A 114,549-nucleotide genomic window follows, 5' to 3' on the forward strand; every position below is an offset into this window, starting at 1 on the left:
ACCAGCGCGATGGACACGAAGCTCATCATCAGCATGTTCAGGACGCTCTTGGTGCGGACCATGCCGCCGTAGAACAGGGCGAGGCCCGGCGTCATCAGCAGGACGAGAGCGGTGGCGGCCAGGAGCCAGGCGGTGTCGCCTGTGTCGAGGCCTGCCGAGGCCAGGGTCACGGGGGTCAAGAGGGGGTCCCTCCTCGGGGCGGCGTGGGGTCCGGCCCGGAGAGACTCGCGGGTGTGCGTTTCACGCAGGACGCCGTCGCGTTTCCGGCATGTTTCATTGCGTGGGGGTGACCGAAACCTCACCGTCCTGTCGCGAGGGGGGCGCCGGGCCCCCGCCGGTCCGCCCGGCCGGGGCGGAGGGACCGACGGGGACGCGGTGACCACGGACTCACTCCGTACGGCTACGGCGTCACCCTGCTGCCGCCGAAGGTGACGACGAGCGAGCCGTCGCCGGCGAAGGACCAGTCCATCGCGCCGGAGTACGCGGAGCACGCCGGTCCGTCGGAGCCGGTCCAGAACTGGTTGGAACTGTCCGCGTCACCCACGGTCTTGTCGTTGGAACCGTCGTCGGCGCGGCAGGAGACGTTGCCCCGGAACACCGAAGTGCCCTTGTCGAAGGAGAAGTTGCGCTCGGCGTTGTCGATACCGACGTTGTCCGACACCGTCATGGAGCCGGGGTTGCTGTTGTAGGTGAATCCGTGGTGGCCGTTGCTGTAGGCGATGTTGCGCCTGACGATGTGGTCGACCTCGATGCCGTCGCCGCCGAGCTTGTAGCCGTTGCGGTCGCCGTCGGAGTTCACGGTCCCGTCGGAGAGGGTGCCGTTGTCGTAGGAGAGGGAGTCCTCGATGGTCACCGGCCCGATGGGGCCCGTCTCCGACTTGGTGTAGAGATCCCAGCCGTCGTCGATGTTGTTGTGGGACACGGTGTACCGGAAGACGTTCCCGGGGCCTGACGTGAGCTTCGCGGCGAAGCCGTCCGCGTCCTCGCCGTCGGAGTCCGCGTTGTCGTGCGATTCCGAACTCAGGACGAGGTTGTTCGCCGGCCACTCGTCGTCGGGTGTGTCGGAGGCGATCCGCGAGATCTGCAGGCCCGAGTCGTGGTTGAAGCGCGTCACGACGTGCTCGATGACGTTGTTGCTGCCACCGACGAAGATCCCGTTGTCGCCCGCGTGCTGGACGACGACGCCGTCCACGTGCCAGTAGGCGCCGTTCACCGCCAGGCCCCGGTTCGCCGGGTCCTCACTCATGGCGGCGAAGTCCAGGACCGGGGTCTCGTCCGGATAGGCGGCGAGCGTCGTGCGGGCTGCCGGGGTGCCGTCGTTGCCCGGCGGGATGGTGACCGTCTCGGAGTACGCGTACGTCCCGCCGCGCAGGTAGATCGTCCCGCCCGGGGACACACGGTCGATCGCCGAGGAGAGGGTCGTCGGGTCGGACTGCGTACCGGCCGCGCCGTCGCTGCCGGACGGTGCCACGTACAGGGCGTCCGCAGCCACGGAGCCGGGGCCGGTGGGGGTGGCCAGGGCCATGGTGCCGGGCAGGGCGAGGAGCGATCCGGCCAGCAGGCCGACGCACGCGATGACTGGCTTCTTCAGCATGGGGGTGGCTCTTCCTGTCGGGGGCCGGTGCGCCAACCCGTCCGTTCGGGTGTCTGAACGAGCGAGCAGGCCGGCACCGCACCGAGTGGGGGGAAAGCGCTTTCTCCGACCGTAGAGTCACTGTCGTGAGCGCGTCAATGCCTAGGTACGTGATGCCAGTTCATCGATGTGAACAAGATGAGGCTCTCGGCGCCCGCGTGGCCGTACACACGAGTGAAGGGCGTACGCGCACGCGAGCCGGAGGTCCGCGCGAGGTCCATGTCGGATTTCCGCCAGCCGCCGGACCTCCCGGTGCCCGATGCTTGGACCATGCACAACGACACCGAGCGCTGCGTGCGGGCCGTCCGTTCGAAGGACGCCCGCTTCGACGGCTGGTTCTTCACCGCGGTCCTGACCACCCGGATCTACTGCAGGCCCAGCTGCCCGGTCGTGCCGCCCAAGGCCGCCAACATGACCTTCTACCCCAGCGCCGCCGCCTGCCAGCAGGCGGGATTCCGCGCCTGCAAGCGGTGCAGGCCCGACACCAGCCCCGGCTCCCCGGAGTGGAACGCCCGCGCCGACTCCGTCGCCCGGGCCATGCGCCTGATCCAGGACGGGGTCGTCGACCGCGAAGGTGTGCCGGGGCTCGCCGCCCGGCTCGGCTACTCCGCCCGGCAGGTCGAGCGACAGCTCCTCGCCGAGCTCGGCGCCGGACCGCTCGCGCTGGCCAGGTCCCAGCGCGCCCAGACCGCCCGGGTCCTCATCGAGACCACGGAACTCCCCATGGCCGAGGTCGCCTTCGCCGCCGGGTTCTCGTCGATCCGCACGTTCAACGACACCGTGCGGGAGGTCTTCGCCCTCGCTCCCGGCGAACTGCGGAGCCGCGCGGCACGAGGAGGCCGGACACCGGGGACCTCCGGGGCCATCTCCCTGCGGCTGCCGTACCGCGCCCCGCTCACCCCCGGAAACCTCTTCGGGCACCTCGCCGCGACCGCGGTGCCCGGGGTCGAGGAATGGCGTGACGGCGCCTACCGCCGCACCCTCACCCTCCCGCACGGACACGGCATCGTGGCCCTCACCCCCCAGTCCGGCCACATCGACTGCCGGCTCTCCCTGACCGACCCCCGTGACCTCACCCAGGCCATCAGCCGCTGCCGCAGACTCCTGGACCTGGACGCCGACCCGGTCGCCGTGGACGAGCAGCTGCGCTCCGATCCGCTGCTCGCGCCGCTGGTCGACGAAGGACCGGGACGCAGGGTGCCGCGCACGGTCGACCCGGCGGAGTTCGCCGTACGCGCGGTGCTCGGGCAGCAGGTCTCCACAGCCGCTGCCCGTACCCACGCGGCCCGGCTGGTGCGTGCTCACGGGATCCCGGTGGAGGACCCCGAAGGCGGTCTGACCCACCTCTTCCCGACCTCCGAGGCGCTGGCCGGCCTAGACCCGGAGGCGCTGGCCCTCCCGCGCAGCCGCCGCACCACCCTCACCACGCTCGTGGCCGCGCTCGCGGACGGATCCCTGCGGCTGGAGGAGGGCGCCGACTGGACGGACGTACGCACGGAACTGGCCGCACTGCCCGGATTCGGCCCCTGGACCGTCGAGGTCGTCGCCATGCGCGCCCTCGGGGACCCGGACGCCTTCCTCCCCACCGACCTCGGGATCCGCAGGGCGGCCGAACAGCTCGGCCTTCCGGCGACCCCCGCGGCCCTCACCGCGCGCGCCGATCGGTGGCGCCCCTGGCGGGCGTACGCCGTGCAGTACCTGTGGACCGTCGACGACCATCCCATCAACCATCTGCCCGCCTGAGGGCGTGAGGACGAACCATGAGCACCGCACCCACGACCCACGCACCCACGACGACCAGACGGCACACCGTCGTCGACAGCCCGTACGGGGCGCTCACCCTGGTGGCGACCGACGGCGTGCTGTCCGGGCTGTACATGACGGCGCAGCGGCACCGGCCGGCCGAGGAGACCTTCGGTGTACCCGACGCGCGGCCCTTCACCGAGACCGTCCGCCAGCTCGACGCCTACTTCGCGGGGGAGCTGACCGAGTTCGACCTGCCGCTGTCCCTGGCCGGCACCCCGTTCCAGCGGAGCGTCTGGGCCGAACTCGTGCGCATTCCGTACGGCGAGACCCGCTCCTACGGCGAGCTCGCCGAGAACCTCGGCAAACCGGGCGCCTCCCGCGCGGTGGGCCTCGCCAACGGCAGGAACCCGGTCGGGATCATCGTCCCCTGCCATCGCGTCGTCGGGGCCACGGGGAGCCTGACCGGGTACGGCGGTGGCCTGGACCGCAAGCAACGCCTGCTCGCCTTCGAGCGGGGCGCCGAGGACGAGGTGCCCGCCCTGTTCTGACCGTCGGTGGCCGGGTCCCCGCTCCTCCGGACGCCGGTGGCCGGGTTCTCCGTGCGGCCCGCCGGGCCGGGCACCCTGCCCGGCCCGCACGGCTCAGCCCACGAAGATCTCGACGACCGACCAGATCGCCAGACCGAGCATGCACAGACCCCCGATGCGCTGCACGGTCTTCAGCGGCACCCGCTTGGCGATGAACCGGCCGGCGAGCAGCGCCAGCGCGGACACCGACATCAGGGCGACGGCCGAGCCGATGGCCGTGGACCAGGCACCGTTGCTCGCGGCGAGGTTCGCGGTGGTGATCTGGGTCAGGTCGCCCCACTCGCTGATGAACACCGCCATGAAGGCCGTCGAGTAGACAGGCCAGAACCCCGTGACGGTCTTGACCTCCTCGTCCTCCTCCTCGTCACCCGAACCGCTGCGCAGCAGCATGAACGCGCCGAACGCGAAGAGGGCGGCCGAGACCAGCTTGACGATCCAGTCGGGCAGCAGGCCGATCAGCCCACCCGCTCCGACGGCGATGGCGACGTGCACGATGAACGCGGACGAGGTGCCGAACCAGACGTAGAGCGGCCGCATACGGGTGCCCATGGCCAGTGAGGCGAACATCGTCTTGTCGGGGAGCTCCGCGAGGAAGATCAGGCCGAAGGCGGTGAGGATCGCCAGGAGGTCGAGATGCATTCCGGGTGGCTTTCTGTGTGAGCCGGGCCCCGGGGCCTTTCGCGAAGCGCCACTCGGGCTCCTACGGAGGACCACTCGGCCCGGCATGACGGCGGCGCCCGCAGGGCGCGGGCGTGTCATACCTGACCGAAGGTCTCGCCCACCCGTAAGGATCTACGAGCCCGGCCACCGGGAACCCGGGGGCTCCAGTGTGTCGACGACCGGTTTGCGGGGCTACTCCCCTTCGCAGCCGTCAACGATACCCCATCGGACCTGCGGCTGAGAGGGTCGGTACAGTCCTGGGGTGATCGTCCGCACCGTCCCCGGGAGTGCCCCCGCATGAGCCGCCGCCCCCGCAAGGCCGCCGGAACGGGGCCGTCCCGGCCCACGGTGAGTGTCTGCCGGGGCTGCTGCTGCGGCACCCCGAAGATCCCGGGCGTGGACCACGCCGGACAGCTCGCGCAGCTGCGCGGCGCGCTGGACGGCGCCGCCACCGTGCGGGCGGTGGAGTGCCTGGACGCCTGCGAGCACGGCAACGTCGTCGTCGTGCAGCCCTCGGCCGAGGGCCGCCGCGCCGGCGGCCGTCCCGTCTGGCTCGGGCTGGTCAACGATCCGCAGGCCGTCGCCGACATCGCCACGTGGGCCGGGCAGGGAGGGCCCGGCATCGTGGACCCGCCGGAGATCCTGGACCTGTACGCCTTCAGCCCGTCCCGCCGTATCCGGGCCGGACTGGAGGAGAAGGAGTCCTAGAGCCCCGGGCCGGCGCGTTCCGCTCCGCCCGACCGCGTCAGGACAGCCGTGCCAGCAGTGCGGGCAGCGCCGTCCCGATGGGCTCGCGGACCGTCTCCTCGGCCAGCTCGTCGTACGGCGTCGGCTCCGCGTTCATCACGACGAGCCGGGCCCCGTGTTCCACCGCGACACCCGCCAGCGAGGCCGCGGGCTGCACCTGGAGCGTCGTCCCCACCGCGATGAACACCTCGCTCGCCTTGGCGATCGCCATCGCCTCCGCCAGCACCCGGGGATCCAGGCGCTCGCCGAACATCACCGTCGCCGGCTTCAGGACGCCGCCGCAGACCGAGCAGGGAGGGTCCGCTTCCCCCGCCTCGACCCGGGCCAGCGCCTCCTCCATCTCCGACCGGGCGTGGCAGCGGGTGCAGACCACCTCGCGTGCCGTGCCGTGGAGTTCGACGACCTTACGGGCGGACAGCCCCGCCCGCTGGTGCAGTCCGTCGACGTTCTGCGTGATCACCCGGACCGGGGTGCCCGACCGTTCGAGCGCGGCCACCGCACGATGGGCGGCGTTCGGTTCGGCGTTCCACGCCCCGGCGTCGCGGCGCATCAGCCAGGAGCGGCGCCGGATGTCCGGATCGGCCATGTAGAAGTCGTACGTGACGAGCTTCTCCGCCTCCGGATCCTTCCGCCAGAGTCCCTGCGGACCGCGGTAGTCGGGAATGCCGGAGTCCGTGGAGACGCCGGCGCCGCTGAGGATGGCGACGAGAGTCATGGCCCGAGCCTACGGACGGGACCGTCCCGCCGCGATGACATTTCCGCCGGCACCCCATAAGGTCCGGCCCATGGCCAAGGTCAACGTCAGTCTGGACGCGGAACTCGTCGTGGAAGTCATGGTGCTCGCGGGCGTCGGCAGTCCGCAGGACGCCGTGGAGGCGGTCGTACGCGACTACATCGCGCGCGGACACCGCACCGAGGCGCGGGCCGCCGCGCAGGACGACGCGCGGGCCGCCGCGCAGGACGACGCGCGGAGGGAGGCCGACGCCAGGCCGCAGGACCCCCAGGGCTGACCCCTCACGCCGGGACCCGTGCGCCGTCCTCCAGTTCGACCGTTCCCTCGCCGGAGTCCAGTGCCTCCAGCGCCGCGGCGACACGCGGCCCCAGCCGGCCCGGCAGGAGTCCGGCGAGGTCGGCGCGGTCCACCAGCCGCCAGGAGAGGAGTTCGTCCTCCTGGATCCGGATGGCGTCGAACTGCGCCTGCTCCAGGACACCGCCGTCGTAGACGTAGGCGACGATCGGAGGACGTGCCGGACCGCGTGTCCAGTCGACCGCGAGCAGCCGGCCCGGCGCGAGGTCGAGGCCGATCTCCTCCGCCGTCTCCCGGCGCGCGGCCTGCCGGGGACTCTCGCCGTCACCCGACTCGATGGTCCCGCCGGGCAGCGCCCAGCCCTCCCGGTAGTTCGGCTCGACGAGCAGGACCCGCCCCCGCCCGTCGCGGAAGAGGGTGGCGGCCCCGGCCAGCACGCGGGGGAGTCCTGCGATGTAGGTGGCGTAGTCAGAGGTGGTCACAGGGGCAGCGTAGGGGCCCCGCACGTGGTTTCGGACAGCCATGGGCAGATCAGGGGTGGTCCCGATAGGGTCGGGGCGGCGCGACTGCCTGTTCGAGAGCAAGGGATGCAAGGTGACGGACGGAGCAGTGATGGAGACCCCCCACGTGCTCGTGGCGGCGGACAAGTTCAAGGGCTCGCTGACGGCCGTGCAGGTCGCGGAGCGGGTGACGGCCGGGCTGCGGCGCGTGGTACCCGGGGCGAGGGTGGAGACCCTGCCCGTCGCGGACGGCGGGGACGGCACGGTCGCCGCGGCGGTGGCAGCCGGGTTCGAGCGCCGGGAGGCGCGGGTGACCGGCCCGCTGGGGACCCCGGTCACGGCGGCGTACGCGGTGCGCGACACCACCGCGGTGGTGGAGATGGCCGAGGCCTCCGGCCTCCAGCACCTGCCCGCAGGGGAGTTCGCCCCGCTCACGGCGACGACGTACGGCTCCGGGGAACTGCTGGCCGCCGCCCTCGACGCGGGAGCCCGGACGATCGTCTTCGGTGTCGGCGGCAGCGCCACGACGGACGGTGGCGCGGGCATGCTCTCCGCGCTCGGGGCGCGGTTCCTGGACGTCGACGGCAAGCCCGTGGCCGCGGGTGGCGCCGCACTCGCGGAGCTGGCCGAGGCCGACCTGACGGGGCTCGACCCCCGGCTCGCGGACGTCGACCTGATCCTGGCCAGCGACGTGGACAACCCGCTCACCGGCCCCAAGGGCGCACCCGAGGTCTACGGACGCCAGAAGGGGGCCACCGAGGACGACATCGCGGTCCTCGACGCCGCACTCGTCCACTACGCCTCCGTGCTCGGACCCGGGACCGCGGAGCTGCCCGGAGCCGGCGCCGCCGGAGGGATCGGCTACGGCGCGCTGGTCGCGCTCGGCGCACGCTTCAGGCCCGGCATCGAGGTCATGCTCGACGTCCTGGGCTTCGCCCCCGCGCTGGCCCGCGCGACGCTCGTCGTGACCGGCGAGGGCTCGCTCGACGAACAGACACTGCACGGCAAGGCTCCGGCGGGCGTCGCCGCCGCGTCGCGCACCGCCGGAGTGGAGACCGTCGCCGTGTGCGGACGCCTCGCCCTGCCGCCGGAGGCCCTCGTCCGGGCCGGTATCAGCCGGGCCTACGCCCTCACGGATCTCGAACCGGACCCCGCCGTCTGCATGGCGCAGGCCGGGCCCCTGCTGGAACGCGCGGCCGAGGCGATCGCCCGCGACTTCCTTTCCTGACGCACCGTCACGAGGGGGAGTCCGCCGGGCTCCTCCTCACCGTGCGGCACCCAGCCCAGGAGTCGGCTTCGCGGGCTCACGGGTGCGGTGCCGTCAGCCTGAAGGCGTCCAGCGCCAGCATCATCTCGATCAGTTCCCGCGGCCGTGACAGCGACCTCGAGGTCAGCCGCTCCAGCCGCCGCAGGCGGTTGAGCACGGTGTTGCGGTGGCAGTACAGGCGCCCCGCCGCCCTCCCCGCCGAACCGCCGCACTCCAGCCACGCCTCCAGCGTCCGCACCAGCAGCGCCCGGTCCGCCGGGTCCAGCTCCAGCAACGGGCCGAAGACGTCCGCGACCAGCCGTGCCGACAGCTCCGGCTGGCTCACCACCAGCGCCGTGGGAAGCCTGTCCTCCAGCCGCACGATCTCCGTCGTCCCCGGCGGACACGTCAGCAGCGCCAGTTCGGCCAGCCGGCGCGCGGCCCCCACCTCCACCAGGCCGTCCGCCACCGGGCCGATGCCACCGGGCCCCGGGCAGCACCGCACCAACAGGGCGACGAGCGCCGCCGGATCCCGGTCGCCCAGGGCGACGACGACGCACTCGCGGTCCGCCCGCCTCCGCCGGAGGAACCGCAGACCGTCCGCCTCCATCGCCACACCCGCCGGCCCGCCCAGGCCCGCCCGCAGCACGGCGACCGCGTAACGGCCCCGCTCCGGCAGGTCCAGACCGCTCGCCGCACGTGCCGCGAGGCCCGGATCCGGCCGGCCCTCCAGCAGCGCGTCGAGCAGCGCTCCGCCCCGCTCGTCACCGCGCCGCATGTCGTCGCTCCCGTCCCGCAGCCGAGCCGTCCATGGCTGGTGAGGATGCCACCGGCCGCCCCGGGGACGGCGGCGCACCACCTCCCTCTGTGCACGCGCACAACGGGGCCCTTCGAACACTGGTCACCCGCAGCGAGTGCGCCCGGGGCCGTGGACGCGCGCCCCGCCCGCTGCTGGTCTGTGGCACCACGACGACCAGACGGAAGGAGGAGGACGCATGGCAACGCTCGAGATCCGCGAACTGTCCGTGGGCTACGGCCCGGTACGGGCCCTGCGCGACGTCTCCGTCGACGTGCCGGCCGGTGCGATCACCGCGGTGCTCGGCGGCAACGGCGCCGGCAAGACCACGCTGCTGCGGGCCGTGTCGCGGACCCTCGGCTTCCACCGCGGGACGGGCACGGGCACCATCCGCCTCGACGGCCGCCCCCTGGACGGGATGCGTCCCGCCGAGGTGGTGGCGGCCGGAGTGATCCAGGTACCGGAAGGCCGGCAGGTGTTCGCCCGGATGACGGTGGCGGACAACCTGCGGGCCGGCGCACTCGGGGCACGCGGCGGCCGCAGGGCCGCGGCCACCGCCCTGCACCGCGTCCACGAACTGTTCCCGGTGCTCGCCCAGCGCGCGCACCAGCGCGCCGGGCTGCTGTCCGGGGGCGAGCAGCAGATGCTGGCCATGGGCCGGGCCCTGATGGCCGCGCCCCGCCTGCTGCTCCTGGACGAGCCGTCCCTCGGCCTCGCCCCGCTGATGGCGGCCAGGATCGCCGAGACGATCCAGGAGATCAACGCCGGCGGCACCTCGGTGATGCTCGTCGAGCAGAACGCCGCCATCGCGCTGCGGCTCGCCTCCACGGCGTACGTCCTGGACGTCGGCGAGGTCGCGCTCGACGGCCCCGCCGACGAGCTCGCCGCCTCCGACGAGGTGCGCCGCCGCTATCTCGGCGTCGTCGACGAGACGGCCGCCGAGGACGCGGCACAGGCGGAAGGCATCACCCGCACGCTGAGCAGGTGGTCCGCGTGACGACCTCCCCGGCCCCTCTCACCGTGCGCGACGTGACCGTGCGCTTCGCCGGGCTCACCGCCCTCGACACGGTGTCCTTCACCGTCGAACCGGGCAGTGTGCACGCCGTCATCGGACCCAACGGCGCCGGCAAGTCCACCACCTTCAACGTGCTCTCCGGCGTCTACCGCGCCACCTCGGGCAGCGTGCACCTCGGTGCCACCGAACTCACCGGACTCGCCCCGCACCGGATCGCCGGCCTCGGCGTGGCCCGTACCTTCCAGAACCTGGCCCTGCCGCCGCACGCCACCGTCGCCGAGAGCCTCATGCTCGGCCGGCACCGGCTCACCCGCGCCGGGTTCGTGGCCGCCGGGCTGAGGCTGCCCTCCGCGACCCGGGAGGCCCGACGCCACCTCGAACGGGTCCGGGAGATCGCGGGGTTCATCGGCCTCGACAAGGAACTCGACTTTCCCGCGGGCGCCCTCCCGTACGGCAAGCAGAAGCTCGTCGAGCTCGGCCGCGCCCTGTGCATGGAGCCCGAGGTCCTGCTCCTGGACGAGCCCATCGCGGGCATGACCGCCGACGAGCGCCGCCGCACCGCGGCCGTCGTCGCCGGTGTGCGCGACAGCCTCGGCATCTCGATCGTCATGGTCGAGCACGACATGGGGGTGGTGATGCGGCTCGCGGACGCGGTGACCGTACTCGACTTCGGACGCAGGATCGCGGGTGGCACGCCCGCCGAGGTGCAGAACGACCCGGCCGTCGTGCAGGCCTACCTGGGGGCACAGGAATGACCACCTTCATCGAACTCCTCCTCGGCGGCCTGTCCATCGGATCGGTCTACGCACTGATCGCCCTGGGCTTCGTCGTCATCTTCAAGGCGACCGAGGTCGTCAACTTCGCCCACGCCTCACTGCTCCTGGCGGGCGGATACGTCACCGCCGTGCTCCACGACGACATCGGCTTCTGGCCCGCGCTCGGCGTCGGGATCGCGGGCGCGGCCGTCGTCGGTTCGGCGGTCGAGTTCCTCGTCATGCGCCGCTACCGGGGGAGCGACCAGAGCGTCCTGGCCATCGTCACCATCGGCGTGGACATCCTCCTCACCACCGAACTCGTCCGGCGCATGGGGACGGACGTCATGGCGCTGGGCGACCCGTGGGGCGACGACGTCGTCACCGTCGGGGGTGTCACCCTCGCCGAGACGAGGATCGCGGCGTTCCTCGTCGCGGGGCTGCTGATCACGGTGTTCCTGCTCGCCTTCCGCTTCACCTCGTGGGGCGTCTCCATGCGGGCCGCCGCCGAGAACCCGCAGACCGCCGCGCTGATGGGCATCCGCCTCGGCAGGGTCTCCCTCTCCGCCTGGGCGGTCGCCGGGGCACTCGCCGCCGTCGCCGCGCTCTTCCTCACCGTGTTCCCGACCCCGGGCCTGGAACGGGCCACCTCACTCGCCGCGCTCAAGGCGTTCCCCGCCGCGATCCTCGGCGGTCTCGACTCGACGACCGGGGCACTCGTCGGAGGACTCGTCGTCGGCGTCACCGAGTCACTCGCCACCGGCTACCAGAGCGACCTCTCCTTCCTCGGACGCGGCATCGGAGACCTCGCGCCGTACCTGGTGATGGTGGTCGTCCTGCTCGTCCGGCCGGCGGGACTCTTCGGTACGAAGGAGCTGTCCCGTGTCTGAAGCCACCAAGGACGCCACCGCGCCGGCCGCCACGGCCGGGGCACCCCCCGCGGCGGGGACGCCGTTCACCGGACGGCTGCGCCGGCCCGCCCCCTACCTCTGGCTCGCCGGCTCGGTCCTGCTGCTCCTGTTCCCCTTCTACCTGGACCGCTTCTGGCTCCAGGCCGGACTGTTCGCCATGGCCGCCGCGATCGGGGCGATCGGGCTCAACCTGCTCACCGGCTCCACCGGGCAGCTCTCCATGGGGCACGCCTTCTTCCTCGCGGTCGGGGCGTACGGCTACTGCGTCCTGGCGGGGGAGAGCAGCACGGAGAACGGCCACGCCCTCACCGGGCTGGGCCTGCCCAGCTGGCTCGCCGCCGTCCTCGCCGTGCTCCTGGCGGGCGCCGCCGGCGGGCTGTTCAGCCCCATCGCGGGCCGGCTCAGCGGTGCCTACCTCGGTATCGCCACCCTCGCGCTGATCTTCATCGGCCAGCACGTGCTGTTCAACGCGGGTTCGCTCACGGGCGGCTTCAACGGCCGCCCGGTGCCACCCCTCTCGCTCTTTGGGTTCACCTTCGACGACGCCGAGGTGGTCGTCGCCGCGGTGCCCTTCCAGTCGTCCGAGAAACTCTGGTACCTGGGCCTGGCAGCCCTTCTGGCCGGCGGGCTCTTCGCCCGCGGGGTGCTGCGCGGCAGGCCCGGCCGGGCGCTCAACGCCATCCGTGACCACCGGATCGCCGCCGGCGTGATGGGGGTGCCGGTGGCCAGGTACCGGGCGGGCGTGTTCGTCCTGTCCTCCATGTACGCGGGCCTCGCGGGCGTCCTGCTCGCGCTGGTCTTCCAGCGGACCGTGCCGGAGTACTTCGGCATGATCCTGTCCCTCGAATACCTCGCCATGATCGTCATCGGCGGGCTGGGCAGCGTCGCGGGAGCCGTCATCGGCGCCGCGTTCGTGTCGCTGCTCCCACAGGTGCTCACCCACTACAGCGACTCCCTCCCGCTGGTGTCCGCCCCCGGTACGGGCGGCATCGCACCGGGAGAGGCGTCCCGCTATCTGTACGGCGCCGCGGTCGTGGCGGTCGTCCTGTTCCTGCCCGGCGGCATCGCGCGTCTGAAGACTCCAGGGGAGAAGAAGAAATGAAGCCACGTGTTGTCGGAGCCGTCGCGGCGGCTCTCACCCTCACCCTCGCCCTCGCGGGATGCAGCGGGAAGGCCAAGTCCTCGGACGACGGCGCCGCCGACAAGAGCGGGGTGAAGACCGGCGAAGGCGTCACCGACTCGAAGATCACTCTCGGTGCCCTGACCGACATGACCGGGGTGTACGCCTCCCTGGGCAAGAGCGTCACCCAGGCCCAGCAGCTCTGGGCCGAGGAGACCAACAAGGCGGGCGGCATCTGCGGGCGGCAGATCGAACTGACCGTCCGTGACCACGGATACGACCCGCAGAAGGCGATCGGCGCCTACACCGAGCTCGAACCGGACGTGCTGGGCTTCACCCAGTTCATCGGCTCCCCGTTCGTCTCCGCGGTGGAGTCACGCATCGACGGCCAGGACAAGGGCATCGTCCTGCCCCAGGCATGGTCGGCGAACCTGGTCGGATCCAAGTACGTCCGCGTCATCGGCGCCACGTACGACGTCGAGACGATCAACCTGATCGACTTCCTCCTCGACGAGAAGCGCATCGCCGAGGGCGACAAGATCGGCCACGTCTACTTCGAGGGCGACTACGGCGAGAACGCCCTGGCCGGCTCCAAGCACGCGGCGAAGGAGGCGGGCCTCACGGTCGTCGAGCAGAAGATCAAGCCGACCGACAACGACATGACCGCCCAGGTCTCCGCGCTCAAGCAGGCCGGTGTGAAGGCGGTGATCGTCAGCGCGGGTCCGAGGCAGGCGGCCTCCCTGGTGGGGGTCGCCGCGGCCACCGGCTTCGCCGTCCCGGTCGTCGGCAACAACTCGGCGTACGCCCCGCAGCTGCTCGCCACCCAGGCCGGTGCGGCCCTGCAGAAGGACTACTACGTCGGTGCCTCCACCCTGCCCATCGGTGACGCCGGAGCCGGCCCGGCGAAACTGGCCGAGGCGTACACCGCCAAGTACCCCAAGGACGGCCTCGACAACGGCGTCATCGCCGGATACAACGCGGCGTCCGTCTTCGGCGAGGCGCTGAAGAAGGCCTGTGAGTCGAAGGACCTGACCCGTGAGGGCGTCGACAAGGCGCTGCTCACGATCAAGGACTTCGGTGCCGACTTCGGGATCTCGCACGACTTCACCGACCCGTCCGCGCCCTCCACCCGGCAGACGGTCGTCATGAAGCCCGACGCCAAGACCCCCGGCGGACTCAAGGTGGTCCGTCCGGCCGAGGTGGCCCCGGCCGCCGAGAGCTTCACGCCCGCGTCCTGACCCTCCCCGCCCGGCGACGGGCCCGGCCTCGGCCGGGCCCGTCCTTGTGCGCGATCAGCTGGTGTAGGCCTCCAGTTCGGACAGCTGACCCGCCGGCCAGCCGGTGTTCGCGGTGAACGTCAGCCGCAGGTACCGCACCGGCGTCCCGGTGAGCGTCACCGTCGCGGTGTTGCCGCTCGACGGGTCGAAGGTGTACCCCGTCGGTGCCTTCAGTGAGCTGTACGCGGAGTTGTCGGTGCTGCCCGTCACGCCGATCGTCTGGGTGCGCGTCGCCCAGGCGGCGGCCGGGGGCAGTCTGAGCACCAGCCGCTTGAGCGCCTTGGCGGCACCGAGGTCCACGGTGACGGACTGCGGGAACGCGTTGTTGCGGCTCTCCCAGTAGCTGCCGGCGTTGCCGTCGACCGCGTTGCCCGCGCCGTACACATCGGCGTGGCCGGTCTCGGTGATCGGCCGCCCCTGCGCGAGGTTGCCCGTCTCCTCGGGCGGGTCCGTCGGGTCCGGGGGATCGGTCGGGTCCGTGGGACCGCCGCCCCCGGGGACACCGCCGTTGGTCCACACCGGGGCGGGCCAGACACCCGTGCAGGCCGGCGGGTTCGCGTACCAGCCCGAGTTGCCGGTGCCCTGGGTGATCTGGAAACCGCTTCCGACGCAGTTGTGGATCGGGTTGGACTGGGCGATGTGGGTGGCGACGACCTTGTTGAACGAGGCCGTGCCCGGAGCCTGGATCTGGAGCGCGTACGTGCCGGCCCCGTCGATCTTGATGTTGTCGAAGTGCAGCCCGTTGCTCGCGCCCTCGATCAGGTGGATCGCGGCGTAGGAGCTGTCCAGGATCTCGCTGTCCGTGATGTTGATCGTCGCACCGTTGATCGGCTCGTTGAGACCGCTGAACCAGATCGCACCGACGCCGAAGCGCCAGTTGAAGTCGTTGTTCCCGGTCCGGATCAGGGTGTTGCGGGCAGCTGTGTGCGTGCCCGAGACAGCCGTGCCCTGGCCCGAGTTGACACCCGGGTACCGGTTCGCGATGTGCAGTCCGCCACCGTTGGTGACGGTGTCCGACATGACGTTGTCGGAGATCGTGATGTCCCTGCCGCCGTACGTCACGATGTTGTTGGCCAGGATCGGCAGGATCACCGTGTTGAAGGTGAACTTGTTCTTCACGTTCGGGACGTTCTCCGCCCACATCGCCAGACCGTCGTCACCGGTGTTGCGGACGAAGGTGTTGGTCACCGTGGAGTTCGTGACCCCGTAGTGGAAGTTCACCCCGTCGGCGGTCTGGTCCAGGATCCGGCTGTTCCTGATGGTGAAGTCGTCCATCGGGCCGTCCATCCAGGCGCCGCACTTGGTGTGCTGCATCCAGACGTTGTCGACGACCGAGTGGGACATGGCCCCGCCGATGGCGTTGACCTGGTCGTTGTCCTCGCGCTCACGGATGTCGCCGATGATGGCGAAGTCCTTGAGGGTGACGTTGCTGCTGCCGCCCTGGGCCGAGTACTTCCCGTAGACCCCGACCGCCTTGCCGCGGTCCGTGGGGTGGCGGCCGGTCAGCACGCTGTACCAGGGGCCCGCGCCGCGCAGGGTCACCTTGTCGACGACGATGTGGTCCTGGACCTTGAAGGTGCCCTGCGGGATGTACACCTCCCTGCCCTGGGTGCGGCCCGCGTCGACCGCCGCCTGGATCTTCGCGGTGGAGTCCGCGGCGCCCGACGGGTCGGCCCCGAAGTCGCTCACCACGTCCAGCGCGCCCGACGGCTTGCCGACCGGTGCCGCCACCTGCTCGAAGTCCGCCAGGTCGATGGTGAACGACGGCGAGGCCGCGGTGGAGGTGACCTGGAGCCGGACCTTCGTACCGGCGGCCAGGGTCGACCCGAACATGGTCCGGGTCTCGTCGTAGAAGTGGTGCGGGTTGGTGTCACCGGGATTGTTGTTGAAGGGGTAACCCCCGTAGTACCAGCCGTACTTCGACGTCACCGGCACGCTCTTCAGCGAGGAGCCGTTGATACGGAGGTCGAGGGAGGCGTCCCGGCCCGTCCCCGCCGCGTTGTCCGGTAGCGAATAGCGGAACGTCATCGCGTTCGCCGGTGCGGTGAGCGTGAACTCCACGTACTCACCGGCGGAGTCGAGCGTGACCGCCTGTCGGCCCGACGCCTCGGAGGGCAGGGACCCGTAGAGACGGTCGGGGCCGATCAGGGAGCCGTTGGTGGCGGCGTACTCGGCTTCCTGCTCCTTGAACGGGACGGTGGCACCTCGGCCGGATATCCCGACGGGGGACGGTGCGGGTACCGCGGCGGCCTGTGCGGGGGGAGCGCCGGCCAGTACGACCGCGGCCGCGGTGCCCGCGGCGGCCAGCGCGAGGGAGAGGGAGGCGGACAGGGAGCGTCTGAGGAGACGCGGTCCAGCGGGTGGTGGGGTCACGTGTGGGTCGTCCTTGCGGCTCGTGGGGCTCTTCGGACGCCCCACAGGCTAGGAGCAGTCCAGTAAAGAAGTCCACGGTCGTGCGCAAGATTTCGTTCAGATCGCTCAAATATGCGACTCCGCGTGGGAATAGTGAGCGGGTGGGGCGGGCATATGGCTTCAGGAGATGAAGGTTGTCATGTCCATTGACAGGCGTTCGGTCTTCCTGGCTTCATGTGAGCAACGGAATGGGAGCGCTCCCACCCATCTGCCCGCCTCACCGCCATGAAAGGCGACAACGGATGAAGCCATGGACGAGAAAGCGGCTCGGCTCGGCGCTGGCCGCCGCCGCGACCGCCACCGCACTGCTGATGACGGCGTCCGGCCCCGTCTCCGCGCGGCCGGCATCCGAGGCCCCCGCGGCACGGACCGCCGCGGCCGGGACGGACTGGCTGCACACCGAGGGCAACAGGATCGTCGACGAACAGGGGCGCGAGGTCTGGCTCACCGGGGCCAACTGGTTCGGTTTCAACGCCACCGAGCGCGTCTTCCACGGGCTCTGGTCGGCCAACCTGGACACGATCACCCGCCAGATGGCGGAGCGCGGCATCAACATCCTCCGCGTCCCGATCTCCACCCAGCTGCTGCTGGAGTGGAAGAACGGGCAGGCCGCGACCTCCAGCGCGGTCAACACCTGGGCCAACCCCGAACTCAAGGACAAGACCACCCTGCAGGTGTTCGACGCCTTTCTCGGGGTCGCGGAGAAGTACGGCATCAAGGTGATGCTGGACGTCCACAGTGCGGAGGCCGACAACTCCGGCCACATCCACCCCGTGTGGTGGAAGGGGGCGATCACCACCGAGCAGTTCTACTCCGCCTGGGAGTGGGTGACCGCCCGCTACCGGAACAACGACACGCTCGTCGCGATGGACGTCAAGAACGAGCCGCACGGCAAGCAGTCGGACAGCCCCCGTGCCAAGTGGGACGGTTCCACGGACCAGGACAACTTCAAGTACACCTGCGAGACGGCGGGCAAGCGCATCCTCGCCATCAATCCCCACGTCCTCGTGCTGTGCGAGGGCATCGAGATCTACCCCAAGGACGGGGCGAACTGGTCCTCCACCTCGGCGGCCGACTACCACGGCATGTGGTGGGGCGGAAACCTGCGTGGGGCGAGGAAGCACCCCGTACAACTCGGTTCACACCAGGACCAGTTGGTCTACTCCCCGCACGACTACGGCCCGCTCGTGTACCAACAGCCCTGGTTCCAGGGAGAGTGGAGCCGCACCACGCTGGAGCGTGACGTCTGGGACCCCAACTGGCTCTATCTGCACAAGGACGGCATCGCACCGCTGTTCATCGGCGAGTGGGGCGGCCACCTCGACAACGGTCCCAACCAGAAGTGGATGACCGCCCTGCGCGATCTGATCGTGGAGAACGGCATCCACCAGACCTTCTGGTGCATCAACCCGAACTCCGGGGACACGGGCGGCCTGCTGGGCTACGACTGGGCGACCTGGGACGAGGCCAAGTACGCGCTGCTCAAGCCGGCCCTGTGGCAGTCCGGTGGGAAGTTCGTCAGCCTCGACCACGAGGTCAGGCTCGGCGGCCAGGGCAGCACCACAGGCATCAGCCTGGGTGACCTGTACGGCGGCTGAGCCCCCGATCGCCCTGGGGCGCCGATGAAACCCCACCGCCTCGGCGCCCCAGGGCTCTCCACCGCGACGGTGCCCCGGCCCACCTGCCCGGGCACGTTCAGCCCTCCTCCCGCAGAGCGTTGATGAGCAGCAGGGCGATGTCGTCGGTGCCCGGCGTCGCGCGCTTGGCGTACCGCACGAGCGTGTCGGCGACGGACTCCATGTCCTGGTCGAGAGCGAGGGCGAAGTGCGCGGCCAGGTCGGCGGTGGCGTCGTCGAAGGCCACCCCGGGCGCCTCCACGAGCCCGTCGGTGTACAGGGCGAGTGCCCCGCCGGGCGGCAGCGGGAACTCGGCCGTCGGATACCGGGACGCGGGGTCGATTCCCAGGAGGAGGCCGGGCGGCAGATCGAGGACCTCGGTCTGCCCGTCCGGCTGCCTCAGCAACGGCGGGGGATGGCCCGCGGTGGCCATGCGGGCGGTGTGCCCGGCGAGGTCGAGATGGACGTAGAGGCAGCTGGTGAAGAGACCGGGGTCGAGGTCGGTGAGCAGCCGGTTGGTCCGCGCCAGGACCTCGTCGGGCGGAGCGCCCGCGGACGCGTGCACGGCCGTGCGTACCTGCCCCATCAGCGCGGCGGCGTTCTCGTTGTGGCCCTGTACGTCGCCGATGGCGGCTGCGGCCGTGGTGCCGTCCAGCCGGATCAGGTCGTAGAAGTCCCCGCCGATGCCCATGCCCCGCGTCGACGGGAGGTAGCGGGCCGCCACGTCCAGCCCGGTGATCGCGGGCAGCATCTGGGGCAGCAGATGGGCCTGCAGGCTGTGCGCGAGCCGGTCCTTGGTGTCGTACAGCCGGGCACGGTCCAGCGCCTGGGCCAGCAGCCCCGCTATGGAGGTCAGCAGCGCGCGTTCCTCGGGTTCGAAGAAGCGGGGCCGGTCGTAGGCCAGGACCAGCGAACCGACCGGGTGCCCGGAGACGATCAGCGGCAGGAAGGCGCAGGCTGCCACCGCGTCGCGCAGGTCCGCCGAGGGGTAGGCGCGCTCCAGGTCGGCGAAGGTCGGGTAGAAGTCGGGGATCCCCGTCATCAGCACCTGTGCGGCGGGTGTGGCGGAGGTCAGCGGGGCACCGTCGAACTGTTCCATGAGCGCGGGACGGCTGCCCCTGGCGCCCTCCACCCTCAGCCGTCCTTCCGCCGACGTCATCACGACGAGCGTCTGTATCCGGAAGGCCGGCATGAGCTGGTCGGCGGTCAGCTCGATGACGTCCCGTGTGCCGACCGCCTCGGTCAGCGTGGCCGCCAGGTGCATCAGGTGGTAGAGAGCGGTCGCCCGGCTGGGCACCGAGGAGGAGGTGGGCAGTGCGGGCGCGGGGACGTCCTGGGGGCCGGGCCGCGAGGTGGGCACGATCCGGACGCTGATGCCGGTGTCGTTCGGGAACAGGTGGAAGGCCAGCCACCGGTCCGGTGGCCGCAGCACGGTGAAGGACGTCTGCTGGCGGCCGATGACGGCCGCGCGGTAGTGGTCCTCGACGGCGGGGTTGTCCAGCCAGGGGAGCGACGCCCAGGGGAGGGTCCCCAGCACGTCCTCGGCGTGGGCTCCCAGGAGCCGTGCGGCGGCGTCGTTGACGAAGACGACCGTGCCGTCGATGGCCAGCGAGCAGCTCCCTCCCGGCAGCCGCCGGATGAACTCCGCGGCGGCCCTGGCCTCGGTCGGGTCCGGGAGCTCCGGCTCGGGCGGGGACAGCACCCGTGGCTGGGTGCCGGGCAGGACGGGGTAGCCGCTGCTCTCGGCCTGCTCCAGCAGCATGCCGATGCCGTGGCAGCCCCTGACGACGGCCTCACGCTCCTGGGGTGCCAGGTGGGGCGAGTGCGAGCCGGGCCAGAGCAGCGTCAGTCCGCCCCGGGCCGTGGAGCCGGTGTGGACGGGCGCGGCGCCCAGGGCGAACTGGTACGGCAGGACGAGCGCGGGCCGGGGATAGCGGCGCGCGAGCTCCTCCTGGCTGCCGAGCCAGATGAGACAGCGCAGCCGTACGGCGTCGGCCACCGGGATCGGTGCGGACAGCGGCACCCGGGTCCAGGGAGTCGCGAGCTGGCCCGGCACCCCGGCGAGCACGGCCAGGTGCAGTGTGGCGTCGTCCGGCGACAGCAGGTACAGCATCGCCACGGACGCGCCGGTCTCGTGCACCACGTGGGCGACGGCGCTGTCCAGCAGCTCCGTGCCCGAACCCGTGGCGGAGACGGCGGCGGCATGGTCCTGCACGCCTTCCAGCGTCCCCCGGGACGGGCGGCCGCGCACCCGCTGACGGACACGACGCGCCCGGTCCGCGAGCACGCCGGGGGGCCGGACGCGGGCACCGGGGCCGGTGCCGCACGCACGAGGGCCCGGATGCTGGGGAGCATCCGGGCCCTCGTCGAAGCATCACGCGTGGTTACGGGTGCTGAGCCGCCCGTGCCTCGCGCCGGTTGTCACGGAAGGTGTTCACCCGCCGTGCCGTGGCGAAGAGCGGGATCACCGCCCCCAGGACCACCTGGAGCGCGCAGCCGGTCTGCAGGAGCAGCTGACCGCCGGGGGCGTCGAACGCCCACGCGGCGAGCAGGCCCATCGCTGCGACGATCCAGCTGAGCATGGCCACCGCGAGGACACCCCGCGGCTTCGGGTACTCGACCCGGCTGACCATCAGCCACGCCACTCCGATGATCGCGAGCAGCGTCGGCACGAAGGGCAGCTCCAGGAGCACGATCGAGACGACCGTGAGCGCTCCGAAGGGGCTCGGCATGCCCTGGAACATGCCGTCCTTCAAGGTCACGCAGGAGAACCGCGCAAGCCTGAGCACCACCGCCAGCAGCACCACGATCGCCGCGAGCGCCGACACCCGCTGGTGTGCGTCGTCCGCGACCATGCCGTACACCAGCACGAAGTACGCCGGGGCGAGGCCGAAGCTGATGAGGTCGGAGAGGTTGTCCAGCTCCGCACCCATCGGCGACGAACGCAGCTTGCGCGCCACGAGGCCGTCGAAGAGGTCGAACACCGCTGCCAGGAGCATGAGGATCACCGCGGTGGCGGCGGAGTGCCGGGCCATGCCCGACTCGTCGCTGCCGGTGAGGTGGGGGATGAGGATCCCCGTGGTGGTGAAGTACACCGCCATGAATCCGCACGTGGCGTTACCGAGGGTGAGGGTGTCCGCTATCGACAGCCGCATGGAGAGCGGCATGTCCTCCGCGTCGTCCTCCTCGTCGGCCTCCGGCACCCAGCCGGCCTGCGTCTCAGGATCAACTACGGTCAATTCGAGTCACCCCCGCGGTCGTGGCCTGGCCGACCTCGACCGCGACGTCGACACCTTCGGGAAGGTAGATGTCCACGCGCGAGCCGAAGCGGATCAGACCGATGCGTTCGCCCTGCTCCACCTTCGTGCCCTGCGGGATGTAGGGGACGATCCGACGGGCGACCGCTCCCGCGATCTGCACCATCTCGATGTCGCCGAGCTCGGTGTCGAAGTGCCAGACAACGCGTTCGTTGTTCTCGCTCTCCTTGTTGAACGCCGGGACGAAGCCGCCCGGGATGTGCTCGACCGAGGTCACGGTGCCGGCCAGCGGAGCCCGGTTGACGTGTACGTTCAGCGGGCTCATGAAGATCGCGACGCGGGTGCGCCCGTCCTTCCACGGCATGATGCTCTGCACCACGCCGTCGGCCGGCGAGATGACGCGACCCTGGGTGATCTCGCGCTCGGGGTCGCGGAAGAACCACAGCATGCCCGCCGCGAGCGCGGTGGTGGGCACGGCCACGGCGGCCCAGCGTCCGGACTTGCGGGCCCGGGCGAGGCTGAGTGCCGCGGTGGCGACGGTCGGGAGGAGCCACGGCGATGCTCCACGGGCGAGGCGGACCCCGCCGCGCGTTGCAGGGATTTGGCTGTCGGGCATGGTTGACCTTCGTAGCGGATGATGCCGCGCTGGCAACGGGGGGACGGCGGCTTTCCGTCGATGCTATCGGGTGCGAGTGGCAACTGGGCAAGCCAGCAGCCGAGTCGGACAGCTGAAAGGCTCCGTACAGGGGTGACCGGGTGTGATGTTCTTCGCCACCAAATCACCTCGAAAGGTACATTTCAGCCCTCGAGTCGATATTCCTCGAGCAGTCGGCGACCGATGATCATTTTCTGGATCTCGGCGGTACCTTCACCGATCAGCAGCATCGGGGCCTCGCGGTAGAGGCGCTCGATCTCGTACTCCTTGGAGAAGCCGTAGCCACCATGGATACGGAAGGCGTCCTCGACGACTTCCTTGCAGTACTCGGAGGCGAGGTACTTCGCCATCCCTGCCTCCAGGTCGTTCCGCTCCCCGGAGTCCTTCTTGCGTGCTGCATTGACCATCATCGCATGGGCGGCTTCGACCTTGGTGCCCATTTCGGCCAGTTTGAACTGGATCGCCTGGTGCTGGGCGATCGGCTTTCCGAAGGTCTCGCGCTGCTGGGCGTACGACACACCCAGTTCGAACGCACGTTGTGCGACGCCACAGCCACGCGCGGCGACATTCACCCGCCCGACCTCGACACCGTCCATCATTTGGTAAAAACCTCGGCCGGTCGTGCCACCCAGCACACGATTGGCCGGAATGCGTAGTCCGTCCATGATGAGCTCGGTCGTGTCGACGCCCTTGTAGCCCATCTTGTCGATCTTCCCCGGGATCGTGAGACCGGGGCGGACCTCGCCGAAGCCCGCCTCCTTCTCCACCAGGAAGGTCGTCATCGACTTGTGCGGAGCGGTCCCCTCGGGGTGTCCTTCGTCACTCCGGCACAGCACGGCGACCAAGGTGGACGAGCCGCCGTTCGTCAGCCACATCTTCTGGCCGTCGAGGACGTACTCGTCGCCTTCCCTGACGCCCTTGGACGAGATCGCGGAGACGTCCGAGCCGAGCGCCGGCTCGGACATCGAGAACGCGCCGCGCACCTCGCCCAGCGCCATCCGCGGGAGGAACGTGTCCTTCTGCTCCTGCGTGCCGTGCTGCTTGAGCATGTACGCCACGATGAAATGCGTGTTGATGATGCCCGACACGCTCATCCAGCCCCGCGCGATCTCCTCCACGCACAGCGCGTACGTGAGGAGCGACTCGCCCAGGCCGCCGTACTCCTCCGGGATCATCAGCCCGAACAGGCCGAGTTCCTTGAGGCCTTCGACGATATCCGTCGGATACTCGTCGCGGTGCTCCAGTCCGGTGGCGACAGGAATGATCTCCTTGTCGACGAAATTCCGGACCGTGGAGAGGATTTCCTGCTGGACATCCGTGAGGCCGGCGGTCCGTGCGAGTCGGCTCATGGCTACTTCTCCGCGTTCTTGCTCGTCGGCTGGACGATCTCGGGGCGACCGGGCTGCTCGCCGCCGCGCTCCTCGATGTACTTCTCGGTGGGGACCATCACCTTGCGGCGGAACACGCAGACCAGCGTGCCGTCCTGTTTGTAGCCCTTCGTCTCGACATGGACGATGCCGCGGTCGCTCTTCGACCGCGACGGGGTCGTGTCCAGGACGGTCGTCTCGCCGTAGATCGTGTCGCCGTGGAAGGTCGGCGCGACGTGCTTCAGCGACTCCACCTCCAGATTGGCGATGGCCTTCCCGGAGACGTCGGGAACCGACATACCGAGCAGCAGTGAATAGATGTAGTTGCCGACGACGACGTTCTTCCTGAAATCCGTCGTCCGCTCGGCGTAGTTGCTGTCCATGTGCAGCGGGTGGTGATTCATGGTCAGCAGGCAGAACAGGTGGTCGTCGTATTCCGTGACCGTCTTCCCGGGCCAGTGCTTGTAGACGGCACCGACCTCGAACTCCTCAAATGTGCGGCCGAACTGCATGTCAGGCCTCCGGAGCTTCGAACTTGGAGGTGCGCTGCATGCCGGCGGCGCGGCCCTTGCCCGCGACGACCAGGGCCATCTTGCGGCTGGCCTCGTCGATCATCTCGTCGCCGAGCATCGCCGAGCCCTTCTTGCCGCCCTCCTCCGAGGTGCACCAGTCGTACGCGTCGAGGATGAGCTCGGCGTGGTCGTAGTCGTCCTGCGAGGGCGAGAACACCTCGTTCGCCGCGTCGACCTGGCCGGGGTGCAGCACCCACTTGCCGTCGAAGCCCAGCGCCGCCGCACGGCCCGCGACCTCGCGGTACGCGTCCACGTCACGGATCTGCAGGAACGGTCCGTCGATGGCCTGGAGGTCGTGCGTGCGGGCCGCCATCAGGATGCGCATCAGGATGTAATGGTACGCGTCCGCCGGGTAGCCGGGCGGCTGCTGGCCGACGACCAGGGTCTTCATGTTGATCGAGGCCATGAAGTCGGCCGGGCCGAAGATCAGGGTCTCCACCCGCGGCGAGGCGGCTGCGATGTCGTCGATGTTCACCAGGCCCTTGGCGTTCTCGATCTGCGCCTCGATGCCGATGCGGCCGACCTCGAAGCCCATCGTCTTCTCGATCTGGGTCAGCAGCAGGTCCAGCGCGACGACCTGCTGCGCGTCCTGGACCTTCGGCAGCATGATGCAGTCGAGGTTCGGGCCCGCGCCCTCGACGACCGTGATGACGTCGCGGTACGTCCAGTGCGTCGTCCAGTCGTTCACGCGCACGACCCGGGTCTTGCCCGTCCAGTCGCCGTTGTTGAGCGCGTCCACGATGTGGTGCCGGGCGCCCTCCTTGGCAAGCGGCGCGCACGCGTCCTCCAGGTCCAGGAACACCTGGTCGGCCGGGAGGCCCTGGGCCTTCTCCAGGAACCGCGGGTTGGATCCGGGGACCGCCAGACAGGAGCGGCGCGGGCGCAGACGGTTCACAGGGGCAGTCATGCGGGGACCTCCAGAGGGTCGAGCTTGTTCGCTTTCCGGATCTCGTCGACGATACGGCCGATGATCTCGGTGATGCCGAAGTCCTTCGGGGTGAAGACGGCGGCGACGCCGGCTTCGATGAGGGCGCGGGCGTCGGCCTGCGGGATGATGCCGCCGGCGATCACCGGGATGTCCGGCGCGCCGGCGTCCCGCAACCGGTGCAGTACGTCCGGCACCAGCTCGGCGTGCGAGCCGGACAGGATGGACAGACCCACGCAGTGCACGTCCTCGGCCAGGGCGGCGTCGGTGATCTGCTCGGGCGTCAGCCTGATGCCCTGGTAGACCACCTCGAAGCCGGCGTCCCTCGCCCGTACGGCGATCTGTTCGGCCCCGTTGGAGTGCCCGTCCAGGCCCGGCTTGCCGACCAGCAGGCGCAGCCGCCCGACACCCAGGTCCCCGGCGGTGCGGGCGACCTTCTCGCGGACCGCTGCGAGCGGGGTCCCCGCCTCTGCGGCGACGGCCACCGGAGCGGAGGAGACGCCGGTCGGCGCCCGGAACTCACCGAACACGTCGCGCAGGGCCCAGGCCCACTCGCCCGTGGTGACGCCCGCCCGCGCGCACTCGACGGTCGCCTCCATCATGTTCTCGGTGCCCGCCGCGGCCTTCTTCAGGGCCGTCAGGGACTCGGTGGCCCGGGACTCGTCGCGGTTGTCGCGCCACTCGTGCAGCGCGGCGACGACCCGTGCCTCGTTCTCCGGGTCCACCGTCATGATCGCGGTGTCGAGGTCGGCGGTCAGCGGGTTCGGTTCGGTCGTCTCGTAGATGTTGACGCCGACGATCTTCTCCTCGCCGCCCTCGATCCGGGCCCGCCGCACCGCGTGCGAGGACACCAGCTCCGACTTGAGGTAGCCGGACTCCACGGCGGCCATCGCGCCGCCCATCTGCTGGATCCGGTCGATCTCGGTGAGCGATTCCGTGACCAGGTCGTCGACCTTGGCCTCGACGACGTGCGACCCGGCGAAGATGTCCTCGTACTCCAGCAGGTCGCTCTCGTGCGCGAGTACCTGCTGGATGCGCAGCGACCACTGCTGGTCCCAGGGGCGCGGCAGCCCCAGGGCCTCGTTCCAGGCCGGCAGCTGCACGGCGCGGGCGCGGGCGTCCTTGGAGAGGGTGACGGCCAGCATCTCCAGCACGATGCGCTGGACGTTGTTCTCCGGCTGCGCCTCGGTGAGCCCCAGGGAGTTGACCTGCACCCCGTAGCGGAAGCGGCGCTGCTTGGGGTTCTCGATGCCGTACCGCTCGCGCGTGACCTGGTCCCAGATCCGCCCGAAGGCGCGCATCTTGCACATCTCCTCGATGAAGCGGACACCCGCGTTCACGAAGAACGAGATGCGGGCCACGACGTCCCCGAACCGCTCCTCGGGCACCTGCCCGGAGTCCCGTACGGCGTCGAGCACCGCGATGGCCGTCGACATGGCGTACGCGATCTCCTGGACGGGGGTGGCCCCCGCCTCCTGCAGGTGGTAGCTGCAGATGTTGATCGGGTTCCACTTCGGGATGCGGTTGACGGTGTACGTGATCATGTCGGTCGTCAGCCGCAGCGACGGGCCCGGCGGGAAGACGTGCGTCCCCCGCGACAGGTACTCCTTCACGATGTCGTTCTGCGTCGTGCCCTGGAGCTTGCCCGGATCCGCGCCCTGTTCCTCCGCGACCACCTGGTAGAGCGCCAGGAGCCACATCGCGGTCGCGTTGATCGTCATCGAGGTGTTCATCTGGTCCAGGGGGATGTCCTGGAACAGACGCCGCATGTCACCGAGGTGCGAGACGGGCACGCCGACCCGGCCCACCTCGCCGCGGGCGAGGACGTGGTCCGGGTCGTAGCCGGTCTGCGTGGGCAGGTCGAAGGCGACCGACAGACCCGTCTGGCCCTTGGCGAGGTTGCGCCGGTAGAGCTCGTTGGACGCCTCGGCGGTCGAGTGACCGGCGTACGTCCGCATGAGCCACGGACGGTCCTTCTGACGTTCGGTCATCGTGGACCTCAGACGTTGCGGAAGCGGTTGATGGCGTCGATGTGCTGTTCGCGGAGCTCCGTGTCGCGCACGCCCAGTCCCTCGCGGGGTGCCAGGGCGAGGATGCCGACCTTCCCCTGGTGCAGGTTGCGGTGCACGTCGTACGCGGCCTGGCCGGTGTCCTCCAGGGAGTAGACCTTGGAGAGCGTCGGGTGGATCTTGCCCTTGGCGATCAGGCGGTTGGCCTCCCACGCCTCGCGGTAGTTGGCGAAGTGGGAGCCGATGATCCGCTTGAGCGACATCCACAGGTAGCGGTTGTCGTACTCGTGGTTGTAGCCCGAGGTCGAGGCGCAGGTGACGATCGTGCCGCCCTTGCGGGTGACGTACACGCTCGCGCCGAAGGTCTCACGGCCCGGGTGCTCGAAGACGATGTCCACGTCCTCGCCGCCGGTCAGTTCGCGGATCCGCTTGCCGAAGCGCTTCCACTCGCGCGGGTCCTGGTTGTGCTCGTCCTTCCAGAACGTGAAGCCCTCGGCGTTGCGGTCGATGATCGCGGTCGCGCCCATCTTCCGGCAGATCTCCGCCTTCTGGTCACTGGAGACGACACAGATCGGGTTGGCGCCGCCGGCCAGCGCGAACTGGGTGGCGTAGGAGCCGAGTCCGCCGCTCGCGCCCCAGATCAGCACGTTGTCGCCCTGCTTCATGCCGGCGCCGTTGCGCGAGACGAGCTGGCGGTACGCGGTCGAGTTGACCAGGCCCGGGGACGCGGCCTCCTCCCAGCTGAGGTGCTTGGGCTTCGGCATCAGCTGGTTGGACTTGACCAGCGCGATCTCCGCCAGGCCGCCGAAGTTGGTCTCGAAGCCCCAGATGCGCTGCTCGGGGTCGAGCATCGTGTCGTTGTGTCCGTCGGAGGATTCCAGCTCGACCGAGAGGCAGTGCGCGACGACCTCGTCACCCGGGTTCCACGCGTTGACCCCGGCGCCGGTGCGCAGGACCACACCCGCGAGGTCGGAGCCGATGACGTGGTACGGCAGGTCGTGGCGCTTGGTCAGCTCGCTGAGCTTGCCGTAGCGCTCCAGGAAGCCGAAGGTCGACACCGGCTCGAAGATGGAGGTCCAGACGGAGTTGTAGTTCACCGAGCTGGCCATGACGGCGACGAGCGCCTCGCCGGGCCCGAGTTCGGGCACGGGCACCTCGTCCAGGTGCAGCGACTTGCGGGGGTCCTTGTCGCGGGTGGCCAGGCCGGCGAACATCTCGGCCTCGTCCTTGTGCACGGTCACCGCGCGGTACGACTCGGGGATGGACAGACCCGCGAAGTCCGCGGCCGTGCTGTCCTGCGACTGGATCGCGTCCAGGATTTCCTTCACGGTGATGCCTCCGGCAGATCGGGTCTCCGGCGTCGGGGGAAACGCTCGGAGGACCCCTGTGGTCAGGGGAAAGGTGCGGTGTGGAGGTGTGCCGTCGGTTCGGCGGGTGGTGCGGTGTGCCTGCTCGGTGGAGCAGAAGGGTTTGCCTGTGACGCAGGCGCCCGGGCGCGCCGACACGTGGTCTGCGGGGACAGCCGGCGTACGAGAGGTCTCTGCACGCCGGCCGCCCGGACGCCTTCAACGTATGGCACTGCGTGACAGGTGGCAAGGCACCCAGTGCCAACAATTTCTCTCACTTGTCATCTCGGTGGCACGCATGAGCAACATCATGGGCGGAATGTCCTGGTCCGCCACCTAATCCGGGTGCTACGGCGCGGTGCGGTACACGTACGGCGTCGTCGTGCTGAGGGCCGTGAAGCCCAGCCGCCGCAGGATCGGGGCCGACAGGTCCGTCGCGTCGACCTGGAGGAAGCGGTAACCGTGCCGGGCCGCGACACGGGCGCGGTGGGCGATCAGGGCGCGGTAGATCCCCCTGCCCCGCCACGGCGCCGCGGTCCCGCCTCCCCACAGCCCGGCGAAGCCGGTAGCGGGGTACATCTCCATCCGGGCCGAACTCACCGGTTCGTCGCCGGCCATGGCGACCACCGCGACGAAGGTGTCCGGGGCGTCGGCGAGACGGGCCAGGGTCCGGTGGCGCAGCTGTGCGCCGTCGGTGCCGAAGGCCAGCTCATGGGCCCGGACCATCAGCTCGACCCCGGCCGCGTCGGTCACGTTCCGCAGCCGGACGCCGTCGGGGAGCTCCACCGACGTGGACCGGCCCGCCACCGGTGCCACCAGCAGCGTCTCCGCGGGCTCCGCCTCGAAGCCGGCGGCGGCGAGGAGCCCGCCCAGCCCGGCCGGGCCGTCGTGCGCGTACAGCTTCCACTCGAACGCGCCGAGGCCACGGGCGGTGTAGTGCTCCACCTGTGCGGCGATCGCCGACTCCGCGCGGGCGGGGGAGAGGTCGGGGGCCGTCCACAGGACCCCGTTCCAGTCGTCGGCGCCGCCGGTCTGCCGTACGACGTCACCGACCCGCTCCACGTGGGCCCCGGGGCCGTCGGGCCGTGCGTGCTCACGCATCCGGTGGTCGAAGAGGGCCAGCATCTCGTCAGGTTCCATGCGCGCATCCGAGCACGCGGGACCGCTGCTGACCACCGGGTTTTCCGGACGACGCTGCGTCAACCGGTGCCCTCGGGGCACACGGAAGTGATCTTGACGTAACGCGAAGGACAGGGGTGGGTACGCGATGGGCATACGGGCGCGCGGAGGGAAGCGGAACGGGCGCAGAACCGAGTTCGACGTCCGGAGGACGGCCTTCGGGTTCGTCCTCGCCGGCATCCTGCTCGCCGGGGGCGGGCTCGCCCTGCGCACCGCTCTGCGGAGCGCCGAACGGCATCCGGTCACCGCCGTGACCCTCGCGGTCCTGCTGGTGGCGGGAACCGTCGTGCTCCTGCGCAGGCGGCGGAATCGCAGGAGGACCGCGAGGGCCGCCGCGGCGGTCGTGGAGACCGCCTACGACGTCGTGGACGCCGCCCTGGAGGAAGCGGCCCGGGACGAGGTCCAGGTGACCGAACCCCTTCCGTCCCCGCCGCCGGTCGACTACGCGGCCATGGACCCGTACGAGTTCGAGGAGGCCGTGGCCGCACTCTGCCGGCGCGACGGCTGCCCGGACGCCGAGGTCGTCGGCGGCGCGGGTGACCTCGGCGCGGACGTGGTCGCCACGACGCCGGACGGCCGCCGTCTGGTCGTGCAGTGCAAGCGGTACACGGCCGACAACAAGGTCGGCTCGCAGGACCTCCAGCGCTTCGGAGGCACCTGCTACGTCGTGCACGAGGCCGATGTCGCCGTGGTCGTGACCACGAGTGACTACACCGGGCCCGCCCTGGAGTACGCCGAGCAGTGCGGAATCCTCTGCCTCGGCCTCGACGAGCTCACCGCGTGGAGCGAGGGCGCCGCGCCGCCGCCCTGGTACGCGACCGGGTCCGCGGAGACCGTCGCCGGGACCGAGCTGACCGAGGCCCCGCTCAGTGCTCCTTGAGGGCCTGCTGGATCGTGCGCATGATCTCGTCGAGCGGGGCGTCGGTGCGGGCCACGGTGACCAGGACCTCGCCCTCCCTGGACACCGAGGCGGCCGGCGTCCTCGCGGGCTCGCCCCCCACGGTCCGCCCCGCCCCGATCCCGGTGCCGAAGGTCTCCCGGACGATCGAGAAGGCGTGGTCGAGCTGTGACTCGACGTCACCCTGACCGTCCGCGCGCAGCCAGCGCCGCAGCACGTGGTTGTGCGCGGTCACCACGGCGGAGGCGGCGACCTCCGCGAGCAGCGGGTCGTCATTGCCCACATGGTGGTCGCGCTCATCGAAGTGGCCCAGCAGATACCGTGTGAAAAGCCGCTCGTAGCGGGCCACCGAGGCGATCTCGGCCTCGCGGAGCGTGGGTACCTCGCGGGTCAGCTTGTAGCGCGCCACGGAGACCGCGGGCTTCGCCGCGTACATCTTCATGACCTCCTTGATGCCGCGGCACACCGTGTCGAGCGGGTGCTCGTGCGCGGGGGCGGCATTGAGGACGGCCTCGGCCCTGACGAGGGTGTCGTCGTGGTCCGGGAAGATGGCCTCCTCCTTGGACCGGAAGTGGCGGAAGAAGGTGCGGCGGGCGACCCCGGCCGCCCCCGCGATCTCGTCGACCGTCGTCGCCTCGTACCCCTTCGTGGCGAACAGCTCCATCGCCGCCGCGGCCAGTTCGCGGCGCATCTTGAGCCGTTGGGCGGCGGCCCGGGTGCCGGCGGCGGTTTCCGGGGCGTCCGTCGCGGCGGAGGAGCGGGGGGACCTGGCGGGTTGGGACATGAGGTGAACGTAACCCATCGGTGCAGGGTGACGCGCCCGTGGGGGCGGGTCACCCGTGGGCCCGAGCAACCCGCCCCACCCCGCGCCGGTATCAGCGGCGGGCATATTCGCGGAAGCCGCGCCCCGTCTTGCGACCGAGGCAGCCCGCGGCCACCAGATGTTCGAGCAGCGGTGCCGGAGCGAGCCCCGGATCGCGGAACTCGCTGTGCAGGACCTTCTCGATGGCGAGCGAGACGTCCAGGCCGACGACGTCCAGCAGTTCGAAGGGCCCCATGGGGTAGCCGCCGCCCAGCTTCATCGCCGCGTCGATGTCGTCGAGCGACGCGTAGTGCTCCTCGACCATCTTGATGGCGTTGTTGAGGTAGGGGAACAGCAGCGCGTTCACGATGAAGCCGGCCCGGTCACCGCAGTCGACCGGGTGCTTGCGCACCTTCACGCAGACCTCGCGGACCGTGGCGTGCACGTCGTCGGCGGTCAGCACGGTGCGGACCACCTCGACCAGCTTCATCGCGGGCGCCGGGTTGAAGAAGTGCATCCCCACGACGTCCTCGGGACGGGAGGTCACCCGGGCGACCGCCACGACCGGCAGGGACGAGGTGGTCGTCGCGAGCACGGCGCCCGGCTTGCAGACCTTGTCCAGGGTCGTGAAGAGCTGCTGCTTGATCTCCAGGTCCTCGGCGACCGCCTCGACCGCGAGATCGACGTCGGCGAAGGAGTCCAGCGAACCCGACGCGCTGATCCGGGCGAGCGTCTCGTCCCGGGCCTCCTCCGTCAGCCGGCCCTTGGCCACCGAGCGGCCCAGCGACTTCGCGATCCGCGCCTTGGCCGTGTCCGCCTTCTCCTGACCGCGTGCGGCGAGCACCACGGCGTACCCCGCCTTCGCGAACACCTCGGCGATGCCCGAGGCCATCGTCCCCGAGCCGGCCACGCCCACCGAGGACACGGTCCGTCCGGTGACTGCGTCCGCGCCCGCCTTCGGGGTCAGGGCGTCCGGCACCACGGTCCGGCTGCCGGGGGCGTCGTAGGTGTAGAAGCCGCGGCCCGCCTTGCGGCCGGTCAGACCGGCCTCGCTGAGCTGCCCGAGCACGGGCGCCGGGGCGTGCAGCCGGTCGTGGGACGCGGAGTACATGGCCTCCAGGACCGTGCGGGCCGTGTCGATGCCGATCAGGTCGAGCAGGGCCAGGGGGCCCATCGGCAGCCCGCAACCGAGCTTCATGGCGGCGTCGATGTCCTCACGCGAGGCGTAGTTCGCCTCGTACATCGCGGCTGCCTGGTTGAGGTAGCCGAACAGCAGACCGTCCGCGACGAAACCCGGCCGGTCGCCGACGGCCACCGGCTCCTTGCCCAGCTCACGGGCGAGCCGGGTGACGCTCTCCACCGCGGGCGGCGCGGTCAGCACGGACGAGACCACCTCGACGAGCTTCATGGCCGGCGCCGGGTTGAAGAAGTGCAGGCCTAGGACGCGCTCGGGGTGCTGCGACTCGGCCGCCAGCCGGGTCACGGAGAGGGCGTTCGTGCCCGTCGCCAGGATCGTGGCGGGGGAGACCACCGCGTCGAGCTCGCGGAAGACCTGCTGCTTGATCTCGTACGTCTCGGGCACGACCTCGATGACCAGTTCCGCGTCCGCGGCGGCCCGCAGGTCGGAGAACGTACGGAACCGGGCGAGGACGTCCCGCCGCTCCTGCTCCGTGATCCGCTCACGGCGCACGGCGCGCGCGGTGGAGGCCTCCAGGGAGGCGACGGCCTGACGCGCCGCGGCTTCGCTGATGTCGATTCCGATGACCTCGCGGCCCGCACGGGCCAGGACCTCGGCGATGCCGGTGCCCATGGTGCCGAGGCCGACGACGGCAATGGTGGTGAGAGGGGTGTCCATCACGGGACTCCAGGGTGAGTGACGACTGTGAGGAGCACGGCGGCGCGCGTGTGGATGGGGATCAACCGGCGCTCGGTGTGCGGAATTTGCGTGTCGTGATGCTGTGAGAACACGGTCCCGGGCGCGCAGGGCGCTCGGGTGAGGGTGACGGGCTCCGTCCCGAGCCACGTCGCACGAACTGCCGAACCGACAAGCACTCCGGGTGGCTGCGTCACCAGGCCACCGGAGCCAGCGGGTGTGTGTCCCGCTCACATGAGACTAACCGGCGAGTAACGAGCGCGCCAGCCCTGGCCGCCTGTGCACTGGCACACAGTTCGGCGAACACCCTGCGTGCGCGTCACTAAACTCACCGTCATGGATGAGGAGTTCCGCTCACTGACGGACAGGCTCGGCGACGAGGCAGGTGGGTCCGAGGACTTCCGGAGGCTGCTCGCCACCGAGGACGCCGAGGAGCTCGCCCTGGTGCTCGTCGAGCGTGAACGCCCCCTGTGGGCCCGCGAGATCGCGGCGTTCCGGCTGGGATGCGGAGGCGACCGCCGCGCCTTCGAGACGCTGGTCCTGCTGCTCAACCACCGTGATCCCGAACGCTGCGTGTCCGCGGCGCACGCCCTGCGCCTCCTCGGTGACCCCCGGACCCCCAGGGCGGCTGCCGCGCTCGCCACCAACAGCCTGCGCACGGGCTACGCCCTGTACCCGGTCCGGCTGCTGGCCGCCCTGCGCGCCCCCGAGTCCGTGCCCGCCCTGGTCAGCACCCTGCACCGGCTCCTGACCCCCGGCGAACCGCACTGGCGCGTCGCGCTGGCCTGCGTCGAGGGGCTGGGGAGCCTGGAGGACTCCAGGGCCCGCCCCGTCCTGGAGGCGGCCCTGCCGCACCCGCGCCTCGGCGCGGCGGCGGAGGAGGCGCTCAGGCAGCTGCCGGAGGGGTGAGGGGGTGTGTGTACCGGACCTCCGGTACCCGGGCACCGCCCGCCTCGAAGGTCTTTTCCGCGCCGTCGGGCCGGAACCCGGCCCGCTCGTAGAAGCGCCGGGCCCGTACGTTCTCCTTCAGCACCCAGAGGGTGATCGCGTCGAACCCCGCTGACAGGGACCGCGCCGTCACCTCGCCGAGCAGCGAACGCCCGATGCCCGCACCGACGCGGTCCGGGCGCACATAGATCGCGTACAGCTCCGCGCTCCCGGGCCGGACGTCCTCGTCGCGGCACGGTCCGTAACAGGCCCAACCCGTCAGCTCGGCGTCGGGTGCCTCGGCCACCAGGTTCACCGACCCTCCCTCAGCCATGAGGTGGGTGCGCCGCCGCTCGGCGTCCTGGGCCGGGTCCATCGCGTCCAGGTACGCCGACGGGATCAGCCCCGCGTACGCGCGTTGCCAGCCGCGCACCCGGATCTCCGCCACCGCGGCGCAGTCGGCGAGGGCCATGTCGCGTATGCGCACGCCGGGGGCGTACCCGGGGACGGTCCGTGTGATCATGCGGACCATCCTGGCGTACGCCCCCGGTGAGGGGCGGGCGATGCGTCAGCCGCGGAAGCCGAGCAGCCCGTGCAGCGCGCTTCCCCTCGTGTTCGCCTTCGCCTTCGCGGCCGGCGCGGCCTTCGGCTCGGGCAGGGCGTCGCAGACCGCTTCCGCACCGCTGCCGCTCCCGGCCGGCAGGCTGCCGTCGGTGAGGTAGCGCACCAGGTGCGCGTCCAGGCATCCGTTGCCGCTCAGTGTGATGCCGTGGTTGCCGCCGCCCTGCTCGACCACGAGGCCCGACCCCTCGAGCCTGCGGCTCATCGTGACCCCGCCCTCGTAGGGGGTGGCCGCGTCGTCGGTGGCCTGGAAGATCAGCGCGGGCGGGATCGCGTCGTTGCCGACCTGTACGGGCTCCAGCGGCTCCACCGGCCAGGTGGCGCACGGGGCGTTGTACCAGGTGTTGTTCCAGGTCATGAAGGGCGACTTGCGGTGTGCCTGCCAGGTGTCGTTGCGCCAGGTGCTCCAGCTCCGCGGCCATCCGGCGTCGCGGCACTGCACGGCCGTGTAGACGGAGTATCCGTTCTCACCGGCCTGGTCGACGGCGGCGAAGTCGTCGTACGCCGTGGCGAGCGCCTCCTGGTCCTTGTCGTTCACGTACGCCGCGAACGCCTCGGCCAGACGCGGCCAGTAGCCGTCGTAGTAGCCGCCGGGCAGGAACGTGTCCTCCAGTTCGCCCGGCCCGACCCTGCCCGCCGCGGGGTGCTTCTTCACCGCGTCGCGCATCCCGTACCAGGCGGCCTCGACCCGGGCGGGGTCCTTGCCGAGCCGGTAGGTCGCGTCGTTCTTCGCCACCCACGCGGCGAAGGCCTTGTGGCGGGCGTCGAACGCGTGGTCCTGGGCGAGGTTGTCCTCGTACCAGACGCCGTCCGGGTCGACGACCGAGTCCAGCACCAGGCGGCGGACGCGCTCGGGGAACAGCTTGGCGTAGACCGCACCCAGGTAGGTGCCGTAGGAGTAGCCGAAGTAGTTGATCTGCCGGGCGCCGAGGGCCCGGCGGATGACGTCGAGGTCCTTCGCGGCGCTGACGGTGTCCATGTACGGCAGCAGATCGCCGTGCTTCTCGCCGCACGCGGCGGCGAAGGACGCCGCGCGGTTGCGTGCCGTCCTCTCCGCCGCGTAGGAGTCCGGCACGGAGTCGGGGCGTACGGGGGCGAAGTACTTCGGCAGGCAGTTCAACGCGGGGGTGCTCTTCCCGACCCCGCGCGGGTCGAACCCGATCACGTCGTACTGCGCGGCCAGCTTCGCGGGCAGCGCGGACGCCACGAAGCCCGCCATGGAGAGTCCGCTGCCGCCGGGGCCGCCGGGGTTGACCAGCAGGGGGCCCTGCGAGGTCTTCGCCGTGTGCGGGATGCGGGAGAGGGCGAGGGTGACCGGCATGCCTGACGGGTTGTCATGGTCGAGCGGAGCCCGCACGGTCGCACACTGGAGCCTCGGATACGACTTCGTCCCGCAGCTCGTCCACGTGAGCGGCGCGGCGGCGCGTGGTGCCGGCGTGCCCGCGTCGGCGGACACGGTGGACGGTGCGGACGCGGTGGACGGTGCGGCGGTCACCAGACCCGCGACCGTGGCACCGACGGCGACCAGAATTCCTGCACGTTTCGTCATAGGGCCTCCCGGGGCCGGGGATCGTGGCTGTGGATGGCACAGCCCCGGCCGCATGCTTCCCGGATCCGGCCGCGGGAGGACACGTGGCGTCCGGAGTTGACCCGTTCGGTGAGGAGGCGGCGTGCGGTCAGAGCAGTGACAGCTGAGTGGGGCCGGGCCCGGAGGCGTCCACGGCCGGAGCCGGTGCCGGGGTCTCGCGGGTGATGCGGCGGGCGCCGCCCCGGTCGGCGGGGCCGATGCCGAACTCGGCCGCCAGTTCGTCGACCCGGCGGGTGATGTCGCGTTGGTACCAGGTCGGCGCGTAGGCCCCGTCCGCGTACATCCGCTCGTACCGCTCCACCAGGTGCGGATGGCGGCGGCCGAGCCACTGCATGAACCACTCGCGGGCGCCCGGCCGCAGATGGAGGACGAGCGGGGTGACGGAGGTCGCCCCGGCGGCGGCGACCGCGCGGACCGTGTCGCGCAGCTGATCCGGGCGGTCGCCGAGGAAGGGGATGACCGGCGCCATCAGGACCCCGCAGCCGATCCCGCTGTCCGTCAGGGCGCGGACCACGTCCAGCCGGCGTTCGGGGGAGGGGGTGCCGGGCTCGACCGTGCGCCACAGCTCCTGGTCGGTGAACCCGACGGAGACGGAGACGCCTACCTCCGTGACCTCGGCGGCCTGCCGCAGCAGGTCGAGATCGCGCAGGATCAGCGTGCCCTTGGTCAGGACCGAGAACGCGTTCGCGTGGTCGCGCAGGGCCCGGATGATGCCGGGCATCAGCCGGTAGCGGCCTTCGGCCCGCTGGTAGCAGTCGACGTTCGTGCCCATCGCGATGTGCTGGCCGTGCCAGGTGCGGGAGGCCAGATGGCGGCTCAGCAGTTCGGCGGCGTTGACCTTGACGACGATCTGGGAGTCGAAGCCGAGCCCCGTGTCCAGGTCCAGATAGCTGTGCGTCCTGCGGGCGAAGCAGTACACGCAGGCGTGCGTGCAGCCCCGGTACGGGTTCACGGTCCATTCGAACGGCATGCGGGAGGCCCCGGGCACCCGGTTCACGATCGAGCGGGCCCGGATCTCGTGGAAGGTGATCCCCCTGAATTCGGGGGTGTCGAAGGTGCGCGTCGTCACCGCGTCCGCGGCGAAGAGCGCACCACTGCCTTCTTTTGCGGTGTTCTCCGCAAGATTGTCCCAGCGCATGAACGCCTCCTCGGTAGCACTCCGCAGAGAATAGAACATGTGTTCCCTTGATCGTGTGCGGCGGAGTGCGGGACCCGATTTTGAGGGGCCCCACCCGAGGTGGTTGGCTCAGCAGCACCCCGAACAACCGAGTGCTGGAGGAGCAGGCATGGCGCAGGTCGAGGCCACGACAGAGCGGATCATCGCGGCGGACGCAGAGACGGTGTTCGATGCGCTGGCCGACTACGAGGAGGTCCGGGGCAAGGTGCTGACCGGGCACTTCAGCGAGTACGAGGTCCGCGAGGGCGGAGACGGTGAGGGCACCCTCGTCCACTGGAAGCTCCAGGCCACGAGCAAGCGGGTCCGCGACTGCCTGCTCGAGGTCACCGAGCCCACCGACGGGCAGCTGATCGAGAAGGACCGCAACTCCTCGATGGTCACCACCTGGACGGTCACGCCCGCGGGCGAGGGGAAGTCCAAGGCCGTCGTCTCCACCGTGTGGAACGGTGCCGGAGGCATCGGAGGCTTCTTCGAGAAGACCTTCGCGCCCAAGGGGCTCGGCCGGATCTACGACGAGCTGCTCCGGAACCTCGCCGCCGAGGTCGAGAAGTAACCCTGCTCCTCCCGCTGTTGGCGTTGCGGCCGGCCTCACCGGAACGGGTGGTTTTCCGGGGCGGCCGGTTGCGCGCCGCAGTGCCTCCCACCGGCGCATAAGCCCTCCGGGTGCGCCGTGTGCGCGCCCGGTCACGTTTGCCCCGCCTTGCCGCCTGGTGCGACAAATGGGCGGCGCAGGTGCGACGAGGGGAGCGTCACGTGGTGGGTGGGATCACTCTGGTGAAGGACGAGCCGGGAGGCACGGAACACGGCCGGGGGGAGCCCGGCACCGTGAGGAAGTCCGGGCCGCCCGCACCCGCCGCCGCCGCCGGGCCGTCCGCACCGCCGGACGGGATCAGCCCCCGCAGGGTCCGGCTGGTCTTCCTCGGGCTGATGCTCACCCTGCTGCTCGCGGCGCTCGACCAGATGATCGTCGCCACCGCCCTGCCGAAGATCGTCGGTGAGCTGCACGGCCTGGACCGGATGTCCTGGGCGGTCACCGCCTATCTGCTCGCCTCCACGATCGGCCTGCCGATCTACGGAAAGCTCGGCGACCTCTTCGGCCGCAAGGGCGTCTTCCAGTTCGCGATCATCGTCTTCATCATCGGATCGGCCCTCGCCGGCTGGTCGCGCACCATGGACGAGCTCATCGCCTTCCGGGCCGTCCAGGGCATCGGCGGCGGCGGGCTGATGATCGGCGTCCAGGCGATCATCGCCGACATCGTCCCGGCCAGGGAGCGCGGCCGGTACATGGGCCTCATCGGAGCCGTCTTCGGCCTGGCGTCCGTGGCCGGTCCGCTCCTCGGCGGATTCTTCACCGATCACGCCTCCTGGCGCTGGTGCTTCTACATCAACGTCCCGTTCGGCGTCGTCACCCTCGCCGTCATCGCGCTCGTGCTGAAACTGCCCAAGCCCGCGGTCCGCCCCCGCCTCGACGTGCTGGGGGCCCTGCTGCTGGCAGCCGCCTCGACCTGCCTGGTGCTGCTCACCAGCTGGGGCGGCACGGAGTACGCCTGGGGTTCGCGCACGATCCTGGGGCTCGCCGCGGGAGCCGTCGGAACGGCCCTGCTGTTCCTCGTCGTCGAGCACCGCGCCGCCGAACCCCTCATCCCCCTGCGGCTGTTCCGCGATCCGGTCTTCAACGTCACCTCGCTGGTGGGCGCGGTCGTCGGGGTCGCGCTGTTCGGGGCCGCCAGCTACCTGCCGACCTACCTCCAGATGGTCGAGGGGGTGTCCGCCACCGAGTCGGGGCTGCTGATGCTGCCCATGATGGGCGGCATCGTCATCGCCTCCGTCGTCTCCGGGCAACTGGTCTCGCGCACCGGCCGCTACCGCGTCTACCCCCTCGTGGGCGCGGCCGTGTCCTCCGTCGGGATGTGGCTGCTCTCCCTCCTCGACACCGGGACCTCCGCGCTGGAGTACGGCCTCTGGCAGGCCGTCCTCGGCATCGGCATCGGCCTCGTCATGTCGATCCTGGTGCTGGCCGTGCAGAACTCCGTACGCCCGTCCGACCTCGGCACCGCCACCAGCGCCCACAACTACTTCCGGCAGATCGGCGGAAGCGTCGGCGCCGCGATCTTCGGCACCCTCTTCGCCGGGCGGCTCGCGGACGCGCTCGCGGTCCGGCTCCCCTCCGGCGCCGATCTGCCCGACCCCGAGTCGATCACCCCGCAGCTGGTCCACACCATGGAGCCCGCACTGCGCGACGCCTACATCCAGGCGTACGCCGACGCGATGCCGCGGATCTTCCTCTATCTGGTGCCGGTGCTTCTGCTCGGCCTCTTCCTCGCCTTCTTCCTCAAGGAGAAATCGCTGGTGTCCCACCACACCCCGCAGACGGCCCCCGACCCGGCCGCGGAGCACTCCACGGTCCCCCTGGCCCGCACCGACCCCGGCCCGTCGCAGCCCGGCGCCCTCCCCGGGACCCCGGTGCGCGGACGCGTCCAGCACCCCGACGGCACCGAGGTCGGCCGGGCCGCGCTCACGCTCATCGACGGCCAGGGGCGGCAGGTCGGACGCGGGGCGAGCGGCGCCGACGGGCGGTACGCGCTGAGCGCGCCCGGCACCGGCTCCTACGTGCTGATCGCCGCCGCGGGCGGGCATCAGCCGCAGGCCGTCAGCGTCACGGTCGGCGAGCGGCCGGTGGAGCTGGACGTGGTCCTGGGCGGGGCGGGACGGCTCGCCGGAGCGGTCCTCACACCCGACGGCGCGCCCGTCCGCGACGCCGCGGTCACGCTCACCGACGTACGGGGTGACGTCGTCGCGACCACCCGGACCGGGCGCGAAGGCGCCTACGTCATCAGCGAGCTGGTGGCCGGTGAGTACACCCTGGCCGCCAGCGCCCCCGCCTTCCGCCCGGCTGCCCTCCCGGTCAGCGTGCAGGCCGCCCGGGAGACCAGGCAGGACATCGAGCTGGCGGGGGGTGCCGTGCTGCGCGGGATCGTACGCGCCCCCGGCGGACGTGCCGTCGAGGACGCCAGGGTCACGCTGCTCGACGCAGCGGGCAACGTGGTCGACACCCTCACCACCGGTTCCGACGGGGCGTTCCGGTTCGTGGACCTGTCCACCGGTGAGTACACCGTGATCGCCGCCGGCTACCCGCCGGTCGCCACCGTGCTCCAGCTCCCCGGAGGAGGACGGACCGAACGCGATCTCCAGCTGGGACACGAGGACTGAGGGCGGTCGTGCGGAAGGGGGTGCGCGGACTCGGCCGTGCACCCCCTTCCGCACCTCACGGCAGCAGACGGGGCCTCCGCCTCGCCGCGACGTCCTCGACCCAGCCGAGGGACACCACCGCGACCGCGATCAGCACCCACGCGAGGCCGAACTGCACCCAGAGGCTGTCCAGCGGCAGGTGCCGCTCCAGCGCGGGCACCTCCCACATCAGATCGATCAGCGGTACCGCGGCCATCAGCGCCACCTCGTGCCAGAGATAGACCGTCACCGCGCGGGCGTTGAACACCGTGACGATCCGGTCGGCCGCCGGATGACGCACGAGCCCGTCGAAGCGGGGCCGGAAACGCAGCAGGAGCAGGACGAAACCCGCTGACCACAGGGCCTGGGCGAGCGGGATGTCGTCCAGGTCGTACGAACCGTCCGCAGGATGCCCGGCAGCCCACCAGGCCCCTGCCGCCATGAGCGGCGCGGCGACGGCCAGGGCCCCGGGGGCGCGCAGACGGTCCAGTACGCCGTCGCGGTGCGCGAAGCCCAGCAGCCAGCAGAACAGGAACACCGACGCGTCGCTGAGCGCGCTCCCCAGCCGGCCGTCCGGTACGCGCGACACCGTCTCCAGCACGACGACGGGCATCAGCGACAGGACGAGCACGGGGAGCGGTGCGAGCCTGAAGAGGCGCAGCAGCAGGGGGGAGAGCAGTACGAACCACAGGTAGGCGCGCAGGTACCAGAGCACCGCCCAGGCCTGTTCACCCCAGGCGTCGCCGGGCGGGTCGCCGACCGGCAGGACCCAGAGCAGGACGTCCGGCCCCGGTACCCAGCCGTGCAGCAGCATGGCCACCCCGAGCACGAGACCGAACAGCCACACCGGGACCAGCAGCCTGCGCAGTCTGCTGCGGAGCACCGCCGGAGCCGGCCGCTCCAGCGAGCGGGCCATGAGCGATCCGGCGAGGGCGAACATCACGCCCATGGAGGGGAAGACGTAGCCCAGCCACGGCCATTCGAAGGTGTGGTAGGTCACCACCCGGACGAGCGCCACGGCCCGCAGCACGTCGAAGTACCGGTCGCGGCCCGTGGCGGTCGACGCCGCGGGGGAGGGCGCCGGCGCCGTCCTGCGGTGCGTGCCCGCCACTACGACGCACCGGTCCGGGGAGCGCCCACCTCACCGGTGCGTTTCAGCTTCTGCCAGCGCAGCCGGCCGCCGGTCGCCGCCGTCACACAGGAGTGGATGAGCACGAGGTACATCAACTGCCGGTACGCGAGCTGCTGGAGGGGCAGCATCAGCAGAAAGCGGTACTTCTCCCGGTCGAGACGGAAGGCGTACGCCGCGCAGAACAGCTGGACGGCCAGGACGGCCAGCCAGGCGAGCAGCGAGGCACGGAAGTCCACGAAGATCATCGCGTAGACGGTGAAGACGTCGATGAGCGGCGCGAACACGGGCGTGACGATCTGGAAGAGGACGACGAGCGGCATGCCGACCCGTCCGAAGCGCCCGGAGGGCCCCCGGTCGGTGACGGACCGGCGGTGCTTCCACAGCGCCTGCATGGTGCCGTAGCTCCAGCGGTAGCGCTGACGCCACAACTGCCCCGGTGAGGCCGGTGCCTCGGTCCAGGCGCGGGCGTGCTCGGCGTAGACGACGCGCCAGCCCGCGCGGTGGAGCGCGATGGTGATGTCGGTGTCCTCGGCCAGGGTGTCCTCGCTCATCCCGCCGGCCTCCAGGACCGCCTGGCGGCGGAACGCCCCGATGGCGCCCGGGATGGTGGGCATGCAGCGCAGCAGGTCGTACATGCGGCGGTCCAGGTTGAACCCGATGACGTACTCGATGTGCTGCCAGGCGCCGATCATCGTGGACCGGTTGCCGACCTTCGCGTTGCCCGCGACGGCACCGATCCCGGGGTCGGCGAACGGCTGGACCAGCTGGTGCACGGCGTCCGGCTCGAAGACGGTGTCGCCGTCCATCATCACGACGATGTCGTACCGTGCGTGCCGCACACCGTTGTTGAGGGCCGCGGGCTTGCCGGCGTTCTCCTGCCGGATCACCTGGACGTTGGGCAGCCCGAGCGCTTCGGCGATCTCCGCCGTACCGTCCGTCGAACCGTCGTCGACGAGCACGATCTCGATCGGATGGGTGCTCGCGGCGAGGGAGTTGAGGGTATGGGCGATGCATTCCTTCTCGTTGTACGCGGGCACGATCACACTGACCGGCCCGGTGACCTCGGGCCCCCAGGAGAATCCGCGTCTGTTCCGCTGCCGGTGGTGGCGCCGGGCGAGCAGGAGCATCATGCCGAAGCGCGCCAGGACCGCGACCCCGACGACGGCGAGCACGGCGGCCAGTGCCGGCACGCTCCACTCCGCCACGGCGACGGCGGCGAGCAGGGCGCGGCCTTCCCAGACACTCGCGGTGTCCGCCGTGCGGTGCGCGGCCTGCTCGGCGTCGCCCTGCGCCGAGCCCGCCCGCCCGGGGCCGTTCCCGCCCCCGCCGGTCTCGCCGGCGGCGGCCGCGGCCTGCTGCTGCGCGCCGCTGACGGTGGTGAAGGTGTAGCCCTTCGCCTTCATCTTCTTGATGTACCGGGGCAGCGCGGCCAGTGTCTCGGAGCGGTCGCCGCCGGCGTCGTGGAACAGGACCGAGGCGCCCTCGCCGTCCTCCGGAGTCGCCCACTCGACGATCTTGGAGACGCCCGGCAGCTGCCAGTCCTCGCTGTCGGTGTCGATGAACACGCTGGTGTAGCCCATGGCGCCGAGGCGCTGGTAGACGGGCCAGCTGTAGTCGTCGATCGCGTCGGTGCGCGAGGAGTACGGGGCGCGGAACAGCGTCGTCGTGATGCCCGTCGCGCCGGCCAGCGCGAGCTGGGTCTGGGCGATCTCCCGCTTGACGCGAGCCTCGCTCTGGTACGAGAGGTCGACATGGGTGAAGGTGTGGACCCCCACCTCGTCGCCCTCGTCGACCATCCGCCGGACGACGTCCGGGTAGCGCGAGATCATGGAGCCGACGAGGAAGAACGTGCCCGGGACGTCGTTCTCGTCCAGGATGTCCAGCACCTTCTCGCTCCACTCGGGATCAGGCCCGTCGTCGAAGGTCAGGACGATGGTCTTGTCCGGTACGGACTGGCTGCGGGCGGTGCCGCCGGGAAAGCTCAGGATGGGCCCGCCCTCCAGCACCTCGTCGGGCACCGTGTCCGCCGAGGCGTTCGAGCGCACCCGCTGGTCGTTGCCGACCTCGGCGCGCAGATAGCCGTCCAGCACCATCGTGCAGACGAGCCCGAGGAGCAGCACCAGGGCCATGATCACGCGGGGCCGGGGGACGGCCTGGCGCCCGACGCGGCCGATCCTGCCCGGAGTGGCGTGGCGGCGCCGCGGAACGGCCATCAGTTCGCCCCGCTCGAAGCCGAAGCCGAAGCCGAAGCCGAAGTCGAAGCCGAAGTCGAAGCCGCGGCCGAAGGCAGGCCGGACGGGGCCGCCCCACCGGACGCCCGCGGTACGGGTACCCCGCTCGGAGGTGCGGTGCCGCCCGGCGGCATGCCGTATCCGGGCTGCGTCCCGGGGCCCGGTCCGGCCTCCGCTGCAGGGCCGCCGTCGAACGGGAGCAACTGGGAGGGGGCCAGGGAGATGCCGCCCATGAAGGCGAGCCCCAGCACGGCGGCGTAACCGACACACAGGGTGCCCAGCAGCACGCCGGCGCGGCGCAGCAGCTTGGCCCGGCGCCCGGAGCTGTCCACGAAGACGGGCCCGTCCTGGGGCCGGCCGGCCGTGCGGCGACGCGCGGCGGACCGGGCCGGGCCGGCGTGTGCCCGGCGTCGGCCGCGCGGCGCCGGGTCTTTCTCGATGACGGGGTCGGATTGCATGTGCGCATGGTGGCGAAGCTTGTTGTGCGAACTCTGGAGCTTTTCTGGCCGCCCGCTGTGAAAAGGGCCCGAACCTGTCGGACCGCTGAGAGTGCGCCGCACGCGGCGAGGTTGTTCCGTATCCCTCGAACCTCTGCCCGCAGGTGAGTTGAGGAATTCGGACGGCCGGCCGAGGGCCTTTCCCATGAGTTCGCTGTGTCCTCGCCAGGGTCTGTGGTGTGAGAGGTTCCAGGTGTCCCGGCAGCACCGGCTGCCGTTTCGGGACACCTTCCGAGAGCAGGTGCACATTCGTCATGCAAAGGCGCACACGGGTTTCCTCGGCCCTTGCCGGGCTGGTCGCGCTCGGCCTCGCCTGCTCGGCCTGCACGACGGGCGGCGTCGCCGATCAGGCGAAGGGGTCCGAGCCGCCACCGCCGGCGGCCACCCGCACCGCCTACACGCCGTACGTGAGCGCCACGACCGCCGCCGAGACCGACGGCGCGGGGTCCCCCGACACGTACAACCTGGCCTTCGTCACCTCCGACCCAGCCGGCTGCACCCCCCTCTGGGGCGGCACCGCCGCGGTCTCCGGCAAGGCGGTCGCGGCCCGCGTCGAGGCGCTCACCGCGACCGGGGCGGACGCCAGGGTCTCCTTCGGCGGCGCCGCGGGCACCGAGGCGGCGCTGACCTGTGACAGCGCCCGTGAACTGGCCGACGCCTACGCGGACGTGCTGGACGCCGTCGGCGCCACGAAGGCGGACTTCGACATCGAGGGCGACGCGCTCACCGACACCGCCTCCGTCACCCGCCGCAACGAGGCCCTCGCCCTGCTCCAGGACGAGCGCGACCTCGACGTCACCTACACCCTGCCCGTCATGCCCGACGGCCTGGAGGACACCGGTACCGCCGTCCTGGAGGACGCGGCGGACCAGGGTGTGGAGGTCTCCGCGGTGAACATCATGGCGATGAACTACAGCACCTCCCACGACGGCGACATGGGCGACTACGCCGAGAGCGCCGCACGCGCCGCCCACGACCAGCTCGTGGACCTCCTCGGGCTGTCGCGGGACGCGGCGTGGAAGGCGCTGCACATCACCGTGATGATCGGGGTCAACGACGTGGAGGGCGAGACCTTCACCCTCGACGACGCGGCGTCCCTGCGCTCCTTCGCCGCCCGTCAGGGGGTCGGCGCGCTCTCCCTGTGGGCGGCCTTCCGCGACCGGCCGTGCGCCTCGGACGAGGGCACCGCGACCGCCTCGGACAGCTGCAGCGGAGTCGACCAGGAGGCGGGCGCGTTCGCCGAGGCGCTGAGCGGCTGAGACGCCGACGGCCCGGTCAGCGCAGCGGGGCCTCCCGGACCAGGGTCATCAGCGCCTTCGCCCCGGGACTCATCGCCCGCGACGGCGGGAGCACCACGACGCTCTCGTAGACCGGCCGGTGCGCGCCGGCGACGTCCACCGCGACCAGGCCGCCCGCCTCCTGCTTGCGGGAGAAGTGGTGCGGCACCACCGCGATCCCGAGGCCCTCGTGCACCAGTTCCAGCAGACTGTGCACGTCGCTGACCTCCAGGGCCACCGTGCGGCGGACCCCCGCCTCGGCGAACGCCTCGTCCGCCGCGCGGCGGGGCCCCCAGTCCGGGTGGAAGTCGATGAACGACTCGCCACGCAGGTCGTCCCACACCACCCGCGCCCCCTCCTCCGCGAACCGGTGGCCGGGGGAGCACAGGACGACCATGGGCTCACGTGCCAGCGGTACGAGATCGCCCCGCCACTCCGGCGGGCTGACGGTCGCCGCGAAGGCGAGGTCCAGACGGCCGCCCGCCACCCCGTCCAGCAGACTGGACGTGCCCTCCTGCCGGAGCCTGATCTCCATGTGCGGGTGCTCCCGGTGGAAGGCCGCCAGCAGCCGCGCGGTGCTCACCCCGGCCACGCACTGCTCCACCCCCAGCGTCAGGGTGCCGCGCAGCAGCCCCCGGACGGCGTCGACCGCGTCCCGCGCCGCCCTGGCGCCCGCCAACGTGCGCTCGGCCTCCGTCAGCAGGGCCTGCCCTGCCTCGGTGAGCCGGACCGAGCGGGTGGTGCGGCTGAAGAGCGGAGTCCTCAGCTCGTGCTCCAGCGCCCGGACCGACGCGGACAGCCCGGACTGCGACACCGCCAGACGCTCGGCCGCCCGGGTGAAGTGCTGCTCCTCGGCGACCGCGACGAAGTGCTCCAGCTGACGCAATTCCATGATTGAGCAATCTAGACGATGAATCCCAGCGCAATCTCCTGTTGGACCGCTGGATCTTTCTCCGCCAGTCTTGAGGACGCGCACCAGACCTGGCGCGCCAAGCCGTGCCCCGTGGAGTGCTCGCATGTACCTTCCGTCCGCCGACCGCTACGACGCCATGCCCTACCGGCGCACCGGACGCAGCGGCCTGCTGCTGCCCGCGCTGTCCCTCGGCCTCTGGCACAACTTCGGAGGCGACCGGACCCCCGAGAGCCAGGGCGCGATCCTGCGCCGGGCCTTCGACCTCGGCATCACCCACTTCGACCTCGCCAACAACTACGGCCCGCCGCCCGGCTCCGCCGAGACCGCCATGGGCCGCGCGCTGAGGACGGACTTCGCCGGCCTCCGGGACGAGATCGTCATCTCGACCAAGGCGGGCTACCACATGTGGGACGGCCCGTACGGCGAGTGGGGATCCCGCAAGAACCTGCGCTCCTCGCTGGACCAGAGCCTGAACCGGCTGGGCCTCGACTACGTCGACATCTTCTACTCCCACCGCTTCGACCCGGACACCCCGCTCGAGGAGACGATGGGTGCCCTCGACACCGCGGTGCGCCAGGGCAAGGCGCTCTACGCGGGCGTCTCCAACTACTCGGCCGAGCAGACCCGTGAGGCCGCCCGCATCCTGAACGAGCTGGGCACGCCCCTCCTCATCCACCAGCCGCGCTACTCCATGCTGGACCGCTGGGTCGAGGACGGACTGCTGGACGCGCTCGACGAGCTCGGCACCGGCTCCATCGCGTACTCCCCGCTGGAGCAGGGCATCCTCTCCGACCGCTATCTGAACGGTGTCCCGGAGGGGTCGCGGGCGGCGGGGAGCAGCCCGTTCCTGTCGGCCGAGGCCGTCACCCCGGACCTGGTCGCCCGGCTGGGCGCGCTGAACGAACTCGCGCGGGAACGCGGACAGTCCCTCGCCCAGATGGCGCTCGCCTGGGTGCTGCGCGGCGGCCGGGTCACCTCCGCCGTCGTCGGCGCGAGCAGTGTCGCGCAGCTGGAGAACAGCGTCGAGGCGGTCCGCTCCCTGGAGTTCGGCGACGACGAGCTCGCCCGGATCGAGGAGCTCGTCAAGGGCACCGGCCGCGTCTGATCCCGGAGCCGTCCGCGGCCCGGCCCCCGGGCCGCGGACGGCTTCACCGGACTGGACCAGTGACAGATCACCGGGGCCCTGGCCCGGCGGTGCCCCGGCGCGTACCGTGATCCGGCACGAAGATCCTTCTCCCGTGACGGGCGGGGGAACGGCCGACCAGCGACAGGACCGCGCACCGTGAAGATCCTCGTCAGCGCCGACATGGAAGGCGCCACCGGAGTGACCTGGCCGGGCGATGTGCTGCCCGGCACCCCGCAGTGGGAACGCTGCCGGGCGCTCTTCACCTCCGACGTGAACGCCGCGGCCCTCGGCTTCTTCGACGGCGGAGCCGACGAGGTCGTCGTCAACGAGGCCCACTGGAGCATGCGCAACCTGCTCCTGGAACGCCTCGACGACCGGGTCCAGATGCTCACCGGCAGACACAAGTCGCTCTCCATGGTCGAGGGCGTCCAGCACGGCGACGTCGACGGCATCGCGTTCGTCGGCTACCACACGGGCGCCGGCACGGAGGGCGTGCTCGCCCACACCTACCTCGCCAACTCCATCACCGGAGTCTGGCTGAACGGGACCCGTGCCAGTGAGGGCCTGCTCAACGCACATGTCGCGGCGGAGTACGGAGTCCCCGTCGTCCTCGTCACCGGCGACGACCTGACCTGTGTGGACGCCCGTGGCTACGCCCCCGGGGCGCGCACGGTCGCGGTCAAGGACCACGTCTCGCGGTACGCCGCGGTGTGCCGCACCCCGGCCCGTACCGCCGCCGACATCAGGGCCGCCGCCGCCGGGGCGGCCGCGCTCGCCGTCCGGCACACGCCCGTGACCGGCGGGTCCTGGAATGTCGAGCTGGAGTTCGACGCGGCGCATCTGGCGGCCGCCGCGACCGTGGTCCCCGGCGTGGCGCCGAGCGGCGAGCGGCGCGTCGCCTACACCAGCGCGACGATGTACGAAGGTATTCGCACGTTCAAGGCGGTGACGACGATCGTGTCGGCCGCCGTGGAGGAGCAGTATGGCTGAGGCGGACCACCCCACCGGACCGGTCGACGAGCAGGCGCTCGACGAGTCGGTGACGTTCACCTCCGAACTGATCCGGATCGACACGACGAACCGGGGCGACGGCAGCTGCCGCGAGCGCCCGGCCGCCGAGTACGTCGCGGAGCGGCTCGCCGACACCGGTCTCGAGCCCGCCCTCCTGGAGCGCACACCGGGACGGACGAACGTCGTCGCCCGGATTCAGGGCACCGACCCGTCGGCCGACGCCCTCCTCGTGCACGGACACCTCGACGTGGTGCCCGCGATGGAGGCCGACTGGTCCGTGCACCCCTTCTCCGGAGAGGTGCGCGACGGCGTCGTGTGGGGGCGCGGGGCCATCGACATGAAGAACATGGACGCGATGGTCCTCGCCGTGGTCAGGGCCTGGGCGCGTGCGGGCGTGCGCCCGCGTCGCGACATCGTCATCGCCTACACGGCCGACGAGGAGGCCAGCGCGCACGACGGCGCGGGCTTCCTCGCCGACCGGCACGCCGGTCTCTTCGACGGCTGCACGGAGGGCATCAGCGAATCGGGGGCGTTCACCTTCCACGCCGGACCCGGCATGGCCCTCTACCCGGTCGCCGCCGGCGAACGAGGCACGGGATGGCTGAAGCTGACCGCGGAGGGCCGGGCCGGTCACGGCTCCAAGGTCAACAAGGCGAACGCCGTCAGCAGGCTCGCCGCCGCCGTCGCCCGGATCGGGGACCACGAGTGGCCCGTGCGGCTCACCCCGACGGTACGGGCCGCGATCGTCGAGATCGCCGCGCTGCACCACATCCGTGTCGATCCCGACGCCCCGGGATTCGACGTGGACGAGCTCCTGGGCAAGCTCGGCCCGGCCGCGGCCCTGATCGAGCCGACCGTGCGCAACAGCACCAACCCGACGATGCTGGAAGCCGGTTACAAGGTCAACGTCATCCCTGGCCAGGCGACCGCCCAGATCGACGGCCGCATGGTGCCCGGCGGCGAGGACGAGTTCCGCGAGACCCTGGACCGGCTCACCGGCGCGGGCGTCGACTGGGAGTTCCAGCACCGTGAGGTCCCCCTGGAGGCCCCGGTCGACTCGCCGACGTACGCGAAGATGCGCGCGGCCATCGAGATGTTCGACCCGGACGCGCACGTCGTCCCCTACTGCATGTCGGGCGGTACCGACGCCAAGCAGTTCTCCCGTCTCGGGATCACCGGCTACGGGTACTCCCCGCTGAAGCTGCCCGCCGGCTTCGACTACCAGGCGCTGTTCCACGGGGTCGACGAGCGCGTCCCCGTCGACGCACTCCATTTCGGCGTCCGGGTCCTGGACCGGTTCCTGCGTACCGCCTGACGAACCGCACCGCCTGATCCACCGCATCACTCGCTGCACCGCACTGTCAGACCCAAGAGGGGGGAACCGATCATGGTGTCCACAGAGGCGTACGGCACGTGGCCGTCACCGATCGACGCGGCACTGACCGCGTCGCAGGACGGCAAGCCGGAATTCGTCGGCACCGTCGGCGACGAGGTGTGGTGGACGGAACCGCGCCCGGCCGAAGGCGGCCGCCGCGCCCTCGTGCGGCGCCGCGCCGACGGCGTCACCGGGTCCGTGCTCCCCGCACCGTGGAACCCGCGCAGCCGCGTCATCGAGTACGGCGGCATGCCGTGGGCCGGCGCGCCGCGCGAGGAGGGCGGGCCGCTGGTCGTCTTCGTCCACCACCCCGACCAGCGGTTGTACGCCTACGCGCCGGACGGACCCGACGAGCCCTGGCCGCTCACGCCCGTGTCGGAGATCGGCGGCGGACTGCGCTGGGTGGACCCGCAGGTACAGCTCGGGCACGGTGAAGTGTGGTGCGTGCTGGAGGAGTTCACCGGGGAGTCGCCCACCGATGTGCGGCGGGTGATCGCAGCCGTGCCGCTCGACGGTTCGGCCGCCGGTGATCGCGGAGCCGTACGCGAACTCACCGACGACCGGAACCGGTTCGTCACCGGCCCCCGGCTGTCGCACGACGGCCGCCGGGTCGCCTGGATCGCATGGGACCATCCGCAGATGCCGTGGGACGGCACCGTGGTGAAGACGGCCGAGGTCACCGCCGACGGCACCTTCACCGGGGTACGGCCACTGGTGGGCGACATCGACGAGTCCGTCGTCCAGGTGGAGTGGGACCGGGACGGATCGCTGCTCTTCGTCTCGGACGTCGGAGGCTGGTGGGAGCTCCAGCGGATCAGGCCCGACGCGGTCACCGGTGCCGTCGTACCCACCAGCAGGCTCTGTGCCGTGCGGAACGAGGAGTTCGGCGGGCCGCTCTGGAGGATCGGCCTGCGCTGGTTCCAGCTCCTGGACAGCGGACTGATCGCGGTCGTCCACGGCAGGGGCACCACGGCGCTCGGTGTGCTCGACCCCGAGACCGGTGAACTCGTCGACGCCGTCGGCCCCTGGACCGCGTGGTCCGAGACGCTCGCCGTGCAGGACACCAGGGTCATCGGCATCGCCGCGAGCCCTCACACCTCCTACGAGGTGGTGGAACTGGACACGGCCACCGGGCACACCAGGACCATCGGCGCGCCCCACGAGGACGCCGTCGACCCCGCCTACTACCCCGAGCCACTGGTCCGCACCTTCACCGGGCCGGGCGGCCGGGAGATCCACGCCCATGTGTACCCGCCGCGCCACCCGGACCGCACGGGCCCCGAGGGTGAACTGCCGCCCTACGTCATCTGGGCGCACGGGGGCCCCACCGGCCGCACCCCGCTCGTGCTCGACCTGGAGATCGCCTACTTCACCTCCCGGGGGATCGGAGTCGCCGAGGTCGACTACGGCGGCTCGACCGGCTACGGCCGCGCCTACCGCGAGCGGCTCCGCGAGCAGTGGGGCGTCGTCGACGTGGAGGACTGCGCGGCCGTCGCGCTGGGTCTGGCCGAGGAGGGTTCGGCCGACCGGGGCCGACTGGCGATCCGGGGCGGGAGCGCCGGGGGCTGGACCACCGCCGCCTCCCTCACCCAGACGGACGTGTACGCCTGCGGTGCGATCAGCTACCCGATCCTCGACCTGGAGGGCTGGGCGACCGGGGAGACGCACGACTTCGAATCGCAGTACCTGGAATCGCTCGTGGGTCCGTACGCCGAGGTGCCCGAGCGCTACCGGGAGCGCTCACCCGTCAACCGCACGGACCGGCTCACCACGCCGTTCCTGCTGCTCCAGGGGCTCGACGACCCGATCTGCCCGCCCGTCCAGTGCGAGCGCTTCCTCACCGCGATCGAGGGGCGCGGCATCCCCCACGCCTACATCAGCTTCGAGGGGGAGGGGCACGGCTTCCGGCGGGCGGACACCGTGAAGCGCGCCCTGGAGGCCGAACTCTCCCTCTACGCGCAGGCGTTCGGCATCGAGCGCTCCGACGTGCCCCGGCTGGAGCTGAGGAAGTGACCCTGGAACCCCTCGCCCGTCCGGCCCGGCTGCGGCCCGGCGCCAGGGTCGCGGTCGTCGCCCCCAGCGGTCCCGTGCCCGCCGACCGGCTGGAGCGCGGCCTCGACCTGCTGCGGGGATGGGACCTCGATCCCTACGCGGCACCCCACGTGCTCGACACCCACCCACGGCTCGGCCACCTCGCCGGCACCGACGAGGACCGCGCCCGCGACCTCCAGGAAGCCTGGTGCGATCCCGGTGTGGACGCCGTCCTGTGCGCCCGGGGAGGCTACGGCGCGCACCGCATGGTCGATCTCCTGGACTGGTCCGCGATACGGGCGGCGGGGCCCAAGGTGTTCGTCGGCTACAGCGACATCACGGTGCTGCACGAGGCGTTCGCCCTGCGCGCCGGGTTCTCCACGCTGCACGGCCCGATGGTCGCCACCGAGGTCTTCCTGAAGGACGAGGCCACACGCCAGGCCCTGCGCTCGACCCTGTTCGAGCCCGAGTCGGCGCGGACCCTCGGCCTGGACGCGGCGGCGGCACTGGTCCCCGGCACCGCGCGGGGCATCACCTTCGGCGGCTGCGTGAGCCTGCTCGCCGCCGACGCCGGAACCCCGGGCGCCCGCACCTCCGCCCGGGGCGGGCTGCTGGTGATCGAGGACACCGGGGAGGAACCGTACCGGCTCGACGGCATCCTCACCCGGCTGCTGCGCATCGGCGCCCTCGACGGCATCTCCGGTGTGGTGTGCGGCTCGTGGGAGGCCTGCGGGCCGTACGAGGGGATCAGGGCCGTGCTCCTGGACCGGCTCGGCTCTCTCGGGATCCCGGTGGTCGAGGAGTTGGGCTTCGGCCACGGCCCCACGGCGCTGACCGTGCCGCTCGGCGTGCCGGCGGTGCTGGACGCACCCGCCGACGGCGGCCGGTGCACGCTCACCGCCCAGGTGTCGGCGCTGGTCTGACGCACGGGGGCCGGGCAGGCCGGGGCGGATCTCCCCGGGAAACCCGGCCCCGGTACGTTGACATGGGTATGAGCTGTGTCACAGCATGGGCCGGGCTCGGTACTTACCGGTAGGTAGGTGCCCTCGTGTGGAGGTCCATGTGTCGCGTGCTGTGCCCAGATTCCGCCGTCCACTCACCGTGCTCGCCGGCGCGGCACTTCTCGCCCCACTCGCCCTGACCGGTACTCCGCCCGCTGCCGCGGCCGACCGGTACAGCGTCACCGCGCTGGAGTTCACCGTGCGCGCCGGTGACCGCTCCTGCACGGTGGACGCCGACCTTTACAGGCCCGCCGGTGTCGACGCGGGGCACCCGGCCCCGGCCGTCCTCGCCACCAACGGCTTCGGGGGCAGCAAGTCCGACGGCTCCACCGACGTCATCGGGAGGGCCTTCGCCGAACGCGGCTACGTCGGACTCGTCTACTCGGGCCTGGGCTTCGGGAAGTCCGGCTGCCTCATCACGCTCGACGATCCCGCGATCGACGGCGAAGCCGCCTCCGCGCTGGTCGACTTCCTCGCCGGCACCCGCGCCGCCGACGACGGCACCGAGGCCGACTTCGTCACCTCGGACGCGCCCGGTGACCCGGTGGTCGGGATGATCGGAGGTTCGTACGGCGGGGCGATCCAGCTGGCGACCGCCTCCGCGGACCGGCGCGTCGACGCGCTCGTCCCGCTGATCACCTGGAACGACCTGGCGTACTCGCTGGCCCCCAACGCCACCGGGGCGGCCCGCGGCGTCTCCTCCGGCACGCCCGGCGTCTTCAAGTGGCAGTGGACCAACGGCTTCTACCTGATGGGGGAGGGGCAGCCCCTGCTGGTCCCCGGTCTCGACCCGTCGCGCTTCGGCACCCTCGGCTGCCTCCACTTCGCGCCGCGGGCCTGCGACACCATCCGCCTCCTGAACTCGGGCCGCTATCCGGCCGCCGCGACCCAGGAGATGCTGGCGTACGCGCGGAGCGTCTCGCCGGCCTCCTACCTCTCCGGTGTCACCGCTCCCACCCTCCTTGTCCAGGGCCAGGCCGACAGCCTGTTCAACCTCAACGAGGCCACCGCCACCTACCGGGCGCTCAAGTCCCAGGGCACCACGACGAAGATGATCTGGCAGGCGTGGGGCCACAGCGGTGGCCAGGTTCCCGGTGAACTCGACCTCTCCACCGGCGACCTGGAGTCCAGCTACGTCGGCCGGCGCATCCTCGACTGGTTCGGCCGCTACCTCCGCCACGACGAGAACACCGCCACCGGCCCCGAGTTCGCCTACTACCGGGACTGGGAGAGCGGCTACGGCACCGCCGCCTCCGTGCCCGCCACGTCCCGCACGATGTACCTCTCCGGCGACGGCTCCCTCGTGGACAGCCGCGCGGAGGTGGCCCCGGGCAGTCGCCGCTACACCAACCGGCTGCTGCCCACCAGCCACTCCGAGAGCTCCCTCGCCGGACTCATCGGCCTGTCCGATCCGGCGCCGTACGACACCAAGGGCACCTACCTGGGCTGGACGAGCGCTCCGCTGGACGAGCCGGTGGACGTGGTCGGCGCGCCGAAGGCCACCCTGAAGGTCGTCTCCCCGCAGACGGAACGGGTGCAGAACAGCGGTGACGCCGCGGACAAGCTCGTGCTGTTCGCCAAGGTCTACGACATGGCGCCCGACGGGACCCGGACGCTGGTGAACCGCCTGGTCGCCCCCGTGCGCGTCCCCGACGTCACCCGCCCCTTCACCGTCGAGCTGCCCGGTGTCGTCCACCGGTACGAGGCCGGGCACCGGCTGCAGTTCGTGATCGCCGGGAGTGACACGGCGTACTTCGGCAACCGGGGCCTCAAGCCCGTCACCGTGGTCAGCGCTCCGCAGGACACCGGGGTGCTGGAGCTCCCGGTGGTCCGCTGACCGTCACCCGTACGGCCCTGCCCGACGGCTCTCCGGGGCCCTGACGGAGTCATCCTGGGGTCCGGGGACCGCCCTCGCCGGTCCCGGACCCCAGGACCCAGCGAAAGGGCCGCCCATGAGCCCCAAGGACGTATCCAGCGGGAGCGGCGGCGCCTTCAGCCCCGCCCGCATCGCCGTCACCCTCCTGGCGGTGCTGACGATCGTCTTCATCTGTGTGAACACCACCGAGGTCACCATCCGCGTGATCATCCCGAAGGTCACGATGCCGCTCTGGGCCGCGCTGCTGGGCGTGTTCGTGGCAGGCGCGCTCTGCGGGGCCTACCTGTTCCGCCGGCGGGCCGCGCGCTGACGGTGGCTTCTCCGTCCCCGGGCGCCTGAAGGGCGACGCCGGGGGTACGCGGGTCTCATCACGCCCCCGGGCGAGATGAGACGACTGCGAGCGGCGGAGAGGACACGAAGTGCGGACTGTGGGTGTCGAGGAAGAGCTCCTGCTGGTGGACGCGGGGAGCGGTGACCCCCGGGCACTGTCGACGGCGGTACTGGCGCTGGCGGAACGCCGCGCCGAGGGCGACTCCGTCTTCGAGTCCGAGCTGCACGACCAGCAGCTCGAGTTCGCCACCGAGCCGCGCAGTGCGATGGCGGACCTGGCGGAGGAGATACGACGCTGGCGTGCCGAGGCGGCCCACAGCGCGGCCGAGGCGGGCGCCGCCGTCGCCGCCCTGGCGACCTCGCCGCTGCCCGTCAGCCCCGCCATAGGGGAGGACGAAAGGTACCGGTGGCTGGCGCGGCGCTTCGGCCTGACCGCGCAGGAGCAGCTGACCTGCGGCTGCCATGTGCACGTGTCGGTGGAGTCGGACGAGGAGGGCGTCGCCGTGCTCGACCGGGTGCGGCCCTGGCTTCCGGTCCTGCTCGCCCTCAGCGGGAACTCCCCCTTCTGGCAGGGACAGGACACCTCCTACGACAGCTACCGCAGCAGGGTCTGGGGCCGCTGGCCCTCGGCCGGCCCGGTGGAACTGTTCGGCTCGGCGGAGCGCTACCACCAGCAGGTGGAGGCGCTGATCGGCACGGGAGTCCTGCGGGACAAGGGAATGATCTACTTCGACGCCCGGCTCTCGCACCGCTACCCCACGGTGGAGTTCAGGGTGGCGGACGTCTGTCTGGATCCGGCCGACACCGTGCTGCTCGCCACGCTCGCACGTGGCCTGGTCGAGACGGCGGCACGCGACTGGCGGGCCGGCGGCCGACCGGATCCGGTCACCGCGGGTGTGCTGCGCATGGCCGACTGGCAGGCGGCCCGCTCCGGCATCGAGGGACGGCTGATCCATCCCCGCACCGGGCGCCCCGAACCGGCCGCCGACGTCGCGCACGCCCTGCTCGACCACGTCCGTGAGGCGCTGGAGGACAGCGGGGACCTCGCGTCGGCACAGGCGGCGCTGCGGACCCTGCTGGAGCGGGGGACCGGGGCCCGGATCCAGCGGGAACTGCTCGCGGATTCGGACAGCCTCCGCACCGTCGTGACCGAGTGTGCGGCCAGGACACGCGGCTGACCGTCGCGTCACCCGATCGGCCCAGTCGGGCCCGGTGCGCCGGAGGGCAGGGGCATGACGCCCCTGCCCTCCGGCGGCGGGCGATCCGCTCGCGTCCCCGGCTCGCCGCGCCGGTGCGGGCGCGATACACCGGACGGGTAGCAACACCGGCGATCCACTCGGACGAGCGAGGAGAGCGCATGCGTGCACTGACCTGGCAAGGGCGGCGCGACGTCCGTGTCGAGACGGTCCCCGACCCGGTCGTCCGAGAACCCACGGACGTCATCGTGCGGGTCACCTCCAGCGGCATCTGCGGCTCGGACCTGCATCTCTACGAGGTGCTCGGCCCCTACCTCGACCCGGGCGACATCCTGGGGCACGAGCCGATGGGCGTCGTCGAGGAGACCGGCGCCGACGTGACGGCGGTCGGCCGCGGGGACCGTGTCGTGGTCCCGTTCAACATCTCCTGCGGTGACTGCTTCATGTGCGGCCAGGGGCTCCAGTCGCAGTGCGAGACCACCCAGGTCCGGGAGTACGGCAGCGGTGCCGCGCTGTTCGGCTACACCAAGCTCTACGGTCAGGTGCCCGGCGGACAGGCCGAGCTGCTCCGCGTCCCCTTCGGCAACACCCTGCCCGTCAAGGTCCCGCACGGCCCGCCCGACGACCGGTTCGTCTATTTGTCGGACGTGCTTCCGACCGCCTGGCAGGCCGTCGAATACGCGGCGGTGCCCCCGGGCGGCAGCCTGACCGTCCTCGGGCTCGGGCCGATCGGCGACATGGCGGCCCGGATCGCCCTGCACCGCGGGGCCGGGCTCGTCATCGGGGTGGATCTGGTGACCGACCGGCTGCAGCGCGCCGCCGCGCGGGGCGTGCACACCCTGGATCTGCGGATCTACGGCAAGGACGTGGGGGACGCCGTACGGGACCTCACCGGCGGCCGGGGCACGGACGCCGTCATCGACGCGGTCGGCATGGAGGCGCACGGGGCGACAGCCGCCAAGGCGGGGCAGTGGGCCGTGGGCAAGCTGCCCGATCCCGCCGCCCGCGCCCTCATGGAGCGGGCGGGCGTCGACCGCCTCAGCGCACTGCTCACCGCCGTCGACGCCGTACGCAGGGGCGGCACCGTGTCCGTCTCCGGCGTCTACGGCGGAGCAGTGGATCCCCTGCCGCTGCTCAAGATGTTCGACAAGCAGCTGCAACTGCGCATGGGGCAGGCCAACGTCAGGAACTGGGTGCCGTCCATCCTGCCTCTGCTCGTCGACGACGATCCGCTCGGCGTGGACGGTTTCGCCACCCACCACCTGCCGCTGGAGGACGCGCCGAAGGCGTACGAGACGTTCCAGAAGAAGGCGGACGGCATGGTGAAGACGCTGCTGAGGCCCTGACCGCCCCGGTACCCGCGCGTGACGGACGGGACGCGGACGACTTCGGCGATCGGGGGGACGCCCCCCGGCCGGGTCGGCGAGGATGGGCCGCATGCGCACACGGGTGGTCCTCGACGCTCCTTCCAACCTGGGGCTGCGGCCCCCCGCGCCCGGTACCGTCCCCGGCTGCTACAAGCTGGCCGGAGCGCTGCGCGAGCGGCGCATCGTGCAGCGGCTCGGGGCGTCCGAGGGCGGGGTGGTCGTACCGCCACGCTACGACCGGGGTGACTGGCAGGAGGGCGACGGAGTCTTCAACGCCGCGGCCCTCGCCCGCTACACCCGCACCCTCGCCGACCGTATCGAGGGGCACGTCCGGGCGGACGAGTTCCCGGTGGTCCTCGGCGGCGACTGCTCCATCCAGCTCGGTGCCACCCTCGCCCTGCGCCGCATCGGCCGCTACGGCCTCGCCGCGATCGACGGGTCGGCGGACTTCCGGCACCTGGGCAACAGCGACCGGATCGGCGCGGCGGGCGGCGAGGAGCTGGCGATCTCCACCGGACGGGGACAGGCGGACCTGGCCGACCTGGAGGGGCTGGGGCCCTACCTGAGGGACGAGGACGTCCGGCTCTTCGGGATGCGCGACGACGACGAGGGCCGCGCCGAGATGGCCGCGCTGAAGATCTCCAACGCCACGGTGGGCGAGATCAGGGAGTGGGGGCCCGACGTCCTCGCCCGGGCCGCGGCGCAGTCCCTGGAGACCCCCGCCCTGGACGGGTTCTGGGTCCACCTCGACGCCGATGTGCTCGACCCGAGCGTGATGCCGGCCGTCGACAGCCCGGACGACGGCGGTCTGTTCCCGGACGAACTCGCCGCCCTGCTGGGCCCGCTCGTCGGTTCACCCCGCTGCGTGGGGCTCAACGTCACGATCTACGACCCGGATCTGGACCCCGACGGAACGGCGGGCACGCTGCTCACCGACCTGGTCGTCGGCGCCTTCGCCGCGGCTTAGGCGCGGGTCTCCGCCCTCCGGACGTGCCGCACCCGTCCGGGGGCGAGACGACGGCAGCACCGCCCCCGTGCCCCGAGGAACGGGGGCCGTTCGCCCGGCGGTCAGGCGGGCACGTTCCGGTCGACGTACTCGAAGACCGAGCCGTCCGGGTGGAGAGCGATCAGATTGCGGCCCGCCGGGGTGGGCAGCGGGCCCGCGACGACCTTCGCGCCCACCCGGGTGAGAGCCGCGTGGGCCTCGTCGACGTCCTTGACCGCGATGGTCGCCGAGACCTTGCGCAGCACCTCCAGCTCCGCCTCGGGTCCGCTCATCAGGAGGAAGCAGCCGATCGCCGCCACCGCGACCCCGCCGCGCTCGAAGCGCAGGGCCGGAGTGCCGGTCAGGCCCTCGTAGAAGGCCACCGAGGCCTCCAGGTCGTCGACGCAGATGCGTAGCGTGGTTCCCAGGATCTCCATGCCCAAGAGGGTAGTTGCCGGTCCGCCCGGATGTGATCGGTTCCCCGCCCCCGACCCGTCCCCGGATCACACCCGGCAGAGGACCTCACCGTGGGGGACCATGAACCACGCGTCGGGCTCCTCGCCCCACGCGCGCCAGGCGTCCGCGATCGCCGTGAGCTGTCCGGGGCTCGCGTGGCCGCCTTCCACCGCCAGCTCCGCGTAGACCGACGCGGTCGTGCGGTCCGCCCACAGCCCGCTCCACCACGCCCGGTCATCCGGGGTGGCGAAGCACCACGCCGCCGCGGTCGGGGTGATGTCGGTGAAGCCCGCCTGCCGGGCCCAGGACAGCAGGCGGCGGCCCGCGTCGGGCTCACCGCCGTTGGCGCGGGCCACACGGTCGTACAGGTCCTGCCACTCGTGCATCCCGGGCACCTCCGGGTACCAGGCCATGGCCGCGTAGTCGCTGTCGCGGGCCGCGACGACGCCCCCGGGCCGGCAGACCCGCCGCATCTCGCGCAGCGCCTGTACCGGATCGCCGACGTGCTGGAGCACCTGATGGGCGTGCACGACGTCGAAGGAGTCGTCCGGGAAGTCCAGGCAGTGGACGTCGGCCGTGGTGAACCCGACGTTGTCCACGCCCCGTTCCGCGGCGGCCTCGGCCGCGCGGTCCAGGACGCCGGTGCTCGTGTCGACCGCGGTCACCCGCCCCGGTGCCACCAGCGCGGCGATGTCCGCCGTGATGGTTCCCGGGCCGCAGCCCACGTCCAGGACCGTCTGGCCCGGGCGGAGTTCGGCGATCAGGTACGCCGCAGAGTTGGCGGCGGTCCGCCACCGGTGCGAGCGCAGCACCGACTCGTGGTGACCGTGCGTGTAGACGGCGGTTTCCTTCGGCATGGCCGTACGTCCTCTCTCGGACCTCAGTCGCAGGCGATGAAGCCGACGGTACGCCGTGATGTCGGATCCTGAGATACACATCTCATGATGCGGTCACGCTACATGGGCATCGGGCAGTACACCGTCAGTGCCTCGGGCATTTTGTCGATCAGCAACTCCGTCCCGCTGTGGGCCACTTCGCCGTCGAACGCGTACGGAGTGCCGGGTGCGAGCCCTGTGAGCCGGACCCTGCGGCGCCGTACGGCCGCGTGGACGGGTGACCGGGACAGCGGTCCGGCGAAGGCCGCCGCGAGCAGTCGGAGGCCGGGGGTGCGGCCTCCGTGCACCACGCGGACGTCCAGCAGTCCGTCCGCCAGGTTGTGGCGGCGGCCCGGGGCCGGGCCCACCCGCTGGAACAGCCCGTTGCCCACGAACAGGAGCCACAGGGGCCGTCGCCTGCCCTGGAGTTCGGCGGTCAGGGGGCGGGAGCCCCGCAGTGCCTCGGCGGCCGCGAGGACCCCGGCGGGCCAGCCGCCGATCCTGGGCGCCCAGTGCTCCCGGGTCCGCACGAGTTCCGGGTACACCCCCAGGCTGAAGGCGTTGAGGAAGTAGCCTGGAGCTCCTTCGGGCCCCTGCGGTCCGGGACGGAAGCGGCCCAGGTCGACCCGGACCGCGTCGCCCGCGGTGAGGGCCCGCACGGTGTCCTGCACGGTCTCGATGCCGAGGTCGTACGCGAAGTGGTTGAGGGTCCCGCCGGGGAACACGGCGAGCGGCACACCGTGGGTCGCCGCGACGGCCGCCGCCATGTTGACCGTTCCGTCGCCCCCGCAGACGCCGAGTGCCCTGCCCTCGCGTGCCGCCTCCTCCAGGCATCCCTGCAGATCGGCGGGCGCGCACTCCACCGTCTCCGCGAGCGGCAGCGCGTCGCGGATCAGGGCCGCCGCGTTGGTCGCCGAGCCGGACTCGCGGTTGACGACCACCACCAGGTCCTTGCCCGCGGCCAGGGCCGGGGCCTCCGCCGGCGGCCGGCCGGGGGCGGGCAGCTGTCCACGGGTCGGTACCACGCCGCGCAGTGCGAACGCGGCACCGACGCCGAGTGCCGCACCGGCCACCACATCGCTCGGATAGTGGACGCCGGTGTAGACGCGGGAGGCGGCCACGGCGACGGCGACGGGGGCGACGACCGCGCCCCACCCCTTCGACTCCAGTGCCACCCCCGTCGCGAAGGCGGCCGCGGACGCCGCGTGTCCCGACGGGAAGGAGGTGGTGAACGGCTGGCGCTTCAGCTGCCTCATGACCGGGACCATGTCCAGTATCGGGCGCTCCCGGCGCACCGCCTGCTTGCCCACGGTGTTGATCGTGGCCGAGGCGACGGCCAGCGAGGCGACCCCGCGCAGGGCCGCCCTGCGGGACCGCGCGCTGGAGCCCAGTGCCGCCATGCCCGCGGCGGCTCCGAACCACAGCAGCCCGTGGTTGGCGCTGCGGCTCAGCCGGGGCAGGACGGCGTCGGCGCCGGGCCAGTGTCTTTCGGCGACGCCCCGGAACGCGGCGACATCGCGCTGCAGGAACCGGGCGCGCCAGTAACCGGGGGAGGAGGGACCGCTCTGTGTCGACATGGGACAGCGAATACCCTGCGACCGGTCGGTGAACCAGGAGGCGCGCACAGCGTGCTCCGTCACACACCGGTCGTACCAGTCGAAACGGATGAACCGTGCTGAATCGCCCTCTTCCCGCCTGGTTCGCCATGCCCGGGACGTTGCCCTGACAAGTTCCGGACGGTTAGCCTGCGTTCGTGATTCCGGTCATTGGCCGGAGTGTCGAACGAGATTGGCGGGCGATCATGGGGCGACTCGTCCCTGCGGTGACCAGGGCGCTGGATGTTCTCGAACTCTTCCTCCAGGGGGAGGGGACCCTCTCCGCCCCCGAGGTCACCCGCAAGCTCCAACTGCCGCGGACCACGGTCCACGAACTGCTCACCACGCTCGCCGCGCGGTCCTACCTGGTCACGGTCCCGGAACAGCCGGGCCGCTACCGGCTGGGCGTGCGCACCTACCAGCTCGGCAGCCGTTACGCCGAACAGCTCGACCTCGCCGCCGAGGGCCAGCAGGTGGCCCGCGAGGTGGCCGAGACCTGCGGCGAGACGGTCCATGTGGCGATCCTGGAGGACACCGAGGTCATCTACATCGCCAAGGTGGACTCCACGCACGCCGTGCGCATGGTCTCCGCCGCGGGCCGCAAGCTGCCCGCCCACTGCACCTCCGTCGGCAAGCTGCTGCTCGCCGCGCTCCCGGAGGCGGAGCTCGACGCGCGCCTGGACGGGCGCGAACTCATCGCCATGACCGACAACAGCCTCACCGACGCCGCGGAGCTGCGGGACGCGCTCGCGGTCGTCCGCAAGCGCGGGATAGCGGTCGAGCACCGGGAGTCGAACCCGGACGTGAGCTGTGTGGCCGCCCCCGTACGGGACCGGTCCGGACGGGTCGTCGCCGCGCTCTCCATCTCCGTGCCGATGATCCGCTGGAGCGAGGAGCGCGAGGCGGAACTGGCGCAGCTCGCCGCGGGCGGCGCGGACGCGCTGTCCGGGCGGCTCGGACACCACCGGGGGCAGATGTGAGGCCCGCCCTGGAGGTGGCGGTGCGCGAGACGGCCGAGCTCGGAGAAGGCCCCACCTGGGACCCGTCCGCGGGACGGCTGATCTGGGTCGACATCCTCTCCGCCCGTGTGCACACCTACGATCCGTCGACCGGCCACCGCACCGTCATGGCCACCGGCCAGCACGTCGGGGCGGCGAAACCGAGGGAGGGCGGCGGCCTCGTGGTCGCGCTGCGCGACGGAACCGGCCTGTACGGGGCCGACGGCGCCTTCTCCTGGCTGGTCCACGACCCCGTCCCCGGGCGGCGCGGAAACGACGCCGCCGTGGCGCCGGACGGATCGCTCTGGGCGGGCACGATGCGGTACGACGAGGCCGAGGGGGGCGGCACCCTGTCCCGGATCGCCCCGGACGGCACGGTCAGCCCCGTCCTCGACGCGGTGACGGTCAGCAACGGCACCGGATGGAGCCCGGACGGCCGGCTCATGTACTACATCGACACCCCCACGCGCCGCGTCGACGTCTTCGACGTGGACGGTGAGCGCGTCGTGAACCGGCGCCCCTTCGTCAGCGTCGAGCACGGTCACGGATGGCCCGACGGTCTGACCGTGGACGCGGAGGGCTGTGTGTGGGTCGCCTTCTGGGACGGCGCGGCGGTCCGGCGCTACACGCCCGACGGGCGGCCGGACCTGGTCGTGGAACTGCCCGTCCGCAGACCGACGGCGTGCGCGTTCGGCGGGGCGGGGCTCCGTGACCTCTACGTCTCCACCGCCCGGACCGGCCTGGACGCCCCCCATCCGCTGTCGGGCTCCCTTCTGGTGCTCCCGGACCTGGGCCAGGGGATGCCGGGGACGCCGTTCGGGGGGTGAGCGGGCGGGATGCCCGAGCACGCCGTCGGAACGCGTCCTTCTTGTCGCCTTCCGGAGCCGGTCCGGGGGCGGAAGGCGGGGAACCTCCGTATAAAGGGGCCTGGGAGCGACACAGGCGGAGGGAGGCCCCGGATGCACTGGAGCGAGCGGGAGCCGCCCCGCCCCCTCGGCGAGGACCACGGCCCCGTCCGGTACGGCCCGCCCGCACCGGACCCCGGCCTCCCCGTACTGCCGGAGCTGGCCGCCGTACTGGCCGCCTCGGCCGCGCGCACGCGGCCCGAGCCGCCCGGTGGCGGAACGATCCTGCGGGAGGCGGCCTGCGCCTACTGGGAGCGACGCGGCCTGCACGGGGGGCCAGGCGACGTCGCCGCCGCCCCGGGCGTCCAGTCCCTCGTGCTCGCGCTGATCGCCGCGCACGCCGGCGATGTGCTCATGCCCCGGCCGTGTCCCGCCACCTGGATGCCGCAGGCACGGCTGCTGGGCCGGCCCGCCTACCACGTACCGACGCCCGCCGAGTGCGGAGGCATCCCCGACCCGTACGCGCTGCTGGAGACGGTACGCAGGGTCCGCGCCGAGGGGGGCCGGCCGCGGCTGCTCCTGATCTCCGTGGCCGACGACCCGACCGCGACCCTCGCCCCGCCCGAACTGGTCCGCGAGGCCTGCGAGGCCGCGGTCTCCGAAGGCCTGCACGTCGTCAGCGACGAGACCTGGCGGGACACCCTCCACCGGCCCCACGACACCGTCATGCTCAGCCCCGCGGAGATGTGCCCCGACGACGTCACCGTCGTGTCCGACCTCGCCGGAGCACTCACCCCGTCGGCCTGGCCGGTCGCCGTCGCACGTTTCCCGGCCACCGCACGCGCCTCGGCCCGCCGCGCCCGGGTCCTCGACATCCTCACCGCGCTCGGCGCGCTCGTCGCCGAACCGGTGGCCAGGGCCGCCGCCCACGCCCTGCACGAACCCGCCGCCGTCACGGAGAGGATCCGGCAGGCGGCGCGCCTCCAGGCCCAGGTCGCCTCCGCCGCTCACCGCGCGGTGCTCACCGTGGGCGCCCTCGCCAGGCCCCCGCAGGCCGGCCGTCACCTCTACGCCGACCTCGGGCCGCTGCGGGCGCGGCTCGCCGCGCGGGGCGTCACGGACTCCATGGAGCTCGAGGACTACCTGACGAAACGTATCGGCGCCCCCGCTCCGGGCGGGCACCGGTTCGGGGACGAACTCGGAGCGCTCCGGGTGCGGCTCAGCACCGGACCGCTGCTCGGCTCAACCCCGGAGCAGCAGACGGAGTCCCTCACTGCGGTGGAGCCCTTGAAATTGCCGCACGTCGCCCGGGCGCTGAGCATTTTCGCAGCAGCCCTCGATGAACTCCGATGACAGGAGCCTCTCGATGACGGAACAGACCGAGCGCCCGTTCGCCGGAGCCGGCCCCGCGCCCGCCGGCCGTCCCGTCGCCGCTCCGCGCCGTCTCGGCGAGACCCGCACCTGGCCCCGCAGCTTCGCGGACCGGCTCACCGCCCCGCTCCCGGGTGTCAGGGGCATGACCCGTCTGGCCAGGGAGCGCGCCATGCGGCCCAACGCCGAGGGCCTCCGGGGCATCCACCGGCTGCCGTACGCCCCCCAGCCACTGCCCGAGGCGGGCCCCGACACGGCGGCCGTGACCTGGGCCGGGCACGCCAGCTGGGTCGTCCGCATCGGCGGGCTCACCGTGCTCACCGACCCGGTCTGGTCGCGGCGCATCCTCGGCACCCCGGCCCGGATCACCCCCGCCGGGGTGCGCTGGGAGGAACTGCCGCCCGTCGACGCGGTCCTGATCAGCCACAACCACTACGACCACCTGGACGCGCCCACGCTCCGCAGGCTCCCGAGGGACACCCCGCTGCTGGTGCCCGCGGGCCTCGGACGATGGTGCCGGCGCCGGCGCTTCACCTGCGTCACCGAACTCGACTGGTGGGAGTCCGTGGAGCTGGGCGGCGTCCGGTTCGACTTCGTGCCCTCCCACCACTGGTCCAAACGCACCCTCCTCGACACCTGCCGGTCCCTCTGGGGCGGCTGGGTGCTCGACGACGGGAGCGGGCACCGGATCTATTTCGCGGGGGACACCGGCTACGGCCACTGGTTCAAGGAGATCGGCCGGCGCTACCCGGACCTGGACCTGGCCATGCTGCCCATCGGCGCGTACGAACCGCGCTGGTGGCTCTCGGACGTGCACACCGACCCGGAGGAGGCGGTGCAGGCGTACGCGGACCTCGGCGCCCGGGCCATGGCGCCGATGCACTGGGCGACGTTCCTGCTCTCCGCCGAACCGGTCCTCGAACCGCTGACCCGGCTCCGCACGGCCTGGCAGCAGGCCGGATACCCGAGGGGCGACCTCTGGGACCTGCCGGTCGGCGGCTCACGGGTCCTGGCGACCTGACGTGCCGTCCCGCCGGAGCGCCCGCTCAGTCGGCCGTACGCGCCCTCATCCGCCGCCAGAGCGCCGGGGTCCCGCTGATCAGCAGCGTCAGCACGACCGCCGCGAGCACGCCCTCCCACGGCTCCGGGAACAGCGAACCGCCCAGGATCCCGATCAGCTGGTAGGTCGCCGCCCAGGCCAGACAAGCGGGCACGTCACCACGGGCGAACTGCCGCAACGGCATCCTGCTGAGCAGACAGGCCAGCATCACGGGTATCCGCCCGGCCGGCACCAGCCGGGACAGCACCAGGACCATCGTGTCGTGGTCGTCCAGCTTCTGCTGCGCCTGCGCGAGCCGCTCCGGGGCGGCCCTGCTGGTGATCGCCTCCAGCCACTTCGAACCGTGCTCCGAGCGGACTCCCCGCTGCCCCAGCCAGAACAGGCAGATGTCCCCCAGGAACGCCGCACCCGACGCCACGGCGAACACCACGAGCAGGGCGAACGGTGACGTCTGGTGCAGCGTCACGACGGCCGCCGTACTCACCAGCGCACCCGTCGGAATCACCGGCACCAGCGACCCCAGCGCCACCAGCAGGAACAACGTCGGGTAGCCGATGGCCTGCTGTGTCGACTCCGTCGGCAGCTGCCCCAGCACTTGATCGATCACCTACGGGCCTCCGGCCTCACATGCTCGCCGTGCCCCAGCCGGTGCACCGCCACTTCCGGTGCGACCAGGGACGCCTGGCGCACGAACTCGTCACCCGGCGCGTGGAACTCGTGCGGCCGGACCCCGTCCATCCCGATCGGCCAGTACGTGCCGTAGTGCACCGGCACCGCGGACCGCGGTCCCAGCAGGGTCAGCGCCTGCGCGGCCCGTGCCGCGTCCAGATGGTGGTGGCCCAGGTTCGGCCCCCACCCGCCGACCGGGAGCAGCGCCACGTCCACCTGCCCCACCGCGTCGGCCATCGTGTCGAAGAGCCCGGTGTCCCCGGCGAAGTAGGTGCGGGCCTCGCCCTCGACGACGTAACCGAGCGCCGGCACCCGGTGCGGGCCGACCGGGAGACGGCGTCCGTCGTGGAGGGCCGGGACCGCGCGGACCAGGACCTCGCCGACCCGCACCGTGTCCCCGGCGGCGACCTCGGAGATCCGCAGCCCGCGCGCCCGGCGCAGCAGGCGCAGGCCCGGGACGGCCCCGACGGCACCGCGGGGCACGACCAGCAGGCTGCCGGGGGCGAGGCGGGCCAGGGAGGGGAGATGCAGGTGGTCGGAGTGCAGGTGGGAGATCAGCACGGCGTCGGCGACCGCGGCCTCCGGCGGCGGGACCTCGCCCCGCCGGCGGCGCAGATGCGCGAAGCGCCGCGCGAACAGCGGGTCGGTCAGTACCCGGACCCCGGAGTCCTCGATCGTGCAGGTGGCATGACCCCACCAGGTGACCTCCACCGTCCTGCCTCCTTCTCCGTGCCCACGTCGCCGTACGCGTACGAGGGTAGGCGGTCCGCGCCCCTTCCACGCCGGGGTGCTCCTTCACGCCGGACGCCGCACGGAACCGGGCGGCTACGGAGGGCTACCGCGCGGGTAGGGTTGTCACCTGCATCCGAGCTCGGGGGGACCGGTTCATGGGCGAACGCGTCACGGACGTACGGGTGGCGGCCATCGCCAGCCTCACACCGCTGGAAGAGCTCGACGGCGACCCGTTCCTCGTCGACACCCGCAGCCAGCACGCCATGTGCGCACGCTGGGCGGCGGAGCGGGGATACGTCGTCACACGGCAGCTCCGCGTCTACGGGCTGCGTCCCGATCACCGGGCCCTCTGGACGGACGTCGAGAGCGGTCAGGTCGACCTCTTCGTGGCGCCGAACGACCGGGTGCTGGCGCGGGCACTCGTCTCGGTGCCGGACTTCGAGGACGAATGCGAGCGCCGTGGTGTGCGCTTCGAGTTCGCCGGCCTCGACGAACCCCTCTACACCGCTCGCGGCAAGGCCAGCGTCCACCGCAGGCTCTCCATGCCGACCGCAGGGTACGACGGCTGCTGAGCCCCTCGGACGGCCCGGGGGGCCACAGGGCCCGCGGCGGGCTGTGACAGGCTTGACGCGGGCCCATGACGCACACCGGGCCCGGACGTGAGGTGGAACGGCGTGAATGACGGGCGATGGCGTAAGGCGGGGGGAACCCTCATACGCGTGATCTCGGTGTGGGCCGTCTCCACGCTCACCATGCTGGCGCTGGCGGGGATCCTGCCGGACTTCCAGCTCCAGGCCGACGACGGCGACACGGTCACCAGGACCGCCTTCACCGCGGCCTGGGGCGCCGGCGCGTTCGGTCTGCTCTCCGCCCTGGTGTGGCCGGTGCTCGTCAGGGCGCTGCTCATCGTGCCCGCCCTGGTGCTGGGCGCACTGGTCTTCTTCCTCAACGGGTCGCTGCTGCTGATAGCCCTGCGGCTCATCCCCGACGGGCGCGGCGACGCCGACCCGGAGACCGCCGTCGTCGTGGCGGCCGTGATGTCCGCCGTCGCCTCCGCCACCTCCACCGCCCTCGCGGTCCGCGACGACGACGCCTACCGGCGCCGGCTCTCCCGGCTCGCCGACCGGCGCCGCAGACGCAGCGGCATGCCACGGAGCGCGGACGGCGAGCGCGGCGGACCGCCCGGCATCGTGTTCGTCCAGCTCGACGGTGTCGGCCACGACGTCCTCGAACGGGCGGCGGCCGCCGGCATCATGCCGACCGTCGCCGGCCTGCTCGCCGACGAGGCGGGCCACCGGCTCACACCGTGGACCACCGACTGGTCCAGCCAGACCGGCGCCAGCCAGCTCGGCATCCTGCACGGAAGCAACTTCGACGTCCCCGCCTTCCGCTGGTTCGAGAAGGAGACCGGCACCGTCATGGTCTCCAGCAGACCGGCGAGCGCCCTCGAACTGCAGCGCAGGGCCATAGCCCGCACCCACGACGGCGGCCTGCTCACCGTCGACGGCGCCAGCCGGGGCAACCTCTTCAGCGGGGGCGCGGAGGAGCTCGCCCTGGTCCTGTCGATGGCCGCCAGGCTCGGCAAGGGACGAGGCTCGCGCGCCGGCTACTTCGCCTACTTCTCCGACCCCGCCAACGCCGTCCGCACGGCCCTGTCCTTCGTCGCCGAGGTGGTCCGCGAGATCGGCCAGTCCGTCCGGGCACGGGTGCGGAAGGAGTCCCCCCGGGTCAAGCGCGGCGGGCTGTACCCCTTCATCAGGGCGTTCGCGACCGTCGTCGAACGCGACGTGGTGGTCGCCGCCGTGATCGGCGACATGTTCGCGGGACGCACCGCGGTCTACGCCGACCTGGTCGCCTACGACGAGGTCGCCCACCACTCCGGGCCGCACAGCCGGGACGCGGAGAAGGTCCTGACGCGGCTCGACCGCTCCCTGGGCCTCATGCTGAAGATCGCGGACCACACCCCCCGCGCCTACCGGATCGTGCTCCTGTCGGACCACGGCCAGAGCCCGGGCGAGACCTTCGCGGGACGCTACGGTCTCACCCTCAAGGACCTCGTACGGGCCGGCTGCGGGCTGCCCGTACCCCGCCGGGCGCAACGCACCCGCAGCGCTTCCGAGGCCCGCGACGCCGTGCGCATCGCGCTGCACCGGCCCGTCGTCGGGGAGCAGGAGGCGCAGCACCCCGCCAAGCCCTCCGACCCGGTCGTGCTCGCCTCCGGAAATCTCGGGCTGCTGTCGTTCCCCGACATCGAGGGGCGGGCCTCGCGCGAGCAGCTCGACCGCCGCTACCCCGCCCTGCTCGGCACCCTCGCCGCCCATCCGGGGATCGGCTTCCTGCTCGTACGGAGCCAGAAGCACGGATCTGTGGTGCTCGGGCGGGACGGGGCCGAGATCCCGTTGGCGGAGCTGAGCGACGGCGACGGGCCGATCGCCGCCTTCGGGCCCGGTGCGGCCGACGCGATACGGCGGACCGACGGCTTTCCGCACGTCGCGGACGTGATGGTCAATTCGATGTACGACCCCGAGTCCGGCCGTGTGCACGCCTTCGAGGAGCAGATCGGATCGCACGGAGGGCTGGGCGGCGAACAGTCGCGGCCGTTCCTGCTCTGGCCGCGGACGCTGACGGACCCGCTCGACGCGGTGACGGCCGAAACCCCGCGGGACGCTTCCTCGAACGCCCGTGCGGGCATGCCCGCGGCCGCTCCCCCGGGTCCGGCCGGTCCTGTCGTCGGGGCGGAAGCGGTGCACCGGGTGCTGGCGCGCTGGCTGAGGGAGCTCTCCGGCCCTCAGATACCGCTGCGACAGGACGGTTTCACCGGGGCGGACCCGGTGGACGAGCCGTTCCCCGACGGACCGGTCGCTCACCCGTACGGACCGGCCGGCACCGCGTCCCCGGACCGGGCGGGGGAGACGGCCGAGGGGCCGGTCACCGTGCTGCGCCCTCTCCCGTCCGTCCCGGATCCCGGTGGCACCGTTCCGGGAGCCCGGGGATGAAGGGTCAGGCGCTCTCGCGCCGGACCAGCGTCGGGTGGAACACCACGGACGGCGCGGGGCCGTCGGCCGGGCTGCCGATCTGCTTCAGGAGGAGCCTCGCCATCTCGGCCGCCATCTCCTCCACCGGCTGACGCACGGTCGTGAGCGGCGGATCGCAGGCCACTGCCGCGGTGCTGTCGTCGAAGCCCACCACGGCCACGTCGCCTGGCACGTCCCTGCCGGCCCGCAGCAGCACGGGCAGCGCGCCCTGGGCCATCAGGTCCGAGGCGATGAACACCGCGTCCAGATCCGGACGTTCGCGGAGCAGTTGCCGCATCGCCGCCGCGCCGCCCGCCTGGGTGAAGCCCCCTTCGGCGGTCACCACGTCCCCGATGCCGTGCTGCTCCAGCGCGTCCAGGAAGCCGGTCAGACGCACCTGGCCGGCGGGCATGTCCTGCGGGCCGGCGATCGTCCCGATGCTCCGTCGCCCCAGGGCCGCCAGGTGGTCCGCCGCCATCCGGGCCCCGGCCCGCTGGTCCGCCTCGACGTAGGTGAGCGGGGACGGGTTGTGGGGCCGGCCGGCCAGTACGGCGGGCAGCCGGGTGTCGTGGAGCAGGGCGGGCAGCGGGTCGTCGGCGTGCGAGGAGATCAGCACCACTCCGTCGACGTGCCCCTGGCGCAGGTACGACAGGAGCTGATTGCGCGACGTCTCGTCGTCGGACAGCATCAGCACCATCTGGATCCCGGCCGGGCGCAGCACGTCCATCAGCCCCGCGACCACACGCCCGAAGTGGGGGTCGGAGAACATCCGGCCGATGAACGGCTCCGGGACGAGGCGGCGTTCGCGCTCCGACACGACCAGCGCGATCGAATCGGTCCGCCGGGTCACCAGGGAACGCGCCGCCCGGTTGGGGACGTAGCCGGTCGTGGCCACCGCCGCCTCCACGACCCGGCGCAGCGCCGGGTCGACCGTGGTCGCACCGTTGATGACACGGGAGACGGTCGCCCGGGAGACGCCCGCCACCGCGGCCACGTCCTCCAGGGTGGCGGGGCGCACGGGCGGTGAGACATCGGCAGTCATGCAGTCTTTATACCGGGTGATCCGAGGGGCATGCGAAGGGTTGCGGCACGTCAGCGGCCCTGCCCGCGCACAGCGACGTCAGGGACGCCAGCTGTTTCCCGCGTACGGCGACGAGCTCCCGGGCGCGCGCCCGGGCCTCCGCTCCGCTGCCGGCCGTCGTCTCCGAGCGTGAGACCTGCTCCGACTGGCGCAGGTGGTCGTGGATCTGCGTCACGAGCAGCCGGTCGAAGGCGGCGCCCCCGGAAGCGCGGGCGTTCCGGAGATCCTCGGCCGTCACCATGCCGGGCATGTCGTGCCCCTCGTGCAGATCGGTGTCCGGCAGCCCCATCCGCGTCCGCAGCCCTCGCAGTTCGGCCAGTTCGGCGACCTGGTCGGTCCGAAGACGTGCGGCCCAGGCCCGGAGCCGGGGGCCGGCCGGCTTCTCCGCCGCCATGTCCAGCAGCGCGACCGCCTGTTCGTCCATCGGGATCATCAACTGGACCCACGCGGAGTCGGTCGGGTCGGCGGACGGGGCGGGAGCGGCCGTCGTACGGGACGGTACGGATACGGATCCCGGTTCCGTCTCCTGTCCGCCCTCCCGGGCGCACCCGGTCAGGACGGTGAGCAGGAGGAGCAGGGCCGTGGCACGACGCGTGGGCATGGGCGGGGTCCTTGCGCGGGGGTGCCTGGCCGGGCCGGAGGACGACCCGGCCGGGCACCGATGGGCGGGGGACGGACGGGCGGTCAGGGTCTGCCGTCGGCACCGCACTTGATGATGGCGTTGATGCAGTCGCGCACCCGTTGCGCCATCTCCGCCTCCGGCCACACGTTGAAGAAGTCACCGTGCATCGTGTAGCCGCGCCCCGACGCCAGCCGGAACCGCGCCGGGTCGCCGTTGACGGGATAGCGCAGGACCTGGCGCAGTTTGGGCACCGGAACGGGATGGGTCGACGGGCAGGCGCCGCCCACCGGATAGGCCATGTGACTCTTGTGGTCGGCAGAGTCGAGATCCCGGCCGTTCCAGCACTGCGGGAAGTCCAGATAGCTCTCCATCATCGAGCCCGCCGGACAGTTGACGAAGTCGTGCGACGGGTTGACCTCGCCGTGGTGCAGGCAGGACCAGCGCGAGATCGTGTTGTCGTCGGGGCCGGTCGCCTTCGCGTTCCCCGCGACGATCCGGAGACCGCGGGGGAACGGCTTGATCGTCCGGATGACGTCGTCCCGCACGCCCTCGCCGAGGTAGTAGAAGGTGGTGCCGGTCGGCTCCACCTCCTTCGTGCCGTCGTAGAGGGTGGGGACCCAGTACGAGGACAGGTCGGTCCAGGGCGCGCAGCTGGTGCCGGCCTTCTCCAGCGAGGCCAGATCGGAATGGGCGTCGGTGGAGTCGTTGCCGAAGAAGCTGTGCATGTGCGAGGCGCCGGGCAGGTTCGGCAGCACGATCGGGTCGTCGGGAGCCCGGTGGGTGTAGGGGCATTCGGCGAGGAACTCGGCGACCCGGACGACGTCGGCGGCGGCCTCCGCCGCGGGCGGGGCCGTCCGGTCCGCGGCCGCGTTGCCGGTGGTGGCCTGGACGAGGGACACGGCCAGGGCGGCGGCGGCCAGCCCCGCGACGCGGTAGCGCCACGGGGGCAGGGTCCTGCGTCCGCGGTGTTGCTTCGTACGTCTGCGTAGGAAGAGCACGGCACTCCTGTTCCGAGGAAGTGGGGTTTCCTCTGACCGGGGTCCGGCCAGGGAGAGAGAGCGCTCTCTCATGGAACGTAGAAGCGTGACGCAGTCATGTCAATACTCTGCACCGATCCCTCAAATGGCAGGTATTTGGCGGCACTTGGTGTCATCGATCAAGGGAGAGCGCTCTCTCGCGGAACGCTCCCCGTGATGCCCGGACGGCATTGTCAGTGGTGGACGGCAGGATGGTGCCCATGACGACGAACTCAGCTGGTCCGCTCGCCGACACGGCCGCCTACGCAGCCGCGGTGGAAGAGGCCGAACGCGCCGCGGCCGCGTACTACACCGCAGGTGAGAGCACGCTCGACGACGACGCGTACGACCGGCTGGTGCGCGCGATCGCCGCATACGAGGAGGAGCACCCGCAGGAGGTGCTGGACGCCTCGCCGACGGGCAAGGTCGCCGGTGGGGCGGTCTCGGGCGACGTGCCGCACACCGTGCCGATGCTCTCGCTGGACAACGTGTTCTCCGCCGAGCAGTTCGTCACCTGGACCGCTTCCGTGGAACGGCGTATCGGGCGGCCCGTCGCGGCCTGGAGCGTGGAGCCCAAGCTCGACGGTCTGGCCGTCGCCGCGCGCTACCGGCAGGGCGTACTCGAGCAGCTGATCACCCGGGGCGACGGGACGGCCGGCGAGGACGTCTCCCACGCGATCGGGACGGTGCTGGGGCTCCCCGAGCGGCTCGGCGCTCCCGCCACGCTCGAGATACGCGGCGAGATCCTCATGACCACCGAGCAGTTCGAGGCGGCGAACGCGGTGCGCACGGAGCACGGCGCCGCCCCCTTCGCCAACCCGCGCAACGGCGCGGCCGGCACCCTGCGGGCCAAGGACCGCCCCTACCGCGTGGAGATGACCTTCTTCGCGTACGGCGCGCTCGCGCTGCCCGACTCCGGCGAACTGACGGACACCCTGGCCGGACTCCCGCACAGCGAGGTCCTGGAGTACGTCGCCGGGATCGGGGTGCACACCGCCGCCGACACCGCGGTCGCCCCGCGCACCGTGACCACGGTCGAGGAGGTCCAGGCGGGGGTGGAGGACATCGCCGCGCTGCGCGCCTCGCTGCCCTTCGGTATCGACGGCATCGTGATCAAGGCGGACCTGGCCGCCGACCAGCGTGACGCGGGCTCCGGGACGCGCGCGCCCCGCTGGGCCATCGCGTACAAGCTCCCGGCCGTCGAGAAGGTCACCCGGCTTCTGGGCGTCGAGTGGAACGTCGGCAGGACCGGCATCATCGCGCCGCGCGCCGTGCTGGAGCCCGTCGAGATCGACGGGTCGACCGTCAGCTACGCCACGCTGCACAACCCCGCGGACATCACACGCCGGGATCTGCGGCTGGGCGACCACGTGATGGTCTACAAGGCGGGCGACATCATCCCCCGCATCGAGGCGCCCGTCGCGCACCTGCGGACGGGGGAGGAGCAGCCGATCGAGTTCCCCGAGGCCTGTCCCCGGTGCGGTTCGGAGATCGACGCGAGCGAGCAGCGCTGGCGCTGCACCCGGGGCCGCGACTGCCGCCTGGTCGCCTCCATCTCCTACGCGGCGGGCCGTGACCAGCTGGACATCGAAGGGCTCGGCACCACCCGGGTCGTCCAGCTCGTCGACGCCGGTCTCGTCCAGGACTTCGCCGATCTCTTCACGCTGGAGCGCGACCAGCTGCTCTCCCTGGACAGGATGGGGGAGACCTCGACGGACAACCTGCTGGCGGCCATCGGGACCGCCGCGAGCCGTCCGCTGTCCCGCGTCTTCTGTGCGCTCGGCGTGCGCGGCACGGGCCGCTCCATGTCCCGGCGGATCGCCCGCCACTTCGCCTCGATGGACCGGATCGCCGCCGCCGACGTGGAGGCGCTGCAACAGGTCGACGGCATCGGCAAGGAGAAGGCCGCGGCGGTCGTCAGGGAACTGCAGGAGCTCGCGCCGCTGATCGGCAAGCTGGTGGCCGCCGGGGTCAACATGACGGAGCCCGGTGCCACCCCGCCGCCGGAGCCCGGGGCCGCGCAGGAGGGGGAGGCCGAGGAGTCCGCGACGTCCGGACTGCCGCTCGCCGGTATGACGGTCGTGGTGACCGGAGCCATGACCGGGGCCCTGGAGAAGCTCTCGCGCAACGAGATGAACGAGCTGATCGAGCGCGCCGGAGGCAAGTCCTCCTCCAGCGTCTCCAAGCGCACCAGCCTGCTCGTCGCCGGGGAGAAGGCGGGTTCCAAGCGGACCAAGGCCGAGGATCTCGGTGTCCGGATAGCCGCACCCGAGGAGTTCGCCGAGCTCGTGGAGGCGCATCTCGCCGTGGAGGTGTGAGAGCCGCTCAGCGGTGTGCGCCCTGAATTGTCGAGGCGGTGGCCTTTTCGTGCCTTGTATTGCATAGTGAGGTTTCGATCTGACCTCGCTATCAGCGGGTCGGGTGCCTGCTGGCCGCTGTGGCGGCAGACCTGAGGACGAGGGCCGATGCGTACTTCACGTGACGGGCGGCGGCGAGGCCGCCCGGTCCTCCGGCGGCAGGGACCACAGGCCGCCCGTGCCGCCGGCCGGCCCCACGGCCCCGCCAAGGGGCTGGCCATCGACCTGGGCAGCTCCGGAATCCGCGCCTGGGTCACGGGACAGGGGCTCGTCACCGACGGACCGGCCGGCTGGGAGCACGGCACCACGCGGCCGGTCCGCCGAGGCCGCATCGTCGACGTGGAGACGTGCGCCGGACTGCTCGGGCACCTCGCCGACACCGCGCTGGGCGCCGACCGCGCGGGCAGCGTCGTCGTGCTCAGCCACCCGGTCCTGGCCGGACCGGAACACCGTGCGACGGCGAAGGAACTCGCCGCGTCCCTGGGGGCGTCCCGCGCCGTGGTCCTCAACAGTGCCAGCGCCGCGGCCGGGTGCGCCGGAGATCCCGCCGACGGCCCGGTGCTCGTCGTCGACATGGGGGCCGAACTGACCGAGGTCGCCCTGCTCGTCGACGGAACGGTCGTCGACGCCCGGCAGGCCGACGCGGGCCTCAGCGACCTCGACCCCGGATCGGCGCCCGCCGAAGTCGTCGGCAACGTGGTCGATATGATCACCTCCATGTGGCGTGAGGACCGGCACGGAGCGGTACGCGGCGCACTGCGCCGTGGGCCTGTGCTCACCGGCGGCGGCGCGCTCCGCCGTGACGTCACCGACCGGATCACCGGCCGCCTGGGCCTGCCGGTGCGCATCGCCTCCGACCCGTCGACCGCGGTCGTGCGGGGCGCCGCCCTGTTCCTGGACTCCGTCCTGTGCCCCGCCGCCGCAGGCGCGGTGTCCGTCCGCCCGGCCCGGCTGAGGTGAGCCCCCTCCCGGGGGCACCCCGGGGGAACGCGCCCCCGACGGGGCCGCACGACACAGCGCGTAACAGCACGCCGCACGCCACAGCGCCGAACAGCACGCCGCACGACACAGCGCCGTACGGCATCGCACCGCGCCGCACACCGCGGCACCGCACGACCTCTCACCAGGTGAGCCACATCCTCGCGGCGCTGCTCCTCGGCGTCCTGGCACTTCTCGGCGGCACGCCCGCGACAGCCGCGAACGCGCTCCCGGTGCCGGGGCCCGGCGGAGGACTCGTCGCCGGCTCGGCAGCCCACGCCGCCGCCCCCGACACCCACGCCTCGGGCCCGTCCGTGGCCGTCCGGCCCGACGACCCCGCCCGGTGGGCGGAGGCCGGCCATCTGCCGGGACCGCGTGCGGGCGCCGACCGCCCGCACGCCCCGCAGCACCTGCCGCCACCCGGCCACGGCGCCCTGCCGCCACGCCCGCAGAACCTGATTCCGCCCCGGGGCACCGCTCCGGGCGCCACGGGCGCGAGCCCGTTCTTCGCCGCACGCGCCCGGGCGGCGCTGCCTGGTGTGCGGGGTCCCCCAGGGGCGGAGGCCGGCCAGCCGGCCCTCCACCGGTCCCGCTGCACAGACCTGTCGTCCCGCCCTTCCCTCTGAGGCACGGGCGGACGACGCCCACTCGAGGGGATACCCATGACTCGCGCCACCACGGTGCGAGCGGTTCTGGCTGCCGCCGTTCTGCTCGTGTCCGTGTTCATCACGCTGACCATGTCACCCAGACTCGGCCTCGACCTCCAGGGCGGCACCCGGATGGTGCTGCAGGCCAAGGACTCCGCCACCGCGAAGGCGGACCGGGAGAGCACCGACCGCACCCTGGAGGTACTGCGGCAGCGCATCGACTCCCTCGGCGTCGCCGAGCCGACCCTGACCCGCTCGGGTGAGGACCGGATCATCGTCGAGCTGCCCGACGTGCAGGACCCGAGGCAGGCCGCCGACGTCATCGGACGGACGGCCCAGCTCGGCTTCCACGCGGTCCAGGGCCCCGGTACGGAAGGCGACGACACGAAGGAGACGCTGCCCGACGAACAGGGTGGCCTCCTGGCACTCGGCCCGGTGAAGCTCTCCGGCGCCGGCGTCAAGGACGCCACCGCCCAGTTCGACGCCCAGCAGGGCACGGGCTGGTCGGTCTCGCTCGACTTCCACAAGGACGCGGGCCGGGAGTGGAACCGGCTCACCGGCGACGCCGCGTGCCACCCCGCCGGTGACGAACGGCGCCGCGTCGCGATTGTCCTCGACGGGAAGGTCATCTCCTCCCCCCAGGTCGATCCGTCGATCGCCTGCGAGGCCGGACTGCCCTCCGGTTCCACCCAGATCACCGGCTCCTTCAGCGCCGAGGAAGCACAGGACCTCGCGCTGCTCATCAAGGGCGGCGCACTGCCCGTACCCGTCGAGATCGTCGAGCAGCGGACCGTCGGGCCGACGCTCGGTGCCGCCGCCATCGACGCCAGTGCCCGGGCCGCGCTCATCGGCGCGGCGGCCACCGCCCTCTTCATCATCGTCATGTACCGGCTCTTCGGCGCCCTCGCCGCCGCGGCGCTGGCGGCCTACGGCGTGATCTCCTACGCCGCTCTCGTCGCGCTGGGAGTCACCCTGACCCTGCCGGGTCTCGCCGGCTTCGTCCTCGCCATCGGCATGGCGGTCGATGCCAACGTCCTTGTCTTCGAGCGGGCGCGCGAGGAGTACGCGGACCGCGGCAGGGGTTCGCTCCGCACCGCGCTGACCGCTGGATTCCGGGGGGCCTGGAGCGCCGTCGCCGACTCCAACGTGACCACGCTGATCGCCGCCGCACTCCTCTTCTTCCTCGGCTCGGGGCCGGTCAAGGGCTTCGGGGTCACGCTCGCCATCGGCGTCCTGGTCTCGATGTTCTCCGCGCTCGTCATCGCCCGCGCCCTCACCGAGATCGCGGCGGGGTCCCGGTTCGTCAGCGACTACCGCGGGGTCAACGGCATCGCCCGGCCGGGCCGTGTCCGCACCTGGCTGAACAAGCGCGAGCCCCAGTTGTTCAGGTCGCCGCGCCGCTGGCTGCTGACATCCACCGCGCTCGTCCTCGTCGCCGTCACCGGCATCCTCGTGCGGGGTGTCGACCTGGGAGTCGAGTTCACCGGCGGACGGCTCGTGGAGTACTCGACGAGCCGCCCCGTCGACGTCGAGACCGCCCGGGACGCGATCTCCGCCGCGGGGTTCACCGACGCCGAGGTCACCACGGCGGGTGAGCGAGACATCTCCGTACGCACGGGGGAGATGGACAACGACGGGGAGCACGCCCTGAGAGCCGCGCTGGCCGACGAGGGCGGTGCGACGGAGAAGGTACGCGACGAGCTCATCGGCCCCAGCCTCGGCGACGAACTGCGGCGCAACGCCCTGATCGCGCTCGCTGTGGCCGTGTTCGTGCAACTCGCCTATCTCGCGGCCCGGTTCCGCTGGACGTTCGCCGTCTCCTCGGTCGGAGCCCTGGTGCACGACGTCATCATCCTGGTCGGTGCCTTCGCCTGGCTCGGACGGCCCGTCGACGGGATCTTCCTGGCGGCCCTGCTCACCGTCATCGGCTACTCCGTCAACGACTCGGTGGTGGTCTTCGACCGGGTGCGCGAACTGTGGGCCAGGAACCGGCGCACACCGGTCGCCGACGTCGCCAACCGGGCCGTCCTGCAGACGGTCCCGCGCACCGTCAACACGGGGATGGGCGCCCTGTTCATCCTGGTGGCCCTCGCCGTGCTGGGCGGGGACTCGCTCGCGGACTTCGCGCTCGCCCTGCTGATCGGCATCTGCGTGGGCACCTACTCCTCGGTGATGACCGCCGTGCCGGGGGCGCTCCTCCTGGAGCGGAGCAGCAAGGCTCCGCCGCCGGCCCGTAAGCGGGCACCACGCCGCGGGGCGGGAGCCGGACGCGAACGCCGGGATCCCGCCGACAACGGCGCGCGCGTGTAACGCCGGTGTACGACGCGCCGGGCGGGGTCCGTGCGGTCCCGCCCGGCGCGTATCGCCCGCACCGACGCCGGGCTGCGGCACAATCCGGGCACAACGAGTGATCGGAGTGTGCCGCTCATGCCCGTCGTGCTGCGTGAAGCCCGGGACACGCTGGTACCCGACATGGACGGACCGCAGGGTCCCCTGCCACCGGTGCTGCTCGTCCTGACCGTGGTCACCGGCCTGGTCGACGCGTTCAGCTATCTGCTCCTCGGGCACGTCTTCGTCGCCAACATGACGGGCAACGTCGTCTTCATGGGCTTCGCCCTGGCCGGCGCACCGGGCTTCTCGACGTTCGCCTCGGGAGTGGCGCTCGCCTCGTTCGCGGCCGGGGCGCTGGCCGGCGGTGTCACGGTGCATCTGGCGAGGGCGCACAGGGGCCGTCAACTGCTGCACGCGCTGTCCGTCCAGACGGCCTTCGTCATCGCCGCCCTGGTCGTCACGCTGATCTCGGGCGCGCCGTACACCGGGGGTGTCCGCTTCGCGCTCATCGTGCTGCTCGGGGTCGGACTCGGCGTGCAGAACGCCGCGGCCCTGGCGCTCGGCGTACCCGACCTGACGACGACCGTGCTGACCCGCACCCTCACCGGTGCCGTGTCCGACAGCACGCTCGCCCGGGGGCCGGGCAGCCGGGCGGGACGCCGCGTGCTCTCCGCCGCGGCCATGCTGACCGGCGCCTTCGCCGGTGCCCTGGGTGCGCTGCACGTGCACCCGGCGCTGCCCCTGGTGATCGCCGTGGTCATGCTGGCGGGCGCGCTCACGGCCGTCGGCCTGCTCTCCCGCGGCGACGCCCCCTGGACACGACCGTCCGCCGGGAGGTGACCGTCCGCCGGGAGGCGACCGGCACGAGAGGCGGAGCGGTGCTCTCCCGCGCGAGCCCCGTGTCAGGCGCGACAGCCGACGCACCCGGACCGTAACGTCCCCCTGCACCGACGTCCGTCCGCACCGACGTCCAGCATCGCCGCAGACCGCACCGATACGCCTCAGGAGCCGCCGTATGCCCACCGAACCCCTGTCCGCGCACGACGTCGAGGCCGGCTTGGGCGAACTGCCCGGATGGCAGCTGGAGGGGGACCGGATCACCCGTACCTACCGGCTGCCCTCCCACTTCGCCGCGGCCGGGCTGACCGTCCATGTCGCCCAGATCCAGGACGAGCTCAACCACCACTCGGACCTGACCCTGGGCTACAACACCGTGGCCCTCGCCGTGCACACGCACGACGCGGGCGGCGCCGTCACCCGCAAGGACCTCGCGCTCGCCGCGCGCGTCGAGGCCGTCGCCGCCGGGCACGGGGCGCGGTAGCCGGATCCGCCTCCGGGAGCCCCGGTGAACACGAAGGCGCCCCCACCGCGCGGATGCGGTGGGGGCGCCGTCGTGAGCGGGAGGGATCAGGCGCCGAGGTTGAATTCGGCGGGGTCGGCGCCGAGGCGCTTGCCCTCGTCGAGCGCCGCGAACGCGGCCAGGTCGTCGGCGTCCAGCTCGAAGCCGAAGACGTCGATGTTCTCGGCGATCCGGGACGGCGTCACGGACTTGGGGATGACCACGTGGCCGGTCTGCAGGTGCCAGCGGAGCACCGCCTGCGCCGGGGTCCGGCCGTGCTTCTGCGCGACGGCGACGACCGTCGGGACCTCCAGGAGGCCCTTGCCCGAGCCGAGCGGCGACCAGGCCTCGGTGACGATGCCGTGCTCCGCGTGGAAGGCGCGGGACGTGGACTGCTGGAGCTGCGGGTGGAGCTCGATCTGGTTGACCGCCGGGACGACGGACGTCTCGCCGAGCAGGCGCTCCAGATGCTCCGGGTGGAAGTTGGACACACCGATCGCCTTCGCCCGGCCGTCGGCGAGGATCCGCTCGAAGGCCTTGTACGTGTCGACGTAGGCGTCCTTGGCCGGAACCGGCCAGTGGATGAGGTAGAGGTCGACGTAGTCCAGACCCAGCTTGTCCAGCGAGGCGTCGAACGCGCGCAGCGTCGAGTCGTGGCCCTGCTCGCTGTTCCACAGCTTGGTGGTGACGAACAGCTCCTCACGGGCCACACCGGACGCGGCGATCGCCTTGCCGGTGCCCGACTCGTTGCCGTAGATCGCGGCGGTGTCGATGCTGCGGTACCCGGCCTCCAGGGCCGTGGTCACGGCGGTCGTGGCCTCGTCGTCCGGCACCTGCCAGACACCGAAGCCGAGCTGCGGCATCTCGAGACCGTTGTTGAGCGTGATGGTGGGGACCTGGCTCACGAGCAGTCGATCCTTGTCGTCGTAGGTTGATCGTCCCCGGTGGAACGAACGGAGAGGCTCGAGCATTCCCGGTGGCCGGATCATGCTCACCGCGGTCCCCGCGTCCGGCCCGGCGTCGCCGTCCACGGACGGCGCTCACCGGTAGAGGGCGTCCACCTCGGCCGAGTACGCCGTCTCGATCGCCTTCCGCTTCAGCTTGAGGGACGGGGTCAGCAGACCGAGTTCCTCCGTGAACTGGTGGGCCAGGATGCGGAAGGTCCGGATGGACTCCGCCTGGGACACCGCCGTGTTCGCCGCCACCACGGCCCGCCGGACCTCCATCTCCAGGTCGGGGTCGCGCACCAGTTCGGCGGCGCGCATCGGTGTGCGGCCCTGCATGGCGAGCCAGTGCTCCACCGCCTCGTGGTCCACGGTGACCAGGGCCGCGACGTAGGGCCGGTCGTTGCCGACGGCGATGCACTGGGCGACCAGGGGATGGGCGCGGACCCGCTCCTCCAGGCCGCTCGGGGCAACACTCTTGCCCCCGGAGGTCACCAGGATCTCCTTCTTGCGCCCGGTGATGGTCAGGTACCCGTCCTCGTCGAGCGCGCCGATGTCGCCGGTGGCCAGCCAGCCGTCGTGCAGCACCGCGTCCGTGGACTTGGGGTCGCCCAGATATCCGGAGAACACGTTGGCGCCGTGCACCCAGATCTCGCCGTCCTGCGCGATGTGCACCGTGGACCCGGGGATGGGCTGCCCGACGGTGCCGTAGCGGGTGCGCTCGGGCGGGTTGGCGGTGGCCGCGGCGGTCGTCTCGGTGAGTCCGTAGCCCTCGTAGACGGCGACGCCCGCACCCGCGAAGAACAGTCCGAGCTGCCGGGCCATGCCGGAGCCTCCCGACATGGCGTGCCGCACCCGGCCGCCCATCGCCTCCCGGACCTTGCGGTAGACGACCTTGTCGAAGAACTGGTGCTGCATCCGCAGGCCGGCGGACGGACCGGGTCCGGTGCCGAACGCCCGCTCCTCCAGCGCCTCCGCGTACTTCACCGCGATGTCGACGGCCTTGTCGAACGCCCCCACGCGGCCCTCGGACTCCGCCTTGCGCCGGGCGCCGTTGAAGACCTTCTCGAAGATGTACGGCACCGCCAGGATGAAGGTCGGCCGGAAGGACACGAGATCCGGCATCAGTGCCTTCGCGGACAGCTCCGGCTGGTGTCCCAGCTTCACCCGGCCGCGCAGGGCCGCGATCTCCACCATGCGGCCGAAGACATGGGCGAGCGGCAGGAAGAGCAGCGTCGCGGTCTCCTCACCGGGCTTGGAGAGGAACACCGGATGCCAGCGGGCGACCATGGTGTCGGCTTCGAACATGAAGTTGGCGTGGGTGATGACGCAGCCCTTGGGGCGCCCCGTGGTGCCGGAGGTGTAGATCAGGGTGGCCACCGAGTCGGGCGTCACCGCCCGCCGGTGCCGGTGGACGACCTCGTCGTCGATCAGGGCACCGGCGTCGACGAGTTCGTTCACCACGTCCGCGTCCAGCTGCCACAGCCGGCGGAGGTTCGGCAGCCGGTCGATCACCGAGCCGATCGTCATGGCGTGGTCCTCGTGCTCGACCATGACGGCCGCGACCTCGGCGTCGTGCAGCATCCACAGGACCTGCTCCGCCGAGGACGTCGGGTAGATCGGCACGGACTGGGCGCCCACCGTCCAGAGGGCGAAGTCGAAGAGGGTCCACTCGTAGCGCGTGCGCGACATCAGCGCGACCCGGTCACCGAACCGGATCCCCTGCGCGATCAGACCCTTGGCGACAGCGAGCACCTCGTCGCGGAAGTCGGCCGCCGACACGTCGTGCCACCGTCCCTCCGCGTCCTTGCGGCCGAGGGCGATCCGGTGGGGATCCTCCTCCGCGAAATCGAAGACGGTGTCGGCGAGACCGCCGACTTGAGGGGCAGCGGCCATGGGTGGGACAGTGAATTCGCGCAATGACCTGCTCCTTGTGGCGCTCCGCACGGCGCCGCGACGCTACCTCACCGCGTGGGGCTGCGGGAGGGGCAGAAGTCTCCGGAAAACGTGACATCTGGCCAGGCCGACCGTAGAAATCGGGCCAGATGGGCAAGGCTCGGGCGCACTTCTGACCGCGGAGTAAGCGGCTCGGGAGGGAATCTCCACCGAATCTGTACGCGGAACCTACGCCGGTTCCGGGTGCGCGGGCGGGGCCGGAGCACGGTGGAGACGGTCGCCGCCCGCCAGGATCGCCGCCGCGAGAGCGTCCGCGGCGTCCTGCGCGGCGTCCCTGCGCCGCCCGTGCAGCAGCACGAAGTCCACATCTCCCAGCTCCGGCAGACCGGCCCGGGACGGCACCGGCGCGAGCCCGGGCGGGACGAGCCCGCGGGTGTGCGCCATCACCCCCAGGCCGGCCCTGGCCGCCGCGACGAGTGCGCTCAGGCTCGCGCTCGTGCACGCGAAGCGAAAGGCCCTGCCGTGCTCCTCCAGCACCTTCAGCGCCCGCGCCCGGGTGATGCCGGGAGGGGGGAAGGCGATCAGCGGCAGCGGGCGGTCGGGGTCGATCCGCAGCCGCGGTGCGCCGATCCAGGTGAGGGTGTCCCGCCAGACCAGCTCGCCGTGGGTGTCCCCGGCGCGGCGCTTGGCCAGCACCAGATCGAGCCGGCCCGCCGCGAGCTGCCGGTGCAGGGTGCCGGACAGTTCGACCGTCAGCTCCAGCTCCACCTCGGGATGCTCGCGCCTGAAGGACTCCAGGATCTCCGGAAGCCGCGTCAGGACGAAGTCCTCGGACGCCCCGAAGCGCAGCCGCCCGCGCAGCCGGGTCCCGGTGAAGAACGCCGCCGCCCGCTCGTTGGCCTGCAGGATCGTCCGCGCGAAGCCCAGCATGGCCTCGCCGTCCTCGGTGAGGTCGACCCGGTGGGTGTCCCGGCTGAACAGCTGACGGCCGGCCTCGGACTCCAGCCGGCGCACGTGCTGGCTGACCGTGGACTGCCGCACGCCGAGCCGGCGCGCAGCCTGGGTGAAGCTCAGGGTCTGGGCGACGGCCAGAAAGGTACGGAGCTGGACGGGGTCGTACATGGACCCGAGGTTATCGCGCATCGTGATGACAGTGAGTGCGGTGTACGGGATTCCCGATCGCGGTGTCCGGGAGCAGGATGGGGAGGCCACGATTCCGCCCAGAGAGCACGGAGCACATGAACCGCCGCACCAGCCGCCGTATCCCCGCGCTGCCGTCCTGGCTGCCGGTCGACCCCTACATCCTGGCGCTGATCGGCACGGTGGTCCTCGCGGCCCTGCTGCCCGTGTCCGGGAGGGGCGCGGATGTCGCGGGCGGCGCGTCGACCGGAGCGGTGGCCCTGCTCTTCTTCCTGTACGGAGGCCGTCTCTCCACTGCCGAGGCACTCGACGGCCTGAAACACTGGCGGCTCCACCTCACCGTCCTGGCCTGCACCTTCCTGGTGTTCCCGCTGTTCGGACTCGCCAGCCACGGGCTGGTTCCCTACGTCCTGACCCCGCAGCTCCAGGACGGCTTCCTCTTCCTGTGCCTGGTGCCCTCGACCATCCAGTCGTCGATCGCCTTCACCTCGATGGCCCGCGGCAACGTGCCCGCCGCCATCTGCGCCGGCTCCTTCTCCAGCATCGCCGGGATCCTGCTGACCCCGCTGCTGGCGGCCGTACTCCTCGGCGGGACCGGGGGAGGGTTCTCCGCGGACTCCCTGATGAAGATCGTCCTCCAGTTGCTGGTGCCCTTCCTCGCGGGACAGCTGCTGCGCCGCTGGGTCGGAGGCTTCATCGGCCGCCACCGCAAGGTGCTGGGCTACGTCGACCGCGGCTCGATCCTGCTCGTCGTCTACACGGCCTTCAGTGAGGGCATGGTGGCGGGGATCTGGCACCAGGTCACCCCGCTCCGGCTCGGTGCGCTGCTCGGCGCCGAGGCCGTACTGCTGGCCCTCATGCTGGCGGTGAGCTGGTACGGGGCGAAGCGGCTGGGCTTCGCCCGGGAGGACCGGATCGCCATCCAGTTCGCCGGCTCGAAGAAGAGCCTGGCGGCCGGCCTCCCGATGGCCAGCGTCCTGTTCGGCGCGCACGCCAGCCTCGCGGTGCTGCCCCTGATGCTCTTCCACCAGATGCAGCTGATGGTCTGCGCGGTGATAGCCAAGCGCCGCTCGCGCGACCCGCTGCCGGACGGCGACGCGGTCTCGCGGCAGGTCGTTCCGGTGGGCTGAGGCCGCCTGGTCCGGATGCCGTGCCGTCACCGCCCGAGGTCCTGCGGCCCGTCGGTGGGCGGGGAGCCCCGTATGTCGCCGAGTCCGAGGCCGGTGCGGCTCCGGGCGTTGGCCTCGGCGACGCGGGCGCTCAACAGCTCGGCGGGGCCGAGCGGCCGTAGGCGGGCCGGGTCCGCGTCCCACTCGCGGCCACCGCCCAGTGGGCGGAGCTGGAGGTACGGACCCTCGTGGCCCATGACCAGACCCACCCGGCCGCTGTCGCCGTCGTGCACGGCCGTCCCGACGCGGAGGGCGCCGCCATCCGTCACCCGGCCGCGCCCTTCCTGATCACTGCCGCGAGGGCGTGCGCCACGGGGGCGGAGCAGACGCCCAGGTGAACGAGGGCGTAACGAGCCGGCCGTGAGCTGTCCTCGCCGTCGGTCTCCGGCCAGGGGGTGCGCACATCCAGCACCGGCAGCTGGACGCCGGCGCCGCTCAGCGCGGCGGCGAGATCGTCGCGCGCGGCCACGGCTTCCTGGATCTTGGCCGTTGCCGGGTCCTCCGCCCGGGGTGTCCGGCGGGGGAGGGCCGGCTTCTGCTGCTGCGGTGTCATGGCGTCTTCCTTCGGTTGTTCTTTCGCTGATTCCTCTACCTGGCCAGGCCTCCGCGAACTACTTTGCGTGAGGGGCTGATTACGAGAATGGCCCGGTCAGGGCCGTGACACACCGAGCGCGGGGTGTGCCTCTCCGGCGGCTCCCGTACGTTCCACACGTTCCACGGAGGACACGATGCCGACGAGGCGAGCGGTCACGGGCCGCAGCAGGGAACCACGTGCACGGTTCGCGGAAGAGCTCCGGCATCTGCGTACCGAGCGTGGCGACAGTCTTCGCCAGCTCGGCGAACGGATGGGCTGGGACTGGTCGCTGTTCGGGAAGATGGAGAAGGGCGAGACGGTCGGCGGCCCGGAGGTGGTGCAGGCGCTCGACCAGTACTACGGGACCCCCGGTCTGCTGCTGGCCATGTGGGAGCTGGCGATCAGCGACCAGTCGCAGTTCAAGGAGCGGTACCAGCGGTACATGGCGCTGGAGGCGGAGGCGACGAGCCTGTGGCACTTCGCGGTGAGCGTGTTGCCGGGACTCTTGCAGACGCCTGGCTACGCGCGGGAGATCCTGGCGGCGGGTGGCAGCAAGGGCGAGGCGTTGGAGCAGCAGGTCGAAGCGCGGATGGGGCGGAGGGAACTCCTGTTGGGGGAAGACTCGCCACCGTTCCGCACCATTGTCTCGGAGGCGGTGCTCCGGACGCCGTTGCGTGATGTTGCCGAGTGGCGACGACAGTTGGAGTACCTGGGGGAGCTCGGTGCCCGGGAGAACGTGACGCTTCACGTACTTCCGTTCAGCGCGGGGCCGTACGGCTTGGACAGTACGGCGCTGATGTTCCTGCGACTTCCGGATGGGCGTACCGTCGCGTACACGGAGAACGCCTACAGGGGCGACCTCATCGAGGCGAACCAGCCGGTGGACCGGCTCCAGCGTGCCTACGATGCGGTGCGTGACCTGGCGCTGTCCCCTGCCGAGTCGCGGAAGTTCGTATTGAGCCTGTTGGAGGAAGTACGGTGCGATCCCTCGACCTGAACGCGGTTACCTGGCGCAAGAGTTCCTACAGCAACTCGGACGGTGGCGAATGCGTCGAGGTCTCCGACGACTTCGCCGCCGTCGTCCCCGTCCGTGACAGCAAGAGCCCGCACGGCCCCGCCCTCGTCTTCGCGGCGGACGGCTGGTCGTCGTTCGTGTCCGCAGTCAAGGACGGCGCCGTGGGCGCCTGAGACGTGTGGGGCCCGGCCGGCGCAGGGGGCGCTCCCCGTCGGCCGGATCCCTGCCCCGTGCAGCGGGTGGGCCGGATCAGCCCTGGCCCACCGGCGCCCCGAGGGCGATGCGGTGGTCACCCGCGTACACGTTCATGGACTGGCCCCGCAGGAAACCGACGAGGGTCAGGCCGCTCTCGGCCGCGAGGTCCACGGCCAGCGACGATGGTGCCGAGACCGCCGCGAGCATCGGGATCCCGGCCATCACCGCCTTCTGTGCCAGTTCGAAGGACGCGCGGCCCGACACCAGCAGGATCGACTGCGAGAGCGGCAGCCGCTCGTCCGTGAGAGCCCGTCCCACGAGCTTGTCGACCGCGTTGTGGCGGCCGACGTCCTCCCGGATGTCGAGCAGCTCGCCCTCCGGGGAGAACAGCGCCGCGGCGTGCAGGCCCCCCGTCCGGTCGAACACCCGCTGCGCCTCGCGCAGCCGGTCGGGGAGGGCGGCGAGCAGTGCGGGCGTCACCCGGACCGGGGGAGTGTCGGCGACGGGATGGCGGGTCGTCGTACGGACGGCGTCGAGGCTCGCCTTGCCGCACAGGCCGCAGGACGACGTCGTGTAGACGTTGCGCTCCAGCGTGATGTCGGGGACCACGACGCCCGGGGCGAGCTTCACGTCCACCACGTTGTACGTGTTCACACCGTCGGCCGTCGCCCCGGCGCAGTACACGATCGACTGCACCTCGGAGCCCTCGCCGATCACGCCCTCGCTCACCAGGAAACCCGCCGCGAGCGCGAAGTCGTCGCCCGGGGTGCGCATCGTGATGGCGAGCGGCTTGCCGTTCAGCCGGATCTCCAGGGGTTCCTCGGCGACGAGGGTGTCGGGGCGGGTCGTGACCGCCCCGTCCCGGATGCGGATGGTGCGCCGCCGCTCGGTGACCCGTCCCATAGGCGTCAATCCCGATTCTGTACGTGTTGGAAGCCGAAACGGCCCTTGATACAGAGGTTGCCATGGTCACCGGGTTGTCGTGCGGCGAGGTGACCTTCACGATCTCGTCGTCCTGCACGTGAAGGGCCACGTTGCAGCCCACACCGCAGTAGGCGCAGACGGTCGTGGTCCGTGTCTGCGCGTGCTCGTCCCACGTCCCCGCCGCCCGCATGCCGAACTCCGTGCTGAACGAGAGCGCCCCGGTGGGGCACACCTCGATGCGACCGTGGAAGTACCACCAGGGGATGCCATTCTGAGCGGCGATCACCGCGGTGTCCTGGTGCATCCGGGTGGACCAGCGGTCCTGACCGTGCGTACGCGTTGGCCTTGAGGCCGAGGAACACGTAGTCGACGGGCCCGACGTCCGAGGGGTCGCCGGTGGCGGCGGGCCGTGCGGTGCAGTCACCGCGCGGGCTGAGCACGCGCACGCCGTCACGGCGCATGGCCGCCAGGTGCGGGCCGTGGGCGATGAGATGGACCTCGGCGCCTGCGCGGTGGAGCGCGGCCCCGACATAGGCGCCGATGGCTCCGGCGCCGACAACTGCGACTTTCACGGGGCTCTCCGTTCGGTGAGGAGGACCGAGCGAGGGTGTCAAGTCGACAGAATATTGTCCACAGTATTCCTTCGAGAGCGGTCAATACTCGTGACAGCAGGGGTGCCGCGGCCGTCCGTGATTTCCGTGTGGCCGCCGGAGTGTCAGGGAAAGTTCCCGGGAAGCTGTTCGAGACGCTCCAACCTCGCGCGCGGATTCCTGTGGGGTTAGGTGCCCCTGTACCGGTGGGTAGCAACCAAGACTGGATAGTTCCTGCCAAACGTAGCGAGGGGAACCCGTACATGACCGGCTCACGTGTCGTGGCGCTCGGCCACTACCAGCCTGCCAAGGTCCTCACCAATCACGACCTGGCGGCCATGGTCGACACCAGTGACGAGTGGATCACCAGCCGGGTCGGCATCAGAACCCGGCACGTGGGCGGCCCCGGTGAGCCGGTGGACGAACTGGCGGCACACGCCGCGGCCAAGGCGCTCGCGTCGGCCGGTCTGCAGGCCGAGGACATCGACATGGTCCTCGTCGCCACCTCCACGGCGATCGACCGTTCGCCGAGCATGTCCGCCCGGGTCGCCGCGCGCCTGGGCATGGGCTCCCCGGCCGTCATGGACATCAACGTGGTCTGCTCCGGGTTCACCCACGCGCTGGCCACGGCCGACCACGCCATCCGTGCCGGAGCGGCCACCCGGGCCCTCGTCATCGGCGCCGACAAGATGGGCGACATCGTCGACTGGACGGACCGTTCCACCTGCGTCCTGATGGGGGACGGGGCGGGGGCGGCCGTCGTCACCGCCGACCCCGACGGGGGCGACAGGCCGGGGATCGGCCCCGTCCTGTGGGGTTCGGTGCCCGAGATGGGCAACGCCGTACGGATCGAGGGCACGCCCCCGCTCTTCGCGCAGGAGGGCCAGTCCGTCTACCGCTGGGCCACCACCAAGCTGCCGCCGATCGCCCGTGAGGTGTGCGCGCGGGCGGGTGTCACGCCCGAGGACCTCGCGGCCGTGGTGCTGCACCAGGCCAACCTGAGGATCATCGAACCCGTCGCCCGGAAGATCGGCGCGGTCAACGCGGTCATCGCCCGGGACGTCGTGGACTCCGGCAACACCTCGGCCGCGTCCATCCCGATGGCGCTGTCCAAACTGGTGGAGCGCGGTGAGGTCGAGAGCGGGGCTCCGGCCCTGCTCTTCGGCTTCGGCGGGAACCTCTCCTACGCGGGTCAGGTGATCCGCTGCCCGTGACGCCCCCCGCCGCGGCAGTGTGCTCGGTAGACTGTAGACGATAAGCAATTGTCAGGCGCCGGAGGGGACCGCGATGTTGTCCGCAGGACTGCCGCAAGGAACCGTGCCGAAGCTGGAGCGGCCAGGGCCGTTGCGCGAGCGTGTGTACGAGGCGCTTCTCGAGCTGATCACCACGCGTGCCCTCCGTCCCGGCCAGCATCTGGTCGAGAGCGAACTGGCGGGGCACCTCGGTGTGTCGCGGCAGCCGGTCCGCGAGGCGCTCCAGCGGCTGAACACCGAGGGCTGGGTCGATCTGCGCCCTGCGCAGGGCGCGTTCGTCCACGAACCCGCCGAGGAGGAGGCGGACCAGCTGCTCTCGGTCCGCACCCTGCTGGAGGCCGAGGCCGCCCGGCTGGCCGCCGCCCATTCCGGGCGGCCGGGCATCGAGGCGCTGGAGGAGCTGTGCGCGCGGGGGGAGCAGGCCGTCGCCGACGACGACGTGGACCTCGCCGTGGCCACGAACGCCGCGTTCCACGCCAAGGTCATGGAACTGGCCGGCAACGTCGTGCTGTCCGAGCTGGCCGCCCAGGTGGACCGGCGGGTCCGCTGGTACTACACACCGGTGGCCAGGCAGCGCGGCACCCGGTCCTGGACCGAGCACCGTGAGCTGATCGCGGCGATCGCGTCCAGGGACGAGCGGCGGGCGACCGAGGTCATGCGTGCGCACACCGAGCACACGCGTCAGACGTACCACCTGCGCGAACAGTCCTGACCCGTTCGCGGACACCCGCAGCCCCTGCGAACAGCAGGGCGGGCGCGGGTGGTCGACCGGTCGCGGGAGGCCGGGGCGTGACGCCCCGGCCTCTTCGCGTTCCGCGCCGGACAGCTCTCCACGCCGTCTCCCGTGGCGCCGCGCCGGACTCGCGCGGGACATCTTTGTCCTGAGTGTGGAGAAAGTTGGAGCTGATTCATGCGCAACTTCTTCCCACTCGGGTAAACCGCTGCTACGTTCCCCTCGAAAGCCCGACGGACTGGCCGATGTGGCGGGGAGGGACGCGTGAGACGCATGACGGCACGACCCGCGAACACGCACCAGGCTCGACTGCTCAGACTGTTGCGCGACGGAGGTCCCAACTCCCGTGCGCAGCTGGGCGATCAGATCGATCTCTCACGGTCCAAGCTCGCCGTCGAGGTGGACCGGCTCCTGGAGACCGGGCTCGTCGTCGCCGACGGACTCGCGGCGTCACGCGGCGGACGCCGCTCCCACAACATCAGGCTGGCCCCCGGACTGCGGTTCCTCGGCGTCGACATCGGAGCCACCTCCATCGATGTCGCCGTCACCAACGCGGAGTTGGAGGTCCTCGGACACCTCAACCACCCGATGGACGTACGGGAAGGGCCCGTCGCGGTCTTCGAGCAGGTGCTGGCGATGGCGGCCAAGCTCCGGGCATCCGGTCTCGCCGAAGGGTTCGACGGCGCCGGCATCGGCGTCCCGGGCCCCGTCCGCTTCCCCGAGGGCGTACCGGTCGCCCCGCCGATCATGCCGGGCTGGGACGGTTTCCCTGTCCGGGAGGCGCTCAGCCAGGAACTCGGCTGCCCCGTCATGGTGGACAACGACGTGAACCTGATGGCGCTGGGGGAGCAGCACGCGGGCGTCGCCCGCTCCGTGGGCGACTTCCTCTGCGTCAAGATCGGCACGGGTATCGGCTGCGGCATCGTCGTCGGCGGCGAGGTCTACCGCGGTACGACGGGCAGCGCCGGCGACATCGGGCACATCCAGGTGGAACCGGACGGGCGCGCGTGCGCCTGCGGCAACCGGGGCTGCCTGGAGGCACACTTCAGCGGCGCCGCCCTGGCCCGCGACGCCGAGGACGCCGCCCGCGCCGGCCGATCCCCCGAGCTGGCGGCCCGGCTCGACGGCGCCGGAAAGCTCACGGCCGTCGACGTGGCCGCCGCCGCGGCGGCCGGCGACCCCACGGCACTGGACCTCATCCGTGAGGGCGGCAACAAGGTCGGGCAGGTCATCGCCGGACTCGTCAGCTTCTTCAACCCCGGCCTCGTCGTGATCGGCGGCGGTGTCACCGGGCTCGGCCACAACCTGCTGGCCAGCGTCCGCACCCAGGTCTACCGGCAGTCCCTGCCCCTGGCCACGGGCAACCTCCCCATCGTCCTCGGTGAGCTGGGGCCCGTCGCCGGAGTGACCGGTGCGGCCAGGCTCATCAGCGACCACCTGTTCTCGCCGGCCTGATGTCCGGGCCGGTGCGCCGTTCGGCACGCCCACCGCACCCACCTCCGTGAACAGCCCTGTCCCGAGCTCCGCCCGCAGGACCGCACAGCACGAGCACAGCAGCACCACCCAGCAGTTCCGTCAGCAGTACGGCACCGCCGGCACTGCGCCCTGCCCGCTCACCGGTTCTCCTCCGCGCTCCCGGCTCCGCCCGGGCGGGGGACGGCCGATCCGCCGAGGGGATCCGTCATGGCACCAGAACCACCTCTGCTCACGATGTCCGGCATCACCAAGTCGTTCCCCGGTGTACGCGCCCTCGACGGTGTGGACCTGGAGGTCGTCGCCGGTGAAGTCCACTGCCTCCTCGGCCAGAACGGCGCCGGCAAGTCGACCCTCATCAAGGTGCTGGCCGGGGCCCACCAGCCCGACGGCGGCACCATCACCTGGGGCGGCGAACCCGTCCGGCTCACCTCACCCATCACCGCGATGCGCCTGGGCATCGCCACCATCTACCAGGAACTCGACCTGGTGGAGGGCCTGTCGGTCGCCGAGAACGTCTTCCTCGGACACGAACCGACCAGCGCGGGCTTCGTCGTCCGCACCCGTGAGGCCCGCACCCGGGCCGCCGCGCTCCTGAGGCGCCTCGGACACCCGGAGATCGACCCGGCCCGCCCGGTCGGTGACCTCTCCGCCGCCCACCAGCAGATCGTCTCCATGGCCCGGGCCCTCTCCCACGACGTACGGCTCATCGTGATGGACGAGCCGTCCGCCGCCCTCGACCCCGACGAGGTCGACAACCTCTTCCGCATCGTCGACGGACTGACCGCCGACGGTGTGGCCGTCGTCTACATCTCGCACCGGCTCGAGGAGATCCGGCGGATAGGCGACCGGGTGACCGTGCTCAAGGACGGCCGGGCCGTCGCCGTCGGACTCCCCGCCAAGTCCACCCCGACGCGCGACGTCGTCGCCCTGATGACAGGCCGCAACGTCGAGTACGTCTTCCCCGAGCGGCCCGAACCCGGCGCGCGAGTCGGCGCCGAGCCGGTCCTCAAGGTCGAAGGCCTGACCCGCAAGGGCGAGTTCGAGCCCGTCGACCTGGAGCTGCGGCCCGGGGAGATCGTCGGCCTGGCCGGGCTCGTCGGCTCCGGACGCTCCGAGATCCTGGAGACGGTCTACGGCGCCCGCAGACCCACCGCGGGCCGCGTACTCGTCGACGGCGCACCGCTGCGCGTGGGCAGCGTCAGGGCCGCCGTGGCAGCCGGCATCGGCCTGGCCCCCGAGGAACGCAAGGCCCAGGCACTGCTGTTGACGGAATCCGTCACCCGGAACGTCTCGGTCTCCTCCCTGTCGCGCTTCGCCCGGGCCGGCTGGCTCGACCGGGGCGCCGAACGCGACGCCGCCAGGACGGCGACCCGCGAACTCTCCCTGCGGCCCGACAACCCGGACGCCGCCGTCCGCACTCTCTCCGGCGGCAACCAGCAGAAGGCGGTCCTGGCCCGCTGGCTGCTGCGCGGCTGCCGGGTGCTGCTGCTCGACGAACCGACCCGCGGCGTCGACGTCGGCGCCCGCGCCGAGCTGTACGCCGTGATCCGCCGGCTGGCCGACGAAGGCCTCGCCGTTCTGCTCGTCTCCAGCGAAGTGCCCGAAGTGCTGGGCCTCGCCGACCGGGTGCTGGTGCTCCGGGAGGGCCGTGTCGTCCACTCGGCCGACGCCCGGGAGCTCGACGAGCACCGCGTCCTCGACCTCGTCATGGAAGGGAGCCCGACGTCATGACACAACCCGCACCGTCGGCGCAGCACCACGGTCCGGAGAAGGGGACCGTGCCCGGCCCCGCGGCCGCACCGCCCTCGAAGCAGGGCGGCGGCCCGCGCGCGCTCGGCCTGCGCGTCGACGTCCGCAACCTGTCCCTGCTCGGTGTCCTCGCCGTACTGATAGCCGTCGGCGGCATCACCGAACCGGACGCCTTCCTGGACACCGGGAACCTCCAGCTGATCCTGACGCAGTCCTCCGTCATCGGAGTCGTCACCGTCGGCGTCACCTTCGTGATCATCAGCGGCGGGATCGACCTGTCCGTCGGCGCGATGGTCGCCCTGGCCTCCGTCTGGGCGACGACGCTGGCCACCCAGGAGTACGGCTTCGCGGGCATCCTGTTCACCGCCGTGGTCGTCGGACTCGCCGCGGGACTCGTCAACGGACTGCTGATCTCCTACGGCGGCATGGTCCCGTTCATCGCGACGCTCGCCATGCTCGCCTCGGCCCGCGGTCTGGCCCTGCAGATCACCGACGGGAAGACGCAGATCGTCACCGTCCAGTCCGTGCTGGACCTCGGCCTCCCCGACAGCTACGTCCTCGGCATCCCGCCCCTGGTCCTCGTCTTCGCCGCGGTGACCGTGGCCGGCTGGCTCATCCTCAACCGGACGACGTTCGGGCGCCGCACGGTCGCCGTCGGCGGCAACGCGGAAGCGGCCAGGCTCGCGGGCATCGACGTACGCCGCCAGCGGCTCTACCTCTACCTGCTCTCCGGCCTCTGCTGCGGCATCGCCGCCTTCATGCTCGTCATCCTGTCCGGATCGGGCCAGAACACCAACGGCAACCTGTACGAACTCGACGCCATCGCCGCCGCGATCATCGGAGGCACCCTGCTGAGCGGCGGGCGGGGCACCATCGTCGGCTCCGTGCTCGGCGTCCTCGTCTTCACGACGATCACCAACATCTTCGCGCTGAACAACCTGCAGAGCGACGTCCAGCAGATCGCCAAGGGCGCCATCATCGTCGCCGCCGTACTCGTCCAGCGCCGCACCCTGCGCGGCGGCGAGACCTGAGCCGCTCCCCGGCGGCGGGGCACTGACCTCCGTCCGCCGCAGCCCACCGATCACCACCCGCAGTTCCGTACGCACCGCACCGGATGAAGGGTTTGACAGCCATGCCAGAAACCAGCCGCAGAGGACTGCTCTTCGGCACCGCGGCCGTCTCCGCGGGAGCCTTCCTCACCGCCTGCACCAGCAACGAGCCCAAGGAGAAGGCGGCCGCGCAGAGCAACCAGCCCGCCGCCGACGACAAGCCGGGCACGCCCGTCACCATCGGTTTCGCCGGCCCCCAGGCCGACCACGGCTGGCTGAACGCGATCAACGTCAACGCCAAGTCGCGGGCCGAGAAGTACTCCGAGGTGACCCTGGAGATCACCGAGGGCTCCAACGACACCGCCGCCCAGATCGGCCAGGTCAAGACCCTCATCAACAAGAAGGTCGACGTGCTCGTCGTCCTCCCCGCCGACGGCAAGGCGCTCACCCAGGTCGGCCTGGAGGCCATGAAGGCCGGCATCCCGGTCGTCAACCTGGACCGCATCTTCGCCTCGCCGCAGGCCTACCGCTGTTGGGTCGGCGGGGACAACTACGGCATGGGGCTGAACGCCGGGCACTACATCGGCGAGCAGCTCAAGGACAAGGCGGGGGCCAAGGTCGTCGAGCTCGCCGGCATCGACAACCTGGAGCTCACCAAGCAGCGCAGCCAGGGCTTCGCCGACGCGCTGAAGAACTACTCCAACATCAAGCTGGTGGCCCGTCAGGCGGCCGACTTCACGGTGGAGTCGGGGCAGGCCAAGATGGCGCAGCTCCTCCAGGCGCAGAAGCAGTTCGACGCCCTGTGGAACCACGACGACGACCAGGGCGTGGGCGCGCTGCGGGCCATCCAGCAGGCCGGCCGCGACGAGTTCATCATGGTAGGCGGGGCGGGCGCGAAGTCCGCGATGGACGCCATCAAGGCCGACAACAGCGTCCTGAAGGCCACCGTGCTCTACCCGCCCACCATGGCCGCCTCCGCGATCGACCTGGCCCGTGCCCTCGGCCAGAGCAAGGGCGTCGCGGGACTGGCCGAGATGGAGATCCCGACCTCGCTGACCCTGTACTCGGCCGTGGTCACGAAGGACAACATCGACCAGTACCTGCCGACGGGCTTCAGCTGAGCCGGCCCCACCGCCGCCACCGAACCACCGACGAGGAGGAAGTCCGCATGGCCCTGAGGGAAGAGACCGAGCAGGAGACCGGGACACCGCCGCCGACGGCGACACTCGGCGTCGGCATGGTCGGATACGCGTTCATGGGCGCCGCCCACTCCCAGGGGTGGCGCACCGCGGGACACGTCTTCGACATGCCGGTGAGACCTGTTCTGGCCGCGATCTGCGGACGTGACCGCACGGCCGTCGAGGCCGCCGCCGCCCGGCACGGGTGGGCGGCGGCGGAGACCGACTGGCGCGCGCTGATCGCCCGGGACGACGTACAGCTGGTCGACATCTGCACCCCCGGCGACAGCCACGCGGAGATCGCCATCGCCGCCCTCGAAGCGGGCAAGCACGTGCTGTGCGAGAAGCCGCTCGCCAACACGGTCGCCGAGGCCGAGGCCATGGCGCAGGCCGCGGAACGGGCCGCGGCCCGCGGGCAGGTGGCGATCGTGGGCTTCAACTACCGCAAGGTGCCCGCCCTCACCCATGCCCGCGCGATGATCGAGGAGGGCAGGCTGGGGAGGCTGCGGCACGTCCGGGCCACCTACCTCCAGGACTGGCTCGTCGATCCGGAGTCGCCGCTGACCTGGCGGCTCGAGCGCGAACGCGCCGGATCGGGCGCGCTGGGGGACCTTGGGGCGCACATCGTCGACCTCGCCCAGTACCTGGCAGGGGAACCGCTGGTCGGGGTGTCGGCGGTGAGCGAGACCTTCGTCCGCGAGAGGCCCGTGCCCGCCGGCGCGACGGCCGGTCTCCCGGGCGCCGCGGACGGTACCGCACGGGGGGCGGTCACCGTCGACGACGCCACGCTGTTCACCGGGCGGCTGGCGTCGGGAGCCCTCGCCTCCTTCGAGGCGACCAGGATGGCGGCGGGACGCAAGAACGCCCTCCGTCTGGAGATCAACGGGGAACGCGGGTCGATCGCCTTCGACCTGGAACGTCTCAACGAACTCTCCTTCCACGACCACACCGAGCCTCCCACCAGCGCGGGCTTCCGGCGGATCCTCGTCACGGAACCCCAGCACCCCTATCTGGAGGCGTGGTGGCCGCCGGGCCACGGTCTGGGCTACGAGCACACCTTCGTGCACCAGGCCCGCGACGTGGTGCGCACGATCGTCGAGGGCCGCGCTCCGGTGCCCTCGTTCGCCGACGGACTCCAGGTGCAGCGGGTGCTCGCCGCCGTCGAGGAGAGCGCCGCCAAGAACTCCGTACACACCCCGGTCCCCTTCTAGGAGGTTCCGCGCATGCCCCGTCCCTTCACTCTCTTCACCGGCCAGTGGGCCGACCTGCCGCTGGAGGAGGTCTGCCGGCTCGCCCGGGACTTCGGTTACGACGGACTCGAACTCGCCTGCTGGGGTGACCACTTCGAGGTGGACAAGGCCCTGTCCGACCCCGGGTACATCGACGGCCGGCGGCAGCTCCTCGAGAAGTACGGCCTCACGTGCTGGGCGGTCTCCAACCACCTGGTCGGCCAGGCGGTCTGCGACAACCCGATCGACGAACGCCACCAGGGCATCCTGCCGGCCCGTATCTGGGGGGACGGGGAGCCCGAGGGGGTGCGCCGGAGGGCCGCCGAGGAGATCAAGGACACCGCCCGCGCGGCCGCCGCCTTCGGCGTCGACACGGTCATCGGCTTCACCGGGTCCTCGATCTGGCACCTGGTCGCCATGTTCCCGCCGGTCCCGCCGCACATGATCGAGCGCGGCTACGAGGACTTCGCGGAGCGGTGGAACCCGATCCTGGACGTCTTCGACGCCGAGGGGGTGCGCTTCGCCCACGAGGTGCACCCGAGCGAGATCGCGTACGACTACTGGACCACGCACCGCGCCCTGGAGGCCGTCGGCCACCGGCCCGCGTTCGGCCTGAACTTCGACCCGAGCCACTTCGTCTGGCAGGACCTCGACCCCGTCGGGTTCCTGTACGACTTCCGGGACCGGATCTACCACGTGGACTGCAAGGAGGCCCGCAAGCGCCTCGACGGCCGCAACGGGCGCCTCGGCTCCCACCTGCCGTGGGGCGACCCGCGGCGCGGCTGGGACTTCGTCTCGGCGGGACACGGCGACGTGCCCTGGGAGGACGTCTTCCGGATGCTGCGGTCCATCGGCTACGACGGACCGGTCTCCGTGGAGTGGGAGGACGCCGGCATGGACCGGCTGACCGGGGCACCGGAGGCACTGGCCTCGCTGAAGCGTTTCGACTTCGACCCGCCGAGCGCGTCGTTCGACGCGGCGTTCGGCGGGGGCGACTAGCCCGGGAGCGGTGACCGGGCCCCGCTCCTCCGCCCCCGGGGCCCGCTTCTCCGCCCCCGGGGCCAGGCGACCAGGCCCCCTGGTGTCCGCAGGACGATGCCAGGGGCCCGGTTCGCCATGCCCGGACACTGCTTTGTCCTGCATCCGGCAGAAGTTCAACTCAGTCGCTGCGCAAGGGCTTTCCGTAGCGGAAGAACGCAGCTACCGTCCCATACGTGTACACGACATGACTCGCGTCACCGGGTCCCCACGCCCCCGGTGACGAGCGCGGCAGTCCCCGCGCGGAACGGCAGACCTCACCCGCCCGAGCAACCGGCACACTCCGGAGGACGCACGTGCACAGAAGCAGCAGACGGCTCCGCGCCCGCAAGACACTCGCCCTCTTCACCGGCGGACTGCTCGCCGCCGCAACCCTCACCCTGGGCTCCTCGCCCGCCGCCACCGCCGACGCCCCGCAGGCCGCCGCCGCGCAGGACGCCGCAGAGGACTTCCAGCAGGTCACCCTCGCCAAGGGCGCGGCCGAGACCGGCGAACCCATGTCGCTGGCGGTGCTGCCCGACCGCAGCGTGCTGCACACGTCCCGCAGCGGCGAGCTGCGGATCACGGACAGCTCCGGCAACACCCGGGTCTCCGGCACCATCCCCGTCTACTCGCACGACGAGGAGGGCCTCCAGGGCGTAGGGATCGACCCGGACTTCGCCGAGAACCGGGCGATCTACCTCTACTACGCGCCCCCGCTGGACACCCCGGCCGGCGACGCCCCGGAGAACGGCACCGCAGCCGACTTCGCGAAGTTCGACGGAGTGAACCGCCTCTCCCGCTTCGTGCTCAAGGAGGACGGGACCCTCGACAACGCCAGCGAGAAGAAGGTCCTGGACATCCCGGCCACGCGCGGCATGTGCTGCCACGTCGGCGGAGACATCGACTTCGACGCGCAGGGCAACCTCTACCTCTCGACGGGTGACGACTCCAACCCCTTCGCCTCCGACGGGTTCACGCCGATCGACGACCGTCCGGACCGCAACCCGGCCTTCGACGCCCGCCGCACCGCGGGCAACACCAACGACCTGCGCGGCAAGGTCCTGCGCATCAAGGTCGCCGACGACGGCTCCTACACCGTTCCGGAGGGCAACCTCTTCGCTCCCGGCACCGACCGGACACGTCCCGAGATCTACGCGATGGGCCTGCGCAACCCGTTCCGCTTCAGCGTCGACAAGGCCACCGGCATCCTCTACGTGGGCGACTACGGTCCGGACGCCGGTGCGGCGGACCCGAACCGCGGACCGGCAGGACAGGTGGAGTTCGCCCGGATCACGAAGGCCGGAAACTTCGGCTGGCCGTACTGCACCGGAGCCAACGACCCCTACCGCGACTACGACTTCGCGACGAAGACGTCCGGGCCGGCCTTCGACTGCGCCGCCCCGAAGAACGAGTCGGCCCACAACACCGGTCTCGTCGACCTGCCGCCCGCGCAGGCCGCGTGGATCCCGTACGACGGTGCCTCCGTGCCCGAGTTCGGCACCGGCTCGGAGTCCCCGATGGGCGGACCCGTCTACCGCTACGACGCGGACCTCGACTCGCCGGTGAAGTTCCCGGAGGAGTACGACGGCGACTTCTTCGCCGGAGAGTTCGGCCGGCAGTGGATCAAGCGCATCGAGCAGGACGCCGACGGCGCGGTCCAGTCGATCAACGACATCCCGTGGACCGGCACCCAGATCATGGACATGGCCTTCGGCCCGGACGGGGCGCTCTACGTCCTGGACTACGGCCTCTCCTGGTTCGGCGGTGACGAACACTCGGCCCTGTACCGCATCGAGAACGCGACCGGCGGCCGCTCACCCATCGCCGAGGCATCCTCGAACAAGACCTCCGGTGTCGCACCCCTCAAGGTGAAGTTCTCCTCCGCCGGCACGACCGACGGTGACGGTGACGCCCTGACGTACGCCTGGGACTTCGGCGACGGCGGCAGGTCCACGGCCGCCGACCCCACGTACACGTACAGGAAGAACGGCACCTACGTCGCCACCCTGACCGCCAAGGACCCGACGGGCCGCACCGGTTCGGCGAGCGTGCACGTCACCGTCGGCAACACGGCACCCACCGTCGTGCTGCAGGCACCGGCCGACGGACAGCCCTTCGAGTTCGGCGACGAGGTGCCCTTCAAGGTGACCGTCACCGACCCCGAGGACGGGACGATCGACTGCGGCAAGGTCGAGGTCAAGTTCACCCTGGGCCACGACAGCCACGGCCACGACATCACCACGGAGCACGGCTGCGAAGGCACCATCAAGACCGCCATGGAGGGCGGCCACGACCCGAACGCCAACATCTACGGCGGGATCTCCGCGTCCTACACCGACGGTGGCGGCGGCGGACAGGCGGCGCTGACCGGCCGTGACGGGGCGAAGCTCCAGCCGCGCCACCGCCAGGCGGAGCACTACGACGACTCCTCCGGCATCACCACCCCGAGCAAGACCAGCGCCCACGGCGGCCGGACCGTCGGCGACATCGACAACGGCGACTGGATCTCCTTCACCCCGTACATCCTCGACGGCTCCACCAAGCTCACCGCCCGTACCTCGTCGGCCGGCGCCGGCGGGTTCCTCGAAGTGCGGGCCGGGTCGCCCACCGGCAAGATCCTCGGCTCGGCGCCCGTCCCGGTGACCGGCAGCTGGGACACGTTCCAGGACATCGACGTGCCGCTGCGCGGTGCGCCGAAGAAGGCCACGGAACTCTTCCTGGTCTTCAAGGGAGGAGCCGGAGCCCTGTACGACGTGGACGACTTCGAGCTCTCGAACAGCCCGGTCGACCGCACCGCGAAGCGCGTCCTGGTCTTCTCCAAGACCGGCGGCTTCCGGCACGACTCGATCCCCGAGGGCGTCGCCGCGCTGAAGGAGCTCGGCAAGGACACCAACATCACGGTCGACTCCACCGAGGAGGCCGCCCAGTTCACCACCAGCAATCTGGCCCGCTACGACGCCGTCGTCTTCCTCTCGACGACCGGGAACGTCCTGAACGCCGACCAGAAGAAGGCGTTCGAGAACTTCGTGTCCACCGGCGGCGGCTACATGGGCGTCCACGCCGCGGCCGACACCGAGTACGACTGGGAGTTCTACGGCGGTCTCGTCGGGGCCTACTTCGACTCCCACCCGCAGATCCAGCCCGCGACCGTCCGCGTGGAGAACCACGACCACCCGGCGACCGCGCACCTGGACGAGGCCTGGGACCGTACCGACGAGTGGTACAACTACCGCACCAACCCCCGGGACAAGGCCCAGGTCCTCGCCACCCTGGACGAGACCACCTACACCGGCGGCACCATGAAGGGCGACCACCCGATCTCCTGGTGCCAGGCGTACCAGGGCGGCCGTTCCTTCTACACCGGCCTCGGCCACACCAAGGAGTCCTACGCCGAACCTGCCTTCCGCCAGCACCTGCTGGGCGGCCTGCGCTACGCCGCCGGACAGGTGAAGGCCGACTGCAAGCCGGACACCGGCTACCGGTCGATCTTCAACGGCAAGACGCTCGAAGGCTGGAAGCAGGCCGGCCCCGGGAAGTTCGCCGTCGTCGACGGTGAGCTGCGCACCGAGGGCGGCATGGGCCTGCTGACCTACCAGGCCAAGGAGCTGAAGTCCTACTCCCTGAAGCTCGACTGGAAGATGCAGGGCGACGACAACTCCGGCGTCTTCGTCGGCTTCCCCGAGTCGGACGACCCGTGGTCCGCGGTGAACAACGGTTACGAGGTCCAGATCGACGCGACCGACGCGGCGGACCGGACGACCGGCGCCGTCTACACCTTCAAGTCCGCCAACATCAAGGCGCGTGACCAGGTCCTGCGGCCGCCCGGCCAGTGGAACAGCTACGAGATCAAGGTCCAGGGCGAGCGGCTCCAGGTCTTCCTCAACGGCGTGAAGATCAACGACTTCACCAACACCGATCCGGCCCGCAGCCTCAGGAACGGCTACATCGGCCTCCAGAACCACGGGGCCGACGACCAGGTGTCGTTCCGCGACATCCAGCTGAAGGAACTGCCCTCCACGTAGGGCGGCACCCTCCTGCGACGCGGCGGGCGGGGAAGCGCGACTGCTCCCCGCCCGCCGCCCACCACCCCTTTCCATCCCCTTTGGGAGGCAGCCCGTGACCGCACACGCCGCTCGTACCGGAGTCTGGTTCATCGGAGCACGCGGCTCCGTCGCCACCACCGCCACCGCGGGGTGCGCGGCCGTCGCGGCAGGGCTCCACCCGCCGACCGGCATGGTCACCGAGACCCCGCCCTTCCACGGCGCGGGACTGCCACCGCTGACCTCCCTCGTCTTCGGGGGCCACGACACCCTCGACTGCCCGCTGCCCAAACGTGCCGAGGCCCTCGCGGCCGGGGGAGTGCTCCCGCACGGTCTCCCCTCGGCCGTCCGGTCCGAACTCACGGCCGCCGACGAGGAGATACGGTCCGGCGGACCGCTCCCCGGCGACACCCGCACCGACGAGGAACTCGTCGCGTCCTTCGCCACCGACATCCAGGACTTCACCCACCGCCACGGACTGGCCCGCACGGTCGTCATCAACGTCGCCTCGACGGAACCCGCCCCCGGCGCGGACGACTCCCGGCTGCCCGCCAGCTCCCTCTACGCGGCGGCCGCACTCCGGGCCGGCTGCCCGTACGCCAACTTCACCCCGTCCACCGGTCTGCGCAGCCCGCACCTCCGGGAGGCGGTCGACTCCTGCGCGCTGCCCCACGCGGGACGCGACGGCAAGACGGGCCAGACGCTGCTGCGTTCCGTGCTCGCCCCCATGTTCGTCCAGCGCGCGCTGCCGGTGCGCGCCTGGTCGGGCACCAACCTCCTGGGCGGCGGGGACGGGGCGGCGCTGGCCGACCCGGCCGCCGCGGCCGCCAAGAACGCGGGCAAGGAACGCGTACTCGCCGACACCCTCGGCTCGGCGCCGGAGGGTGAGGTCCACATCGACGACGTACCGGCGATGGGGGACTGGAAGACGGCGTGGGACCACATCGCCTTCGACGGGTTCCTCGGCTCCCGCATGATCCTCCAGACGATCTGGCAGGGCTGCGACTCCGCCCTCGCCGCACCGCTGGTGCTGGACCTGGCCCGCCTCCTGGCCCGTGCCCACGAGCTCGGCCTGACCGGGCCACGGCCCGAGCTGGGCTTCTACTTCAAGGACCCGGACGGCGGCCCGGCCGGACTGCCCGAGCAGTACCAGGAACTGCTGGCCTTCGCCGAACGCCTGCGGGCGGCCCGGTGAGGCCCCTCCGGCTGCTCGCGGCCGTCACCGGCTCCCCCCGGCTCCTCGCCGCCGCGCCGCGTACCGGGACCGCCCCGGTACACGTCCCCCCAGACAGCCTGTCCGGTGCGGGCGGGACTGCGCCCGCACCGGGCAGGCCCTCCTCCCGCACCCGCCTGCGGGCCTGGGCGGAACTGCTGCGCGTGTCCGCCCTGTTCACCGTGCCCGGGGACGCGCTCGCCGGGGCCGCGGCCACCGGACGGCGACCCGGCCGGGGCACCGCACTCGCCGTGGGTGCGTCGCTGTGCCTCTACGAGGCGGGCATGGCACTCAACGACTGGGCGGACCGCGAGGAGGACGCCGTCGACCGCCCGCACCGCCCGATCCCCTCGGGGCGTGTCGCACCGGGGGCCGCTCTGGCCGCGGCGGGCGCACTCACGGCGGCAGGCCTGGCCCTCGCCGCACGCGCCGGCCGGCCCGCCCTGGCCGTGGCATCCGGACTCGCGGCCACCGTCTGGGCCTACGACCTGCGCCTCAAGCACACGAGGCTGGGACCGGCCGCGATGGCCTCGGCCCGCGCGCTTGACCTGCTTCTCGGAGCGACGGCCACGGCCGGAGCCGCCTCGGCAGCCCCCGGGCCCGCCGGCACCCACGCAGCCCCCGGGCCCGCCGGAGCCCACCCGCCCTCCGCCGCGCTCCCCGCCGCCCTCGCGCTCGGCGCGCACACCTACGCCGTGACCGCCGTCTCCCGGCACGAGGTCCAGGGCGGCTCCACCGCCGCACCGCTGGCGGCGCTGGCCGGTGTCGCCGGACTCGGAGCCGCCGCCCTGCGAGGCCGCCCGGCCCACGGGGAGCCGTCCCCCGCACCGGCCACCGGGACGCTGCTGCTCCCCGCCTTCGTCACCGCCTACCTCCGTACCGCCGCCGTTCCGCTCCTCCACGCCGTCCTCAACCCCTCCCCGCCCCTCACCCGGCGCGCCGTCGGAGGCGGGATCCGGGCGATGATCCCGCTGCAGGCCACGCTCGCGGCGCGGGCCGGGTCACCCCTCGTCGGGCTCGCGGCCATGGGGCTCGTCCCTCTCGCCCGGGCGCTCTCCCGGAAGGTGAGCCCCACATGACCCTCCGCCTCGGCTACGGCACCAACGGACTGACCGACCTCCGGCTCGACGACGCCCTCGGCCTCCTCGCCGACCTCGGCTACGACGGGGTCGGGCTGACCCTCGACCACATGCACCTCGATCCGCTCGCGCCCGACCTGGGCGCCCGCACCCGAAAGGTGGCCCGCAGGCTGGCGGGCCTCGGACTCGGCGTCACCGTGGAGACCGGCGCGCGCTACGTCCTCGACCCCCGCCGCAAACACGGGCCCTCCCTCCTCGACCCCGACCCCGACGGCCGTGCCGCCCGCACCGCGCTGCTCGTCCGGGCCGTCGAGGTGGCCGCCGACCTCGGTGCCCACGCCGTGCACTGCTTCAGCGGCATCACCCCGCCGGACACCGCGCCGGACACCGCCTGGCAGCGGCTGACCGGCGCACTCGCCCCCGTGCTGGAGGCCGCCGACCGTGCGGGCGTCCCCCTCGCCGTCGAACCGGAGCCAGGCCACCTCCTCTCGGCACTGGCCGACTTCCACCACCTCCGCACCCTCCTCGGAGACCCCGAACCCCTTGGACTCACCCTCGACATCGGCCACTGCCAGTGCCTGGAGCCCGCCTCGCCCGCCGACTGCGTGAAGGAGGCCGGCCCCTGGCTGCGCCACGTCCAGATCGAGGACATGCGCCGCGGCGTCCACGAACACCTGCCGTTCGGCGACGGCGAGATCGACTTCCCTCCGGTACTCGAAGCACTCGCCTCCACCGGATACGACGGCCTGACCGTCGTCGAACTGCCCCGGCACTCCCACGCCGGCCCGGAACTGGCCCGCACCTCGCTGGACTTCCTGCGCCGCGCCGCCGCGACGACGAACGGAGCCGCACCGTGCTGACCAGCCGCGAAGAACTCGACGGCCTGCTGCGCGGCGCGGCCCGGGCCTGGCTCGACGAAGCGCTCGCCGAGGCCGCGCACGCCGCGTCCCATCCCGGCGCCGACAGCGGGAACCCGCCCTGGGAACTGCGGTTCGCCTCGGCGGGAAGACACTGCGGACTCGAACACGCCGACTCCGTACGCGCGCTGCTGCTCGTCGAGGCCCGGCCGGCCCTGCCCGCCGTGACGCGGCTCTACGAGCAGGGCACCGCAGCCGAACGCCGCGCCGTCCTCCTCACCCTGCACCGGCTCGACCTCGGCGCCACCGCCCTCCCGCTCGTCGAGGACGCCCTGCGCACCAACGACACCCGGCTGGTCGCCGCCGCCGTCGGCCCTTACGGCGCCGCCCACCTCGACGCCCACGGCTGGCGGCACGCCGTCCTCAAGTGCCTCTTCACCGAGGTCCCCGTCGAGGCCCTCGACCGGCTGCCGGAGAGGGCCAGCGGTGATGCCGAACTGGCACGCATGCTGGGCGACTTCGCCTCGGAACGCACAGCGGCGGGACGCGCCGTACCCGCCGGTCTGCGGACCGTCCTGGAACTCACCGTCCCCGCCCCTGCCCCCACGTCCACGGAGGAAGCCCGATGAGGATCTTCGACCCCCACATCCACATGACCTCCCGCACCACGGACGACTACCAGGCCATGTACGACGCCGGGGTCCGCGCCCTCGTCGAACCCTCCTTCTGGCTCGGCCAGCCCCGCACCTCGCCCGCCAGCTTCTTCGACTACTTCGACGCGCTGCTCGGCTGGGAGCCGTTCCGGGCCTCGCAGTACGGCATCGCCCACCACTGCACGCTCGCCCTCAACCCGAAGGAGGCCAACGACCCCCGCTGCACCCCCGTCCTGGACGCCCTGCCCCGCTACCTCGTCAAGGACTCCGTCGTGGCCGTCGGCGAGATCGGCTACGACTCGATGACACCCGCCGAGGACACCGCCCTCGCCACCCAGCTCCAGCTCGCCGCCGAGCACGGGCTCCCCGCGCTCGTCCACACCCCGCACCGCGACAAACTCGCCGGGCTTCACCGCACCATCGACGTCGTCCGCGAATCGGACCTCGCCCCCGAGCTGGTCCTCCTCGACCACCTCAACGAGACGACGGTGCGGGACGCCCTGGACAGCGGATGCTGGGCCGGATTCTCCATCTACCCGGACACCAAGATGGACGAGGACCGAATGATCACCGTCCTGCGGAACCACGGCACCGACAGGATCCTCGTCAACTCCGCCGCCGACTGGGGCAGGAGCGACCCCCTGAAGACCCGCAAGGTCGCCGACACCATGTTGAAGGCCGGCTTCGACGAGGACGACGTCGACAAGGTGCTCTGGCGCAACCCCGTCGCCTTCTACGGGCAGAGCGGCCGCCTCCAGCTCGACATCGCCGCCCCCGGCCCGCTCCACGAGGGCAACTCCATCCTCCGCGGCGGGGAGTGACCATGCGCTTCCGCCACCCCGACGGCTCCACCGTCCACCTCGCGTACTGCACCAACGTGCACCCCGCCGAGACCCTCGAAGGCGTACGCGCCCAGCTGCGCGACCACTGCGAGCCCGTACGCAGACGGCTCGGACGGGACCGCCTCGGCATCGGCCTCTGGCTCGCCAGGGACGCGGCCCGCGCCCTCATCAACGACCCCGCCGCGCTGCGTTCGCTGCGGGGCGAGCTCGACCACCGCGGCCTTGAAGTGGTCACCCTCAACGGCTTCCCCTACGAGGGCTTCGGAGCGCAGGAGGTCAAGTACCGCGTCTACACGCCCGATTGGACCGACCCCGAGCGGCTGTCCCACACCACCGACCTGGCCCGGCTGCTGGCCGCCCTGCTCCCCGACGACGTCACCGAGGGCACCATCTCCACCCTGCCGATCGCCTGGCGCACCCCGTACGCCGACGACCCCTCGGCGCCCGGAACGGCACGGAAGCAGTTCACCGCACTCGCGCAGCGCCTGGACGCCCTGGCCGAGCTCACGGGCAAGTCCATCAGGATCGGCCTCGAACCCGAACCGGGCTGCACCGTCGAGACCACCGCCGACGCCATCGGCCCCCTGGCCGCGGTGGGCCACGACCGCGTCGGCATCTGCGTCGACACCTGCCACCTCGCCACCTCCTTCGAGGACCCGGACACCGCCCTGGACGCCCTGCAGGCGGCAGGCATCACCGTCGTCAAGGCACAGCTCTCCGCCGCCCTGCACGCCGAACACCCCCACCTGCCCGAGGTGCGGGCCGCGCTGGGCGCCTTCGCCGAACCACGCTTCCTGCACCAGACACGCACCCTCACCACGGCAGGGCTCCGGGGCACCGACGACCTCGACGAAGCGGTCTCCGGCAGAGCGCTTCCCGACGGAACGCCCTGGCGCTCGCACTTCCACGTCCCCCTGCACGCACCGCCCGCACCCCCGCTCACCTCCACCCTCCCCGTGCTCCGGTCCGTGCTGCACCGGCTCGTCGGCGGGCCCGCGCCCCTCACCCGGCACCTGGAGGTCGAGACGTACACCTGGCAGGCGCTCCCCGCCGCACTGCGCCCCCGCACCCGCACCCAGCTCGCCGACGGGATCGCCGCCGAACTCACCCTCGCCCGCGACCTCCTCGCCGACCTCGGACTGAAGGAGCTCCCGTGACAGCACCCGGCACCGGCACCTCTCCCACCCCGCTCCTCGTCCTCGACGTCGTCGGCCTCACCCCGCAGCTTCTCACGCACATGCCGAACCTCCGGGCGATGGCCGGATCGAAGGCGCCCCTGGCCACCGTGCTGCCCGCCGTCACCTGCGCCGCGCAGTCCACCTTCCTCACCGGCACCACCCCCGCCGAACACGGCATCGTCGCCAACGGCTGGTACTTCCGCGAGCTCGGCGACGTCCTCCTGTGGCGCCAGCACAACGGGCTCGTCGAGGGGGACAAGCTCTGGGACGCCGCCCGGCGCACCCACCCCGGGTACACCGTCGCCAACATCTGCTGGTGGTACGCGATGGGCGCCGACACCGACTGGACCGTCACCCCCCGCCCCGTCTACTACGCCGACGGCCGCAAGGAACCCGACTGCTACACCCGGCCCCCGGCCCTGCACGACGAACTGACCGAGAAGCTCGGCACCTTCCCCCTCTTCCACTTCTGGGGTCCCGGCGCCGACCTCGTCTCCTCGCAGTGGATCATCGACGCCACCCGGCACGTCCTCGCCACCCGCACCCCCGACCTGGCCCTCTGCTACCTCCCGCACCTCGACTACGACCTCCAGCGCTACGGCCCCGACGACCCCCGCTCGCACCGGGCCGCCGCCGAACTAGACCGTGCCGTGGCGCCCCTGCTCGACGACGCGAGGGCCGCCGGCCGCACCGTCGTCGCGCTCTCCGAGTACGGCATCACGCGCGTCGACCGGCCCGTCGACATCAACCGCGCCCTGCGCCGCGCCGGCCTGCTGGAGGTCCACACCCAGGACGGCATGGAGTACCTCGACCCGATGGCCTCCCGCGCGTTCGCGGTCGCCGACCACCAGCTCGCCCACGTCTACGTGCGCCGGCCCGAGGACCTCGAAGCGACCCGCGAGGCCCTCGCGGACCTCCCCGGCATCGCCGAACTCCTCGACGACGACGGCAAGAAGGCCCACCACCTCGACCATCCCCGCTCCGGCGAACTCGTCGCAGTCGCGGAGAAGGACGCCTGGTTCACGTACTACTACTGGCTCGACGACGACCGCGCCCCCGACTTCGCACAGCTCGTCGAGATCCACCGCAAACCCGGATACGACCCCGTCGAGCTCTTCATGGACCCGCAGGACCCCTACGTCCGGGTCAGGGCGGCCTCCGCGGTGGCCCGCAAGAAGCTCGGGATGCGCTACCGCATGGCGGTCGTCCCCCTGGATCCCTCACCCATCCGCGGCAGCCACGGCCGCCTTCCCGAGAGCGACGACGAAGGTCCGCTCATCCTCTGCTCCACCCCCCGAGCCTTCGACGGCCGAGTCCAGGCCACCGAAGTGAAGTCCCTGCTCCTCCGACTCGCCGGACTGCACGGACCATCCGCCACGCCCGCACGCCGAAAGGGAGATTCGTGATCATGAGCCGCACTCCGAAGGACCCCGAGCTCGCGAGCAGACTCAGCCGCCGCAACGTCCTGGGCGTCGCCGCCGGAGCCACCGCCGCGACCCTCCTCAGCGGCGCGGCCGCCCAGGCGACGAGCCCGAAGGGCGGCACGTCACCCGGCCACGGCCACGGCCACGGTCACGGCCACGGCAAGGGCCGAGCCGTCCTGCCGCCCGGCCGCCTCGGCATCCAGCTCTACAGCCTCCGGGACAAGGTCTCCACCCTCGGCTTCGCCCCTGTGTTCGCCGAACTGGAGAAGTACGGCTACGACGAGATCGAGTTCGCCGGGTACACCCAGGGCTCGGCCGGTGCCATCACCCTGTCCCAGCTCAAGAGGCTGGCCAAGGACCACGGCCTCAACCCCATCGGCAGCCACGTCGGCTACTACGACGACAACAACCCGGGCGCCTACACCTTCGCGCAGAACCTCACCAAGGTCCTCGACGAGGCGGAAGCCCTCGGCCTCAAGCACATAGGCACGGCCTCCGGACCCTTCCGCTACGGCTCCACGGTCGACGGCTGGAAGCGGGCCGCCGAGGACTTCAACACCTACGGCGCGGCCGCCCGCAAGCGCGGCATGAAGTTCTACCAGCACAACCACGCCGAGGAGTTCTCCTTCGCGACCGACAAGCCGAAGGTGCGCCTCTACGACGTCCTGCTCGCCGAGACCGATCCCGACCTGGTCTACCTGGAGATGGACATCTACTGGGCGTTCTGCGCCCAGTTCCGCTTCGGCAAGCGGGCGGACGGCACCCCGGCGCCCTTCAACCCCATCGACTACGTGCTCAAGCAGCCGAACCGCTACCCGCTCTTCCACGTCAAGGACGGCACCCGGAACGACGCCGCCCGCGACGGCTACGACATGACGGACGTCGGCGACGGCGACATCGACTACAAGAACTTCCTGAGCCGGGTCACCGCCCGCACGGACCGTGGCCGCACCTACCACCACTGGCAGACCGAGCACGACAACCCCGTCGAGTCCTTCGCCTTCGCCCGCAAATCCAGCGAGCACCTGCACTCGCTCCGGGAGAGCCGCTGCGGGGACTGACACCTGACGGCACACACGCGTGGGGCCCGGTTCCAGGAACCGGGCCCCACGCGTGTACCGCGGTCGTACGGTCAGTCGGTCTCCCGGACGACCGGTGCCGGCCCGGACCGGAGTTCTCCAACGGAGCCCTGGTCGCGACCCTGTCCACCGACGACACGGAGACGTACGAGCGGCTGGCCCCGCAGATCCGCGCCTTCAAGACCGGTCACGGCAAGCCGCGTTCACGGGGGGACCGGGAGGAGCTCTTCGGCGGCTTCGGCGCGTCGTGGCGCGGCGCGTTCGTCGGCGGCGAACTGCTCGTACGGCCGTGACGGACGGTCCCGAGGGGGAGCGGCTGCCGGGGAACTTCCCGGACCACCACCTCATGCCGTAGACACCGCGCCAGGGCCGGTCAGCCGATCCCCTGCCGGTCCGGACGCAGCGCGAACGCCCGCCCGGACGCCCCGGGCACCGTGCGCTCCACCGCTTCCACCAGGAGCGCGCGGTGCCTGAGCAGCGGCTTCTGCCGCTCCTCGGAGGCGAGCAGCAGCAGATCGTCGAGCCCGGCCATCAGCCGGCGCGTCACCTGAGGAGTGTCCGCCGCACACCACCGGATCTCCTCGAACGCCAGGTCCACGAGATCGGACCACCCCGGCACCTGCTGGACGAGCCGTACGTCGCCCCGGCGGTCCCGGTGGTGCAACGTACCCAGCGGCAGCGTGACCGCGACCGACAGGAACTGCACGATCCGGTCCAGACACTGCACCGCGGTGGTCGGATCGTGGACGGACGGCGACAGGGCGCGCAGCGCGATGTCGGCCAACTGCCGCAGGCCGAAGGCCGGATCCTGGTGGAGGGTCCGCTCGACCCCGACCGACACCGTGCCCCGCAGGGCGCGCGAGGGAGGGGCGGTCCCGCCGTGGACGGTGAGCAACGGTGTGCCCGGCACCACGAAGTCACCGGCCCGGGGCCCCAGTCGCAGCACGACCCCGTGCCGTCGCGCGTTACGCACCAGCCGGGCCACCGCCACGTCCCGCACCACCCCCGCCCGGCCGTGGTGCACCAGCCGCGCCGTGCACGGCCCCCGCGGTGGTTCCGCCGCCGTTCCTCCCGGCTGCCGCGCCAGGGCACGGAGCGACTCACGGGTGATGTGGTCGAGGACGGGCCCGACCTGCATCAGCCGCAGCGTGGACGACACATAGGCGACGAACAGCAGCAGACTCAGTCCGACCAGGCCCAGGGTCAGCAGGCTCTGCAGCAGCGGCACCGACGTCACCCGCCGGGGATCGGGCTCCGCTCCGCCCTCGTACGACGTGAGGACCAGCAGCGAGAAGGCGAAGGTCGCCAGGAACACGGTCAGCGTGAGCTTGCTGATCCTGCTGCGTACGAAGATACGGACGACCCGCGGGGTCAGCTGCCCGCTCGCCATCTGCACGGCGACCAGCGAGATGCTGAAGACGACACCGATGAAGGTCATCATCGCCGCACTGACCGTCGTGACGATCGTCCTGGCGTCCACGGCGAAGGCCAGGAGGTCTCCGAGCTCCTGGTACGCCCCCTCCTCCTTCAGGTGCGCGACGATCCTGGTGTCCAGTGCGGAGAGGGCCCACCACAGCGCGAAGGCGCACACCAGCCCCGCCGTCGGCGCGAACCAGAAGGTGTCACGCAGCCGTTCGCGCAGGGAGGTCAGCGCGGGGGGCGGCCGGTGGGCGTGCACGCTCCCGCCGCTCGGGATGCTTTTGCCACTCATGCCCGCGAAGGTAGCCCGAAGCGACGGTGCGTAGGCGACGCGCCACGGTGCGTGCGCGACCCGGCGTCAGGGGCGTCCGGCGGGGCCCGCACCGCACTGACCACCTAAAACGCAGGTGAGAGGCACCCCGAACCCCTGGTATTGTTCTCTTTGTCGAAACGGGGAGTACCCCGGGACGACAGACACCTTGTCCGGGTGGCGGAATGGCAGACGCGCTAGCTTGAGGTGCTAGTGCCCTTTATCGGGCGTGGGGGTTCAAGTCCCCCCTCGGACACCACACACCACGAAGAACCCCAGCTCAGCTGGGGTTCTTCGTGTTTTCCGAGGTGCCGACGAGGGCCGGAGTGGGCCTGGCGCCCTCGCCCGGCCCACCCGGCTCCTCACCCGGCGTCGGTCACGACGTGGGTGTCGTGCACTTCGTCGTCGTGCCGTCGGACAGGCACGCCCGCACCCAGCGGCCGTCGGTCGCCTTCAGCTTGCCGGCGTCGGCGACCTTCGCGTACGCGCCGCCGGGCTGCTTGTCCTCCAGCCACACGGTGACGCCCGCCGAGGCCGAGTGCGCCCAGGCGTAGTGGTCGGTCACCGACCAGTCGGGCCGGCCGCCCGACAGCGTGACCCGGGCGCCGTTCGGCAGGGTCGCCGTCGCCCACTCCGTCGCCTTCGACGCCCACGTGGTGACCGAGTCCGCGGCCAACCCCTCGCAGGCCTGGCCCGGTGCGCACGGGCCGACCGGGCCCTGGACGGACGTCTGGTACATGTTGTCGTCCTGGTGGGTGGCGAACGCCCAGTTCTTGCCGTCCACCACGAGTCCGGCGATCTCGTCTCCGGACATCGGGTCCAGCGCGATCATCTTCGTCGTGCCGGAGGCGGTCAGCCGGCCGCCGGGCAGCGGCTCGGGGCGTGAGTTCCGGGAGTCCGGGCCCCCGGAGGCGTGCTTCATGAGCGTGGCCGAGACGTCGTTGCGACCCGGCGGGAGTTCGGCCTCGCCCCAGTAGTAGAAGTGGTACGGGTCCCAGGACGGTCGGCCCTGGTAGATCTTGAGCCGGCCTCCCAGGTAGATGTTGGCGTCCTCGATCACGTCACCGTCGTACGCCGGCATCCACTCCGTGACGCTCGCCGGGTCGATCCCCGTGCACGGCAGGACGGCGCACGGAGCCTCTGCCGGAGGCGTGGCCATGACGTCCTCGTCCTTGGTGCACTCGGTGCCCGTCGAGTCGCTGACGCAGGCCCGCAGTTCCGGCAGCCAGGAGAAGGCCCGGGTCGATCCGGTCGTCGTACGGGAGGCGCCGGGGCGGGTGAACTCGGAGTACACCTGGCCCCAACGGCCCTGGCCCTGCCACGCCTCCAGCCAGAAGCGGCCGCCCGCGGGGAGCTCGCCCTCGGCCCAGCCCAGGTAGCTGCCCTGCTTCAGGCGTCCGGCCACCTGCTGCACGGAAGCGCCGGACGGCAGCTCGGCCCGGTCGTAGTCGGCGCGCTCGACGTACGACCAGTCGGACTGCGGCACCGCCTTCGGATCGGCCACCTCGGCGCACCAGC

The 114,549-nt window shown here is 71.8% G+C and carries 99 protein-coding genes, 1 tRNA gene and 3 pseudogenes (2 of these 103 running past the window's edge); 60 read left to right on the top strand and 43 right to left on the bottom strand.

What is annotated here, in order from left to right; genetic code table 11:
* Both IA22_RS0120350 and IA22_RS0120355 read right to left on the bottom strand, forming a co-directional pair.
* On the bottom strand, positions 1-179 hold the start of the coding sequence (locus IA22_RS0120350) for an ammonium transporter (RefSeq protein WP_015579465.1). Its footprint begins 1,144 nt before the window's first position; 179 of the gene's 1,323 nt are visible here — the first part of the coding sequence; it begins with the start codon at positions 177-179; its stop codon lies beyond the left edge, outside the window.
* Positions 180-400: 221 nt separating this feature from the next.
* Positions 401-1,594, bottom strand: coding sequence for a right-handed parallel beta-helix repeat-containing protein (locus IA22_RS0120355; protein ID WP_030124381.1), 1,194 nt, complete (start codon positions 1,592-1,594; stop codon positions 401-403).
* 309 nt (positions 1,595-1,903) lie between these two features.
* Here IA22_RS0120355 and IA22_RS0120360 point away from each other — a divergent pair, with 309 nt between their 5' ends.
* Complete coding sequence (locus IA22_RS0120360; RefSeq protein ID WP_030124382.1) at positions 1,904-3,376, top strand: AlkA N-terminal domain-containing protein; 1,473 nt, start codon at positions 1,904-1,906, stop codon at positions 3,374-3,376.
* Positions 3,377-3,393: 17 nt separating this feature from the next.
* Positions 3,394-3,927 carry a methylated-DNA--[protein]-cysteine S-methyltransferase gene (locus IA22_RS0120365; protein WP_014153059.1) on the top strand — a complete coding sequence of 178 codons (534 nt, stop codon included), beginning with the start codon at positions 3,394-3,396 and terminating at the stop codon, positions 3,925-3,927.
* A gap of 93 nt (positions 3,928-4,020) precedes the next feature.
* Here IA22_RS0120365 and IA22_RS0120370 read toward each other — a convergent pair whose 3' ends face one another.
* Positions 4,021-4,605, bottom strand: coding sequence for a TMEM165/GDT1 family protein (locus tag IA22_RS0120370; RefSeq protein ID WP_014153058.1), 585 nt, complete (start codon positions 4,603-4,605; stop codon positions 4,021-4,023).
* A gap of 318 nt (positions 4,606-4,923) precedes the next feature.
* Here IA22_RS0120370 and IA22_RS0120375 point away from each other — a divergent pair, with 318 nt between their 5' ends.
* Entirely contained in the window at positions 4,924-5,334 is a 411-nt protein-coding gene (locus IA22_RS0120375) for a (2Fe-2S) ferredoxin domain-containing protein (RefSeq protein WP_014153057.1), read from the top strand.
* Between the two features lie 37 nt (positions 5,335-5,371).
* On the opposite strand, the gene IA22_RS0120380 is transcribed toward IA22_RS0120375, so the two are convergent.
* Positions 5,372-6,088 (bottom strand): SIR2 family NAD-dependent protein deacylase, encoded by a 717-nt coding sequence (locus IA22_RS0120380; protein ID WP_030124383.1) that lies wholly within the window; start codon positions 6,086-6,088, stop codon positions 5,372-5,374.
* A gap of 70 nt (positions 6,089-6,158) precedes the next feature.
* Between IA22_RS0120380 and IA22_RS0120385 the strand changes: the two genes are divergently transcribed.
* Positions 6,159-6,383 carry a type II toxin-antitoxin system VapB family antitoxin gene (locus tag IA22_RS0120385; RefSeq protein WP_030124384.1) on the top strand — a complete coding sequence of 75 codons (225 nt, stop codon included), beginning with the start codon at positions 6,159-6,161 and terminating at the stop codon, positions 6,381-6,383.
* A 4-nt stretch (positions 6,384-6,387) separates the two neighbouring features.
* Here the strand turns inward: IA22_RS0120385 and IA22_RS0120390 are convergent, their stop codons facing one another.
* On the bottom strand, positions 6,388-6,882 hold the full coding sequence (locus tag IA22_RS0120390) for an NUDIX domain-containing protein (protein WP_030124385.1): 495 nt from the start codon (positions 6,880-6,882) through the stop codon (positions 6,388-6,390).
* Positions 6,883-7,012: 130 nt separating this feature from the next.
* On the opposite strand from IA22_RS0120390, the gene IA22_RS0120395 reads away from it, so the two are divergent.
* On the top strand, positions 7,013-8,128 hold the full coding sequence (locus tag IA22_RS0120395) for a glycerate kinase (protein WP_030124386.1): 1,116 nt from the start codon (positions 7,013-7,015) through the stop codon (positions 8,126-8,128).
* Positions 8,129-8,204: 76 nt separating this feature from the next.
* On the opposite strand, the gene IA22_RS0120400 is transcribed toward IA22_RS0120395, so the two are convergent.
* Positions 8,205-8,924: a PucR family transcriptional regulator gene (locus tag IA22_RS0120400; protein WP_015579474.1), complete on the bottom strand. Its 720-nt coding sequence runs from the start codon at positions 8,922-8,924 to the stop codon at positions 8,205-8,207.
* 217 nt (positions 8,925-9,141) lie between these two features.
* Between IA22_RS0120400 and IA22_RS0120405 the strand changes: the two genes are divergently transcribed.
* From IA22_RS0120405 to IA22_RS0120425, 5 genes are read left to right on the top strand one after another with little or no spacing between them, the layout of a single operon-like run.
* Positions 9,142-9,939, top strand: coding sequence for an ABC transporter ATP-binding protein (locus IA22_RS0120405; protein ID WP_030124387.1), 798 nt, complete (start codon positions 9,142-9,144; stop codon positions 9,937-9,939).
* Positions 9,927-10,712 (top strand): ABC transporter ATP-binding protein, encoded by a 786-nt coding sequence (locus tag IA22_RS0120410; protein ID WP_030124388.1) that lies wholly within the window; start codon positions 9,927-9,929, stop codon positions 10,710-10,712. The genes IA22_RS0120405 and IA22_RS0120410 overlap by 13 nt, the downstream gene beginning before the upstream one ends.
* Positions 10,709-11,599, top strand: a complete 891-nt coding sequence (locus IA22_RS0120415) for a branched-chain amino acid ABC transporter permease (protein WP_014153050.1) — start codon at positions 10,709-10,711, stop codon at positions 11,597-11,599. The genes IA22_RS0120410 and IA22_RS0120415 overlap by 4 nt, the downstream gene beginning before the upstream one ends.
* Positions 11,592-12,722, top strand: a complete 1,131-nt coding sequence (locus IA22_RS0120420; RefSeq protein WP_014153049.1) for a branched-chain amino acid ABC transporter permease — start codon at positions 11,592-11,594, stop codon at positions 12,720-12,722. Before IA22_RS0120415 ends, IA22_RS0120420 begins: the two co-directional genes overlap by 8 nt.
* Positions 12,719-13,978, top strand: a complete 1,260-nt coding sequence (locus IA22_RS0120425) for an ABC transporter substrate-binding protein (protein ID WP_030124389.1) — start codon at positions 12,719-12,721, stop codon at positions 13,976-13,978. The genes IA22_RS0120420 and IA22_RS0120425 overlap by 4 nt, the downstream gene beginning before the upstream one ends.
* Before the next feature lie 54 nt (positions 13,979-14,032).
* Here IA22_RS0120425 and IA22_RS0120430 read toward each other — a convergent pair whose 3' ends face one another.
* Positions 14,033-16,390, bottom strand: a complete 2,358-nt coding sequence (locus tag IA22_RS0120430) for a galactose-binding domain-containing protein (RefSeq protein WP_030124390.1) — start codon at positions 16,388-16,390, stop codon at positions 14,033-14,035.
* A 281-nt stretch (positions 16,391-16,671) separates the two neighbouring features.
* On the opposite strand from IA22_RS0120430, the gene IA22_RS0120435 reads away from it, so the two are divergent.
* Entirely contained in the window at positions 16,672-18,027 is a 1,356-nt protein-coding gene (locus IA22_RS0120435; protein WP_030124391.1) for a glycoside hydrolase family 5 protein, read from the top strand.
* Positions 18,028-18,124: 97 nt separating this feature from the next.
* Here IA22_RS0120435 and IA22_RS0120440 read toward each other — a convergent pair whose 3' ends face one another.
* From IA22_RS0120440 to IA22_RS0120480, 9 genes are all read right to left on the bottom strand, one after another.
* Complete coding sequence (locus IA22_RS0120440; protein ID WP_014153045.1) at positions 18,125-20,260, bottom strand: SpoIIE family protein phosphatase; 2,136 nt, start codon at positions 20,258-20,260, stop codon at positions 18,125-18,127.
* 169 nt (positions 20,261-20,429) lie between these two features.
* A complete protein-coding gene (gene pssA, locus IA22_RS0120445; RefSeq protein ID WP_014153044.1) occupies positions 20,430-21,248 on the bottom strand; it encodes a CDP-diacylglycerol--serine O-phosphatidyltransferase in 819 nt (272 codons plus the stop codon).
* A gap of 22 nt (positions 21,249-21,270) precedes the next feature.
* Positions 21,271-21,918, bottom strand: a complete 648-nt coding sequence (locus IA22_RS0120450) for a phosphatidylserine decarboxylase (protein WP_014153043.1) — start codon at positions 21,916-21,918, stop codon at positions 21,271-21,273.
* A gap of 182 nt (positions 21,919-22,100) precedes the next feature.
* Positions 22,101-23,306 (bottom strand): acyl-CoA dehydrogenase family protein, encoded by a 1,206-nt coding sequence (locus IA22_RS0120455; protein ID WP_014153042.1) that lies wholly within the window; start codon positions 23,304-23,306, stop codon positions 22,101-22,103.
* Positions 23,307-23,308: 2 nt separating this feature from the next.
* The gene (locus IA22_RS0120460) at positions 23,309-23,836 is read right to left on the bottom strand and encodes a MaoC family dehydratase (RefSeq protein WP_030124392.1); all 528 of its coding nucleotides are present in this window, start codon (positions 23,834-23,836) and stop codon (positions 23,309-23,311) included.
* A 1-nt stretch (position 23,837) separates the two neighbouring features.
* Positions 23,838-24,803, bottom strand: coding sequence for an HpcH/HpaI aldolase/citrate lyase family protein (locus IA22_RS0120465; protein WP_015579478.1), 966 nt, complete (start codon positions 24,801-24,803; stop codon positions 23,838-23,840).
* Positions 24,800-26,812 carry a protein meaA gene (locus IA22_RS0120470; RefSeq protein ID WP_030124393.1) on the bottom strand — a complete coding sequence of 671 codons (2,013 nt, stop codon included), beginning with the start codon at positions 26,810-26,812 and terminating at the stop codon, positions 24,800-24,802. Before IA22_RS0120470 ends, IA22_RS0120465 begins: the two co-directional genes overlap by 4 nt.
* Before the next feature lie 8 nt (positions 26,813-26,820).
* On the bottom strand, positions 26,821-28,158 hold the full coding sequence (ccrA, locus tag IA22_RS0120475; protein ID WP_014153038.1) for a crotonyl-CoA carboxylase/reductase: 1,338 nt from the start codon (positions 28,156-28,158) through the stop codon (positions 26,821-26,823).
* Positions 28,159-28,524: 366 nt separating this feature from the next.
* Entirely contained in the window at positions 28,525-29,316 is a 792-nt protein-coding gene (locus IA22_RS0120480) for a GNAT family N-acetyltransferase (RefSeq protein WP_030124394.1), read from the bottom strand.
* 127 nt (positions 29,317-29,443) lie between these two features.
* On the opposite strand from IA22_RS0120480, the gene IA22_RS0120485 reads away from it, so the two are divergent.
* Complete coding sequence (locus IA22_RS0120485) at positions 29,444-30,235, top strand: restriction endonuclease (RefSeq protein WP_030124395.1); 792 nt, start codon at positions 29,444-29,446, stop codon at positions 30,233-30,235.
* Here IA22_RS0120485 and IA22_RS0120490 read toward each other — a convergent pair.
* On the bottom strand, positions 30,222-31,037 hold the full coding sequence (locus tag IA22_RS0120490) for a TetR family transcriptional regulator (RefSeq protein WP_015579481.1): 816 nt from the start codon (positions 31,035-31,037) through the stop codon (positions 30,222-30,224). The genes IA22_RS0120485 and IA22_RS0120490 overlap by 14 nt on opposite strands.
* 91 nt (positions 31,038-31,128) lie before the next feature.
* Positions 31,129-32,910 (bottom strand): 3-hydroxyacyl-CoA dehydrogenase family protein, encoded by a 1,782-nt coding sequence (locus IA22_RS0120495; RefSeq protein ID WP_030124396.1) that lies wholly within the window; start codon positions 32,908-32,910, stop codon positions 31,129-31,131.
* Between the two features lie 354 nt (positions 32,911-33,264).
* Here IA22_RS0120495 and IA22_RS0120500 point away from each other — a divergent pair, with 354 nt between their 5' ends.
* Positions 33,265-33,837 (top strand): adenylosuccinate lyase, encoded by a 573-nt coding sequence (locus IA22_RS0120500; RefSeq protein ID WP_245229591.1) that lies wholly within the window; start codon positions 33,265-33,267, stop codon positions 33,835-33,837.
* Here IA22_RS0120500 and IA22_RS0120505 read toward each other — a convergent pair.
* The 3 genes from IA22_RS0120505 to IA22_RS0120515 form a co-directional block, all read right to left on the bottom strand.
* Positions 33,815-34,378, bottom strand: coding sequence for a GNAT family N-acetyltransferase (locus IA22_RS0120505; protein ID WP_030124398.1), 564 nt, complete (start codon positions 34,376-34,378; stop codon positions 33,815-33,817). The two genes, IA22_RS0120500 and IA22_RS0120505, sit on opposite strands and share 23 nt — an antisense overlap.
* A 45-nt stretch (positions 34,379-34,423) precedes the next feature.
* Positions 34,424-36,025 (bottom strand): alpha/beta hydrolase, encoded by a 1,602-nt coding sequence (locus tag IA22_RS0120510; RefSeq protein WP_030124399.1) that lies wholly within the window; start codon positions 36,023-36,025, stop codon positions 34,424-34,426.
* Between the two features lie 127 nt (positions 36,026-36,152).
* Complete coding sequence (locus IA22_RS0120515) at positions 36,153-37,202, bottom strand: Rv2578c family radical SAM protein (protein ID WP_030124400.1); 1,050 nt, start codon at positions 37,200-37,202, stop codon at positions 36,153-36,155.
* Between the two features lie 148 nt (positions 37,203-37,350).
* On the opposite strand from IA22_RS0120515, the gene IA22_RS0120520 reads away from it, so the two are divergent.
* Both IA22_RS0120520 and IA22_RS0120525 read left to right on the top strand, forming a co-directional pair.
* A complete protein-coding gene (locus IA22_RS0120520; protein ID WP_030124401.1) occupies positions 37,351-37,794 on the top strand; it encodes an SRPBCC family protein in 444 nt (147 codons plus the stop codon).
* 200 nt (positions 37,795-37,994) lie between these two features.
* Positions 37,995-40,451: an MFS transporter gene (locus tag IA22_RS0120525; protein WP_030124402.1), complete on the top strand. Its 2,457-nt coding sequence runs from the start codon at positions 37,995-37,997 to the stop codon at positions 40,449-40,451.
* A 55-nt stretch (positions 40,452-40,506) separates the two neighbouring features.
* On the opposite strand, the gene IA22_RS0120530 is transcribed toward IA22_RS0120525, so the two are convergent.
* The 3 genes from IA22_RS0120530 to IA22_RS35320 are packed head-to-tail and all read right to left on the bottom strand — an operon-like array spanning position 40,507 to position 44,290.
* On the bottom strand, positions 40,507-41,580 hold the full coding sequence (locus IA22_RS0120530; protein ID WP_030124403.1) for an acyltransferase family protein: 1,074 nt from the start codon (positions 41,578-41,580) through the stop codon (positions 40,507-40,509).
* Complete coding sequence (locus tag IA22_RS0120535; protein WP_030124404.1) at positions 41,580-43,814, bottom strand: bifunctional polysaccharide deacetylase/glycosyltransferase family 2 protein; 2,235 nt, start codon at positions 43,812-43,814, stop codon at positions 41,580-41,582. The genes IA22_RS0120530 and IA22_RS0120535 overlap by 1 nt, the downstream gene beginning before the upstream one ends.
* Positions 43,814-44,290 (bottom strand): hypothetical protein, encoded by a 477-nt coding sequence (locus IA22_RS35320; protein ID WP_081889857.1) that lies wholly within the window; start codon positions 44,288-44,290, stop codon positions 43,814-43,816. The genes IA22_RS0120535 and IA22_RS35320 overlap by 1 nt, the downstream gene beginning before the upstream one ends.
* A 293-nt stretch (positions 44,291-44,583) precedes the next feature.
* Between IA22_RS35320 and IA22_RS0120545 the strand changes: the two genes are divergently transcribed.
* Positions 44,584-45,588: a chitinase gene (locus tag IA22_RS0120545; RefSeq protein WP_030124406.1), complete on the top strand. Its 1,005-nt coding sequence runs from the start codon at positions 44,584-44,586 to the stop codon at positions 45,586-45,588.
* 16 nt (positions 45,589-45,604) lie between these two features.
* Here IA22_RS0120545 and IA22_RS0120550 read toward each other — a convergent pair whose 3' ends face one another.
* Positions 45,605-46,498 (bottom strand): LysR family transcriptional regulator, encoded by an 894-nt coding sequence (locus tag IA22_RS0120550; RefSeq protein WP_014153023.1) that lies wholly within the window; start codon positions 46,496-46,498, stop codon positions 45,605-45,607.
* Between the two features lie 124 nt (positions 46,499-46,622).
* On the opposite strand from IA22_RS0120550, the gene IA22_RS0120555 reads away from it, so the two are divergent.
* The 10 genes from IA22_RS0120555 (at position 46,623) to IA22_RS0120600 (ending at position 58,799) form a co-directional block, all read left to right on the top strand.
* Complete coding sequence (locus tag IA22_RS0120555) at positions 46,623-47,624, top strand: aldo/keto reductase (protein WP_014153022.1); 1,002 nt, start codon at positions 46,623-46,625, stop codon at positions 47,622-47,624.
* A 177-nt stretch (positions 47,625-47,801) separates the two neighbouring features.
* A complete protein-coding gene (locus IA22_RS0120560; RefSeq protein ID WP_015579492.1) occupies positions 47,802-48,635 on the top strand; it encodes a M55 family metallopeptidase in 834 nt (277 codons plus the stop codon).
* Entirely contained in the window at positions 48,628-49,971 is a 1,344-nt protein-coding gene (locus IA22_RS0120565) for a M20/M25/M40 family metallo-hydrolase (RefSeq protein ID WP_030124407.1), read from the top strand. The genes IA22_RS0120560 and IA22_RS0120565 overlap by 8 nt, the downstream gene beginning before the upstream one ends.
* Before the next feature lie 72 nt (positions 49,972-50,043).
* Positions 50,044-52,044: a S9 family peptidase gene (locus tag IA22_RS0120570; protein ID WP_030124408.1), complete on the top strand. Its 2,001-nt coding sequence runs from the start codon at positions 50,044-50,046 to the stop codon at positions 52,042-52,044.
* A complete protein-coding gene (locus tag IA22_RS0120575) occupies positions 52,041-52,985 on the top strand; it encodes a S66 peptidase family protein (RefSeq protein ID WP_030124409.1) in 945 nt (314 codons plus the stop codon). Before IA22_RS0120570 ends, IA22_RS0120575 begins: the two co-directional genes overlap by 4 nt.
* Positions 52,986-53,112: 127 nt before the next feature.
* Positions 53,113-54,900, top strand: coding sequence for a CocE/NonD family hydrolase (locus IA22_RS0120580; RefSeq protein ID WP_051694821.1), 1,788 nt, complete (start codon positions 53,113-53,115; stop codon positions 54,898-54,900).
* Positions 54,901-55,015: 115 nt separating this feature from the next.
* Entirely contained in the window at positions 55,016-55,249 is a 234-nt protein-coding gene (locus IA22_RS0120585; RefSeq protein WP_015579496.1) for a LapA family protein, read from the top strand.
* Positions 55,250-55,358: 109 nt separating this feature from the next.
* Positions 55,359-56,447 carry a glutamate--cysteine ligase 2 gene (locus IA22_RS0120590; protein WP_030124411.1) on the top strand — a complete coding sequence of 363 codons (1,089 nt, stop codon included), beginning with the start codon at positions 55,359-55,361 and terminating at the stop codon, positions 56,445-56,447.
* Positions 56,448-56,626: 179 nt separating this feature from the next.
* Positions 56,627-57,811, top strand: coding sequence for an alcohol dehydrogenase catalytic domain-containing protein (locus IA22_RS0120595; protein ID WP_030124412.1), 1,185 nt, complete (start codon positions 56,627-56,629; stop codon positions 57,809-57,811).
* Positions 57,812-57,902: 91 nt separating this feature from the next.
* Entirely contained in the window at positions 57,903-58,799 is an 897-nt protein-coding gene (locus IA22_RS0120600) for an arginase family protein (RefSeq protein ID WP_030124413.1), read from the top strand.
* Positions 58,800-58,900: 101 nt separating this feature from the next.
* Here IA22_RS0120600 and IA22_RS0120605 read toward each other — a convergent pair whose 3' ends face one another.
* The 3 genes from IA22_RS0120605 to IA22_RS0120615 form a co-directional block, all read right to left on the bottom strand.
* Entirely contained in the window at positions 58,901-59,254 is a 354-nt protein-coding gene (locus IA22_RS0120605; RefSeq protein WP_014153012.1) for a VOC family protein, read from the bottom strand.
* A 66-nt stretch (positions 59,255-59,320) separates the two neighbouring features.
* A complete protein-coding gene (locus IA22_RS0120610; protein ID WP_030124414.1) occupies positions 59,321-60,130 on the bottom strand; it encodes a methyltransferase domain-containing protein in 810 nt (269 codons plus the stop codon).
* Positions 60,131-60,228: 98 nt separating this feature from the next.
* Complete coding sequence (locus IA22_RS0120615) at positions 60,229-61,725, bottom strand: bifunctional phosphatase PAP2/diacylglycerol kinase family protein (RefSeq protein WP_030124415.1); 1,497 nt, start codon at positions 61,723-61,725, stop codon at positions 60,229-60,231.
* Positions 61,726-61,949: 224 nt separating this feature from the next.
* Here IA22_RS0120615 and IA22_RS0120620 point away from each other — a divergent pair, with 224 nt between their 5' ends.
* From IA22_RS0120620 to IA22_RS0120635, 4 genes are all read left to right on the top strand, one after another.
* Positions 61,950-62,723, top strand: coding sequence for an IclR family transcriptional regulator (locus IA22_RS0120620; protein ID WP_014153009.1), 774 nt, complete (start codon positions 61,950-61,952; stop codon positions 62,721-62,723).
* A 20-nt stretch (positions 62,724-62,743) separates the two neighbouring features.
* Positions 62,744-63,568 (top strand): SMP-30/gluconolactonase/LRE family protein, encoded by an 825-nt coding sequence (locus IA22_RS0120625; protein WP_389436589.1) that lies wholly within the window; start codon positions 62,744-62,746, stop codon positions 63,566-63,568.
* Between the two features lie 132 nt (positions 63,569-63,700).
* Positions 63,701-64,939, top strand: a complete 1,239-nt coding sequence (locus tag IA22_RS0120630) for an aminotransferase class I/II-fold pyridoxal phosphate-dependent enzyme (protein ID WP_015579499.1) — start codon at positions 63,701-63,703, stop codon at positions 64,937-64,939.
* Positions 64,940-64,952: 13 nt separating this feature from the next.
* Positions 64,953-65,978, top strand: coding sequence for an MBL fold metallo-hydrolase (locus IA22_RS0120635; protein ID WP_014153006.1), 1,026 nt, complete (start codon positions 64,953-64,955; stop codon positions 65,976-65,978).
* A 25-nt stretch (positions 65,979-66,003) separates the two neighbouring features.
* Here the strand turns inward: IA22_RS0120635 and IA22_RS0120640 are convergent, their stop codons facing one another.
* The gene (locus IA22_RS0120640; RefSeq protein WP_015579500.1) at positions 66,004-66,624 is read right to left on the bottom strand and encodes a DedA family protein; all 621 of its coding nucleotides are present in this window, start codon (positions 66,622-66,624) and stop codon (positions 66,004-66,006) included.
* The gene (locus IA22_RS0120645; protein WP_015579501.1) at positions 66,621-67,397 is read right to left on the bottom strand and encodes an MBL fold metallo-hydrolase; all 777 of its coding nucleotides are present in this window, start codon (positions 67,395-67,397) and stop codon (positions 66,621-66,623) included. The genes IA22_RS0120640 and IA22_RS0120645 overlap by 4 nt, the downstream gene beginning before the upstream one ends.
* A gap of 176 nt (positions 67,398-67,573) precedes the next feature.
* On the opposite strand from IA22_RS0120645, the gene IA22_RS0120650 reads away from it, so the two are divergent.
* Both IA22_RS0120650 and IA22_RS0120655 read left to right on the top strand, forming a co-directional pair.
* Entirely contained in the window at positions 67,574-67,990 is a 417-nt protein-coding gene (locus IA22_RS0120650; RefSeq protein ID WP_030124417.1) for a recombinase family protein, read from the top strand.
* 102 nt (positions 67,991-68,092) lie between these two features.
* Positions 68,093-70,414 carry a phage holin family protein gene (locus IA22_RS0120655; RefSeq protein ID WP_030124418.1) on the top strand — a complete coding sequence of 774 codons (2,322 nt, stop codon included), beginning with the start codon at positions 68,093-68,095 and terminating at the stop codon, positions 70,412-70,414.
* A 4-nt stretch (positions 70,415-70,418) separates the two neighbouring features.
* On the opposite strand, the gene IA22_RS0120660 is transcribed toward IA22_RS0120655, so the two are convergent.
* The 3 genes from IA22_RS0120660 to IA22_RS0120670 all read right to left on the bottom strand — a co-directional run bounded on the left by IA22_RS0120660 (position 70,419) and on the right by IA22_RS0120670 (position 73,133).
* Positions 70,419-71,474, bottom strand: a complete 1,056-nt coding sequence (locus IA22_RS0120660; protein ID WP_014153001.1) for a LacI family DNA-binding transcriptional regulator — start codon at positions 71,472-71,474, stop codon at positions 70,419-70,421.
* 7 nt (positions 71,475-71,481) lie between these two features.
* Positions 71,482-72,114, bottom strand: a complete 633-nt coding sequence (locus IA22_RS0120665) for a DUF305 domain-containing protein (RefSeq protein WP_030124419.1) — start codon at positions 72,112-72,114, stop codon at positions 71,482-71,484.
* A gap of 83 nt (positions 72,115-72,197) precedes the next feature.
* A complete protein-coding gene (locus tag IA22_RS0120670) occupies positions 72,198-73,133 on the bottom strand; it encodes a DUF1996 domain-containing protein (RefSeq protein ID WP_030124420.1) in 936 nt (311 codons plus the stop codon).
* Positions 73,134-73,372: 239 nt separating this feature from the next.
* On the opposite strand from IA22_RS0120670, the gene ligA reads away from it, so the two are divergent.
* From ligA to IA22_RS0120700, 6 genes are all read left to right on the top strand, one after another.
* Positions 73,373-75,469 (top strand): NAD-dependent DNA ligase LigA, encoded by a 2,097-nt coding sequence (gene ligA, locus IA22_RS0120675; protein WP_030124421.1) that lies wholly within the window; start codon positions 73,373-73,375, stop codon positions 75,467-75,469.
* A 147-nt stretch (positions 75,470-75,616) separates the two neighbouring features.
* Complete coding sequence (locus tag IA22_RS0120680; RefSeq protein WP_030124422.1) at positions 75,617-76,468, top strand: rod shape-determining protein; 852 nt, start codon at positions 75,617-75,619, stop codon at positions 76,466-76,468.
* Positions 76,469-76,635: 167 nt separating this feature from the next.
* The gene (locus IA22_RS0120685) at positions 76,636-77,112 is read left to right on the top strand and encodes a hypothetical protein (RefSeq protein ID WP_014152996.1); all 477 of its coding nucleotides are present in this window, start codon (positions 76,636-76,638) and stop codon (positions 77,110-77,112) included.
* Positions 77,113-77,148: 36 nt separating this feature from the next.
* Positions 77,149-79,443 carry a protein translocase subunit SecD gene (gene secD / locus IA22_RS0120690; RefSeq protein WP_030124423.1) on the top strand — a complete coding sequence of 765 codons (2,295 nt, stop codon included), beginning with the start codon at positions 77,149-77,151 and terminating at the stop codon, positions 79,441-79,443.
* A gap of 117 nt (positions 79,444-79,560) precedes the next feature.
* Entirely contained in the window at positions 79,561-80,304 is a 744-nt protein-coding gene (locus IA22_RS0120695) for a YoaK family protein (RefSeq protein WP_030124424.1), read from the top strand.
* A 175-nt stretch (positions 80,305-80,479) separates the two neighbouring features.
* Entirely contained in the window at positions 80,480-80,785 is a 306-nt protein-coding gene (locus IA22_RS0120700; protein ID WP_015579509.1) for a 4a-hydroxytetrahydrobiopterin dehydratase, read from the top strand.
* A gap of 86 nt (positions 80,786-80,871) precedes the next feature.
* Here IA22_RS0120700 and IA22_RS0120705 read toward each other — a convergent pair whose 3' ends face one another.
* The 3 genes from IA22_RS0120705 to IA22_RS0120715 form a co-directional block, all read right to left on the bottom strand.
* Positions 80,872-81,708, bottom strand: coding sequence for an aldo/keto reductase (locus tag IA22_RS0120705; RefSeq protein ID WP_030124425.1), 837 nt, complete (start codon positions 81,706-81,708; stop codon positions 80,872-80,874).
* A 135-nt stretch (positions 81,709-81,843) separates the two neighbouring features.
* Positions 81,844-83,643: an AMP-dependent synthetase/ligase gene (locus tag IA22_RS0120710; protein ID WP_030124426.1), complete on the bottom strand. Its 1,800-nt coding sequence runs from the start codon at positions 83,641-83,643 to the stop codon at positions 81,844-81,846.
* Between the two features lie 228 nt (positions 83,644-83,871).
* Positions 83,872-84,765, bottom strand: coding sequence for a LysR substrate-binding domain-containing protein (locus IA22_RS0120715; protein ID WP_051694822.1), 894 nt, complete (start codon positions 84,763-84,765; stop codon positions 83,872-83,874).
* A 116-nt stretch (positions 84,766-84,881) separates the two neighbouring features.
* Here IA22_RS0120715 and IA22_RS0120720 point away from each other — a divergent pair, with 116 nt between their 5' ends.
* Positions 84,882-85,913, top strand: coding sequence for a bile acid:sodium symporter family protein (locus IA22_RS0120720; RefSeq protein ID WP_030124428.1), 1,032 nt, complete (start codon positions 84,882-84,884; stop codon positions 85,911-85,913).
* A gap of 26 nt (positions 85,914-85,939) precedes the next feature.
* Here IA22_RS0120720 and IA22_RS0120725 read toward each other — a convergent pair whose 3' ends face one another.
* Both IA22_RS0120725 and IA22_RS0120730 read right to left on the bottom strand, forming a co-directional pair.
* Positions 85,940-86,149, bottom strand: a complete 210-nt coding sequence (locus IA22_RS0120725; protein WP_234434573.1) for a hypothetical protein — start codon at positions 86,147-86,149, stop codon at positions 85,940-85,942.
* Between the two features lie 68 nt (positions 86,150-86,217).
* Positions 86,218-86,505 carry a hypothetical protein gene (locus IA22_RS0120730; protein WP_014152987.1) on the bottom strand — a complete coding sequence of 96 codons (288 nt, stop codon included), beginning with the start codon at positions 86,503-86,505 and terminating at the stop codon, positions 86,218-86,220.
* A 175-nt stretch (positions 86,506-86,680) separates the two neighbouring features.
* Here IA22_RS0120730 and IA22_RS0120735 point away from each other — a divergent pair, with 175 nt between their 5' ends.
* Positions 86,681-87,523, top strand: a complete 843-nt coding sequence (locus tag IA22_RS0120735; RefSeq protein ID WP_014152986.1) for a helix-turn-helix domain-containing protein — start codon at positions 86,681-86,683, stop codon at positions 87,521-87,523.
* The gene (locus tag IA22_RS0120740; protein WP_030124430.1) at positions 87,505-87,714 is read left to right on the top strand and encodes a DUF397 domain-containing protein; all 210 of its coding nucleotides are present in this window, start codon (positions 87,505-87,507) and stop codon (positions 87,712-87,714) included. The genes IA22_RS0120735 and IA22_RS0120740 overlap by 19 nt, the downstream gene beginning before the upstream one ends.
* Positions 87,715-87,790: 76 nt before the next feature.
* Here the strand turns inward: IA22_RS0120740 and fdhD are convergent, their stop codons facing one another.
* From fdhD to IA22_RS35325, 3 genes and pseudogenes are all read right to left on the bottom strand, one after another.
* A complete protein-coding gene (gene fdhD, locus IA22_RS0120745) occupies positions 87,791-88,639 on the bottom strand; it encodes a formate dehydrogenase accessory sulfurtransferase FdhD (RefSeq protein WP_030124431.1) in 849 nt (282 codons plus the stop codon).
* A 115-nt stretch (positions 88,640-88,754) separates the two neighbouring features.
* A pseudogene (locus IA22_RS37625) lies at positions 88,755-88,850 on the bottom strand (2Fe-2S iron-sulfur cluster-binding protein); the annotation flags it as partial.
* An 18-nt stretch (positions 88,851-88,868) separates the two neighbouring features.
* Positions 88,869-89,232: pseudogene (locus IA22_RS35325) on the bottom strand (ketopantoate reductase family protein); the annotation flags it as partial.
* 281 nt (positions 89,233-89,513) lie between these two features.
* Between IA22_RS35325 and IA22_RS0120750 the strand changes: the two are divergent.
* The 18 genes and pseudogenes from IA22_RS0120750 to IA22_RS37630 all read left to right on the top strand — a co-directional run.
* Positions 89,514-90,464 (top strand): beta-ketoacyl-ACP synthase III, encoded by a 951-nt coding sequence (locus IA22_RS0120750; protein ID WP_014152983.1) that lies wholly within the window; start codon positions 89,514-89,516, stop codon positions 90,462-90,464.
* 73 nt (positions 90,465-90,537) lie between these two features.
* Positions 90,538-91,215: a GntR family transcriptional regulator gene (locus IA22_RS0120755; RefSeq protein WP_014152982.1), complete on the top strand. Its 678-nt coding sequence runs from the start codon at positions 90,538-90,540 to the stop codon at positions 91,213-91,215.
* Positions 91,216-91,509: 294 nt separating this feature from the next.
* Positions 91,510-92,691: an ROK family transcriptional regulator gene (locus IA22_RS0120760; protein WP_030124432.1), complete on the top strand. Its 1,182-nt coding sequence runs from the start codon at positions 91,510-91,512 to the stop codon at positions 92,689-92,691.
* Positions 92,692-92,919: 228 nt separating this feature from the next.
* Entirely contained in the window at positions 92,920-94,443 is a 1,524-nt protein-coding gene (locus IA22_RS0120765) for a sugar ABC transporter ATP-binding protein (RefSeq protein ID WP_030124433.1), read from the top strand.
* Positions 94,440-95,492, top strand: a complete 1,053-nt coding sequence (locus tag IA22_RS0120770) for an ABC transporter permease (RefSeq protein ID WP_014152979.1) — start codon at positions 94,440-94,442, stop codon at positions 95,490-95,492. The genes IA22_RS0120765 and IA22_RS0120770 overlap by 4 nt, the downstream gene beginning before the upstream one ends.
* Positions 95,493-95,593: 101 nt before the next feature.
* Complete coding sequence (locus IA22_RS0120775; protein WP_014152978.1) at positions 95,594-96,631, top strand: substrate-binding domain-containing protein; 1,038 nt, start codon at positions 95,594-95,596, stop codon at positions 96,629-96,631.
* 47 nt (positions 96,632-96,678) lie between these two features.
* The gene (locus tag IA22_RS0120780) at positions 96,679-97,899 is read left to right on the top strand and encodes a Gfo/Idh/MocA family protein (RefSeq protein ID WP_030124434.1); all 1,221 of its coding nucleotides are present in this window, start codon (positions 96,679-96,681) and stop codon (positions 97,897-97,899) included.
* Positions 97,900-97,911: 12 nt separating this feature from the next.
* Entirely contained in the window at positions 97,912-98,916 is a 1,005-nt protein-coding gene (locus IA22_RS0120785; protein ID WP_014152976.1) for a sugar phosphate isomerase/epimerase family protein, read from the top strand.
* Between the two features lie 335 nt (positions 98,917-99,251).
* The gene (locus IA22_RS0120790; protein ID WP_030124435.1) at positions 99,252-102,959 is read left to right on the top strand and encodes a ThuA domain-containing protein; all 3,708 of its coding nucleotides are present in this window, start codon (positions 99,252-99,254) and stop codon (positions 102,957-102,959) included.
* Positions 102,960-103,053: 94 nt separating this feature from the next.
* Positions 103,054-104,172, top strand: coding sequence for an inositol-3-phosphate synthase (locus IA22_RS0120795; protein WP_015579524.1), 1,119 nt, complete (start codon positions 103,054-103,056; stop codon positions 104,170-104,172).
* A complete protein-coding gene (locus tag IA22_RS0120800) occupies positions 104,169-105,269 on the top strand; it encodes an SCO3242 family prenyltransferase (RefSeq protein ID WP_030124436.1) in 1,101 nt (366 codons plus the stop codon). The genes IA22_RS0120795 and IA22_RS0120800 overlap by 4 nt, the downstream gene beginning before the upstream one ends.
* Entirely contained in the window at positions 105,266-106,129 is an 864-nt protein-coding gene (locus IA22_RS0120805; RefSeq protein ID WP_030124437.1) for a sugar phosphate isomerase/epimerase family protein, read from the top strand. Before IA22_RS0120800 ends, IA22_RS0120805 begins: the two co-directional genes overlap by 4 nt.
* Positions 106,123-106,755, top strand: a complete 633-nt coding sequence (locus IA22_RS0120810) for an EboA domain-containing protein (RefSeq protein WP_030124438.1) — start codon at positions 106,123-106,125, stop codon at positions 106,753-106,755. Before IA22_RS0120805 ends, IA22_RS0120810 begins: the two co-directional genes overlap by 7 nt.
* Positions 106,752-107,600 carry a TatD family hydrolase gene (locus IA22_RS0120815; protein WP_030124439.1) on the top strand — a complete coding sequence of 283 codons (849 nt, stop codon included), beginning with the start codon at positions 106,752-106,754 and terminating at the stop codon, positions 107,598-107,600. Before IA22_RS0120810 ends, IA22_RS0120815 begins: the two co-directional genes overlap by 4 nt.
* 2 nt (positions 107,601-107,602) lie before the next feature.
* Positions 107,603-108,778 carry a metabolite traffic protein EboE gene (eboE, locus tag IA22_RS0120820; protein ID WP_030124440.1) on the top strand — a complete coding sequence of 392 codons (1,176 nt, stop codon included), beginning with the start codon at positions 107,603-107,605 and terminating at the stop codon, positions 108,776-108,778.
* Positions 108,775-110,205 carry an alkaline phosphatase family protein gene (locus IA22_RS0120825; protein WP_030124441.1) on the top strand — a complete coding sequence of 477 codons (1,431 nt, stop codon included), beginning with the start codon at positions 108,775-108,777 and terminating at the stop codon, positions 110,203-110,205. Before eboE ends, IA22_RS0120825 begins: the two co-directional genes overlap by 4 nt.
* A gap of 2 nt (positions 110,206-110,207) precedes the next feature.
* Positions 110,208-111,284, top strand: coding sequence for a sugar phosphate isomerase/epimerase family protein (locus tag IA22_RS0120830; protein ID WP_030124442.1), 1,077 nt, complete (start codon positions 110,208-110,210; stop codon positions 111,282-111,284).
* Between the two features lie 116 nt (positions 111,285-111,400).
* A pseudogene (locus IA22_RS37630) lies at positions 111,401-111,657 on the top strand (aldehyde dehydrogenase family protein); the annotation flags it as partial.
* An 18-nt stretch (positions 111,658-111,675) separates the two neighbouring features.
* Here the strand turns inward: IA22_RS37630 and IA22_RS0120835 are convergent.
* Positions 111,676-113,013 (bottom strand): DUF2254 domain-containing protein, encoded by a 1,338-nt coding sequence (locus IA22_RS0120835; protein WP_051694823.1) that lies wholly within the window; start codon positions 113,011-113,013, stop codon positions 111,676-111,678.
* A gap of 189 nt (positions 113,014-113,202) precedes the next feature.
* Here IA22_RS0120835 and IA22_RS0120840 point away from each other — a divergent pair.
* Positions 113,203-113,290, top strand: a tRNA-Leu gene (locus tag IA22_RS0120840).
* A 117-nt stretch (positions 113,291-113,407) separates the two neighbouring features.
* On the opposite strand, the gene IA22_RS0120845 is transcribed toward IA22_RS0120840, so the two are convergent.
* Positions 113,408-114,549 carry the 3' portion of a hypothetical protein gene (locus IA22_RS0120845; RefSeq protein ID WP_234318961.1) on the bottom strand. Its footprint extends 517 nt past the window's final position, so the window shows 1,142 of its 1,659 coding nt (coding positions 518-1,659); its start codon lies off the right edge, out of view; the stop codon is at positions 113,408-113,410.

This window comes from Kitasatospora papulosa, from assembly GCF_000717245.1.
GTDB lineage: Bacteria > Actinomycetota > Actinomycetes > Streptomycetales > Streptomycetaceae > Streptomyces > Streptomyces papulosus.

Excerpts from the sequence above, each read along its gene's own strand:
- IA22_RS0120570 (WP_030124408.1), top strand. The coding sequence starts at position 50,044 with ATGGTGTCCACAGAGGCGTACGGCACGTGGCCGTCACCGATCGACGCG.
- secD (WP_030124423.1), top strand. The coding sequence starts at position 77,149 with ATGACTCGCGCCACCACGGTGCGAGCGGTTCTGGCTGCCGCCGTTCTG.
- IA22_RS0120835 (WP_051694823.1), bottom strand. The coding sequence starts at position 113,013 with ATGAGTGGCAAAAGCATCCCGAGCGGCGGGAGCGTGCACGCCCACCGG.
- IA22_RS0120730 (WP_014152987.1), bottom strand. The coding sequence starts at position 86,505 with ATGACACCGCAGCAGCAGAAGCCGGCCCTCCCCCGCCGGACACCCCGG.
- IA22_RS0120405 (WP_030124387.1), top strand. The coding sequence starts at position 9,142 with ATGGCAACGCTCGAGATCCGCGAACTGTCCGTGGGCTACGGCCCGGTA.
- IA22_RS0120775 (WP_014152978.1), top strand. The coding sequence starts at position 95,594 with ATGCCAGAAACCAGCCGCAGAGGACTGCTCTTCGGCACCGCGGCCGTC.
- IA22_RS0120415 (WP_014153050.1), top strand. The coding sequence starts at position 10,709 with ATGACCACCTTCATCGAACTCCTCCTCGGCGGCCTGTCCATCGGATCG.
- fdhD (WP_030124431.1), bottom strand. The coding sequence starts at position 88,639 with ATGGGACGGGTCACCGAGCGGCGGCGCACCATCCGCATCCGGGACGGG.
- IA22_RS0120455 (WP_014153042.1), bottom strand. The coding sequence starts at position 23,306 with ATGAGCCGACTCGCACGGACCGCCGGCCTCACGGATGTCCAGCAGGAA.
- IA22_RS0120610 (WP_030124414.1), bottom strand. The coding sequence starts at position 60,130 with ATGCCGAAGGAAACCGCCGTCTACACGCACGGTCACCACGAGTCGGTG.
- IA22_RS0120380 (WP_030124383.1), bottom strand. The coding sequence starts at position 6,088 with ATGACTCTCGTCGCCATCCTCAGCGGCGCCGGCGTCTCCACGGACTCC.
- IA22_RS0120555 (WP_014153022.1), top strand. The coding sequence starts at position 46,623 with ATGTACCTTCCGTCCGCCGACCGCTACGACGCCATGCCCTACCGGCGC.
- IA22_RS0120355 (WP_030124381.1), bottom strand. The coding sequence starts at position 1,594 with ATGCTGAAGAAGCCAGTCATCGCGTGCGTCGGCCTGCTGGCCGGATCG.
- IA22_RS0120785 (WP_014152976.1), top strand. The coding sequence starts at position 97,912 with ATGCCCCGTCCCTTCACTCTCTTCACCGGCCAGTGGGCCGACCTGCCG.
- IA22_RS0120550 (WP_014153023.1), bottom strand. The coding sequence starts at position 46,498 with ATGGAATTGCGTCAGCTGGAGCACTTCGTCGCGGTCGCCGAGGAGCAG.
- IA22_RS0120805 (WP_030124437.1), top strand. The coding sequence starts at position 105,266 with ATGACCCTCCGCCTCGGCTACGGCACCAACGGACTGACCGACCTCCGG.
- IA22_RS0120725 (WP_234434573.1), bottom strand. The coding sequence starts at position 86,149 with ATGGGCCACGAGGGTCCGTACCTCCAGCTCCGCCCACTGGGCGGTGGC.
- IA22_RS0120485 (WP_030124395.1), top strand. The coding sequence starts at position 29,444 with ATGGGCATACGGGCGCGCGGAGGGAAGCGGAACGGGCGCAGAACCGAG.
- IA22_RS0120490 (WP_015579481.1), bottom strand. The coding sequence starts at position 31,037 with ATGTCCCAACCCGCCAGGTCCCCCCGCTCCTCCGCCGCGACGGACGCC.
- IA22_RS0120635 (WP_014153006.1), top strand. The coding sequence starts at position 64,953 with ATGACGGAACAGACCGAGCGCCCGTTCGCCGGAGCCGGCCCCGCGCCC.
- IA22_RS0120510 (WP_030124399.1), bottom strand. The coding sequence starts at position 36,025 with ATGACGAAACGTGCAGGAATTCTGGTCGCCGTCGGTGCCACGGTCGCG.
- IA22_RS0120395 (WP_030124386.1), top strand. The coding sequence starts at position 7,013 with ATGGAGACCCCCCACGTGCTCGTGGCGGCGGACAAGTTCAAGGGCTCG.
- IA22_RS0120365 (WP_014153059.1), top strand. The coding sequence starts at position 3,394 with ATGAGCACCGCACCCACGACCCACGCACCCACGACGACCAGACGGCAC.
- IA22_RS0120515 (WP_030124400.1), bottom strand. The coding sequence starts at position 37,202 with ATGCGCTGGGACAATCTTGCGGAGAACACCGCAAAAGAAGGCAGTGGT.
- IA22_RS0120615 (WP_030124415.1), bottom strand. The coding sequence starts at position 61,725 with ATGTCGACACAGAGCGGTCCCTCCTCCCCCGGTTACTGGCGCGCCCGG.
- IA22_RS0120400 (WP_015579474.1), bottom strand. The coding sequence starts at position 8,924 with ATGCGGCGCGGTGACGAGCGGGGCGGAGCGCTGCTCGACGCGCTGCTG.
- IA22_RS0120735 (WP_014152986.1), top strand. The coding sequence starts at position 86,681 with ATGCCGACGAGGCGAGCGGTCACGGGCCGCAGCAGGGAACCACGTGCA.
- IA22_RS0120495 (WP_030124396.1), bottom strand. The coding sequence starts at position 32,910 with ATGGACACCCCTCTCACCACCATTGCCGTCGTCGGCCTCGGCACCATG.
- ligA (WP_030124421.1), top strand. The coding sequence starts at position 73,373 with ATGACGACGAACTCAGCTGGTCCGCTCGCCGACACGGCCGCCTACGCA.
- IA22_RS0120565 (WP_030124407.1), top strand. The coding sequence starts at position 48,628 with ATGGCTGAGGCGGACCACCCCACCGGACCGGTCGACGAGCAGGCGCTC.
- IA22_RS0120505 (WP_030124398.1), bottom strand. The coding sequence starts at position 34,378 with ATGATCACACGGACCGTCCCCGGGTACGCCCCCGGCGTGCGCATACGC.
- IA22_RS0120660 (WP_014153001.1), bottom strand. The coding sequence starts at position 71,474 with ATGACTGCCGATGTCTCACCGCCCGTGCGCCCCGCCACCCTGGAGGAC.
- IA22_RS0120650 (WP_030124417.1), top strand. The coding sequence starts at position 67,574 with ATGGGCGAACGCGTCACGGACGTACGGGTGGCGGCCATCGCCAGCCTC.
- eboE (WP_030124440.1), top strand. The coding sequence starts at position 107,603 with ATGCGCTTCCGCCACCCCGACGGCTCCACCGTCCACCTCGCGTACTGC.
- IA22_RS0120715 (WP_051694822.1), bottom strand. The coding sequence starts at position 84,765 with ATGTACGACCCCGTCCAGCTCCGTACCTTTCTGGCCGTCGCCCAGACC.
- IA22_RS0120450 (WP_014153043.1), bottom strand. The coding sequence starts at position 21,918 with ATGCCCGACAGCCAAATCCCTGCAACGCGCGGCGGGGTCCGCCTCGCC.
- IA22_RS0120605 (WP_014153012.1), bottom strand. The coding sequence starts at position 59,254 with ATGGAGATCCTGGGAACCACGCTACGCATCTGCGTCGACGACCTGGAG.
- IA22_RS0120760 (WP_030124432.1), top strand. The coding sequence starts at position 91,510 with ATGACGGCACGACCCGCGAACACGCACCAGGCTCGACTGCTCAGACTG.
- IA22_RS0120680 (WP_030124422.1), top strand. The coding sequence starts at position 75,617 with ATGCGTACTTCACGTGACGGGCGGCGGCGAGGCCGCCCGGTCCTCCGG.
- IA22_RS0120520 (WP_030124401.1), top strand. The coding sequence starts at position 37,351 with ATGGCGCAGGTCGAGGCCACGACAGAGCGGATCATCGCGGCGGACGCA.
- IA22_RS0120750 (WP_014152983.1), top strand. The coding sequence starts at position 89,514 with ATGACCGGCTCACGTGTCGTGGCGCTCGGCCACTACCAGCCTGCCAAG.
- IA22_RS0120545 (WP_030124406.1), top strand. The coding sequence starts at position 44,584 with ATGCAAAGGCGCACACGGGTTTCCTCGGCCCTTGCCGGGCTGGTCGCG.
- IA22_RS0120435 (WP_030124391.1), top strand. The coding sequence starts at position 16,672 with ATGAAGCCATGGACGAGAAAGCGGCTCGGCTCGGCGCTGGCCGCCGCC.
- IA22_RS0120360 (WP_030124382.1), top strand. The coding sequence starts at position 1,904 with ATGCACAACGACACCGAGCGCTGCGTGCGGGCCGTCCGTTCGAAGGAC.
- IA22_RS35320 (WP_081889857.1), bottom strand. The coding sequence starts at position 44,290 with ATGCAATCCGACCCCGTCATCGAGAAAGACCCGGCGCCGCGCGGCCGA.
- IA22_RS0120815 (WP_030124439.1), top strand. The coding sequence starts at position 106,752 with ATGAGGATCTTCGACCCCCACATCCACATGACCTCCCGCACCACGGAC.
- IA22_RS0120700 (WP_015579509.1), top strand. The coding sequence starts at position 80,480 with ATGCCCACCGAACCCCTGTCCGCGCACGACGTCGAGGCCGGCTTGGGC.
- IA22_RS0120630 (WP_015579499.1), top strand. The coding sequence starts at position 63,701 with ATGCACTGGAGCGAGCGGGAGCCGCCCCGCCCCCTCGGCGAGGACCAC.
- IA22_RS0120830 (WP_030124442.1), top strand. The coding sequence starts at position 110,208 with ATGAGCCGCACTCCGAAGGACCCCGAGCTCGCGAGCAGACTCAGCCGC.
- IA22_RS0120665 (WP_030124419.1), bottom strand. The coding sequence starts at position 72,114 with ATGCCCACGCGTCGTGCCACGGCCCTGCTCCTCCTGCTCACCGTCCTG.
- IA22_RS0120465 (WP_015579478.1), bottom strand. The coding sequence starts at position 24,803 with ATGACTGCCCCTGTGAACCGTCTGCGCCCGCGCCGCTCCTGTCTGGCG.
- IA22_RS0120720 (WP_030124428.1), top strand. The coding sequence starts at position 84,882 with ATGAACCGCCGCACCAGCCGCCGTATCCCCGCGCTGCCGTCCTGGCTG.
- IA22_RS0120470 (WP_030124393.1), bottom strand. The coding sequence starts at position 26,812 with ATGACCGAACGTCAGAAGGACCGTCCGTGGCTCATGCGGACGTACGCC.
- IA22_RS0120500 (WP_245229591.1), top strand. The coding sequence starts at position 33,265 with ATGGATGAGGAGTTCCGCTCACTGACGGACAGGCTCGGCGACGAGGCA.
- IA22_RS0120765 (WP_030124433.1), top strand. The coding sequence starts at position 92,920 with ATGGCACCAGAACCACCTCTGCTCACGATGTCCGGCATCACCAAGTCG.
- IA22_RS0120585 (WP_015579496.1), top strand. The coding sequence starts at position 55,016 with ATGAGCCCCAAGGACGTATCCAGCGGGAGCGGCGGCGCCTTCAGCCCC.
- IA22_RS0120370 (WP_014153058.1), bottom strand. The coding sequence starts at position 4,605 with ATGCATCTCGACCTCCTGGCGATCCTCACCGCCTTCGGCCTGATCTTC.
- IA22_RS0120375 (WP_014153057.1), top strand. The coding sequence starts at position 4,924 with ATGAGCCGCCGCCCCCGCAAGGCCGCCGGAACGGGGCCGTCCCGGCCC.
- IA22_RS0120595 (WP_030124412.1), top strand. The coding sequence starts at position 56,627 with ATGCGTGCACTGACCTGGCAAGGGCGGCGCGACGTCCGTGTCGAGACG.
- IA22_RS0120710 (WP_030124426.1), bottom strand. The coding sequence starts at position 83,643 with ATGGCCGCTGCCCCTCAAGTCGGCGGTCTCGCCGACACCGTCTTCGAT.
- IA22_RS0120780 (WP_030124434.1), top strand. The coding sequence starts at position 96,679 with ATGGCCCTGAGGGAAGAGACCGAGCAGGAGACCGGGACACCGCCGCCG.
- IA22_RS0120385 (WP_030124384.1), top strand. The coding sequence starts at position 6,159 with ATGGCCAAGGTCAACGTCAGTCTGGACGCGGAACTCGTCGTGGAAGTC.
- IA22_RS0120770 (WP_014152979.1), top strand. The coding sequence starts at position 94,440 with ATGACACAACCCGCACCGTCGGCGCAGCACCACGGTCCGGAGAAGGGG.
- IA22_RS0120620 (WP_014153009.1), top strand. The coding sequence starts at position 61,950 with ATGGGGCGACTCGTCCCTGCGGTGACCAGGGCGCTGGATGTTCTCGAA.
- IA22_RS0120425 (WP_030124389.1), top strand. The coding sequence starts at position 12,719 with ATGAAGCCACGTGTTGTCGGAGCCGTCGCGGCGGCTCTCACCCTCACC.
- IA22_RS0120460 (WP_030124392.1), bottom strand. The coding sequence starts at position 23,836 with ATGCAGTTCGGCCGCACATTTGAGGAGTTCGAGGTCGGTGCCGTCTAC.
- IA22_RS0120695 (WP_030124424.1), top strand. The coding sequence starts at position 79,561 with ATGCCCGTCGTGCTGCGTGAAGCCCGGGACACGCTGGTACCCGACATG.
- IA22_RS0120480 (WP_030124394.1), bottom strand. The coding sequence starts at position 29,316 with ATGGAACCTGACGAGATGCTGGCCCTCTTCGACCACCGGATGCGTGAG.
- IA22_RS0120535 (WP_030124404.1), bottom strand. The coding sequence starts at position 43,814 with ATGGCCGTTCCGCGGCGCCGCCACGCCACTCCGGGCAGGATCGGCCGC.
- IA22_RS0120755 (WP_014152982.1), top strand. The coding sequence starts at position 90,538 with ATGTTGTCCGCAGGACTGCCGCAAGGAACCGTGCCGAAGCTGGAGCGG.
- IA22_RS0120600 (WP_030124413.1), top strand. The coding sequence starts at position 57,903 with ATGCGCACACGGGTGGTCCTCGACGCTCCTTCCAACCTGGGGCTGCGG.